The organism is Desulfovibrio porci, from assembly GCF_009696265.1.
GTDB lineage: Bacteria > Desulfobacterota > Desulfovibrionia > Desulfovibrionales > Desulfovibrionaceae > Desulfovibrio > Desulfovibrio porci.
In genome coordinates this window covers 110,558-225,900 of sequence record NZ_VUMH01000003.1, presented here as the reverse complement: position 1 = coordinate 225,900, position 115,343 = coordinate 110,558, and the positions used below count along the sequence as shown (strand labels likewise).

Genomic DNA, 115,343 nt, shown 5'->3' with positions numbered 1-115,343 from the left:
GCCAACGCCATCCGCGCCCTTGCCATCGACGCCATTGAAAAATCCCGTTCCGGCCACCCCGGCGCGCCCCTCGGCATGGCCGATATGGCCGAGGCCCTCTGGCGGCACGGCTTCAAGCACAATCCCGCCAATCCCGCCTGGCTGGACCGCGACCGCTTCGTGCTTTCCAACGGGCATGCCTCCATGCTCCAGTACGCGGTGCTCCATCTCACGGGCTATGATTTTCCCATTGAGGAAATCAAGAATTTCCGCCAGTGGGGCTCGCAGACGCCGGGGCATCCCGAGCGCGGCCTGCCCCCCGGCGTGGAAATGACCACCGGCCCGCTGGGCCAGGGCATTTCCTCGGCTGTGGGTATGGCTCTGGCCGAGCGCATGCTGGCCGCCCAGTTCAACACCCCGGAACATACGGTGGTGGACCACCGCACCTACGCCTTCTGCGGCGACGGCTGCCTGATGGAGGGCGTCTCGCACGAGGCCTGCTCCCTGGCCGGAACCTGGGGCCTGGGCAAGCTCATCGTGCTCTACGACTCCAACGGCATTTCCATTGACGGCAAGATCGACGCCTGGTTCAGCGAGGATGTGGGCGCGCGTTTCCGCGCTTACCGCTGGCAGGTCATCGGCCCCATCGACGGGCACGACAGCGAGGCCCTGGACAAGGCCCTGGCCGAGGCCCGCGCGGATCTCTCCCGCCCCAGCCTGATCATCTGCCACACCCATATCGGTTTCGGCTCGCCCAAGGCCGACTCCGCCGCCAGCCACGGTTCGCCCCTGGGCGAGAGCGCTTCGGACGCCACGCGCCGGGCCCTGGACTGGCACGAACCGCCTTTTGAAATTCCGCAGGATATTTACGCGGCCTGGGACGCGCGCGCCGCCGGGCAGGCCGCCGAAGCGGCCTGGAATGAAACTTTCGCGGCCTACAGACAGGCCAATCCGGAACTGGCGGCCGAATTTCTGCGGCGCATGGCCGGGGATCTGCCTGCCGACTGGGCGGCCGTGGCCAAGGCCATGCTCGCGGAAGCCGTGAACAAGGCCGAAAGCCTGGCCACTCGCGTGGCCTCCCAGAAGGCTTTGGAGCATCTGGTGGGCGCGCTGCCCGAGATGATCGGCGGCGCGGCGGACCTTTCCGGTTCCGTGGGCACCCTGACCTCCAAGTCCGAGCATCTCAAGCCCGGCGCGTACACCGGCAACTATATTTCCTACGGCGTGCGCGAATTCGGCATGAGCACGGTCATGAACGGCCTGGCCCTGCACGGCGGCTTTATCCCCTACGCGGGCACCTTCATGGCTTTTTCGGACCAGGCCAAAAACGCCGTGCGTCTGGCGGCCATCATGGGCCTGCGGGTGGTCTGGGCCTTTACCCACGACTCCATCGGCGTGGGCGAGGACGGCCCCACCCACCAGCCCGTGGAGCAGGTGTCCACACTGCGCCTGACGCCCAATCTGCATCTCTGGCGGCCCTGCGACACGCTGGAAACCGCCGTGGCCTGGCAATCCGCCCTGGAGAGCCGCGAGATTCCCACTTGCCTTTCGCTTTCACGCCAGAAGCTGCCTTTCTTTGAGCGTGACGCGGCCCAGGTCGCGGCCGTGTCCAGGGGCGGCTATGTGCTGCGCGACTGCCAGGGCACGCCGGAAATCATTCTGCTGGCCACGGGTTCGGAAGTGGCCCTGGCTGTGGAAGCGGCGGAACAGCTCAATGCCGACGGCCGCCGGGCGCGGGTGGTTTCCATGCCCTGCGCCGAGATTTTCGACGCCCAGGACGCGGCCTGGAAGGAAAGCGTGCTGCCCTCGGCCGTGCGCTGCCGTCTGGCTGTGGAAGCCGCCTCGCCCGACTACTGGTACAAGTACGTGGGCCTGGACGGCGACGTGCTGGGCATGCACAGCTTCGGCGCGTCCGCGCCCGGCTCGGTCATGTTTGAGCGCTTCGGTTTTACCACGGCCAATGTGCTGGAAAAAGCGAGGGCTCTCTTGCGTAAATAAGCCTTTTTGTCCGATGGCCTCAAAAATCGTTTTTCTGACATTCGGCACAAAAAAATTTTTATTTACGCGGAAATCGGCAATCATCAAGAACGCCAACCACAGGGAGGCGACATATGCCCATCAAAAAACTTGCGGATCTGGATTGCAACGGCAAGACCGTTGTCATCCGGGAAGATCTCAACGTGCCCATGAAAGAAGGGCGGATCAGCAACGACAAGCGCATCCGCGCGGCGCTGCCCACCATCAGGATGGCCCTGGACAAGGGCGCGGGCGTGGTTCTGCTCTCGCATCTGGGCCGTCCCACGGAAGGCCGGTATGAGGAGCAGTTCTCGCTCAAACCCGTGGCCGCGCGTTTGGGCGAATTGTTGGGCCGGGAGGTGCCGCTGGTCAGTGAACCGGCCGACGCCGGAAAGGTGAAACCGGGGCAGTGCGTGCTGCTGGAGAACGTGCGTTTTCTCAAAGGCGAGAAAAAGAATGATCCGGCTCTGGCCGCCCAGCTGGCGGGCCTGGGCGACATCTATGTGATGGACGCGTTCGGCGCGGCGCACCGGGCGCACGCCTCCACCGAGGGCGCGGTGCGCCAGGCCAAGGTGGCCTGCGCCGGGCCGCTGATGGTGGCGGAACTGGCGGCCTTCGCCAAGGTGCTGGACAATCCGGCCCGGCCGTTGGCGGCGGTCATCGGCGGTTCCAAGGTTTCCACCAAGTTGGGGTTGCTGGCCAATCTGCTGGCCAAGGTGGACAGCCTGATTGTGGGCGGCGGCATTGCCAACACTTTTCTGGCTGCCGCCGGTTACAACGTGGGCGCCTCTCTCTGTGAGCCGGACCTGATTCCGGAAGCTAAAAAAATCATGGAAACAGCCGGGGCGCAGGGCAAACAACTGCCCTTGCCCGTGGACGTGGTCACGGCCAAGGAGCTGGCGCCGGGCCAAAAGGCCACGGTGCATGCGGCGGACGACGTGCCGACGGACGAAATGATTCTGGACATCGGCCCCAAGACCGTGGCTCTGTATGAGAAGCTGCTGGCCGGCGCGGCCACCGTGGTCTGGAACGGACCTGTGGGCGCGTTTGAAACCGAGCCTTTCGGCGCGGGCACCAAGGCCCTGGCCGAAGCGCTGGCGGCGTCAAAGGCTTTTGTGGTCGTGGGCGGCGGCGACTCGGTGGCCGCTGTGGAAGGCTACGGCCTGGCTGACAAAATGGGCTATATCTCCACGGGCGGCGGCGCTTCCCTGGAACTGCTGGAAGGCAAGGTGCTGCCTTCGGTGGCGGCTTTGGAAGCGCGCGGCTAGAGCCTTTCTACTTTGAAATGCTCTGACGCCGCACCCAGTGCGGCGCGCCGCGAAGCGGCGTGGATTCAGCCGAAAGCCGTGCTTTTCGGCTGAATGAACCTTTGAAGAAGCATAGCGTTTCAAAGGTAATCTGCTCTAAGTCCAAGTTATCTGCTTCAAAAAGGAAATCCCCGGCCAGGCTGGCCGGGGATTTCCTCATACAGGCGCTTGCCGTCCCGCCGGGAATAGCGGGTTTTGTCCCGGTGGGGCCGGACTGGCCGCACGGCGGCCTTGCGGACCTTAAGTTCCTCGTCGCGGATCACGATGCGCAGATCCGCTTTTTTCCTGCGTCGGCGCATGATTGCCTCCTTTCACGCCATGGCGTCCGGAGCGTATACGGACGCTGGTGGAAAATGTCAAAAGCCGCGCCTTGGGTCCGGAGCTGCTTCTACATGGCGGCGGGCGTGATCACGCATTTGATGCAGTCGTCGGTTTTGTTTTCAAAAACGGCATAGCCTTCCAGAATGCGGTCCAGCGGCAGGCGGTGGGTGATCAGGGCACGCACGTCCAACCTGCCGTCGGCAATAAGCCCGAGCAGACGGCCGCAGTGCACGGCGTCCACCCCGCCGGTTTTGAAAATGAGATTTTTGCCGTACATCTGGTGCAGAGGCAGGTTCTGGGCCTCGCCGTACATGGCCACCACAGCCACGCAGGCGTGCGGCCGGGCGATTCTCCAGGCGGTCTGGAAGGTGCTTTTTCCGCCGGCGGCCTCAATGACCGCGTCCGCGCCCCGGCCGCCGGTGCATTCACGCACGCGTTCCTCCACATCTTCCCAGGCGGCGTTGATCGCATCGTCGGCCCAGCCCCGCGCCCGCGCCAGACGCAGGCGGTTTTCCAGCAGATCCACGGCGATAATCCGGCCCGCGCCGAACAGGCGGGCGCAGGCCATGGCGCAGAGCCCCACAGGTCCGGCCCCGAGCACGGCCACACTGTCGCCGGGGCGGATCTCGGCCAGCTCCGCGCCGAAATAGCCGCTGGAGAGCACGTCGCCCACAAAAATCACGTCCTCGTCGCTCAGGCCCGCCGGAACGGGATTCAGGCCGTTTTCCGCAAAGGGCACGCGCACGTATGTGGTCTGGCAGCCGTCAATGCGGCAGCCCAGTTCCCAGCCGCCGTGTTCGCAGTTGTTCACGTAATTGCGGCGGCAGAAAAAGCAGGAGCCGCAGAAGGTTTCCACATTGGCCGCCACCCGCATGCCGGGTTTGAGCTTGCGCACTTCGGTGCCGGTTTCCACGATCTCGCCCACAAACTCGTGCCCCAGAACGACGCCGGGCCGGGCGCGCGGCACCGCGCCGTCGCGGATGTGCAGATCGCTGGCGCAGATGCTGGACAGGGTTACCCGCACGATGGCGTCGCGCGGGTCCCGGATGCGGGGGAGGGGATGATCTTCCAGGCGCAGATCACCCGCGCCGCGCCAGACCAGTGCTTTCATTGTGCCGTCCATATGATGCCTCGCATGTCTGTTGTCTTACGGTCGCAGCATGCCGGAAGACGGACGCCGGGTAAAGCGGGGCGTCCGCCGCCGTGGCGGAGACATTTCATTTCAGCTTTTGCGGCGCCGAACGATTTTATTTTTCAGGCTTTTCCCGGCGCTGATCGTCCGCCCGCAGGCCGTTCAGGCGGAGAGAAGGCGGCTTGTTTTTTGTCCGTTTCCCGGGTTATCTAGTCAATAAATAAAGATTTTTCAGATGCGGCGGCCCTGGGTCCGCAGCGCCGGGACATTGCGTCCGGACAAAGCTTGGGCTATACTGGTCTATGTCGGGCAATAGCCGGAAGCGCATGTCTTCCGCGGATTTGTCCTTCTGATCCGGGAGGCGCAAGAGTGCGGCGTTTTTATCAGGAAAGCTGGCAGGGGATACCGTTCACGGCATTCTCGCACATTTCTTTTTTCCATCTGGCGGAGCCCAAGTTTTACGCCACATTTTACGAGGAGTTGTTCCGCCGCTACAAGGACTGGGACGATCTGCCCTCGACCTGGCGCGTCAACAAGCGCAAGGACGCCCGCTGGCTGGCCGGACAACTGCGCGCCCGCCTGGCTCAGGAGCCTGTCCGCGAGGGGCCGGTGCGCGTGCTCTCCATCGGCAGCGGCGTGGGCTATATGGAAAAGCTGCTTCTGGAGGAAATGCCCGAGCTGGAGCTGCACGTCAACGAACCCAGCACCGTGGGCATGAAGTGGCTCAGGCGACACATCCCCGCCGACCGCATCTACATCGGCCTGCCGCCCGCCTGCCTGCCGTCGGACGTGCAGTACGACATGATCTATCTTTCCGCCGTGGACTACGGCATTCCCAGCCGCGAACTCATCCATATGCTGGAGGAATTGCGCGCCCAACTCGCGCCCGGCGGCGAGCTGGTCTGTCTGTCCGCCTCGCTGCTGGAAGAGGATTCCTTTATCGGCAGCTTCGTCAACGCCATCAAGATCGTCATCCGCGGCGTCCTGCATTACCTGGGTATCCGGCGGCAGCAGTTCTGGGGCTGGCGGCGCACCCGCGACGAATACCGCCAGCTTTTCAAGCAGGCGGGCTTCAGCAATGTGGAGGACGGCTGGCTGGAGGACGGCTTCGAAACCTACTGGATCCGGGGACAATAGCGGGGCCGGAGGGAATATGCCGCGCGGATCATGCAAAGAATTTGTCCAATGCCCCGACGCTTCTCTGTAATCATTCAGAGCCGCAACATGATGCCTGTTGCGGCGGATTCACGCCCGAACCGCGGTGTTTTGCGCCGTCGGTCTGTTCTTCCATGGCCTGTTTTGAACGTCCTTGGCTTCCGCCGTCGGACTTCCGGCGGAATTTCGAGAGCTTTGCCAGGGGATCGTTCTTCCGCTAAACGCCGTGTATTTTTCTTTTCTCATGAGCACTCCTTTATATTTTTCCGGATATTGACTAATATCATACTTTCCAGCGTGCGCACGTTATACTGTATGACGTAAAAATGACAGGTTAAGATCTTTCATGCAGCCCCCCGTATATTATATCGGCCTTGACATCGGTTCCACCACCGTGAAAGCGGTCGTGCTGGACGCCACGGGAAAAATGCTGTTCAGCAAGTATTCGCGGCATTATTCCGAAGTCCGGCAGAGCACGGCGCGCCTGTTGCGCGAGATCGCGGACTTCGCCCATGGCGCAGCCTGCCGCATGAGCGTCACGGGGTCCGGGGGCATTTCTCTGGCCGGCGAGCTGGGCCTGCCCTTCATTCAGGAAGTGCTGGCCTCCAATCTGGCCATCAGAAAGAGGATTCCCGACGCCGACGTGGTCATCGAGCTGGGCGGCGAAGACGCCAAGCTGACCTTTCTGAGCGGCGGTCTTGACCAGCGCATGAATGAAACCTGCGCCGGGGGCACCGGAGCCTTCATCGACCAGATGGCGGCTTTTATCGGCACGGACGCCGCCGGTCTGGACCGGCTGGCCCAAGGCCACGCGACCATTTATCCCATTGCGTCGCGTTGCGGGGTTTTCGCCAAAACCGACATCCTGCCCCTGCTCAACGAAGGCTGCGCGCGCGAGGACATCGCCGCCTCCATCATGCAGGCCGTGGTCAATCAGACCATTGGGGGCCTGGCGCGCGGCAGGGCCATCAAAGGCAAGATCGTTTTTCTCGGCGGTCCGCTGTCCTTTCTGCCCTCCCTGCGCGAGCGCTTCACGGCCATGCTCAAGGAGATGCGCGAAGCGGTCTTTCCGGAGGACGGGCATTTCTTCGTGGCGCTGGGTGCGGCCTATCACGCCATGGACATGAGCCCACAAACCTTTTCGTTCGCGGATTGCCTGACCGTGCTGGAAGAACGCGGCGCGGCGCAGACCTACGGCAGGCTGCCGCCCCTGTTCGCCTCCCGCGAGGAGCGTGAGGCCTTCGCCGCCCGTCATTCCGGCAGCCGCGCGGTCCGGCGGGATCTGGCCACGGCCGAGGGCGACGCCTGGCTGGGCTTTGACTGCGGTTCCACCACCATCAAGGCCGCGTTGCTGGATGCCGACGGCAACCTGCTCTATTCCTTTTACGATTCCAACAAGGGCGATCCCCTCACGGCGGCCCTCGGCGTCCTCAGGGATATTTACTCCCAGAAGCGCCCCGGTCTCACCATCAGGGCGGCCGCGGCCACCGGCTACGGCAGCGCCCTGTTGGCGGCGGCGTTGCGCCTGGACGTGGATGAAGTGGAAACCGTGGCGCATTTCACGGCGGCCAGGTTTTTCGAGCCGCGCGTCTCGTTCATCCTGGACATCGGCGGGCAGGACATCAAGTGCATGCGCATCCGCAACGGCGTCATCGACAGGATCAACCTCAACGAGGCCTGCTCCGCCGGTTGCGGTTCCTTTATCGAGAATTTCGCGGAATCGCTGAACATGCCGCTGGCGGATTTTGTGGACCACGCGCTGCGCGCCGCTTCGCCAGTGGATCTCGGCACCCGCTGCACCGTGTTCATGAATTCCAAGGTCAAGCAGGCCCAGAAGGAAGGGGCGGACGTGGGCGACATTGCCGCCGGTCTTTCCTATGCCGTGGTGCGCAACGCCTGCTTCAAGGTGATGAAGATTTCCAATCTGGCGGAACTGGGCGAATACATGGTCGCCCAGGGCGGGGCGTTCGCCAATGACGCCCTGCTGCGGGCTCTGGAACTGGAGCTGGGCCGTCCTGTCATGCGGCCCGGCATTTCCGGGCTGATGGGGGCCTTCGGCGCGGCCCTGATCGCCCGCAAACGCGGCCCGCTGAACGGAAAAACCGGCCTGCTCGGTCCGGAGGAAGTCCGGACCTTTTCAGCGCGTACGGCCACCACCCGTTGCCGCCGCTGCACCAACGCCTGCCTGCTGACCATCACCACATTCGCGGACAAACGCCGTTTCATTTCCGGTAACCGCTGCGAACGCGGCGCCGAAGCGGAACCACGGCATTGCATCAATCTCTATGCCTACAAATACAAGCGCCTGTTCGAACCCTATACGCCACTGGAGGAGGGCGCGGCCCGGCGCGGCGTTCTGGGCATTCCCCGAGCGCTGAACATCTTCGAGAATTATCCGCTCTGGTTCACCCTGTTCACCCGCCTGGGTTTCCGCGTGGTCCTGTCCTCGCCCTCGTCCAAGGAACTGTATTACAGCGGCTATGACACCATCCCCTCGCAGACCGTCTGCTATCCGGCCAAGCTCGCGCACGGGCATGTGCTTGACCTGGTGGAGCGGGGCGTCGGAACCATCTTTTTCCCCTGCCTGCCCAACGAGCAGCAAAGCGCCGGATCCGCCGCCGGCACGTTCAACTGCCCGGTGGTCATCGGCTACCCTGAGCTTCTGGCGCGCAATATCAGCGCCATTGAAGAGCGCGGCATAACCTTCATCCATCAGTTCCTGCCCCTGGACAGGGGCATGCTCGCCAAGCGGCTGCGCGACATTCCTTTCTTTTCGAAAATTCCCCAGGCCGAACTGGAAGAAGCCGTACGCGCCGGTTTTGCGGAGATGGACACGTTCCACCAGGATATGCGCAACGCGGGCGAAGCCGCTCTGGCGGAGCTGGCCGCCGACGGCAAGATGGGCATTGTCCTGTCCGGGCATCCCTACCATACTGACCCGGAGGTGCACCACGGCGTGCCCGATCTGGTGACCTCCTGCGGCATGGCCGTGCTGACCGAGGATTCCGTGGCGCATCTGATGCCCGATCCCGGCCCGTTGCGGGTGGTGGACCAGTGGGCCTACCATTCGCGCCTGTACCGGGCCGGAGCCTATGCGGCCACAGTGGACAATCTGGCGGTGTTGCAACTGGTTTCTTTCGGCTGCGGCCTGGACGCCATCACTTCGGACCAGCTGGAGGAAATCGTCACCCTGCGGGGACGGTTGTACGCCCAGATCAAGATCGACGAGGGCGCCAACCTCGGCCCGGCCCGCATCCGTATCCGCTCACTGCAGGCGGCCATGCGCGAACGCCGGGAACAGCTGGCCCACAGCGCCGTCATGCCGGACGAACCGCCTCCGGCCTTCACCAGAGACATGCGTGAAACGCATACCCTGCTGGTTCCGCAGATGTCTCCGCTGCATTTTCAGTTCACGGAAGAAGTTTTCGCTTCGGAAGGCTACCGGGCCGTGCTCCTGCCCAGCGTAAGCCGCGCGGCCATTGAACTGGGGCTGCGCCATGTGAACAACGACGCCTGCTTTCCGGCCATCGTGGTCGTGGGGCAGCTGCTGGAAGCGCTCAAGAGCGGCGTGTACGATCCGGAGAAGGTCGCCCTGGTCATCTCCCAGACCGGCGGGGGCTGCCGGGCTACCAATTACATCGGTTTTCTGCGCAAGGCCCTGCTGGACGCGGGTCTGGAACGGGTGCCCATTGTTTCCTTCTCCACCAGCATTCAGGAGGGCGCGCCGGGCATCAGCCTCACGGGCAAGATGCTGCGCCGGATGATCATGGCCGGGCACTACGGCGACGCGCTGCTGCGCATGATCCACCGGGTGCGGCCCTATGAAAGGGAGGCGGGAAGCGCGGAGGCCCTGGCCGCGCTCTGGACGGAAAAAGCGAAAAAAAATATCGTTTCCGGCAGCATCCCGCGTTTTGAGTTGAACATGCTGTCCATGATCCGGGATTTCGACCGCCTGCCCCTGCTCAGCGAGGAACGCAAGCCGCGCGTGGGGCTGGTGGGCGAGGTGCTGCTCAAATACCATCCGGACGCCAACAACAATGCCGCCAGGATCGTGGAAGAGGAGGGCGGCGAGGCTGTGGTCACGGGCCTGATGGATTTTCTCCTCTACAATTTCTATGACCACATCTTCAATTACGAGCATCTCGCGGGCAAGAAAAAGGATTCCCGCGCGGCCATGGCGGGCATCGCCTTTCTGGAGTTCACGCGCCTGGGCATGCGTTTCTGCTTCGGGCGCAGCAAGCGCTTCAACACGCCCATCCGCTTTCACGAATTGCGCAAGAAAACGAAGAATCTGATTTCTCTGGGCCACCAGACCGGCGAAGGCTGGCTGCTGGCCGCGGAAATGGTCAGGATGCTGGAGGATGGGGTCAACAATATCCTCTGTATGCAGCCCTTCGGCTGCCTGCCCAACCACATCACGGGCAAGGGGCTGCTCAAGGAATTGAAACGGCGCTACCCGGAGGCCAACATCATCGCCCTGGATTATGATCCCGGCGCCAGCGAAGTGAACCAGATCAACCGGATCAAGCTGATGATGCGTTCCGGCCAGTTGAAGTGAGGCCGTGTTCCGGGCCGTCGGTGGCCTCGCGCAGGACCGTGAGCACCCGGTCCACGTCCAGAGAGTGGTTTTGCGCGGCGCGGCGTCCCGTGGTGGCGGCAGCCGGGAAAATATGGCTGTCCAGCCGGGCGCCGCGCTTGCGGATATAGTCCAGCATGAACGGCACGAAGTAGTTGCGGCGGCTGAACAGGATGAAGTGGTTGCTCAGACTCCGGCAGAAGAGCGGCGTATAGAAGGCCGAACCGTCGAAACCGGCCACATGCCCGGCTTCCATCATGGCTAGGGCCTGCTGCGGGAGCGGCAGTTCTTCGGGATGCATGATTTCCCAGCCCGTGCGGGCAAGTTCCGCCTCCAGACTTTTTTCCTCCTCCACCTTGCCCCCCCGCAGCGCGCTGCGCGATACCCAGAGTTTTTTCCCGGCCCGGGGCGCGCGCTCCGGCAGGCGGCCCAGAGCCCCGAATTGCGCGTCGGTCATGGCCGTCGCCGCGTCGCAGGCGGGCGGCGAGACGATTAACTCATCCACCAGGGTGGGCACTCTGATAAACTGTATCCTGTTGGTAAGGCCCAGAATTTTGAAGGCTTCCTTTTGCCAGGGGCGGAGGGTCGGATTGGGCGACATGAACAGCAGCGGCCAGGGCTTGCAGCGCGCGATGGCGTAATATCTGCTCAGGCTTTCCAGCAAAAAGTGTCCGTAGTGCGCAAACATGTAGCCGCCGAAGATGCACGGGCCTTTCAGGCGGGCTTGGGGGCGGCAGGGCGCGGCGGCTCTGCCCCGGTACAGCAGCGTGTCCGGCAGGCAACGGCCGTTGACGAAAACGCCGGAAGCGAACTCGTCCATGCTGCCCGCGAAAGGCATGAGCAAGGCGTCATGGTGCAGGGCGAAGGTCTGCGGCGGAGTGTCCGGACCGGGGAGAACGGCATCCCCGCTTTGGCCGCTTCCGCTTGGGGATGCCGTAGGACATGCGGGGCGAGCGTCCCCGGTCACGGCAAAGTAGGCGGATTCCCGCTCGACGGACGCGAAGCGTTCTTTGTAGGGCCAGATGAATTCCTTTTCAAAGCCGGGATACGGTATGCCCCGCTGGCGAAGATGGGAGAGCGTTTGCGCGCAGTCGTCGAGAACCATGCGAAATTCCATGTATTCCGCGCGCTCGGCCAGTTGGACGCGCGAATCCTCATCCACGTCGATCACCTCGTAGCTCGGCATGACCTTCCAGGAACGGATGCACAACTGGTACAGGGTCGCGTTGACGGTGAAAAGATCCGCCGCGCGTTGTTCTTCCGGCGTTTGCGCGCCTTCCCCGGAAGCGCCGGACGCGGGCGCGTCGCGAAAGTAGCGCGCTTCTTCATAGCAGTATTGGGGAAAACCGGCGCAGGCCATGCGCGCGCCGAAATCCGCCTCCAGCACGGACGTGGGGCCGTAGTCCTCATTCCAGCGGCCGAGGACATCCGAAACTTCCTTGGGAATCATGACGGCCCGGCCAAGTGCTCCGTCGGTCGAGAGGTCCGGATCGCCGCCCGGCGCGTCCGCGGCCTCGGGATTTGCCGGACGCATGTTCAGATTGCGGACGCAACCGAGGGTGGAGACCGGAAGACCGTTGCGCCAGAAACGGAGCAGCTTGCTCAGCCAGTGCGCTTCGGTGATGACCATGCCGCTCGCAAGCTTCATATAAATGGGCGCGTTCACCAGTTGCCAGCCGATATTGGCGGCGCAGGCCTCGCCCATGTTGCGCGGCAGAAGAAAGAGATTGTCGATGATCCCGGACTGCCTGAATTCCCGCAGTCGCGCCACCAGCCGCTCGTCGCTGCCGTTGTCCACCACGGTGATGCAGAAGGGAATTTCCTGTGAAGTCTTGCGCAGGGCCGCCAGCGTCCGCTGCACCAGCTCCGCGTGGTTGAACACGGGTATCGTCACATTGAGCACGGCTTCGGCGGGCATGAAAAATCCCCTGTCAGGTATATTGGGGCTCGTTTTCCTTGATGATCTGGAAGGCCTTCATGGCTTTGACCGTGCCCGCGATGCCTTGATATTTGCCCACTCCGGCCACCGTGCAGGTGAGCAGGTCTTCCACGTCGGTGTCCAGCACCAGCACGTCGCCCACCTGCATGCGCAGAAGCTGATTGCCGGTGATGGTGGTGCCGCCGAAATGCACCTTGAGTTCCACCGGCGTTTCCATCAGCCGTTCCTTGAGGCGCGCCACCCAGGCGTGGTCCACTTCCAGGCGTTCGGTCTGGAAACTGGCGTGCAGTTTGGAGCGGATGGGTTCGATGGTGGCGTAGGGCAGGCAGATGATCATGGAACCCAGGGCCGTGTCCAGTTCCACCTCAAAGGTGATGACCACCACCACGTCGCTGGGCGGCACGATGGCCGCGAACTGAGGGTTGATTTCGCTGCGCACCAGTTCCAGCTTGACGTCGTGCACGGGTCGCCAGGATTCTTCCATATTGTCCAGGGCGATCTTGACGATCTTGTCCACCACGGCCTGCTCGATGCGCGTGAATTCGCGGCCTTCAATCTTGGGCTGGGTGCCCGCGCCGCCGAAGACGTTTTCCACCAGGGCGAAGACCAGGCGCGAGTCCACCACCATGATGGCGTTGCCGCGCAGGGGATCCATCTTGAAGATGTTGATGGAGGTGGGCACGGGCAGGGAGCGCATGAACTCCCCGAACTTGGTCATGTCGATGGAAATGGGGTTCAGCTCCACACGCTTGCGCACGGCGTTGGACAGGGCGTTGGTGCAGAGCCGCGCGAAACGGTCATTGACGATTTCCAGCACCGGCATGCGGCCGCGGATGATGCGGTCCTGATTGGCGAGGTCAAAGGTCACGATGCCGGAATCGTCTTCCAGCACCTCGGGTTCGCTTTCGATCTCGCCGCCGGAAAGCCCGCGCAGCAGGGCATCCACTTCGTCTTGTGCCAGAACTTTGTTCATACCGCCTCGAAACTCCTGCTGATGTGCCTGTTCGGGAATCAGAATGCAAAAAAAAGGCCAGATTGACAAGGCCGCCGTCACGGCACGCGGAACAGGCCCCCCCGCGCCGTTGTCGGAAGTCTGACAGCCCGTCCGTTCCGCCGTCCGGTTTCGGGGTCGGATCAGCCACGCCCATCTATATGATAAATACGCGTTTGCATATTGCAGGTTATGCTATATTTACTAATAATAGAAAAAATAGACTACGAAAAAGAATTTACGTCTGTCATCACACTATAAAAATATAGTATATTTGTAGGATATCGATATTGACATTTTTTTACAGGGAGGCTATAGGGTGAATATGTCTTCATAATGAAGATAAGTTTGACGCCTTTATTTTACTTCCGGCCGTGTATTGAATACTGCCACCGTGGCCGGAACCTGTCAAAAACCGCTATGCCGGTGTTTTTCTTTTTTTGTGCTGTAATTTTTTCCGGCGTCCTTTTGAAACATTTTATATGCGCTGTATTTCCTCTTTTCAGAGGGGATTTTTTGAGCGTCATGCCACGGCAACAGTGGCGACGCGCAACCGATAGTGTCATGGCATTGACTCACCGCTGTCCGTTTGAACGAGTCCGCGAACCGATAACAGACCCGCCCCGGAAAAGGGATGCGCCGTTGATGTGCTGACGGCGTGCAACGGGTAAATACGGGAGGGGCGTCATGCGTTTGAGCGACATTTCCATAAAAAAGAAACTGGTTGTCATTTTTCTGCTGGGCATGTTCGTTGTCCTGGCCTTCATGCTGATCAATATCCGGGAATTGCGGCTTATCGGCGGCGAGGCCGACATCCTGAGCCGCCCCCGGCAGGACACCATGCTGCTGGCTGCGGAAGTAGGGCATTTGCAGTGGGCTTCCCGCGTTCAGAAGTATCTGCTCGACAACGGCAAAAAGCCTCTGGATGCCTTGCTGGACGGGCACAAGTGCGCGTTCGGGCGCTGGCTCTACGGTCCCGGCAAAAGCGGCCTGGAGCAGGAGCTGCCCGCGCTGGAGCCGCTTTTCCGGGAACTGGGGGAAGCGCATCTGGCCCTGCACGAGTCCGCCGCGCGGCTCAAGCTGGCCATGGAGAACGGCGACAGCGCCCAGGCCCGCCGTCTGTTTGAAGACGTAACCATGCCGCAGCTCAAGAAGGTGCAGGAAATCCTCACCACGGCCCGGGGCGAGATCAACACGTCCTTTGCCGGCACGGTGGAAAAGCTGCGCGCCAAAATCCGCATGACCACGCTGCTGGATATGAGCATGGGGGCGTTGACCGTTCTGGGGTGCTGCCTGGCGCTCTGGCTGCTCGTGCGGGGCATCTCCACGCCTCTGGCGCGCTTGAAGGACCACGCGGGCCGCGTGGCGGAAGGCGAGTTCAGCAGCGTGCCTATCAGCCAGGGCGACGAGGTGGGACAACTGGCCGAAGCTTTCAACATTATGGTGAGGCACATCAAGGAAAAGCTGGGCATTTCCCAGGGCATCATGCGGGGGATCACCCTGCCGTTCGCCGCTTTTGACGTGAATTGCCGCCTGGCCTATGTGAATCGGGCCATGCTGAACTGCTGGGGGCATTCCGGCCAGCCGGAGGATTACCTCGGTCAAACCGCGGGCGAGTTCTATTATGCCGACGCCCAAAGGGAAACGCTCTGCCACCAGGTCATGGCCGAACGGCGCGAAATCCTGAATTACGAAGTCACGCGCGAAAATTTTAAAGGCGAGGTCAAGCGGGTGGCCATGGATGTCTCGCCGCTCTGGGATCTGGACGGCACACTGATCGGCTGCTTCACCCTGCACCGCGATCTGACCGAGATCCATGCCCAGCAAGAGCGTATCGCGGCCCTCAACGAACGCATTTATCTTTCCGCCGACGAGGCGCGGGATATTTCCGGCCGCCAGACCCATGCCTTTGAACAGCTTTCCGAGCAGTTGCGCACCACAGGCGGCATGGCCGAGGATCAGGCCAAGGCGTCTCTGGACGCGGCGCAGGGCATCCGCAGCATGGCCGAGACCATGAGCGAGGTGGCGGCCAGGGCCGGCCGGGCCGCCGGCGACAGCAAGAGCGCCGAGGAGGAAGCTGCCGGCGGCGTGGAGGTGGTGCGCCAGACGATAGCCTGCATCGCCAAGGTGGCCGAGCAGACCGCCGCCGTGGCCAAGGATATGGAAGCGCTGGGCGCGCACGCTGCCGGTATCGGCCGCATCCTTGGACTGATCACTGATGTGGCCGACCAGACCAATCTGCTAGCGCTCAATGCCGCCATTGAGGCGGCCCGCGCCGGGGAGGCCGGGCGAGGTTTCGCCGTGGTGGCCGACGAGGTGCGCAAACTGGCCGAAAAAACCATGCAGGCCACCACGGAGGTGGCCGCCGCGGTACAGGCCATCCAGCAGGGCGTGGACTCGGGCGGCGCGGCCACGGAGCGCGCCGTGGAACTGACCCGTCAGACCACGCAACTGGCCGACAGCTCCGGCGAGCGCCTGAACCGCATTTTGGATGTTTCCCGGCAGGCGGCCGACACCGTGGCGGGCATCGCCCACGCCACCGAAGAACAGGCCGCCGTGGGCGGGGAGATGCTGGAGATGATCAAAAGCATCAGCGACAAGGCCCGCGACACCACGGACAATATGCGGGCCTCGGACGGGTATGTGCGGGAATTGAGCAAACTTTCCGGCGAACTGAAAAAAATCATCGACAGCATGCGCAGCGAACGCCGCGCGGAGCCGCGTTATCTCCTGCGCGATCCTTACAGGCTGAACGTCGTTTTCGGCGGCCGGGAGGTCGAAGCCACACTGGCGGACGTGAGCCGCTCGGGCGCGCGTCTCTGTTTTGCCGCACCGCCCGCTCTGGAAGGGGGCGCGTCGGTGGTCCTGCATGCCGTGGCCGCGCCTTTTGACACGCTCTTCGCGGACCGGGAGGCCCGGATCATATGGGTGGACGGCCCGCAGGCGGGCCTGGCCTTTGCCGAGCCCGCGGAAGGGGATCTGGAGGCCATCATCAGGTCTGTGGGCGGCGACAGGGCCTGAACAGGGGCGGGCCGTCTTGCCATCGCGGCGGCCTTGGGGCAGGGTAGGCGGCATGAAAGTACGCCTTTTACCCTCGCCCGCACCCGCCACCGGCGATGGTCCGGCCCCGGAAGCGCCTCCCGCGCCGTCCTTGCTTGAGTCCGTGGAACTGGACGTTCCGGCCGGGGAAAGTCTTTCGCGCGCCCTCTGGTTGTCCGGGCGGTTGCGGCCACTGCCGCTTTGCGGCGGTCTGGGCCGTTGCGGCCGCTGCCGTCTGCGTTTTCCGCACGACGCGCCGCCGCCCCTGCCCGCTGAAGAGGCGGTGTTTTCGCTGCGGGAGCTGAACGCGGGCTGGCGGCTGGCCTGCCGCCGTCAGGTCCCTGAAGCGGCCTGTGCCGCTCCGCTGGGGCTGGAGCTGCCGCAGGAGGATTTCGCGCCGGAGGCGGCCGTCGCGCCGGAGATCGCCCGTGCCCGCGCGGCCGGGCGGGAACTGGCTCTGGCTGTGGATCTGGGCACTACTTCCGTGTACTGGCGGGCGCTGGCTCTGGATGGCGCGGAGCCCGGCGCGACAGTCGCCGAGGGGCATTTTCTCAATCCGCAGGCCGGAGCCGGGGCGGACGTCATGTCCCGTCTGGCCGTGGCCCGCGCGCCGCAAGGCCGCGCCCGCCTGGCCGGGCTGGCCCGTGAGGCTGTGCGTCGCATTGTGGACGGTCTGCGCTCTTCGGACGGCAGAGTGGCGCGCGTCTGTCTGGCGGCCAATACGGCCATGACCGACATTTTTCTGGACCGCGACGTGGAAGGCCTCTGCGCCGCGCCCTACCGGGCCGCCCACGCCGGGCATGAGACCGCCTGCCTGCCGGGCCTGCCGCCGGTGTACATCCCGCCTCTGCCCGCGCCCTTTGTAGGCGGCGACGTGAGCGCGGGCCTGGCGGCTTTGCTGGAGGTCCGTACGCCCCGGCCCTTTGTGCTGGCGGATCTGGGCACCAACGGCGAACTGGCTCTGGTCACGGCGCAAGGGGAACTGCTGCTGGCCAGCGTGCCTCTGGGCCCGGCCCTGGAGGGCATCGGCCCGGAATGCGGGCAACTGGCCGGACCGGACGTGGTCACGGACTTCAGCCTCAGCCCGGCGGGCTTGGCGGCGCACTCGCCGGACGGCTCGAGCGGACCAGCGCGCGGCATCAGCGCCACTGGCTATCTTTCTTTGCTCGGCCTTTTGCTGCAATTGGGCCTGCTGGACGCCTCGGGCCTGTTCGCCCACGCGTCTTCGCCTTCGCTTATGCCGCTCGCGCGCAAGCTGGCCGCCGGACTGCGCAAGGAGCGGGGCCGGACGCACCTGTATCTGCCGCGCGGCCTCCGGCTGGCCGCCGCCGACGTGGAGGAACTGCTCAAGGTCAAGGCCGCCTTCGCCCTGGCCCTGGACGCCCTGCTGGCCGCGGCCGGCGTGCCGCCGCGCGACGTGGCCGCACTTTGCCTGGCCGGGGCGCTGGGCGAGCATATCCGGCCTGATATTCTGGAACAACTGGGCTTTGTGCCCGCCGGGCTCGGCTCCCGCATCCGCGCCGTGGGCAACGCCTCTCTGGACGGCGCGGCCCTGCTGGCCCTGCACCCGGAAAAGGGCGCGGCCCTGGCCCGCCTTTGCGCCGGAGCCCGTGTGCTGCCCCTGGTGGAAGATCCCGATTTTCATCACGCCTATCTGCGCCGTATGCGCTTTGGAGTCTGAATGCCGCGCCGCACCGCTTCGCCGTCCGCGTCCCCCAAGCCCCGCGCCTCCGACAGGAAACCGTCGCCTGCCAGACCCCGCGATTCGCGCGCGGACAAGGGCAAGCCCGCCGCCCCGTCCGGTAATCGGTCCGACAACCGGTACGATAGTCGGCCCGGCAAGCTGCCGGCCGGTCAACGCCCGGAACGGCGGGACGCCATGGACGCGCCCCGCGCCCCGCGCCCCGCGCGCGAGACGGGAAGCCGCTTCCCGTCGGCCTCGCCCTGGCCGCGAACCGACGCCTTGTTTCCCCCTCTGGATGCGGACGCGCGCCAGGCTCTGGAATGTCTGCCCGAGGCCCTGCACAAAATCTGGCCCCTGAACGCCGCGCACCGCCGCTCCCTGCCCGAGGACGTGGCCGCGCTGTCGCGCCTGCTGACCACGGAACGCCGGGATCTGCGGCGGCCCTATTGGAGTTCCCCGGCCTTTGTCAGCGCCTATCTCTATTATTTTCTGCCCTGGAACCTGCTGCGCCTGACCCGCCTGCTGGCGGCCCTGCCTCTGCCCGACCCGCGTGCCCTGGCCCCGGAGGACGGCGAAGCCCTGCTGCTGGACGCGGGTTCCGGGCCGCTGAGCCTGCCCCTGGCGCTCTGGCTGGCCCGGCCCCAATGGCGGGAAGCCCCGGTGCGGGTGTTGGCCCTGGATAGCGCGGCCCGGCCGCCGGAATTGGGCAAAGCCCTGTTTGCCTCCTGGGGCGCGTGCCTGGGCTGGAAAACCTGGCCCGTGCGCACGGCCCAGGGGCCGCTGGAAAGCCTGGCCCGGCAGGCGGCCCCGCTCCTGGCCGGGAAAGGCGGGGCGCAACGCTGCCGTCCCTGGCTGGTCACGGCGGCCAATGTGCTCAATGAACTGCGTCCGGGCCGTAAGGGCGGGGGCGGACGGCAGGCCTGGGATGAAGAGCCGGAAGACGGGGAGGGCGCGGAAGTCGCGCCGCAGGGGCCGCTGGCCGAACGCCTGGACAGTCTGCTGGATGCCTTCGCGCCCCTGCTTTTCCGCCATAACGGCGCGGAGCCGGAAAATGCGCCGGAGAGCGGGGCGTCGCCCGCCCTGCTTTTTGTGGAGCCGGGCACGCGTCTGGGCGGCAACACCATCATGCGTCTGCGCGACCTGGCTCTGGAAGGCGGCCTCGCGGCGCTGGCCCCCTGTCCGCACAACGCGGCCTGTCCGCTGCTGGCCGGGCAGGGCGGGCGGACCTGGTGCCACTTCACCTTTGACAGCCGGGACGCGCCGGACTGGCTGCTGCGCCTTTCCACAGAGGCGGGCCTGGCCAAGAGCGGACTTTCCCTGGCTCCTCTGCTGCTCGGCGCGGCGGCGGAACCGGAAGCTGTCCCTGTCGCCGCCCCCGGCCGGGAAAAAACGCTGCCCGCCCGCGTGCTTTCCGCGCCTTTTGCAGTGCCGGGCCTGGCGGGCCGGGTGCGCTACGCATGCACCGCCGAAGGCCTGATGCTGCTGGAAGACGCCGAGGCTCTGGCCTCGGGCGACCGGCTGCCTGTCCGCCTCATGCCGGACGCGCCGCGCGACGCCAAAAGCCGGGCGCGCATTATCCGCAGCCCGCGTGCGCACGTGTCCGCAAAGCCTTGAGCGGCGCGGCTCCGCTATTTTTTACATGAACTTTTTGTGAATTTTTATCATGTAATTTCAACTCATTATCCGAGAAATGCGGACTTTCGGGGCTTTTTTTTCAACCCCGCCGGGCGTATATAAGCCCAGTTTGGCGCCCCGCTGGACGGGCGTGTCGCTCTCCAACTTTTATCCCAAGGTTTATGTTCTGATGATCGCAATGCCCAAAAATCTGCCGCAGCCGCAGTTGAAACCCAATACGGACGTGGTGCTGCAGAAGCGCTATCTGCGTAAATCCCTGGACGGCAAGCTCACTGAAACCCCGCGCGACCTTTTCTGGCGCGTGGCTTCCGCCATCGCCGCCGAAGAAGGCAAGTACGAGGGGTCCTCGCGTGAGCCGGAGTCCCTGGCCCGCGACTTCTACGACCTGATGACCTCCTGGAAGTTTTTGCCCAATTCGCCCACGCTGATGAACGCGGGCACGGATCTGGGCCAGCTTTCCGCCTGTTTCGTCCTGCCTGTGGGCGACTCCATTGAGGAAATTTTCGACGCCGTGAAGTTCGCGGCCATGATCCACAAATCCGGCGGCGGCACGGGCTTTTCCTTCTCGCGCCTGCGTCCCAAGGAAAGCCGGGTGGGTTCCACCGGCGGCGTGGCCTCCGGGCCGGTTTCCTTTTTGCGCATTTTCAATACCGCCACCGAGCAGATCAAGCAGGGCGGCACGCGGCGCGGGGCCAACATGGGCATTCTGCGCGTGGACCATCCGGACGTGCTGGATTTCATCCGGGCCAAGGAAAAAGAGGGCGAATTCAACAACTTCAACCTTTCCGTGGGCCTGACCGAAGCCTTTATGCAGGCCGTGGAAAAGGACGAGCACTACGACCTGCGCGCGCCCAACACCGGCGAGGTGGTGGACCGCCTGCGCGCCCGCGACGTTTTTGATCTGCTGGTCAAGAAGGCCTGGCAGTCGGGCGATCCGGGCATCGTCTTTCTGGACCGCATCAACCGGGACAATCCCACCCCGGACCAGGGCGAGATCGAATCCACCAATCCCTGCGGCGAGCAGCCCCTGCTGCCCTTTGAAGCCTGCAATCTGGGTTCCATCAATCTGTCCTGCTTCTATCTGCCCGGCCACAACGACGATGCGGACCCGGCCCGCGCGGGCATCGACTGGGACGAACTGCGGCGCGTGGTGCACCTTTCCGTGCACTTTCTGGACAACGTCATCGACGCCTCGCTCTTTCCCCTGCCGCGCATTGCCGAGACGGTGCGCAGAAACCGCAAGATCGGTCTGGGCGTCATGGGCTTCGCGGATCTGCTCTTTGAACTGGGCGTGGCCTACAATTCCCAGGCGGGCATTGACCTGGCCGAGCGGATCATGGGCTTCGTGCAGGAGGAAGGCCACAAGGCCTCGGCCGAACTCGCCAGGGAGCGCGGTCCCTTCCCGGCCTATCCGACCTCCCTGTACGCCAAAAAGAAAAAAGGCCCCTACCGTAACGCCACGGTGACCACCATCGCGCCCACGGGCACGCTGTCGATCATCGCGGGCTGTTCTTCCGGCGTGGAACCGCTTTTCGCGCTCTGCTTCACCCGCAACATTCTGGACGGCGAACGGCTGGTGGAGGTCAACCCCCATTTCGAGGCCGCGCTTGCCGCCGCCGGTCTGGCCGGCCCCGAGCTCATGGACAGCGTGGTGGCCAAGGGCTCCATCCAGGATCTGGATTTTCTGCCCGCCAAGCTGCGCAACGTCTTTGTGACCGCCATGGATATCGAGCCGGTCTGGCATCTGCGCATGCAGGCGGCCTTCCAGCGGCATACGGACAATGCCGTGTCCAAGACCGTGAATTTGCCCAATTCCGCCACGGAACAGGATATTTTCGACATTTACTGGCTGGCCTACAAGGAAGGCTGCAAAGGCGTCACGGTCTACCGCGACGGCTGCAAGAGCATTCAGGTGCTGGCCACCGGCGAAGGCCAGAAAAAAATGGACGGCGAGTCCGCCCCGCAGAACCAGACCGCGTCGCAGGCGGGCAAGCCCACGTCGGCGGTGCGCAAGCGTCCGGACGTCGTGCAGGGTTTCACCCAGAAGGTGCAGACCGGCCTGGGCGCCATGTACCTGACTGTCAACGAGGTGGACGGCGAACCCTTTGAGGTCTTCGCCACCATCGGCAAGTCGGGGCGCTCCATCACGGCCAAGGCCGAGGCCATCGGCCGTCTGGTCTCTCTGGCCCTGCGCTCGGGCGTGCATGTGCGCGACGTGGTGGCCCAGATCAAGGGCATCGGCGGCGAGCACCCGGTCTTCCGGGGCAAGGGCCTGCTGCTGTCCATCCCGGACGCCATCGCCTGGGTGCTGGAAAAGCGCTATCTCAAGGATGAGCACATCGGCGAGGTCAATGACCTGGAAGTGCAGCGCTGTCCGGAATGCAACGAGCCTCTGGTTTTTCAGGAAGGCTGCCTGATCTGCCCGGCCTGCGGGTTTTCCCGCTGCGGCTAACAGCGCCGGACGGTCTTTTTGCCCGCTGACGGCATCAAACAAAGCGGCCCGGCTTGGTCACGTAGTACGCTACGTTCCCGCGCCGGGCCGCTTGTTTTCTTTGTCAGCGAGCAAAAAATTTTTGAACGCCGCTCACTACGGAGAAAAACGATGTTGTCTGTGAGGGTGAAAGGGTTCTGTTTGTTGTTGGCCTTGCTGGTCTTCTGCTGGTCCCCTTCGTGGGCCGGGGCGCGGGAAATCGGCGAATCCGTCCGGGTGGCGGCTGATATGGAGGTAGTCAGGCTTTCCGAGCGGGTATACATGCACGTCTCCCGCTACGAGATGCCGCCGTTCGGCCTGGTGTCTGCCAATGGCCTGATTCTGGTGGACAAGGGCGAGGCCTTTCTGCTGGATACGCCGTGGACCGTGGCGCAGACGGAAGTTCTGCTGGACTGGATTGAAAACGTCCTGCGCGCCAGGGTCACGGCCTGTGTGCCCAACCACTGGCACAAGGACGCCATGGGCGGGCTGGCGGCGGTACAGCGCCGGGGCATCCCGTCATATGCGTATGAAGAGACCATCGCCATTGCCGGGCAAAAAGGCCTGCCTCGGCCGGAACACGGCTTTGCCGACACGCTGACGCTCAAGCTCCATGCCCTGGAGGCGCGTTGCGTCTATCTGGGCGGCGGCCATTCCACGGACGGCATTTTTATCTGGATTCCCGCCGAAAAACTGCTTTTCCCCGGCTGCATGGTCAAGGACGGCCAAGCCACGAATCTGGGCAATACCGAGGACGCCGACGTGCGGGCCTGGCCCGTGACCATGGACAAGGCACTGGCCGCTTTTCCTGAGGCCCGGATCGTGGTGCCCGGCCACGGGCGGCCCGCCGGCCCGGAACTTTTGCGGCACACGCGCGATCTGGCGGCCGGGTCCGCCGGAGCGCGGTAAACCGCGGAGCGACGTATGAAATGGATTACCCATCAGGCGGCGGCCGTGGGCGCGGCCCTGGCCCTGCATCTGCCCCCGGCGGGCGTCGCGGCGGCCTGTGTGGGCGCGGTGCTGCCCGACGTGCTGGACCAGCGCCTGGCCGGTCTGGCCCCCACGCCGCGCGGCCGCCAGAAGGTCTTCAACCGTATCCACCGGGGCGCGACGCATTGGTTCGGCTGGTGGCTGGCCTTGTTCCTGACCGCACTGATGCTGCGCCTGCCGCCGCTGGAGCTGGCTGTGCTCACCGGCCTGGGCTTCGGCGGCCTGAGCCATGTGGCCCTGGATATGCTCACCCCGCAGGGCGTGCCTTTACAGCCCTTTTCGCGCAAGGGGCGTTTTTCGCTCAAGCTCTGCGCTACCGGCAGCGTGGGGGAATACTGTTTTCTGGCCGCCATTGTGCTGGCTGTCTGGTTTTTCATGGGCCGTGATCTGCTGCATCTTGTGCGGCGTCTGGGCCATGGCGGCTTTTTTTAGGGCATTTCAAAGTTAATCTGCTCTAAGAGCCCATTTCAGCGCCGCAGACGCCGCAGCACAGGCTCCAGCAGGGACGGCGCGAGCCACCGCACCAGCGGCAGAAAAAGCAGGGCAAAGGTCAGGCCGCTGACGGCCAGGGTCACGCAGGCCGCCAAAATGGGCGGCAGCGTCAGATGTTCAAGACAGTAGCGGGACAGCCGCCAGGCCGCGCCCGCGCCGGGCAGGGAGCAGGCCAGAGCGCGCAGCCCTAGGCCGCACAGCCCGGCAAACGCTCCCCCGCCGTGGCGGCGTACCCAGATTCCCACCAGCCAGAGCACATAGAGGCTCACGCTCGCGCCGGACAGGGCGGCAATGGCCCAGGCCCCCAGGGGGACGGCCCAGTAATAGTAGAGCGGCAGGCAGGCCAGGGTCATAATGGTGCCGGTGACCGCCGGGGTCAGGGTGTCGCCGTGGGCGTAGTAGGCCCGCACCAGAACCATGTAGACGATCCAGAGCGGGGCCGAGGCCAGCATGATCTGGGTCAGGGGCACGGCGGCCAGGGTTTCCGTAGCGCCGAAGCGGCCGCCTTGGAAGATCACGCCCAGAATGGGCCAGGCGGAGGCCATCATCCAGAGCGCGCAGGGAATGATCAGGCCCAGGCCCGCGCGCAGGGCCGAGCGCAGGGTCTGGTCGAAGCGTTCCGTGTCGCCCTGGGTCAGCAGGGAAACCAGAAAGGGATAGGAGGCCACGGCTGCGGCCTGACCCATGAGGCCCACCGGCACTTGGGCGATGCGCCGCGCGTAGTTGAGCAGGCTGACCGCGCCGTCCCCGGCCAGGCTGCCGAAAACCCGCAGAAACTGCTCGTCCAGCATGATCACGGTCTGGCCCAGCATCAGGGGCAGGGCCGTGAGCAGAAAACGGCCCATGAGCCGGTGCCGCCAGACCATGCGCAGATGCAGGCCGCCCCCGGCGGCCACCCGCAACGGCAGGGCGAAGGTGCCCAGAGCCGCGCCGATGGTGACGCCCACGCAATAGCCGGTCATGCCGTAGCCGGACTGCGTGCCTGTTCCCAGCAGGGGCAGCAGCAGGCCGCCCGCGATGATGCAGCCGTTGTAGATCAGGGGGGCCAGGGCCGGGACGCTGAACTGCCGCCGCAGATAGAGCAGGGCCGTGAGGCAGGCCCCGCAAAGAAAAAAGATCTGGGCCGGAAGGATGATGCGCATGAAAAAGGCCAGACGCTGCCACTGCTCCGGCGAAAAGCCGGGGGCCACCAGCCGGGCCAGCGGCCCGGCGGCCAGAATGCCCGCGCCCGTGAGCAGCAGCGAGGCCGTGAGGGTCCAGCAGAAGACGCAGGAAAAAAAGCGCCAGGCGTCGGCCTCGTCCTCCTGAAAGCGGCGGGACAGCAGGGGGATGATAGTGATGGACATGAAGCCGCCGGCCAGCAGGTAATTGATGATGTCCGGCACCACAAAGGCCGCGAAATACATATCCGCCTCGCCGCCCGCGCCGAACTGCCAGGAAATGACCTTGTCCCGGATCAGGCCCATGAGCCGGGAGAGAATGGTGCTGGCGGCCAGAATCAGGGCCGCCGCGCCCATGTGCTGGCGGGAGGAGAGCAGGCCCATCAGCGTCCCCGTTTCGGGCGCGCGCCGCCGTTTTTACCGTTCCGGGCCTGCTGTTTCCGGTTCCGGCCGCTGCTCCGGTCATGCGCCGGGCCGTTTTTTTGCCCTCTTTTCTGCTGCGGACGCCGCGCGCCCGTGCCGTCCGTCCCGTTACGCAATCCCCGTTGTTCCCGTTGTCCGCGCGGGTGACGCGCGCCGCGCGCGGCCCGTCCGGCGCGCGGCAGTTCCAGGGGCATGAGCCGGATCTCCAGACGGCCCATATGCACCTCGGCCAGGCGCACTTCCAGGCGCTGGCCCAGACGCCAGCACAGGCCGGAACGCTGGCCGATCAGGCTTTGGCTGCGGCTGTCCAGCTCGTACCAGTCGTCGCCCAGATCCTCCACGCGGATCATGCCTTCCACAGGCATGGAGGCCAGTTCCACAAAGAGGCCGAAATCCGTCACGCCGGCAATGACGCCGGCAAAGCGTTCGCCTTCGCGCTCCCGCAGAACCAGGCAGCCCAGACGTCGGGCCATCTCGCGTTCGCATTCCATGGCCGCGCGTTCCAGGCGGTTGAGCCGGTCGCCGATGCGCAGCAGCTTCTGCCCGGCGGGCAGCGGCCCCACGGCGTGGCCCAGCGAGGCCTTCAGGGCGCGGTGAACCAGCAGGTCGGCATAGCGTCGGATAGGCGAGGTAAAATGACAGTAGGCCTGGGAGGCCAGACCGAAATGCCCCTCGTTTTCCGGCTGGTAGCGGGCCTGTGGCATGGCCCGCAGGCAGAGGCGGTTGACCAGAAATTCCTGCTCCGTGCCCTGGGCCGCCGCCAGAATGCCCTGCATGGCCGCCGCGTCGGCTTTGCCGCCGCTGTGGACATTGGCGGGCAGGCTTTCCAGGGCCGTGGCGCCAAGGGTGTCGAAAAGGCTTTCCAGGCGTTCCGGGTCCGGCTGGGGGTGCACGCGGTAGAGAAAGGGCAGGCCCGCGTCGCGCAGATGGCGGGCCACGGCCTCGTTGGCCGCGATCATGAATTCCTCGATCAGGCGGTGGGCGTCGTGGCGCTGGCGGAAGCCGATCTCAAGGACCCGGCCCGCCGCGTCAAAGCTGTAGTCCGGTTCGGGCAGATCGAAATCCAGGCTGCCGCGCTTCCGCCGGGCCGTGCGCAGCACGGCATAGAGCCGGAAGGCCTCCTCCAGCATGGCCAGCACGTCCCCGCCGCGCGGATTTTCGCGCAGCCGGGCCAGGGCGTCGGCGTCATGGTCCAGCAGGCAGGCCTTGACCTGATCATAAGTCAGGCGGGCGGCGGAACGCATGACGCACAGGGCGAAGCGTGCCTTGCCCGGCTGCGCTGTGGCGGAAAAGGGAATTTCCGCCAGCACGGCCAGCCGGTCTTCGTCCGGGTTGAGACTGCACAGGCCGTTGGACAGGGCCGGGGGCAGCATGGGTTCCACGGAGCGGGGAAAATACCAGGAATTGCCGCGCGCCAAGGCTTCGGCGTCCAGGCTGGCGTGCCTTTTGCCGGGAGCGGGGCGCACGTAATGGCTCACGTCGGCGATGGCCACCCGCAGCAGCCAGCCCGCGCCCTTGCGTTCCACCTGCACGGCGTCGTCAAAGTCGCGGGCGTCAGCGCCGTCAATGGTCACCAGCGGCAGGGCGCGCAGGTCCTCGCGTCCGGCCAGGTCCGCCTGAGCGGGCGCGGCGGGCAGCGCGGCGGCCTCGTCCAGAACCGGAGCCGGAAAGTCGCGCGGCACCTCGTGGTTGAGCTTGACCAGATTTTCCTGCACGTCCGCGTCGTCCTCACGGCCGTAAGCGCCCAGCAGGCGCGCGCGCCAGAGATCCGAGGCCAGGCGCTCCTCCGGGGCCACCAGCAGCAGCGCGCCCTGTTCTGGCACGGCGTTTCCCTCGGGCAGAGCCACGCTGAAATCCACGGCCAGGCGGCTGTCCGCCGGGCGGCAGAATAGGGTTCGCCCCGTGCGGCTGTGCAGGTGCACGGGAATTTCCTTCTGTGGACGCTCCAGAATTTCCACAATGCGGCCTTCAGGACTCGGACCGCCGCGTCCCCGGCCGCCTCGCGCTCCGGCCGGGGACAGAACCACCCGCACCAGATCCTGATGCCAGGCCTCGTTGCTTTGCAGGGGATGGATGAAAATATCCCGGCCGCCGGTCACGCGCGCGCTTGGCGTTCCTTCATCGTCTCCGGCCGCCAGCGGCGTCACGAAGCCGCCGCCGTTGCGCAGGGCCTGATAGCGTCCCACCAGGCTTTTGAGGCTGTCGGGCCGCGTCCAGAGGCCGCCGCGCAGGCGCACCAGCCGTCCCTGACCGGCCAGCTCGTTCAGGCTTTCTTCCAGGTCCTTCTTGGCCCGGCGGGGCAGGCCCGTGACGCGCAGCAGGCCGTCCAGACGCAGGGGGCGGGATTCGCGGGCAAAAATGTCCAGCAGTTCGGCCTTGTCGGGCAGGGCCGGGGAAGTGACGGGGGCGGTATTTTTATGTTGTTTTTTCACGTTGCTTCTACTTCAGCAAAAGGGGGCAAAAGGCATAACCTTTTGCCCCCGGAGCGCCGGTACGATCTACGCGATCGGAAAGTCAGGAGCGGATCGCGGATCAGTTGCGGTTGCCGCCGAAAAGCCGCAACAGCATCAGGAAGAGGTTGATGAAGTCCAGATACAGGGTCAGCGCGCCCATGATGGCGCCGCGCCGCACCGCCGTGCCGTCCTCCAGAGGCGCGCCTTCGCCGAAGCGGCGCAGCTTCTGGGTGTCATAGGCGGTCAGGCCGGTGAAAATCAGCACGCCCAGGCAACTGATGATGAAGTCCATCATGGTGCTTTTGAGGAAAATGTTCACGACCATGGCGATGATAATGCCGATAAGGCCCATGAACAGGAAATTGCCCATGGTCGTGAGATCGCGCTTGGTCACCGTGCCGTAGACCGACATGGCCAGGAAGGTGCCCGTGGTCACCAGAAAAGCGTTGGCGATGGACGCAATGGGATAGATCACAAAAATGGACGAAAGCATGGCGCCGGTCAGGGCCGAGTAGAGCAGGAAGAGCCCGGTGGCCGTGCCCGCCGACATTTTATGAATGGCCGCCGAAAGGGCGATGACCAGGCCGAACTGGGCCACGATCAGAAGAATCATGACCATGCTGTTGCCCAGAATGGCATCGCGGATAGCCGGTGAATTGGCCACGCCGTAGGCCACCACCGTGGTCAGGGCAAGGCCCGCCGTCATCCACTGGTAGACCTGGCGCATGTAAGCGGAAACGACGCTGCTCACGCCGCTCTGAGCGACACTACGGGTAGTCGGTGACATATGTCCTCCAGAAAAACTGTTGATGTCCGTCGAGGCGTGAAGCCGCCACGCGGGGCGTTTCTCCACATCTCTTTTCATATACTATATGACTCTCCCCCGTTTTAGCAAGTGCCGCCGTCTTGCGGGGGGCCGGGCCGCGTGCTAGCATGGTAAAGTCGGCGCAGTGTCCGCACCGGCGAAACTGTCGCACTCAAGGAGTCAAGTATGAAATTTTCTCTTCCGGCCCTCTGCCTCGCCCTGAGTCTGGCCCTGTTGCCCGCTTTCGCCGGGCAGGCGCGCGCGGCCGCCCCGGCGTCCGACCCCGCCGTCAAGCTGGAGACGAGCCTCGGGGACATCGTGGTGCGCCTGGACGCCCGCAAGGCCCCCATTACCACGGCCAATTTCATTCAGTACGTCAAATCCGGGCATTACGACGGCACCATTTTCCACCGCGTGATCCGGAACTTCATGATCCAGGGCGGCGGCCTGACCCCGGAAATGAAGGAAAAGAGCGCCCGCGCGCCCATTCATAACGAGGCCAACAACGGGCTGCGCAACCAGAAGTACACCATCGCCATGGCCCGCACCGCCGACCCGCATTCGGCCGGCGCGCAGTTCTTCATCAATACCAAGGACAACGCCTTCCTGGACTTCAAGAGCCAGACCCCGCAAGGCTGGGGCTATGCCGTATTCGGCAAGGTCATCAAGGGGCAGGATGTGGTGGACAAGATCGCGGCCGTGGGCACGGGCAAGAAGGGCTTTTACGAGGACGTGCCCAACACCCCTGTGATCATCAAAAAGGCCGTGGTCATTGAATAGAGTCTTTCAGTGTGAAAAGTGAAATTACCCCGGTCGCCGCGCGCATAGAATATGCCGTCGCCGTCCCCCAAGTTTCGGCAACCCCGTCCCGCAGGCGGGGTTTGCTTTTGGGCATGTGAATTTTTTGTGACTTCGCGTTCCGGGACTTTGGGGTGTCTTGTCAGGCTATCCCGCTTGAATTATTGTGTTTGAGGCCCTGAGGCGCGGCTTCATGGGGAAGCCCGCGCCGGGCCGCCAATCCGCAAGGAGAGAGTGGATGAAAAAGTTCATCGTGTTGGCCGCGCTGTTGTTGGGCGCGGCTCTGGTCCTGCCGCAAGCCCCGCAGGCCCGCCCGGCCCATGCCCCCAAATACGAGTACAAGCTGAAAAGCGTCATGCCCGTGGCCGGTCGCCAGGGCGTGGCCTGCGACGGCAAGTACATCTACGTGAGCGACAGCAAGAAACTGTTCAAATACGACATGAACGGCAAGCTGCTGAAGCAGAATGACAATCCTTTTGAAGGGTACGCCATTCCGTCCAACCACATTGGCGACATCGACGTCTACAACGGTGAGCTGTACATCAGCGCTGAAAATTTCATGGACGGCGTGGGCAAGGATATCCAGATCGCCGTGCATGACGCGGACACCCTGAAATTCAAACGCACCTTCAAGTTCGAGCCCAAGTCCGGCCAGATGGAAGTGTCCGGCATCACCGTGGACCCGGTCAAGGGCACGGTGTGGATGTGCTCATGGGTGGGCGAGGAAAGCGGCCGCTATCTTTATGAATATGACCTGGACGGCAAGTATCTGCGCAAGGTGCATCTGCAGCCCGTGCCGCAGTGGGTGCAGGGCGTGTTCTATTATGACGGTTCGCTCTTCCTGACCGCCGACGACGGCACCGCCGACGATAATGAACCCGACCACCTCTACCGTGTGGACGTGACCTCGGCCACCAACGCCCCGGTGGTGCTGGAAAAGACCTTTGACGAAGCCATCAAGCAGGGCGAAATCGAAGGCCTGTGCGTGGATCCCGCCAGCGGCGACCTGTTGGTGCACATGAACCGGGGCGCGCGCATCGTGCTCGGCATGGGCAAGGGATTCTACCCCGGTTACGACAAGGAAGTTCACGAGTTGTACCGCTATTCCATGCAGCCCGCCGGAGCGCGCGCCCCACGTCCGTAATGTAAAAAAGCGCGGGGAAGAAAAACTCCGCCGCGCTCCGTTCCGTGAATTCTTCTGGTGCGGGATGCGGTTCTTTTCCGGAGCCGCATCCCGTTTTTTCGTTTTTCGTTGTCAGTGCCCCGTGAGCGCGGCGAAGCGTCGCATGGTCAGGTGGCAGACGGCCACGGCCAAGGCGTCCGAGGTGTCCAGGGCCCAGTCCGCCTCACGCACGTTGAGCAGGCGCTTGACCATGAAGGCCACCTGCTCCTTTTCCGCCCGGCCTGTGCCCACCAGGGATTTTTTGACCAGCGTCGGCTCATAGTCGCTGATGCTCAGGCCGCAGGCCGCGCAGGCGGCCACGGCCACGCCCCTGGCCTGACCCAGCTTGAGCGCGCTGGCCGCGTTTTTGGCGGTAAAGACCTGTTCGATGGCCGCCTCGTCGGGCTTGCAGCGCGTGAGCACCTTGGCCAACTCGTGGTAAATGCGCGCAAGCCGGTCGGAAAATTCCCTGCCCGCCGAGGCTGTGCGCACCACGCCGCAGTCCACCAGATGCAGAACGCCGGAAATTTCGCGCACCACACCCCAACCCGTGCGCTGGGAACCGGGGTCAATGCCGATGACGGTGACGGGCTGCATGGCTCTCCTGAAAAGAATTATGCCGTCGGCTGCCGTTTAGCGGCATAACCGGCGGCAATGAAAAAGGGACGCAAGCCGCGGAGTTTCGCCTTCCCGCAAGGAGCGCGAGTTTTTTATGCAGGGAGTGGACTCTTTGGTCCATGACCGGAATAAAAAACGATGCGCGACACCGCAGGAAGGCGAAAGAACCGGCTTGCGTTAATCGGTGGGCATGTCGTCCGGAAAATCGACATTAGCATAGACGTTCTGCACGTCGTCATTGTCGTCCAGAGCTTCCATCAGGCGCAGCACCTTCTGCCCCATGTCCGCGCTCACGGCCACTAGGTTCTGCGGCACCATGGCCAGCTCGGCGGACTGCATCTCGATGCCCGCCGCTTCCAGGGCGTCGCGCACGGCCGTGAAGTCGGTCATGGCCGTCTGGATGGTCCAGACGTCCTCGTCGTCCAGCACGTCGTCGGCTCCGGCTTCCAGGGCGGCTTCCATGATCTTGTCCTCGGCGTAGGCGGCTTTGTCCACGCTGATGACGCCCTTGCGCTCGAACATCCAGCCCACGCTGCCGTTCTCGCCCATGGAACCGCCGTGTTTGGTGAAGAGGTGCCGCACTTCGGCCACGGTGCGGTTTTTGTTGTCCGTGGCCACTTCCACCATGATGGCGATGCCGCCGGGACCATAGCCTTCGTAAAAGGCTTCCACAAAATCGCCGCCCGCGTCCTCACCGGTGCCTTTGCGGATGGCGGCTTCAATTCTGTCCTTGGGCAGGTTTACGGCTTTGGCCGCAGCGATGGCCGCCCGCAGACGGGAATTGCCCGAGGGATCGCCGCCGTTCTTGGCGGCGATGATGATTTCCTTGGCGGCTTTGGTGAAAATCTTGCCGCGCTTGGCGTCCTGGCGTCCCTTGCGGTGCTGGATGTTGGCCCATTTGCTGTGACCTGACATAAAACCTCCCGAAAAAAACCGTAAAAGTATTAGAGCCTTTCACCTGTGAAATGATCTCGCGGCCCGCAGGGCCGCGCGCCGCAATGCGGCGTGGATGCAGCAAAAAACGGCGGTTTTTCGCTGGATGCTGTCTGAGCCGCGCGGCGGTTCAGACAAAAGCCGGGGACAGCGCGGGCCCGGCATCGCCGGTCCCGCTTGCGGACGCGCCGCCGCGAAAGCCCAGAGCCGTGAAAAACGTCTCCTTGCTTTCGGCGCGCGAACTCTTGGGTTTGAAGGATTTGACCGTGCCGAACGCCTTGCGCATGGGCGCGAGCAGTTCCTGAACATCCGGCCCCATAAAGATTTTGACCACGAAATTGCCGCCCTGCTTCAGATGCAGGCAGGCCACGGTCAGAGCTTCCTGAGCCAGTTCCAGGGAACGGGCCTGATCCGTGAAGCGGGTGCCCGTGGTGCGGGGAGCCATGTCGCTGATGACCAGGTCAAAAGGGCCCAGTTCAAGAAGTCTGGCCTCAAAGGCGGCGGAACGCTGAAAGACGTCCTCCTGCATGAAGAGCACCTGGGGCGGAAAGGCCGTCTCCGTGCTCTGGATGTCGCAAGCCAGGACAAGGCCTTTGGCGCCCACCTTTTCCGCCGCGCCCAAGGACCAGGAACCGGGAGCGGCCCCCAGATCCAGAACGCGCATGCCCGGCTTGAGCAGGCGGAATTTGGCGTCCAGCTCTTTCAGCTTGTAGACCGAGCGGGCCGGATAATTTTCCCGCTTGGCCTTGAGGAAGTAATGGTCGCGATATTCCTTCATAAAAATCCCAACACATAAACATACACTTTTTTGAGCCGCTCGCCAAGTCTTGATGCCGGGCGGAACCGGCCGGGCGCACGGCGCGTTGCGGCGGATGTATCTATCCGGATTTTATATAAATCGATAATAATTATTCGTGTGTTGACGAAAGTCTGAAAAACAGGCTAACCTTTCTGCAGGATGAAAAATTCCTGCCGTTCCGGCCGGAACGGAGGGTGTTTCCGAATAGTAAGGAGCATAACAATGAAATTGAAAACAGCGAGTTTCGCCCTGCTGCTCTGCGGCGGGTTGTTGCTGATGGGAGCCGCCGCTCAGGCGGAAAGCGTCAAAACCCCGGTGAATAAAATCAGCGCCGATGGCATCGGCGAGGAAATCGGCGTCATCACCTTTTCGGACGCCGACGGCGGCGTGGACATCATTGTGGATCTGACGGGCCTGCCTGAGGGCGAGCGCGGCATGCACGTGCATGAAAACGCCTCCTGCGCGCCGGCTGAAAAGGACGGCAAAATGGTGGCCGGTCTGGCCGCCGGCGGGCACTACGATCCCATGAAAACCAACAAGCATGCCGGACCCGGCAAGGACGGCCATAAGGGCGACCTGCCGCACATCGTGGCTGACGCCAACGGCACGGTCAAGACCAAGCTGCACGTCGCCGATCTTCAGGTCAAGGATCTGAAAGGCCGCTCCGTAATGATTCATGCCGGCGGCGACAACTACACCGATAATCCGCCTCTGGGCGGGGGCGGCGCGCGCATCGCCTGCGGTGTCATCAAGTAAACTCATATCTTCCTTATTCCTTCTGCCCGCAAGCCCCGCCGTTTCCGGCGGGGCTTTTTCGCGCCGCACGGCCTTGCGGTTTGTGGTTCATGGCGGCTATGCTGGTGCAGTCGTTTTTTATGTGAGGAACTATGCCCGACCACGCCCCAATGCCCCAGCGCGTCCGTTTGCCTGATTTCGCCGGGCGCGTTCTGAGCCTGCCCGACACTCCCGAAGCCTGGGAACGGCTGGGATCGGGCGATGCCCTGCTTCTGCTGGGCTTGGGGCCTGGGCGGCCTTGGGAACTGCCCTTTGCGCGGGACGCGCGGCCCGACGCGGAAGTCTTCTGGCTGGAAGAGCCGGAAACCCTGCGGCGTCTGGAGGCTGTGCGCCCGGAGGTGGAACGCCGTCTCCCCGAACATTGGCGACGGGTCACGGATGAGCGGGCCGTGGAGCTGGCCGGGCGCTGTACGGTGTTGTTTTACCGGCCCGGCTTGCGGCTGGCCCCGGATTTCTGGGGGCCGCTGCTGGGACGTCTGAACGCCGCGCGGCTGGCGCGTCAATGGAACGCCACGCGAGTGGCGGAGGAGGGCGGACGCGGCCCGGTGCTGCTGCCCGGCACGGAGCGGCAACTGCTGCATCAGGAAGTAAGGCAAGCCTTGGGCGAGGCCGGTTTCGGGCCGGTGCTGGAAACAGTGCCGTCGTGCAAAGACGAGGCGCATTTCTTGCCTGCCTGGGAGCAGTTGCCGGCCGGACGCAGGCCCGTCTTGCTGCTCTCCGTCAACCTGCGCGGCCTGGACCCGGACGGCCGGATTTTTTATCTCTGCCGGGCCTTGGGCGTGCCGGTGGCCGTCTGGTTTGTGGACAATCCCTGGCATCTGCTCTCCGGCCTGCGCCTGCCTTGGTGGCGCGAGGCCGCGCTGTTCGTGACCGACGACAGTTTCATCCCCGGCCTGCGGGCCGCCGGAGCCCGGCGGGTCTGGCATCTGCCTCTGGCCGTGGCCCCACAGATGTGGCGGGATATACCGGACGAAAAGGAGGCGGCGCGCCTGGCGCTGAATCCGCCCCTGTTCGTGGGGCGTTCGGCCTTTCCGGAACGGGAGCGTTTTTTCGCGGCGGCCCGCGTGCCGCCGGTTCTGGAACAGGAAGCCCACAGCCTGCTGGAGCGGGCCACTGGCCCGGCGGACAGCCCGCATTTCCACTGGTGGCTGCAAAAATTTGGCTTTTTCCCCTGGCCGGGACAGGATGTGCGTTGCGCCGGTCTGGGCGCGGAACTGTGCTCCCGGACCAACCGCGCCCGCTGGGTGCGGACCGGGCTGGCTGCCGGTATGCGCGTGGTGGGCGACGCGGGCTGGCGGGATCTGTTGCCGGACTGCGAAGTGTTGCCGTCTGTGGACTATTACACGGATCTGCCTGAATTCTACCGCCGGGCCGGGGCCGTGCTCAACGTGACCAGCCTGCTTTTGCCGCACAGTCTGAGCCAGCGCCATTTCGACGTCTGGGCCGCCGGCGGTCTGCTCTTGAGCGACGCCACACCGGGGCTGGAGATTTTTTCAGAGGCCCTGACCCGGCCCATAACGCTGCACGGCCCGGCGGAGGTTCCTTCCCGGCTGGCAGCCCTGCGCGCCGACCCGAGCCAGGCCCTCGAACTGCGCCGGGCCTGGCGGGAGCATCTGCGCGCGGGCCATACCTATGCGCACCGTGTGGCGCGCATCCGGGGAGCATTGGATATCTGACGGATAAAGCGCGGGGAGAAGCGCGCATCCGGGAGAGGAGAAAGGCTTGACACTTTGTTCCCTTTTGCCTAAGAAGTTCTTTCCACAGTGTTTCCATTTGTGGGGAAGTAGCTCAGCTGGGAGAGCATCGCCTTCGCAAGGCGGGGGTCGAGGGTTCAAATCCCTTCTTCTCCACCATAAATATCAAGGACTTACGGTTCACCGTAAGTCCTTTTTCTTGGCCGAATAGCTGCCGATAAAGCGTTCATGGGCATGGCGCTGTTTGCGGATAACGATAAATCTTCCCGGTACATGTGCTTTTCGGGTTTTATACGGGCGGAACGGCGCTGGCCGGATTGTCCCACATCCACATAACAGGCAGCGGAAACGATCATGAAAAAGGCTCTCATCACCGGCATTACCGGGCAGGACGGCGCGTATCTCGCGGAATTTCTGCTGCGCAAGGGCTATGAAGTTCATGGCGTCAAACGCCGGGCATCCCTCTTCAATACGGATCGCATAGATCACCTGTACCAGGATCCGCACGCCAGTGAACGGCATTTTATTCTGCATTACGGCGACCTCAGCGATTCCAGCAACCTCGTGCGTATCATGCAGGAAGTAAAGCCGGACGAAGTCTATAATCTGGCGGCCCAGAGCCATGTGCAGGTTTCGTTTGAATCGCCGGAATACACGGCGGATGTGGATGCCCTGGGCGCATTGCGTCTGCTGGAAGCCATCCGCATCGCCGCGTTGACCGACCATACGCGTTTTTATCAGGCATCCACATCCGAGTTGTTCGGTCTGGTGCGGGAAATGCCGCAGACCGAGAAAACGCCCTTCTATCCCCGTTCGCCCTATGCTTGCGCCAAACTTTACGCGTACTGGATCACGGTCAACTACCGTGAAGCCTACGGCATGTACGCCTGCAACGGGATTTTGTTCAACCATGAATCGCCCATCCGCGGCGAAACCTTTGTGACCCGCAAGATCACCCGCGCGCTGTCGCGTATGGTGCTGGACCTGCAGGATTGCCTCTACCTCGGTAATCTGGATGCCAAACGGGACTGGGGACATGCCCGTGACTATGTGGAAATGCAATGGCTTATGCTCCAGCAGGAACAGCCGGATGACTTTGTCATCGCCACCGGGCGGCAGTTCTCGGTGCGGGATTTCGTCAATGCGGCGGCGGCCGAGGTGGGGCTGACGCTTGTCTGGCAGGGCGGCGGACTTGACGAAACCGGAATAGTGACCGCCGTGGATCTCCCCCGGCTGGCTCAGGCGGCCGGGGGACGGCAGTGCATGGAGTGTCATGTCAAGCCCGGTGACGTCATCGTGCGGGTGGATCCGCGCTACTTCCGTCCCACGGAAGTGGAAACTTTGCTGGGCGACCCTGCCAAGGCCAAGAAAAGGCTGGGCTGGGAACCCAAAACGGCTTTCGAGGACATGGTGGCTGAAATGACGCGCGAAGATCTCCAACTGAGTATGCGCGACGCCGTGTGCAAGGTGGCCGGCTTCAGAACCTTCAGGCATAACGAGTAAAACATGCGCAAGGATGGCCTCATCTATGTGGCCGGCCATCGCGGCCTTGCGGGCGGTGCGATTTGCCGCGCACTGGCCCGCGCCGGGTACAATAATCAGCTTGTACGCACGCACGCGGAGCTGGATTTGTGCGATCAGGTTGCGGCGCGCCGTTTTTTTGCGGAGTACAGGCCGGAATATGTGATCCTGGCGGCGGCCAAGGTGGGCGGCATCCATGCCAATGCGGCTTATCCGGCGGAATTCATGTACCAGAACCTGCAGATACAAAATAACGTCATTGACAGCGCCTACCGCAATGGCTGCAAAAAGCTGCTGTTTCTCGGCTCGTCATGTATCTATCCCAAGCTCTGTCCCCAGCCCATCAAGGAAGAATATCTGCTCACCGGCCCCCTGGAGCCCACCAACGACGCTTACGCCTTGGCCAAAATTTCCGGCATCAAGATGTGCCAGGCCTACAGGAGACAGTATGGCTTTGACGCCATCAGCGCCATGCCCACCAACCTGTATGGGCCGGGGGACAACTATCACCTTGAGGACAGCCATGTCATCCCGGCGCTGATCCGGCGTTTTCACGAGGCCCGGACGGCCGGAGCGGAAAAGGTGACCATCTGGGGCAGCGGCACGGCCCTGCGCGAATTCCTGCATGTGGACGACATGGCCGAAGCCTGCGTGTTTTTGCTGGAGAAGTATTCGGATTTTGAACACGTCAATGTGGGCAGTCAGAAAGAGCTGACCATTCTGGATGTGGCGCGGCTTGTCGCCCGCATTACGGACTTTGAAGGGGAAATCAGCACGGATCCGGCGAAGCCGGACGGCACCCCCAGAAAGTTGATGGATTCGGGCAAAATTCTTGCCATGGGCTGGCGGCCGCGCATCAGCCTGGAAGACGGGTTACGGGAGACGTTTCAGGATTTCTTGCAAACCAGGGCGCGGGCATAACAAGCCTGTGATATAAGCGTTGCTCCTTCATGCGTCGCTGCCGACGTTTCAAAGGAGCTTTTCAAGAAACTATAAGATTTCCTGAACAGCAGAGCGCCGACGTGGTTGACCCGCGTCGGCGCTGCTTCCCCTGAGAAAGAGATTTTCCGGCCCCAGGCACCCGCCGGGGGCCGGAAAATCGTGTGGGGAGGGGAGTATCTGCTGGCTGCGCGCAAAGCCGGGCATTTACGCCCGGCTTTGACTTACGCGGCCATGGTGTCGAAAAGTTCCTTGGCGTTGCTGTTGGCCGGGTTGGCGCCCAGTACCGCCTCCAGATGCTGACGGGCTTCGTCGCTGCGGCCCAGATAGATCAGGCAGCCGGCCAGGGTCACGCGCACGGCCTCGCTTTCCTCGCTGCTGGTCAGCGCGGCTTCCAGATAGGGCAGCACCTTTTCCACGCAGCCCAGCTGATAGGCTTCGCGCACCAAGCAGTTCAGCGCCACAATATTGGCGGCGGATTTATCCAGCGCGCGGGCGAAGTAGCCGAAAGCGTCCTCATGCTTGCCCTGTTCCATATAGACCAGACCGATGCCGCAGAGGGCCTTGTCGGTTTCTTCCACGGCGGCGGCCTTCTGGTAAAGCACCAGGGCTTTATCCAGTTCGGAACGCTGCACGGCCACAGTGGCCAGCCCCATGTAGGGCGCCGCGCTCTGGGCGTTGTTGTTGGCGGCCTTGCGGTAATATTCCTCGGCCTTGTCAAAATCGCCCATAAAAAGATAGCACTCGCCCAATTCCTTATTGATTTCGTAATCCAGCTGATTATCCATGTTGTCCTCCCCATGAGGCTGTTTGCCAACTGGCGCCGTATGCGCCTGCGGCTTGTGCCCTCCTGTATGCAGTGCTCGTGCCAGTTTTGATAAAAGTAAATAAAATCAACGGAGTTTTTTCTAAAAAATTTCACGTAAGTTCGGGAAAATGTCGTAATGGCTCCGGCATGCCAAAGACTTGTCGCGATGGAAGGAAGAGGGGCGGCAATTTTTGCCGCAAGGGGGCAGTTTTTGCCTGCATCTGAAAGGGCGGAATGGGGACGGACATGGGGCGGAAAAAACGACGGCGTGCCGGAAGGGGATATCCGCCGCGCCCCGCCGGAAAGATTACGGGAATTTCCTGACGGGGCGGAAAGAGAAGCCAAAAAGGACGGGGGAGACGAATGCAGTCACTTCACGGGCGGAGTTCACAAAGCCTGCGCGCCGCCGTGAACGTCGATATGATGCAGCATCACGCCCAGCACGCCTTCAATATCCAGATGGGAGGTATCCACAATCAGGGCGTCCTGAGCCGGACGCAAGGGGGCCACGGCCCGGTTGCGGTCCAGAGCGTCGCGTTGGCGGATCTGTTCGGTCAGGGAGGTCAGTTCCGCGTGCTCGCCCCGGTTTTCCAGATCGCGCAGGCGGCGCATGGCGCGCACTTCGGGCGCGGCGTCCAGAAAGAATTTGAAGCGCGCGTCAGGAAAGACCACGGTGCCCATGTCCCGACCCTCGGCCACCAGCGGGGATTGTTCGCCCATGGCCCGCTGCGCCTGCCGGAGCACCTCGCGCACGACCGGCACGGTGCCGATGCGCGCGGCCAGCATGCCCACCTCTTCGGTGCGCACTTCGCCGCGCACAGCCTGGCCGTTGCAGAACAGCGCGGCGCTCTGGCCCTTGCCCGCGATGCTGAAGGTCCACTGCTTGCAGCGTTCGCGCAGTTCTTCTTCCGGCAATCGCTCCGCGCCGGGCCCCAGCTTGAGGGCCAGGCAGCGGAACATGGCTCCGGTATCCAGATAGGCGAGGCCCAAGCTTTCGGCCATGCGCCGGGCCAAGGTCGTCTTGCCCACGCCCGCCGGGCCGTCCAGCGTCACCACCGGCAGTCGTCCGTTCATGCGCGCCTCGCTTCGGGCGCGGCCAGAATTTCGCGCATGGCGGCCAGAAAAGCCGCGTTTTCCCCGGCGTCGCCCACGCTGACGCGCAGATGTTCCGGCAGATTGTAGCTGTTCAAGGGGCGGATAATGATGCCGCGCCGCAGCAGGGCTTCGAAACAGCCCTTGGCCGAACCAGCGTCCGGCGGCAACCGGAACAGCAGAAAATTGGCCGCGCTGGGCCAGACCGTGCAGCCCAGGGCCGTGAGCCCGTCGCGCAACGTGGCGCGGCCCCGGCGCACGGCATCCAGGGTGGCCCGGCGGAAGGCCGTATCCGCCAGAGCGGCCAGTCCCGCTTCCTCCGCCAGGATGTTGACGGAGAAGGGCAGGCGTGCTCGCCAGAAATATTCCGCCAGCGCGGGCGGCAGCACGCCGTAGCCCAGGCGCAACCCGGCCAGCCCCCAGCTTTTGGAAAAGGTGCGCAGAAAGACCGCGTTGTCCGGCAGCGCGCCCGAGGCCAGCAGGGACGCGCCCGCCTCGTCCTCGGCAAAATCCATATAGGCTTCGTCCACCACCAGCAGGCAGTCCGGCGCGATGTCGGCCAAGCGCCCGGCCAGATCAGCCACGGCTCCCCGCGGCGGGCAGTAGCCCGAGGGATTGTCAGGCGTGGTGACGAAGACCAGGCGGGTGCTTTGGTCCACCAGGCGGAGCAGGGCGTCGAAATCAAAGGAAAAGTCCTTTTCCAGCGGGCAGCGGCGGACCTTAACGCCGGCAATGCGGCCTTGAATGGGGTAAATGCTGAAACAGGGTTCAAAGCAGGCCAGGGAATGTTTGCCCGGTTCGGCCAGCATACGGATCAGCAGGTCAATGATTTCGTCGGAACCGTTGCCCACCGCCACCCGGCGCGAGTCCACCGCGTGCAGATCGGCCAGCGCGCGGACCAGGCGGGGATTACCGCCCTGAGGATAGCGGAACAGGGAGGGCGCGTGGCGACGCGCGGCCTCCTGGGCCAGAGGCGAAGCCCCCAGCGGATTTTCATTGCTGGCCATTTTGATGACCTGGGAAAGGCCGTATTTCTGCTGGATTTCCGCGATGGAAAGCCCCGGCACGTAAGCGTCGAGCTCCCGGATGCGCGGAAGCGCGCTGATTTCGGACATGGTGACCCCAAAAAAAGCCGCCGCTGGCGCGGCGGCTGGCAGTCGTTGCTATGCGGCGGGGAAGCAAGTTCCCCGTGTCGGCGTCAGGACGGATTATTCCCCGAGGGGCTCCGTGGGACGGATGGTCAGCACGGGCATGTCGGCATTCTTGACCACCTTTTCAGCCACGGAACCGAAGAGGATGCGGTCAATGCCCTTGCGGCCGTGGGTGCCCATGACGATGATATCCACCTTTTCCTCATGGGCGCGGTTCAGGATTTCCTCGGCGGCGTAGCCGATGAGCACCTGACCCCTGGCTTCCACGCCTGCGAAGTTTTCGGCCACAAAGGCCTCCATGGACTTTTCCGCGCCGGTGACGATTTCACCCACGAAGTTTTCAATGGTGTTGGGCGGCACATGGAAGCCCACATACTGGCTCAAGGAGGGGGCCGTATACACGACGAGAACGCTGGCGTTCAGACCCTTGGCCAGCAGGACGGCGTATTCCGCCACGGCCTTGCTGTGTTCGGAAAGGTCTACCGCGCAAAGAATCTTCTTGATTTCCTTCATGGCAAGCTCCATTGCTCCTGCGGGCTGCTGATGTGATGGGGAGCTCCCGGCGGGGACGGAGAATTCCCGCCCTGGCCGAAGGCGCGTCCGGCCTGAAGCCTCGCGCTTTAACCCTTGAACTTGCATAAAATCATAGAGTTTTTTTGAAGAATAGACAAGGGCTTTTACAAAGCATATGCTCTGCGCAAGAGGAAGATTTTTCCTCCCCGGATTTTGTGAATGCTGAAAAAACAACAGCTTAGCTATTACTCTGTAATGGCAGAGATCTTGCAGGATTGAAGCGGAACGCCAACCCTGGAGGCGATATGGAAATTAATACCGAACAATTGGAAGCCTTGCTGCGCCAGCAGGAGCAGCAGGCGACGACGGCTCGCAGACAAACGGGCCGGAGCGGCGGTTTCGACGCCATTCTCGCCCAGCAGTTGGGCGGCGCGGAGCAGGCCAATGCCGCGGGCGGACTGTTGCCGCCCGGAGCCGCACAGGCCGGACTGATCAGCCAGATGCTGCTGAATGGCGCGGAACAGAGCCAGGCCGCCGATCCCGACGCGGAGATTCTGCAGGAAGCTTTTACGCAGGCCTCCGGCACGCTGGATCTCTGGGATTCCTACGCCAAAACCCTGGGCTCGTCCGCTGACGGAGGCTCCCTGCGCGATGCCTATGCCCTGCTGGAGGGCATCGACAGCCAGGTGGCCCAACTCAAGCAGGGCACAGCCGGCGTGCGCGGCAAAAACCCCGGTTTCGATTCTCTTCTGAACGAACTGGAAGTGATGACCGCCACGGAAAAATTCAAGTTCAACCGGGGCGATTATAACGTGTAAGCCCCTTTTGGTTTGACTGCCGACGAAAAAGCCGCGGGTTTCAGGGAACCCGCGGCTTTTTCCATCCTTTCGCAATGAGCCTGCCGGCGTTCAATAACGCCGTTTTTCCTGTTCATTGAGCGGCGTGGAGGCCATGGAACGGAAGCCGTGGCAGGACACGTTGTTTGCGGCGGATCAGCTCTTCCGGCGCAAGGAAAGCAGGCCGTCCAGAATGCTCCAGGGATTGGGCGGACAGCCGGGCACAAAGACGTCCACGGGCAAGCCCTCTGTTCCGTCCGTTCCATTCAGTCCGTCCATGCCGTTACGGCATTGCGGGCCGTCCCGGAACAGGCCGCCGGAAATGGCGCAGGCCCCGACAGCCACCAGCAGGCGCGGTTCGGGCGTGGCGGCCCAGGTGTCCAGCAGAGCCCGGCGCATGTTTTCGGTTATCGGGCCGGTGACCAGCAGACCGTCGGCATGGCGCGGCGACGCCGCGAATTCGATGCCGAAGCGCCCCAGATCATAGGCCAGGGTGCCCAGCACATTGCAGTCCGCCTCGCAGGCGCCGCAGCCTCCGGCGCTGACCTGGCGCAGTTTGAGGGAGCGGCGGAACAGGCTGTAGTCACGGAGGGGGCGCGGCGGCTCATACGCCGGGGCCGGAGCGCCGCATTGCGGGACAGGGCCGGGCGTGACGAGCAGATCCTCGCGCCGGAAAACCGCCATGCGGTGTTCGCCGCTGAAGCTGAACGCTCCCTTGGGACAGACGGCGCGGCAGGCCCCGCAAAAAATGCAGCGGCCCATGTCCAACACCGGCGTGCGCGCCCGCCCGTCGGGACAGGCGGAGCCCGGCAGCAGCGCGCCCGTGGGACAGGCCTCGAAGCAGGCCCGGCAATCGCCGCAGTCCACGTCCGTGAGCGCGGGACGCCCCTGATAGCGCGGCGAAAGCGCGGGTTTCTGCCGGGGATAGTCCAGGGTGCGGTATTTCTGGTGCAGGCGTTCCTTGATGATGCGCAACATGGGCATGCCTCACAAATCGTGGCCGCAGTATGAAAGGTTGAAGCTCTTGTTGCAGAGGGGAAAATCCGAAATCTGGCCGTTGCGCATGGCCAGAGCCAGACCGGGCCAGTTGTGAAAGGACGGGTCCACGATCTTGCAGGCCAGCAGTTCCCCGTCGGCGCCGGTGACGGCCAGATGACAGATTTCGCCGCGCCAGCCCTCCACTTGGGCCACAGCCAGTTTGCGGGCGGGAAGGCGGACAGGAGGCTCGGGCGGCGGTGCGGCACCCCGTTGTCCCGCGCAGGCGGCCAGACGGGTCAGGTCCGCCTCCAGCAGCGCCAGGGAATCGTCCATTTCGCGACTGCGCACCAGGGCGCGGGCCAGCACGTCGCCGCTTTGCTCCAGACGCGGCCGGCAAGCGCCGCAGGGCAGGTCCGATACCGGCGCGTGAAAACGGGCGTCCAGGGGCAGGCCGCAGGCCCGCGCGGCCACGCCCACCAGACCCAGGGCGCGAGCCTGCGCGCCGCTCAGGGCGCCGGTTCCGCTCAGCCGGTCACGCACGCTGGCCGCATCCAGCATGATGTCCACGGCCCCGCGCGCGTCCCTTCCGGCGGCGCGCAGCCGCGTGGTCAGATCTTCGCAGTCCTCCGGGGACAGATCATGGGCCGCGCCGCCGTAACGCAGCAGGCCGCGTCCGAAGCGGTTGCTGCACAAGCTGGCGGTCATGTTCAGAAAATCGCCCCGGATGCGGCCGTTCCAGGAAGAAGTGGGCAGAAAGCCCGTATCTCCGGCAATGGCGCCCAGGTCGCCGCAGTGATTGGCCAGGCGCTCCAGTTCCAGTCCCACGCGGCGCAGAAGCCGGGCGCGTTCGGACACGTCCAGACCGGTCAGGCGTTCCCACAGGACGCAATGGGCTGTGGCGTGGGCCACGCTGGAATCCCCGGCGGCGCATTCCAGAAGACGCAGGCGGCGGGAGGCCGGAGCCTGCGCCGGACCATGAGCGGGACCGGCGGCGAGCATGTCTTCCAGGCCACGATGCTGGTAGCCCAGGGCGATTTCCAGATGCAGCACGTTTTCGCCATAGCATTGGAAGCGGAAATGCCCTGGTTCGATAATCCCGGCATGCACCGGCCCCACGGCCACTTCATGCACTTCGCCGCCGTCCACCCGGTAAAAGGGATACGCGGCGCTCTCCCCGTCCCCTTCCGCGTCGGGCGTGCGCCGCACGAATTTGAGCCAGGGATGGCCCACGGGTTCCAGGCCCCATTGCTCGTAAATTTCGCGCTCAAAATAATGTACCTGGGGGCAGTCCGGCGTAAGGGAGGGGAACTGTTCCAGCGGGGGCGTGCGCAGGGCCGCCAGCGTGCGCGCGGCGTCATGCGTCAGAACACAGCAGAGACCCGCGGGCGCGCCGGACCGCGTCGTTTCGGGCAGGCCGAAAAAGGCCAGTACGCGCCAGCCGCCGGTCACGGCCCGGATCACGCGCTCGCGCAGTTCCGCCGCGTCCAGGCGGGGCAGGCTGTCCAGGTCCGCGGACTGCCGGTAATCAAAAGAAAACATGTCCACGTTCCCTACCCCCCGATGAGCGCAGCGCCGCGTTGCAGAAAGCGCCACAGCCAGTCGGGCACCCAGATGCCCAGGGTCAGCACGACCAGGCCCAGGACCAGAGGCGGCTGCACGCTCAGCAGGCCTTCAGGCCGGTTCCGCGGAACGTCCGCGGGCCGGTTGCCCTGCACCATGCGCAGCACGGCCACGGACATGCCGACGAAAATCACGGCCAGAGCCGTCAGATAGACAGCGGCCACGCCGTGGGAACCACCCGCCAGCATGCCCTTGAGAATCAGGAATTCACTGACGAAGATGCCGAAGGGCGGCGAACCGGCTACGGCCAGAAAGCCCGCTGTCCAGAGCGCGCCGGTGACGGGCATGGTCCAGCGCAGACCGCGCACGTCGTAGCTGGAAAAGGTGTGGTAACGGGCCAGGATGTTGCCTGCCAGCAGAAAGAGCATGCACTTGGTCAGGGAATGGCAAACAGCGTGCAGCAGCGCGCCCTGGGCCGCCAGTCCGCCAAGGCCCGCGCCCAGAGCCAGAATGCCCATGTGTTCCACGCTGGAATAGGCCAGCAGGCGTTTGTAATGGCCCTGGCCCACAATGAAGATGGCGGCGGTGATCAGGGAGAGCAGGCCGAAAAAGACCAGCAGCCCGCCGCTGAAGCCGCCCAGGTCCGCCGCCAGCATGATCTGGTGCCCGCGCAGTATGCCCAGCAGGGCGCAGTTGAGCAGCGCGCCGGAAAGCAGGGCCGAAACCAGGGACGGGGCCTGACTGTGGGCGTCGGGCAGCCAGTTGTGCAGGGGGGCCAGACCCATCTTGGTGCCGTAGCCCACCAGCAGAAAGATGAATGCCGCCTTGAGCCAGGGTTGCGCGGCCGCGTGGGCGTGCCGGATGAACCAGCCGGTCTGGTTCATGTCCCCGGCCGGAATTTCGCTTCCTCCGATTCCGGCGGGCGCGTAAAAGGCCACGGAAAGCAGAATGTTGCCCAGCAGGGCCAAGGCGATGCCCACGGAACAGATGATCAGGTATTTCCAGGTGGCTTCCAGGGAGCGCTGATGGCGGTGAAAATAGATCAGCGGCGCACTGGACAGCGTGGTGGCTTCAATGCCCACCCAGAGCGCCCCCAGATGCGGCGTGGTGGTCACCAGGCTCATGGCCGCGAGAAAAAAGCAGAGACAGGCCGTGAAGCGGCGCTCGGGCGCGTTGGTGAAGGGGCGGCCGTCCTGAATGCAGGTGCGCTCCTCAATGCTCTCTTCCTCGCGCAGATAGCCCAGGGCGTAGATTGAGGCCGCCAGAAAGAGCAGGCTGGCCAGCGCCAGAAAGAGCGCGCCCAACGGGTCGGGAGCCAGCAGACCGCCCAGGGCTGTGGGCTTTTCCCCATGAGCCACGCGCGCTGCGGTCAACAGGGACAGGGCGGCGTGGGCCAGGCCCGTGAGGGGCAGAAGGCCCCGGCAGAAGGCGGCGTTGCCCACGGCCAGCATGATCAGGCCCGCGCAGAGCGGGAGAAAAAGCAGGGCTTCCAGCATGCGCGTCTAGTCCCTGAGGCTGCGAAAGCGCCCCACGTCAATGGATTCAAAGGTTTCGCCAATGTGGTTGATGGCAATGCCCATGACAAAGACCGCCACAAAAACGTCCAGCAACAGGGCCAGTTCAAACCAGACCGCGCCGGCGGTCATCAGCGGTACGCCCAGCAGAAAAATACCGTTTTCCGCCGCCAGATAGCCGATGACCTGAGAGAGGGCCGTGGTCCGTCCCACCACCAGAATCAGGCCGCAGAACAGGGTGGTCAGGGCCGTGGGCAGCAGAAGCGGCGGAAAAAGATCCGGCAGGATGAACAGCCGGGCTTCCAGCCAAAGGGAGAAGACCAGTCCGGCCATGCCCGCCAGGATGCCCAGTCCCCTGTGCAGGCGGGGCTTGAGGCTTGTGGCGGCGTGCAGGCCTTTTCTGGTGCGCGTGAGCAGGCCGGGAAGCAGCAGGCCCTTGATCAGCAGCACGGCCCCGGCCAGCAGGGCGTGATCCAGGCAGAGCAGCAGCGCGGCCAGCAAAATGCCCTGAAAGGCCGTGAGCCGGATCAGGCCCGGCAGGCGCGGCGCGCCCAGCAACAACAGGTTGTTGAGCAGGAGCAGAAAAAGAATGGTGGGCAAGAGTGTCGTCATCGTCCTCTCCGCTTGCCTATCGCACCTGGGTCAGAATCAGGGCCAGGGACGCCAGCGCTGCGGCGCCGCCCAGCAGATGGGGGACGCGCGTCAGCCGCAGGCGGGCCATGACGGATTCCACCACGCCCACGGCCGCGGCCAGGGCCAGGATCATCAGCAGGCACAGCCCGGCCCGCTGCCAGAGCGGCAGGGGCGGCGTCAGCAGCCCGGCTGTGAGCGCGGCGAAAAACCAGAGCTTGAGGGCCGCGCCGTAAATGATCATGGCCAGATTGGGGCCGGAATGGTCCAGCACCATGACTTCATGGATCATGGTCAGTTCCAGATGGGTGTTGGGATCATCCACCGGGATGCGGCAGTTCTCCACCAGCAGCAGCACGAAGAAGACCGCCGGCACCAGCAGCAGTTCCGCGCGGCCCGCCAGCCATGCTCCCGCGGCCTGCCCCCCGAACATGGCCGAGAGGGAAAAGGCTGCGGCCTCCATGCCCTGTCCCGTGTGCCGTCCGAGGTCAAGACTCAGGCTGGTCAGCACCAGAAAGGCCAGAAAGAGCACGGGTTCGGCCAGGGCCGAAAAGGCGGCTTCGCGGCTGGCGCCCATGCCTTCAAAGGATGAGCCGGTGTCCAGAGCCGCCAGAACCAGGGCGAAGCGTCCCATGCCCAGCAGGTAGGCGGCCAGCAGAAAATCTCCGCCGAAGCCCAGAGGCGAGGCCGCGCCGCCCAGGGGCAGCAGGGCCAGAGCGCAGAGCGTTGCGGCCAGGGCCACGCCGGGACCGGCGGCAAAGGTCCAGGTCGCTGTGCGGCCGACCACTTCGCTTTTGCGCAGCAGGCGGGCCAGATCATAGTATGTCTGGAGCAGGGGCTTGCCCCGGCGGCCCGCGAATTTGGCTTTGACCCGGTTGATGATGCCGGGCAGCAGCGGGGCCAGGATCAGCGCCAGGAAGAGCTGAAGGAGGTAAAAGGCCGTGCCCTGATTCATGTGTGCAGCCCCCAGACCAGCAGGCCTACCACCGTGGCCAGGATATAGAGGATATAGAGGTGGATTTTGCCGTGCTGGATGATTTTGCAGGCATTGCACAGGCGCTCCACAGCCTCGAACAGGGGCGTGAACAGGCCGCTGCGCAGGCGGTCCGGCGCGGTCACGTTGAGGGCCGCGCGGCTGGGGAAAAGACCGCTTACCTGATGGCGGCGGACCTTGAGGCCCATGACCGGGGCGAAAACCTTGGCCAGAGGTTCGGAAAAGGAGGCGTCCGTATATTGAATGCGCGCCGTGCCTGCCTGGAAGCCGCAACCCCATGTCTGTACAGACTGTGCCGTCCGCGCGCCTGACGCGCCGCGCCGCCGCAGCAGAAAACGGCGGCCCAGCAGGAGGGCCAGAGCCAGGCAGAGGCCCGCCGCGCCCAGCAGGGAGACCATGCCCAGGCTGCTCTGCGCCTGGGCCTTGACCTCCAGCGCGCCGGAAATCAGCCCGTCGGGCAGGGGGGCCGCGTTCAGAGCCGTGAGCGAGGCCAGGCCGAAAAAGAGCGGGGCCAGCAGGCCGCCCGCCACGCAGGCCAGGGCGGGCAGGGCCAGAGGCCAGAGCGTGCGCCAGGACATGGCATGGGCGTTGGCCGCGAAGCCCGTGCGCGCTTCGCCCAGAAAGGTGATGCCATAGGCTTTGGCATAGAGGGCGGCGGCCAGGCCGCTGATCAGGGCCAGACCGGCCAGGGCCAGCAGCAGGCCTATCTGCCGTTCCACGCCGGGCAGCGCGGGACCGTCCAGCATGGCCAGGGCCAGCACGAACTCTCCGGCAAAGCCGCTCAGCGGCGGCAGGCAGGCAATGGCCGCCGCGCCCAGGGCAAAGGCCGCGCCCAGCAGGGGCAGGCGTTTTTGCAGGCCGCCCAACAGTTCCATGTGCACCGTGCCCGTGGCGTGCAGCACTTCGCCCGCGCAGAGGAAAAGCAGACCCTTGAATCCCGCGTGGTTGAGCATGTGCAGCAGCGCGCCCGCGAAACCCAGCAGGGCGATCCAGGCATTGCCGGAGGTCTGGCCGATAAGCCCGGCCCCCACGCCCATGAACATGAGGCCCATGTTCTCCACGCTGGAATAGGCCAGCAGGCGTTTAAGATTGCTCTGCGCCAGAGCTTTCAGAATGCCCATGAGGCCGGTGGCCAGGCCCAGCAGCAACAGGCTCCAGCCCCACCATTCGGGCGCGGCCCCAGGAGCCGACAGCACGTTCAGGCTGCGGATCAGGCCGTAGAGCCCGGCATTGATCATGGCCCCGGACAGCAGGGCCGACACATGGCCGGGCGCGGCGGGGTGGGCCTCGGGCAGCCAGACGTGCAGGGGCGCGAGGCCCGCCTTGGCTCCAAAGCCCAGCACGGCCAGAATGAACAGCGCCGTGAGGACGCCGGGACCGGCTGCGCGCAGGGCCGCGCCGCCCTGCAGGGCGGCCAGCGACGTGGTTCCGGCGCTCTGCCAGAGCAGGCCGAAAAAGGCGATCAGGGCCACAGCCCCCAGATGCGCGGCCACCAGATAAACCCAGGAGGCGTCACGCACCTTGCTGTCGCCGTCGTTAAAGTCGATGAGAAAAAAGGGCGCCAGGGACATGATTTCCCAGGCCAGCAGAAAGAGCACGGCGTCGCGCGCGCTCATGACCACAGCCATGCCCAGCAGGAGCAGGAGGTAAAAGAACCAGTGCGCGCCCAGGTTGTGCTCGCGCGGCGAGGTATGGCGCAGGGACAGGCCGCCGGAAAGGGCGCAGACCATGCCCAGGCCGAAGACCGGCAACAGAAAGATGCGGCTCAGAGGGTCAAGGCCCAGAACCAGAGCGCCGATGGGCAGACCCCAGGGCAGTTCCAGAACCATGGTCGTGTCCCAGGGACCGGCGGCCACGGCGCAAAGGCCCGTGAGACAGCCCAGAGCCGCGCAACAGGAGCCCAGGCAATTGGCCGCGCGACAGTTGGCGGCGCTGGGCGGACGGAAGGAAGCCAGCGTCGCCAGCAGAGCCGTCGCCAACGCGGCCGCCGACAGAATCAGGAGGGCCGTGAGAAACAGTTCCATGCGCTTTTCCGTGGCTACGGCGTCGGCTTAGGCCAGCCCCTGCCTCAGTTGGTCTTCAAAGTAGGCGATAGTTTTTTTGAGGCCTTCTTCCAGCGGCACCACGGGTTCCCAGCCCAGCATCTTCCGGGCCAGGGAAATATCGGGCCGGCGCTGTTTGGGGTCGTCGCCGGGCAGAGGCTCGCAGCTGATGATCGAACGGCTGCCGGTCAGCGCCACCACTTTTTCCGCCAGTTCCCTGATGGTGAACTCGCCGGGATTGCCCATGTTCATGGGGCCGGTGAAGTCGACGGGCGAGGCCATGAAACGCAGCATGCACTCCACCAGATCATCCACATAGCAGAAGGAACGGGTCTGGCTGCCGTCGCCGTAAATGGTGATGGGCTCGTTTTTCAGGGCCTGGATGATAAAGTTGGACACCACCCGGCCGTCGTTGGGATGCATTTTGGGACCGTAGGTATTGAAGATGCGTCCCACCTTGATGGGCAGGCCGCCCTGGCGCAGATAGGCGAAAAAGAGGGCTTCGGCGCAGCGCTTGCCCTCGTCGTAGCAGGAGCGGATGCCGTTGGGGTTCACATGGCCCCAGTAGTCCTCGGTCTGCGGATGCACCTCGGGATCGCCGTACACTTCGCTGGTGGAAGCCTGGTAAATGCGCGCGCCCAGCCGTTTGGCCAGGCCCAGCATGTTGATGGCCCCATGCACGCAGGTTTTGATGGTCTGCACCGGGTCGTGCTGGTAATGCACGGGCGAGGCCGGGCAGGCCAGATTGTATATCTCATCCACTTCCACATAGAGCGGAAAGGTCACGTCGTGGCGGATGAGTTCAAAACGCCTGTTGTCCATGAACGCTTCCACATTGGCCCGCGCGCTGGAAAAAAAGTTGTCCACGCAGAGCACTTCGTGCCCCTGATCAAGCAGGCGTTCGCAGAGATGCGATCCCAGAAAGCCCGAACCGCCGGTGACCAGAACCCGTTTACGCAGATGCATGTTTCCCCCGGAAAAAGCTGAGGCGGAAAGCCGCCTGTGGACGCTTGACGCGGCAAAACGACAGTTTGTTCTCAAACGGACGGATTCTAGTCCAAACGGCCGCCGCTGGCAATGCCGACCTTGCCTCTCCCGCGCGCCGTTGCTATGTTTCCGCGCGAGGTACGCATGGGACACAAAAAAACCGAACGCATCGACCCCCTGACCCGGGCTCTGCCGTCGGGCGGGGTGGACAGTCACGCCCATCTGGACGGGCCGGAATTCGGCCCGGACCGGGAGGATGTTCTGGCCCGTGCCCGCGCCGCCGGTTTGTCCGGCGTGGGCAACGTCTTTCTGGGCCCGGAGGATTTCAACACGCGCCGGGCTGTGTTTGACCGGCATCCGGAGGTCTTTTTTCTGCTGGGCATCCACCCCTGCGACGGGCAGCGCTGCACGCCGGAAAGCCTGGAGGCCATGCGCATGGCCTTCGCCACGGAGCCGCGCCTGCGGGCCGTGGGCGAGATCGGCCTGGATTTCCACTGGCAGGATTGTCCCAGGGAATTGCAGTTCAAGGCCTTTGCCGAGCAGCTCGACCTGGCCCGCGAGCTGGATGTCCCGCTGGTCATCCACTGCCGCGACGCGGAAGACGACTGCCTGATGACCCTTGAGGCGCGCGGTTTTGCGGGCTATCCGCTGCTCTGGCACTGCTTCGGCGGCGGCCCGGCTCTGGCCCGGCGCATCCTGAACAACGGCTGGCATATCTCCGTGCCCGGCCCGGTGACATACCCGGCCAATGCCGCGCTGCGCGAGGCCGTGGCCCTGATTCCGGCGGACCGCCTGTTGCTGGAAACCGACTCCCCCTATCTTGCGCCCGTGCCCTGGCGCGGCAGGCGCAACGAACCGGCCCTGACCGTGTTCACCGCCCAAACCGTGGCCGAGGCGCGCGGCGTTTCGCCGGAGGATCTCTGGCTGGCCTGCGGGAAAAACGCGCGGCGTTTTTTCGGCCTGGAAGCGGCATGCTGAAAACCCGCGCGCCGCGGGGCCGCCGTCTTGACTCCCGGCCCCGGCCCGCGTAGGAATCCACCTATGTACGCATGCTGTAATCTTTTTTGCGGCCTTCATGCCGAAAGGCCACGCGCCGCCCTTGTTCCGGGCGGGGCAAACGGCATGCGCGCGCGTACCGGCGTCACCTGACCGGCCGTTGGGTGGGGCTGGATGTCTCCCTTCATCCTTTAGCGGCCGGGCTTTCCTCCATATTGCGGTCGCGCCAGGCATGACGACGGCTCCTCCTCCACCGGCAACGGCGCGGCGGCGTCATGCCTTTTTCGCAGCGGCCGGGCGCGGGAAATTCTTCCGGCGCTCGGTCATGCACACCGTAACACAGGAGAAGTCTCATGCAACGTTTTCTTATGGCGCTGGCCTGCCTCGCGTTTAGCGCTTCCGTGGCTCTGGCGGCCGATTCCCTTGACGCCTTCAAGGGACAGAAGGGCAATCTCGACATCGCGGGCGGCACGGCCCACATCCCGGTGATGAAAGACGCCGCCCGGCGGATCATGACGGCCAATCCGGACATCCGCATCACCGTGGCCGGGGGCGGCTCGGGCGTGGGCGTGCAGAAGGCGGGCGAGGGGCTGGTCCAGATCGGCAATACCGGCCGCGCGCTCAAGAAATCCGAGATTCAGAAGTACGGCCTGGTCAGCTTTCCTTTCGCCATCGACGGCGTGGCTGTGGCCGTCAATCCCGGCAACCCGGTTTCCGGCCTGAGCAAGACTCAGCTCAAGGACATTTTTGCCGGAAAAATCACCAACTGGAAAGACGTGGGCGGCGCGGACGCGTCCATCTCCCTCTATGTGCGTGAAGACGGCAGCGGCACGCGCGAAACCTTTGAGGAACGGGCGCTGGACAAGGGAAGCTCCGCCGCCGGGGCCAATGTGGTCAATTCCAACGGGGCCATGAAAACGGCCATCGCGCAGGACCCCAATGCCGTGGGCTATGTGGGCATCGGACATCTGGACAAAAGCATCCGGGGCCTGAGCGTGGACGGCATGAAGCCTTCGCAGGAAAACGCGGCCAACGGCTCGTACACCGTGACCCGCCTGCTGTACATGAATACCAAGGGCGAACCTCAGGGCCTGACCAGAGCCTTTGTGGACTATATCTATTCGCCTGCCGGCAAAGAGATTGTGGCCAAGGCCGGTTATATTCCCTATGAGAAAAAATAGGGAACATACGGCCAAGGCGGCCGGGGAGATCACGGCTTTTCCGGTCGCCCCGGCCGCGTCCGCCATTGCCGCCTCCTTTCCGGACGCCTCTTGCGGCTGTCCGGCGCTGGAGCCGGGCGACCGCGCGGGCTGGAGCATGCGTCTGGCCGCCGTCCTGGCCGTATGCGGGGTGGCGCTGCTGTTCGCCATGGTGCTGGCGGCGGCCCTGCCCGCCCTGCTCCGGCCCGGCCCTGGCTGGCCCCTGGAGTGGCTCTGGCAGCCCTATCAGGGGCATTTCGGCATTCTGCCCATGTGCCTGGGCTCCCTGGCCCTGGCGGCCTTCGCCCTTTGCGCGGGCTGGCCTCTGGCCCTGGGCCTGTGCTGTTGGCTGCTCACCGAAGAAGCCCGCGCCGCGCGGCCGCTGACGCGCCTGACAGGGGGCCTGATCCGCTTTATGACCACCATTCCCACGGTGGTCTATGGTTTTGCGGCCGTCTTTCTGCTGACGCCGCTTGTGCGCACGGCTCTGGGCGGCACGGGCATGTGCCTGCTCGCCGCTGGCATCATGCTCACCCTGCTGATTCTGCCCACCATGGTTCTGGTGCTGGAGGCGGGCCTCGCCCCCCGGCTGGAGCGGCTCTGCCCCTGGGGGCAGGCGCTGGGTTTTTCCCGTCTGGATCTGCTGCGTCTTTTTGTGCTGCCCAAAGCCGGGCGCAATCTGGCCGCCGCGGCCGTGCTGGGTTTCGGACGGGCCGTGGGCGACACGCTCATTCCGCTCATGCTGGCCGGCAACGCCACCCAGGTTCCCGGCGGTCTCACGGAAAGCCTGCGCACGCTCACCGCGCACATGGCCCTGGTCACAGCCAATGAAGTGGGCGGCGCGGCCTATAATTCCCTTTTTGTGGCCGGTCTGATTTTGCTGCTGGTCAACGCCGGGGCGAGTCTGGCCCTGCGCCGTCTGGGCGCGCGCTCCCGGCCGCGTGCGGAGGTCGGCTCGTGAAGCGGCGCGGCTTGTCCGCCGTTTCGGGCGATATTTTTCTGCGCTGGCTGCTGCGCGGCTGCGCCCTGGCGCTCTGTCTGGGCGTGGGCGGCCTGCTGGTTTTTCTGCTGTTCAAGGGCTTGCCGGAACTGGGGATGCGGCTCTTTTTCGGTGATGTCCCGGCCCTGGACGCCCTGCTGGGCCGTCAGGCCGTCTGGGACGGACTCTGGCCCGCCTGCGCGGGCACGGCCTGCCTGGTGGGGCTTACCGTGTCGCTGGCTGTATTCCCGGGCGTGGGCTGCGGCCTGTACCTGGTCGAATTCGCGTCGGCGCGCCGTGCCGCGCGCATCCGCCTGGCCATGGACGTGCTGGCCGGAACTCCGTCCATCGTCATGGGCCTGTTCGGTTTCACCCTGATTCTTTTTCTGCGTCGCACCTTCTGGCCCGACGCCAATACCTCCCTGCTGCTGGCCGCCGCCTGTCTGGCTCTGCTGGTGCTGCCCGTATTGGTGACAGCCACCTGCGAGGCTCTGGAGGCCGTGCCTCCAAGTCTGCGGACCACGGCTTCGGTTCTGGGTTTCACCCGGCGGCAGGCCGCCCGGCATATTCTGCTGCCCGCCGCCGCGCCCGGCATCCGGGGCGGCGTGATCCTGGCCCTGGGCCGGGCCGCCGAGGACACGGCGGTGATCATGCTGACCGGCGTGGTGGCCAACGCGGGCCTGCCCGCCGGCCTGGGGGCCAAATTCGAGGCTCTGTCCTTTTCCATATTTTACACGGCGGCCCAGTACCAGAGCCGGGAAGAACTGCTCCGGGGTTTCGGCGCGGCACTGGTCCTGCTTCTGCTGGCCTCGGGCCTGCTGGTCTGCGCCCGTCTTCTGGAAGCCCGTTTCCGCCGCCGCTGGCAGGGGGAAGCATGAACATCGCCGTGCGCGTCAGCGGGTTGCACGTTTCTTTTGGTGCGCGGCACGTGCTGCGTGAGGTGGATTTTTGCGTGCCCGCCGCCGGGATCACGGTACTGGCCGGGCGTTCCGGTTCGGGCAAGACCACCTTGCTGCGGTCCCTGAACCGTCTCAATGAGACCTTTCCCGGTTGCCGCACCACAGGCCGGGTGGAGCTGGACCTGGGACGCGGCCTGGAGCCCGTCTACGGCGGTTCCGGCGTGCGGCCCCGTCCGCTGAACGAGATCCGCCGTCTGGTGGGCATGGTTTTTCAGACGCCCGACGTGCTGCCGGTCAGCGTGGCCCGCAATATCGCCCTGCCTCTGAAGGTGGTGGCCGGAGCGCCCGCCACGGAAATCGAGGAGCGCGTCCGCCGGGCTCTCACGGATGTGGGCCTCTGGGAGGAGGTGGCCGACCGTCTGGACCTGCCGGCTGAACGGCTTTCCGGCGGTCAGCAGCAGCGGCTCTGCCTGGCCAGGGCTCTGGCTCTGGAACCCGCCGTCCTTTTGCTGGACGAACCCACGGCTTCGCTGGATGTGCGCGCCGCTGCGGACATTGAAGAGCTTTTGCTGCGCCTGGCCGGGCGCTATCCGCTGATCGTGGTTTCGCACAGTCCGGAACAGGCTGTGCGTCTGGCCGCGCGCATTGTGGTTCTGAGCCGGGGACGGGTGCGGCGTGTTCTGGAAAAAGGCTCGGCGGACGCAGCCGCGCTGGCCGGTCTGCTGGGGGAGGACGAATAGGCCTCCTTCCCGCAACCCCGGCTCCTCGCTCACTTCCGGACTACGCCGGGCATGCTGGCGGGGATTAAAGAATCAAAGCTGATTGCCTTCCGGCCGCGCGACGGCATTTTCTTGACCCCTCCGGGCGGGCGGAGTATAGCAAGTGCCAGAGGTTTATATGGATTTTCTCACGCTTTCTTCGCTTGATCCCGCTTTCAATCTCGCCCTTGAGGAACAGCTTTTTCTTTCCCTGCCTCTGGAGCATCCCGGTTATTTTCTGCTCTGGCAGAACGGTCCTTCCATTATCGTGGGCCGCCATCAATGCACCTCCGAGGAAATCAACGCCGATTTCGTGCGACGCGAAAATCTGCCCGTGGTGCGGCGCATCACCGGCGGCGGCGCGGTATATCACGATACGGGCAACCTCAATTTTTCCTTTATTGAAAACGCGCACGGGCTGGAAAAGGTCGATTTCAGGCGCTATCTGGAGCCGGTGCGGGAATCCCTGCGCGATGTGGGCGTGCGGGCTGAAATTTCGGGCCGCAACGATCTGGAGGTGGACGGGCGCAAGGTTTCGGGCAGCGGCCAGAGGATACACAGGGGCAAGGTCCTGCACCACGGCACTCTGCTGGTGAATGTGGATTTCGAGCGCCTGAGCGAAGCCCTGAACGTGGACCCGGAAAAAATCCGTTCCAAGGGCGTGGCGTCGGTGCGAGCCAGGGTGCGCAATCTTTCCGAGTGCTGGGCGCCGGGCACGGACATGGGCAGTCTCAAGTGCTGCCTGTTGCGTCATTGCGCCGACGGCGCGGCCCGTCTGGACATGCGGGATTACGCAGCGGCCCAGGCCCTGGCTGAAAGCAAGTACCGGCAGTGGAACTGGAATTACGGCGCTTCGCCGGCCTTCACCGAGGAAAAGCGCCGCCGTTTCCCATGGGGAAGCGTGAATCTGCGGCTGGGCGTGCGCAACGGTCATATTGCGGATTGCCGGATTTACGGCGATTTTTTCGCCAATGCCGAGATCGGGGAACTGGAAAATATGTTCGCCGGGCTCAGGTATGATTCCGAATCCCTGGCCAAAGCGCTGGAAGACGTACCTCTGGAAATGTATTTCAGCGGCTGCGATCCTGAAGAAACGCGCCGTTTTTTTGTGGAATAGCGCAGTTGACGCGTTTCATGCGTCAGCTGCCCGGCACGGATTTGTCTGCAAACCGTGCCGTAAAATGCGCGCAGGCGGGCTTTGCCCGGCGCAAGTTATATGCTCCGGAGACCGGCTCAGACTCCGGTTTCCGGATGCTTTTCTCCGGCTCTGTAACGTCGTTTCTCTTCGTACATCCGGGCGTCCGCCTTTTTCATCAGCGTGTCGTAATCCCGGCCTTCGCCAGGAAATTCCGCCCATCCCACGCTACAGGAAATCCGCTGGGGCGCGTCGCCCAGCATGACCGGCTCGCGCAGGCTTTGCTGAATGCGCCGGAGCAAATCCGGCAGCGCGGCCTGCCCCTGATCCGCGTCGATCAGAGCGGCGAATTCGTCGCCGCCCACCCGGGCCAGCCCGGCCTGTGGCCCCAGAGCAGAGCGCATGCGTTGCGCGAATGCCTTCAGCAGGACATCCCCCCAAAAGTGCCCCAGCGTGTCGTTGCAGGCCTTGAATCCGTTCAGATCCATATAGAGAAGAAGAAAGGGCGCGGCCTGCGGGGCGTTGCGGCGCGCGTCGACCATCTCGCCCAGCTTGCGCCGGTTGAACAGGCCGGTGAGGTCGTCGCTTTCGGCGGTGCGGCGCAGCAGGCGTTCCTTTTCGCGCCGTTCGTGCGCCAGCACCGCGCACAGGCCGCTGATGAAGAAACCCAGCCCCAGTTGCAGCGACAGTTCCGCCATGTTGATCCAGCCGCCTTCCGGGGCCAGGCTCAGCGTCCAGACATGGTTGGGCACCTTGATGCCGTAATCGACGCCCGAACCGGCGGGCAGTACGCCGCCTTGGGCAATGGTCTGGTGGCGGCCGGCTTCTCCTTGGCTGTACAGGCGATAGGCGTAACCCTCCTGTTGCAGCGCGTCCAGAAAGACGGGCTTCAGGGCGTCGGGCAGGTCCAGAATAAGCACTGCGAAGCCCCAGAATTTTTCCCGCCCGTCGGCATCGGTCAGAAAAATGGGATTGCGGGCCACCAGGCCCAGACCTCCCTGGCTGAGCTCATACGGCCCCGACAGCACCGTGCCGCGGCTGTTGACGGCCAGCAGGGCGTCGGCCCGGCGTTTGGGATTGGTGAAGACGCTTGTGCCCATGACGGCTTCATTGCCCTCGCGGGGATAGCAGTAGGTCACAACGCCGTCAGGCAGATACTGGATGGCCCGGATGCCCTCGCCGTCGGACAGCGATCTGGCCAGATCGTGGAAGACGTCCTCAGGCATCGCGCCGTGTTCGGCAATGATGATGGATTCCAGAACGTCCGTTTTGTGAAAAAGCGCGTTGAGCAGCGTTTCCAGGCGGGCGCTGTAAACTTCGGCGGTACGCAGGGCGTCCGCCCGCCGTTGGTTGGCCGTGGACCATGCGGAATAGGTCACAAGGACAAGCGTGAGCAATACGCCGGTCAAAAAAACGGGAACGTGCAGGTGGCGGATTTTGAGCATTGATGCTTCCCAAAAGCGTCTGTCGGAAAAGGCGGCGCGTGCGCGGCCCGGATGGCCTTTTATGGCTCCATCCGGGCCAAGGGTCAATACGCTCAGGTCAGCTTGGCAACTCCGGGTCGGCGCTTTCGGCTTCTTGTGCCCCGCCGCCGGACATGCTAACGTACACGCGCCCATCACAGGCTGCGGCGACGGGCTGTGGCCGCTTCGGCCGCGTTTGAAGATCTGCAGCAAAGGAGAATCCATGTCGGAACTGCGTACGCCGCTCACCGCCTGGCATGAGGCGCACGGGGCCAAAATGGCTCCCTTCGCCGGTTGGCTCATGCCCATCCAGTATGAGGGCATTTTGATCGAGCATCAGCACACCCGTCAGCATGCCGGTCTTTTCGACATCTGTCATATGGGCGAATTCCGCATTGAAGGCCCGGGCGCGGATGCGGCCCTGTCCCGCGCGGTGAGCCATAATCTGGCTACCCTCGCACCGGGCAAGTGCCGCTACGGCTTCCTGCTCAACGCCGAAGGCGGCGTGCTGGACGACTGCATTGTCTACCGCTTCGGCCCGGACGCCTTTATGATCGTGGTCAACGCGGCCTGCGCCGCCGGGGACTTCGCGGCCCTGCGCGAACGCCTGCCCCAGGGCGTGGCCCTCACCGACCTTTCCGCCGCCACGGCCAAGATCGACCTGCAGGGGCCGGAATCCGTGGATGTGCTGGAAGCCCTGCTCAAAGAGAATTTTCACGACCTGCCCTATTTCGGCTTCCGGGAAACGAGCTTTGACGGCGCGTCCCTGCTGGTCAGCCGCACGGGTTACACCGGCGAACTGGGCTTTGAACTGTACCTGCCCTGGGACAAGGCCGAAGCCTTCTGGACGGCCCTGCTCAAGGACGAGCGGGTCAAGCCCGTGGGCCTGGGCGCGCGCGACACCCTGCGCCTGGAGGCCGGGCTGCCCCTGTACGGGCACGACTTGGACGACAGGCATTCCCCGGCCGAGGCCGGCATGGGGCGCATGCTGACCAGCACGGCGGATTATGTGGGCAAGGAGGGCGCGCAGCGCGTGCGTGAAGTGCTGGTGCCCCTGCGCATTGAAGGCCGCCGCGCCGCGCGTCACGGCGACGCCCTGGCCCTGCCCGGCGGCCCCGAGGTGGGCCGGGTGACCAGCGGTTCCTTCGCGCCATCGCTGGGCTGCGTCATCGCCTTTGCCTGGGTGGATGAGGCGCAGGCCGCGCATGAGGATTTCGTAGTCCGCACGGCCCGCAACGAGCTCGCGGCCCGCCGCGTGGAGCTGCCCTTCTATAAGGAAGGCACGGCCCGTAAAAAATTGCAGTGACGCACGGGTCCTTTGTGCCCGCGCGCAGACTTTTGTTCCCAAAAAACAACCATATTTCATCAGATAAAGGGGAAACACCATGTCTAACGCTCCCGCCGGTCTTCTCTACAGCAAAAGCCACGAATGGGCTCGTCTGGAAGGCGATCAGGCCGTCATCGGCATCACCGCTTTCGCTCAGGAATCCCTCGGCGACATTACTTATGTGGAACTGCCTCAGGCCGGCGACGCCCTGGCCGCGGACAAGGAATTCGGCTCCGTGGAGTCGGTCAAGGCCGCCAGCGACCTGGTTTCGCCGGTGAACGGCGAAGTGCTGGAGGTCAACGCCGTTCTGGAGGACGCCCCGGAAAAATGCAACAGCGATCCCTACGGCGAAGGCTGGCTGGTGCGCGTTAAGCTGTCCGGCACGCCGGAAGGCCTGATGGACGCGGCGGCGTATGAGGCGTTTTGCGCCACTGAAGCCCACTAGTATCCTGCTAACGCATAAAGTTACGGGATACTGCCGCCGGACGAAAGTCCGGCGCGCCGCCGAAGGCGGCGTGAGCGAGCCGAAAACCAGGTTTTTCGGCGAAGCTATCCTCACACAGAAAACGAAGTTTTATGTGTGACATTGTACTGGGCCGCTTTGTTGGAGCATTTACGCTTGAAATGCTTGTTCGCGGCGGGGAAAACCCGTCTGCGCGCATTTCGGGGCAAGGATTTTTAAGGAAAATCCTTGCCCCGCGGCTGGCGCATGGTATGCGTGAACTGCTCCCGAAAGCGCCTTTTTGTCCCCTGGACTGCGCCAAGCGCCCTTCGTGGCCCAGGGCTGTACGAGAAAAGTGCTCTCCCTGGGCCACGAAGGGCGCTTTCCTGCCAGGGAACAAAATTCATCTTTTTAGAGAGGCAGCCTTTGGGCGGATCGCCGCAAGCGCGCTCAGAGACGAGGAGTAGTTATGCCCTACATTCCCCACACGCCGGACGACCTTCAGGAAATGCTCTCCGTGGTCGGCGTGCGTACCCTGGATGATCTTTTCGCAGACATCCCGCCGGACATGCGGCCCCAAAGCTTCAACCTGCCCAAAGGGCAGGGCGAGGCCGCGGTCTGCGCCTATTTTGAGGATCTGGCCGCCAAAAACCGTCCGGATATGATTTCCTTCCTGGGCGCGGGCTACTACGCCCACCAGATTCCCAAGGCCGTGGACGCCCTGGCCGGACGCAGCGAATTCTACACCGCTTACACGCCCTATCAGGCCGAGTGCTCCCAGGGCACCTTGCAGGCCATTTTTGAGTTTCAGACCGCCGTCAGCCGCCTGCTGGACATGGACTGCGCCAACGCCTCGGTCTACGACGGCGGCACGGCCCTGTTTGAATCGGCCATGATGGCCGTGCGCGCCACCCGGCGGCGCGTGCTGGTGGTGGACGAGGCCGTGAACCCCATCTGGCGGGTCATGCTGGCCTCCTACATGTCCAGTCTGGACCTGGAACTGAAGACCGTGCGCCAGCGCGACGGCGTGAGCGACCTGGCCGGGCTGATGGCCGCCGTGGACGACACATGCGCGGCGGTGCTGGTGCAGAATCCCAACTTCTTCGGCGCGGTGGCCGATTATACCAAGCTTTTCGCCGCGGCCCGCGCGCACAAGGCTTTCGGGATCATTTCCGTGTATCCGGTCATGCAGGCCGTGCTCAAGACCCCCGGCGAAATGGGGGCCGACGTGGCCGTGGCCGAGGCCCAGAGTCTGGGCCAGCCGCTTTCTTTCGGCGGCCCCTACCTGGGCGTCATGACCTGCCGCAAGGAGCACATCCGCCAGTTCCCCGGCCGCATCGCGGGCCGCACCACGGATCTGGACGGCAAGACCGGCTACGTGCTGACCCTGCAGGCCCGCGAGCAGCACATCCGCCGCGCCAAGGCCACCTCCAACATTTGCTCCAACCAGGCCCTCTGCGCCCTGCGAGCCCTGATCCACATGAGCCTGCTGGGACCGGCCGGGCTGACGCGCCTGGCGGAAAACAACATGGCTCTGGCCCGCTATGCCGTGGAACGGCTTACGGCCCTCAAGGGCGTGGAGCTGCTCAACGACGCGCCCTTCGGGAATGAGGTGGCCCTGCGCCTGCCTATGCCCGCCGAAACCCTGGTGGACACGCTCACCAGCCATGGCTGCGTGCCGGGCTATCCCGTGGGCCGCTATTATCCCGGCATGGAAAACGTGCTGCTGCTGGCCTGCACCGAGTTCAACAGCCGCCGCCAGATCGGCTTTCTGGCCGAAACCGTGGGAGGTCTGCTGTGAAAACCATCTTCGCCAAATCCGTGCCCGGCCGTTGCGCCTGGGAGATAGAATCCGAGGCGCCCAAGGCCGCGCAGATGCTGCCCGCCAACCTGCTGCGCAAGGCTCCGCCCCGCCTGCCCGAATGCTCGGAACTGGACGTGGTGCGTCACTTCACCGGGCTTTCCAAGCTCAACTACAGTGTGGACGCCAATTTTTATCCTCTTGGCTCCTGCACCATGAAGTACAATCCCAAGTTCACCGAATACGTGGCCGCGCTGCCCGGCTTCAGCCGCCTGCACCCGATGCTGGCCCAGCTTTCGCGCGGGGCGGCCTGCACGCAGGGCGCGCTGCAATGCCTCTATGACGCCGAGCGCTGGCTGTGCGAACTCACGGGCATGAAGGCCTTCACCTTCCAGCCCATGGCCGGGGCCAACGGCGAGTTCACGGGCGTCAAGCTCATCGCCGCCTACCACAAGGCCAAGGGCCGCAACCGCAAAAAGATGCTCATCCCGGACGCGGCGCACGGCACCAATCCGGCCTCTGCCGCCTTGGCCGGGTTTGAGACCGTGAACATCGAATCCCGCGATGGCATGGTGGACCCGGAAGCCCTGATCGCGGCCATTGCCGAGCACGGCGAGGATGTGGCCGGTCTGATGATGACCTGCCCCAACACTCTGGGGCTCATGGAGCTGCATCTGCCGCGCATTGTGGAAGAATTGCGCAAGGTGGACGCGTTGCTCTACTACGACGGCGCCAATATGAACGCCATCATGGGCAAGATGCGCGTGGGCGACGTGGGCTTTGACGTGGTGCACCTCAATGTGCACAAGACCCTGGGCACCCCGCACGGCGGCGGCGGCCCTGGCGCAGGCCCGGTGGGCGTGGGCGAACGCCTGCTGCCCTTCCTGCCCGCGCCGCGCGTGGCCCTGCGCGAGGACGGCAGCTACCGCCTCGACTACAATCTGCCGCAGTCCATCGGCTATATGGGGCCGTTCTACGGCAGCTTCGGCGTGGTGGTCAAAGCTTTGGCCTACATGCTGCGCCTGGGCGGCGAAGGCCTGACCCGCGCGTCGGAATACGCGGTGCTCAACGCCAACTACCTCAAAAAACGCCTGGAAGACGTGCTGGACGTGCCCTATGCCGACCGCTTCTGCGCCCATGAGTTTGTGGCCTCCGCGCCCGAAGGCATGCGCGCGCTGGACATTGCCAAGGGCCTGCTGGATCGCGGCTTCCACGCGCCGACCATCTACTTCCCGCTGATCGTCAAGGAATGCCTGATGGCCGAACCCACGGAAACCGAGAGCAAGGAAACCCTGGACGCCTACGTGGAGGCTCTGCACGAGATCATCGCCCAGGGCAAGGCCGATCCGCAAAGCCTGACGGATGCGCCCGTCAGCCTGCCGGTGCGCCGCCTGGACGAAACCACGGCCGCGCGCCAGATGGTGCTCACCGAGGATATGGCATAATCCGCTCTGCGGAAGTGATTGAATGTAAAAGAGGCCGGGGCTATGCCCCGGCCTCTTGTCGTTCCGGCAATGCTGTCACTCTACCCGCCGTAACAGATATACCGCACGCTGTGGCCTGCTGAATGTGAAACAGGTGGATTTGACAACAGCAAAGCCGTTTCTGCAAGCCACGCATCGGATCTCAGGCTCATCCAGGCGCAGGGTATACTCTGAAGGCCTGCGCTTTTCCTCCGGTAAATTTTTGTCTTTAGTGTGCCATGTATTGCCTGGAACCCGGTCGTAATGCCGGGTGACCATATCGCATGCGAGATAGCCGCCGATTTTCAGCGCGCAACGATAGCGCGCCAGAAAAGCGCCCAGTGAGGCTCCGGGAATATGATAAAGCCAATTGACGGATAAAATGCCGTCCAATTCCGTCGGCACATGAGCGGGGTTCAGTCCGTCATCATGCCATACTTCCAGTGGAAGCGAAAGCAGCGAAGCCAGATTTTGTCCGAGTTCAAGCGCGCCGACCGAAATATCGGACCCATAAAGCCGTTGAAAACCTTGCTGCCCCAGCCAGAGCAGATTAGCGCCACTGCCGCACCCCGGTTCAAAAATTGAGGAATTCTTAGGCAGCACGGCATTCAACCATCGGCAGGCTGTGCAGGCGTGTCTTCTCCATTTACGGTTGATGATAGCATATTCATGCCAGGATGGCGCTTTATTCTGCCACATGAGGTTGCTTAGTTGCCTTCGTGAAATCCCTTGCAGCGAATTTCCGAAAGGTAAGCGGTCCAGAAGATAGGCAAGAATCGGGACGAACATTGTTTTTCCTCTGCTAGAAAACCACCTTCGGATACAAATGTATCCACTTCCGAATGGATACACTTGTATCCGTAGGTGGTCAAGATTTTCGTGTACCCTCGCACCATGAAACTTTATCCACATCTGGCGAAAGCCATTGCTAATACTCTGGAATCAATAAGAAATGAAAAGATGATGAGTAAATCATCTCTGGCGGATTTTGCGGATATCGAAAGGTGTTATCTGCGGGACATAGAAAAGGGAAATAGAAAGCCGACTGTAAATACAATATTTTGTCTGTGCGAAGCTCTGCAAATAGACCCGGTTGCTTTTTTCAAAATGGTAGTGAAAGAGATTGAGAGGCTTAAAAACTGAAATGCGGACTTCATCAGCTTCAGCCGATGGAGTCCGCAGGTATTGTTAACCGGAAATGCGCCTTGGATAAAAAGTTCACGTCCGCCAAGGCAAAGCCGGGATTCTTCTTTATTCTGTTATTTCATTCCAACCGCTCCACAACACCTCCGGCCAGCACTCTGCCGTCGGCGTCGTAAAGGGCCGCCACCTGACCCGGCGCGCTGGGGAACTGCGGCGCAGCCAGGGTGATATGCAGGCGGTCCCGCGCCTCCAGGCGGGCGCGGGCCGGAGCGGCCCGCTGGCGGTGGCGCAGACGCGCCCAGACCTGTTCCGGCCAGTCCTCCGGCGGCACAAGGATATTGGCCGGGCCCGTGACGCAGGCCGCCATGCCCAGCAGGGAGCGCGGCCCCACGATCAGGGCATTGGCGACCCTGTCTTTGCGCAACACATAGAGCGCTTCGCTGTGGGCGATGCCCAGTCCCTTGCGCTGGCCTTCGGTATAACGCCAAAGACCCTGATGCCGTCCGATTTCACGCGTCTCGCCCGCGCCGTCCTCCGGCCTCTCCGCCAGCAGCACCGGACCCGCTCCCGGCGGCTCCATGCCCTGGGCGCGCCACTGCGCCGCCAGAAAGGGACGGTAGGCGACTTCATCGTCCGGCACAAAGCAGATGTCCTGGCTTTCGCGGGGCAGGGGCACGCGCAGCCCGGCCCCGGCCACCAGGGCCACGCTTTGGGCCTTGTCCTGATCCGCCAAGGGAAACAGGGCGCGTTGCAGGCGCGCGGCGGGCACCAGGCTGAGAAAATAGCTCTGGTCCTTGACGCTGTCGCGCGCGGCGGCCAGGACCGGCAGCGCGTCCGCATCCCTCCGGCATGGCGGCAGCAGACGGGCGTAATGTCCGGTGGCCAGCTTGTCCGCGCCCAGAGCCAAAGCCGCGTCCAGCAAGGCCCCGAATTTCACGGCCCGGTTGCAGAGTGCGCAGGGATTGGGCGTGCGCCCTTCCGCATAGGCGCGGGCAAAGGGATCGATGACCTCACGTTGAAAGACGGCGCGCAGGTCCACTGTATGCAAGGGGATGTCCAGAGTGCGGCAGGCGGCTTCCAGACCCGGCAAGGGGTCGGCGGCTCCGTCGGGGCGGGAGGCGGATTGCTCCGGCAGAAAAAGACCGTGCAGGGCCAGGACGTCGTAACCGGCCCGGCGCAACAAGAGCAGGGCGCAAAGACTGTCCACGCCGCCGCTGACGGCAACGGCGACCCTGGCGCGTTTCTCTTGCCGTCCGGCGGCGTCAAACGGCATTTTTGACTCCGGCCAGCAGGTGCCGGCAGAGTATGCTTTCGGCGTCATACGACCGCTTGCTGTGCCGCAAAGGCAAAACGCCGCGCTTCACGGGCCTGCTCAAATTACAGAATCTGGTTCAGGAACTGCCGCAAACGCGGGTGGCGCGGCGCCGTGAACAGGGTGTCCGGCTTTCCCGCCTCCACGATCTGCCCTTGGTCCATGAAGATCAGGCGGTCGGCCACGGTACGGGCAAAGCCCATTTCATGGGTGACGCAGATCATGGTCATGCCTTCCTCGGCCAGATTGACCATGACGTCCAGCACTTCGCCCACCATTTCCGGGTCCAGGGCCGAAGTGGGTTCGTCAAAGAGCATGATGTCCGGCTGCATGGCCAGCGCCCGGGCGATGGCCACGCGCTGCTGCTGGCCGCCGGAGAGCATGGCCGGGTAGACGTTGGCCTTGTCGCTGATGCCCACTTTTTTGAGCAGGCCCAGCGCGCGGTCCTCGGCCTCCTCGCGGGAGAGCTTGTGCAACTTGATGGGGGCCAGGGTCAGGTTCTGCAGCACGGTTTTGTGCGGAAAAAGGTTGAACTGCTGAAAGACCATGCCCAGATTGCGCCGGATGAGATTGATGTTGTTCTCGCGGCTCATGATGTCCTGGCCTTCCACCATGATCTCGCCCTTGTCGATCTCTTCCAGGCGGTTGATGGAACGCAGCAGGGTGGACTTGCCCGAACCGGAAGGGCCGATGATCACCACCCGCTCGCCGGAGGAGACTTCCAGGCTCACATCCTGCAGGGCAGGCAAGTGGCCGAAATACTTCCAGACATGACTGATGGTGATGATGGGATCGTGTTCGTTACTTTCCGTCATAGTAGTTCAGCCTGGATTCCATGATGCTCACGCATTTGGAGAGCACAAGGGTGATGATCAGGTAGATCAGGGCGATGACCGTGTACGTCTCGAAGTACAGATAGGTGGTGCCAACAAAGCTGCGGGCGCGCTGCATGATGTCGGGCACGGCCATGATGGAGACCAGGGAGGTGTCCTTGAGCATGGCGATGCATTCGTTGCCCACGGGCGGCAGAATGGTCCGCCAGGCCTGGGGCAGCACCACGTAGAACATGGTCTGGAAGCGGTTGAGGCCCAGAGAGCGCGCGGCCTCGCTTTGTCCCTTGGAAATGGCCATGATGCCCGCGCGGAACACCTCGCCCATATACGCGCCGTAACAGACGCTGATGGCGATGACCGCCGAGGTGATGCCGCTGACCTGAAAGAAGCGGGACAGGGCGTAGTAGATGTAAAACAGCTGGACCAGCAACGGGATGCCGCGGATGACCTCCACATAGGTGGAGGCCAGAAGATTGATGACGCGGTTGCGTGAAATGCGGCCCAGGCCGGTCAGCAGGCCCAGCGGCACGGCGCAACAGATGGACATGACCGTGATTTTGAAGGTGATCAGCACGCCGTCCGGCAGATAGAGCAGGATGCGCAGATAGGGCTCCGGCCAGAGCAGGCAGAGCGCGAACAGGGCGCACACCGCGCCCACCAGGGCGATGGACCATGCGTTGATCAGACGCCATTCGCGAGGGTCCGGGATGGAACCCCCGTCGGTGACCATGACGATATTGCCCTTGCTGTGAGTGTCGTTGGGTTCAGGCATGCGCGCCGCCGCCTTTGTATTTAGTGGTGGACGCGGGCGGGGGCGGAGCCGCCCGCCCGCGCGTCGGAACCGGAGCAGATTCGCTTTTCGACGTGAAAACGTCTTGCTACTTGCCCGTGCCCATCCACTTTTCGATCAGCTTGGCTTCCAGGCCGGATTCCTTGACCTGCTTGATGCCCTTGTTCAGCTTGTCCACCAGATCCTGGCGGCCCTTGCGCACGGTGAAGCCATAGTATTCCTTGTCGTCGGTCTTGAAGGAGAGGTTCAGCTTGCCGGCGTAATCGGCCTTTTTGTTCACATAGTACATGGCTACGGGGCTGTCGCAGATCACCGCGTCAAGACGGCCGCCCACCATGTCCTGGATGGCCAGGCCCACGTCGTCGTATTCCTTGAGGTCGGCGCCCACGTCGGCCTTGCGCATCACAAAGATGCCCGTGGTGCCGATCTGGCCGCCGACTTTCTTGCCCTTGAGATCGGCCAGGCTCTTGATGTTCGTGCCCGCGGGCAGCACCACGGCCTGGACCACTTCATAGTAGGGATCGGAGAAGTCGAACTGTTTCTGGCGTTCGGGGGTGATGGTGGTGGACGAAGCCACGATGTCGTACTTGCCCGTGGCCACGCCGCCGAAAATGCCGTCCCAGGCGATGTTGCGGACGTCCACCTCAAAGCCGGCGGCCTTGGCCACAGCGCGGATGTAATCCGTGGAATAGCCTTCCGGCTGTTTCTGGGCGTTGAGCATTTCCATGGGCGGCCAAGTGCAGTCGCTGGCCACGGTATACTTTTCCGCCGCCAGGGCCTGGCCGCAGAAAAGCGTCATCATGAGCAGGGCAAGGGTAACTCCGCGAAACATAGGGCCTCCTTAAGATTGCGAAAATCAAGAGGACGCGCCGGGCGCGCCGGAACAATCCACCGGCCACGGGCCGGAACCTGCCCATCTTTAGCCGTGGGCGCGGCCGCCGTCAAGGGCGTTCAGCGGTTTCCGGGGGAAGGATCGTCCTCCTCGTCCACGTCGCGGGTCGCGGTCTGGGCGACGCGGGGCGTCTGAACGCCGACGGGCAGATCGTTGTCGTCGTCATCGCCGCGCTCGTCCTTGAGGGCCTGTTGCAGAAACCAGTCCTCGCGGATGCGCCAGGAGGCGGCGGCGGTATAGGCCGGCGAGGAATAGCCCACGGAAAGGATCAGGGTGCGGCGGGCGTGTTCCTGCAGACGGATCAGCAGGGGAGTGAAGTCCGCGTCGCCGGACAGGATGATGAATTCGTCAAAGTGGGTGGAATGGGAAAGGTCGTCCATGCAGTCCATGACCAGATGGATGTCCGTGCTGGTTTTGCCGCGCGAGGTCAGCGGCGGGCAGTCCACCACCTGAAAGGCACTGCGGATGAACGGATTGCGGAATTCCTGATAGCGTTGCGGGTTCAGATAACAGGTGCGCTTGAGAATGCGGCGGCGCACTCCCTCGCCGTACAGAATGCGCAGGGCGTGGTTTTCAATCCAGCGTACCCAGCGGTAGGGCGCTGAACCGAATGCCCTGGCGGCTTCCGGGTCCGCCTCCAGAAAACGGGTATAGATATTGTCAAAGTCCACATACAACGCGCTGAAAACTTCATCAAAACCGGTAAATCGTGCCATATACTCCTCAAAACAAGTCATAACGTGAATATTGCAGATCACGGCATAGTAGTTCCATAGGCCCGTTAACACAAGAGCGTGTCGCTTGAATTTGCCCGCCCGGACGGCTATGCTCAAAACAAGCGGTACGGGGACGGATGCGTCCGCGCGCAACGGGAGGTATGATGCAGAAAATTTTCGCGGCCCCGGCCCGTTGGGCCGCATCCGTTCTGGAGTCCTGGAGCGCCATGCGCCGCGAACGGCCGGGTGAATTCTGGTTCGCCTGCCTGTTCTGGTCGTTCTGGTTCTCGCTGGCCTCTTTCCCCATTGGCTACGGCATGCGCGAGGTCATGCCGGTGCTCAGCTTTATTTTTCTGCTGCTCTATTACCGCCATGAATGGCATAACAGCGTGTTGCGCCGTCTTGACGCGCGCCGGCTGTTCTATTGCCTCTGGCTGATGGTCGGCATCGGCGTCTGTTTTTCCACAGACCCCCTTGCGTCCCTGCTGCACGCGGGCACTGGCGTCAACAAGGGCTTTATCCTGCCCTTCATCGCCATGGAATGCGTGCGCGACGAAAAGGATCTGCGCCGCCTGGTCTGGGCCTGCGCGCTGGCCTGCTTCTGGCAGGGCCTGGACGGCATCTGGCAGGCGGCCACGGGCCGGGATTTCATCATGGGCTACACGCGCAACGCCGGACGGCTGACCGGCAGCCTGGGCGACTATACGGTGGGCAATTACATTGCTCTGGCGTTGATCCCGGCTTTCGGCCTCTGGTTTGTCCTGCGCCGGGGTCTGGACGCCGTGAGTTCCGCTTTTCTCTGCCTGGCCGTCTTCTGGCCGGCCTTTTTTCTGTTGCAGGGGGCGGCCAGCCGCAGCGGCGTGCTGGCTGTGGCCGCGTCTTTCGGCTTCTGGGCCCTGCTGCGCCGGCGGCGCTGGCAGTGGCGCATTCTGCTCTGGCCGCTGCTGGCCCTGGGGCTGTTCATCCTTTGCCAGCCGCAACGCCTGACGCCGGAACACGTGATCGACGACGGCCGCTGGAGCCTCTGGAATCTGGGCTGGCGCGTTTTTCTGGAACATCCCTGGTTCGGGGCCGGGGCCGGACAGTACAACGCGGCCTTCCGCTCTCTGGGGCTTGCGCCGCTCAAGGATGAAATCACCATCAGCCATCCGCACAACCTTTACCTGGATATGCTCTATGCCCATGGTCTGGTGGGTTTCTGCCTGGGCATGATTTTTCTGCTGGGTTTTCTCTGGTGGGGCTACAGGCGCATCAGGCCGCGTCTGGCGGAAGAATATGCGGAAAGGGACGCGAGCCCCTACTGGCGGCTGACGGCCTGGTTCTGGATCGGCTTTGCGGGCTGGCTCGTCAACGGCATCTTCGGACATGATTTTTACCGCATCTGGTGGCTGGGCCTGGCCATGAGCCACTTGGGCGTGATGATCGGCGCGGTGGTCAACGGCGCGGACCGGAATCCGGCCCGGCCGCCGCGCGGTACAAAGGGAGAAGGGAATGTTTGAATCCGCATCCTTGGGCAGATCCTATTCGTCCAAAGAATACAGCGCGCTCAAGGAAGAACTGCGCGGAAGGCTGTTCGCCGCGCAGCGTGGGGCGCGTGAGCGCAATGTGCCGGTGCTGGTGATCATTGAAGGCGTGGACGGCGTGGGCAAGGACGCGGTGGTCAACCTGCTGTCGGAATGGATGGACGCCAAGAATATCCGCACCCATACCTTCTGGCTGGAAACCGACGAGGAAAAGAAGCGTCCCGAAGCTTGGCGCTACTGGCGCGCGCTGCCGGGCAAGGGTGAAATGGCCGTCTTTTTCGGCGGCTGGTACAGCGAACCCATCCGAAAGCTCTGTTGCGGCGGTCTGAATGAGGACGACTTCAACCGGCGGATGCAGCTCTGGGCGCGGCTGGAGCGTTCTCTGGCCGCGTCGGGAACCCTGATCGTCAAATTCTGGCTGCATATCAGCAAGAAAGCTCATAAGGAGCGGCTGGAAGAGCGTCTGAAACACAAGAACCGCCGCAGCTTCACGCCCTACGACAAAAAGAGCGAGGAAAATTATGACGGCCTGGTCAGCGCGGCGGGCAAAGCCATCACCATTACCGACCGGGCCTATGCGCCCTGGACGCTCATCGACGCCTTTGACGCCAATTTTCGCAATGTGGCCGTGACCCGCGCGCTGACAGCGGCGTTGGACAGCGCCGTGGCCGCCCGCGACCTTTCGGCTCAGGCCTCATCCGCCGCGCCCGGCCAGACGTCTCCGGCGGACGGCGCCGGAGCGGAGCGGGGCGATGCCGCCGCCTTCAGCGCGCTGGACGCGGTGGACCTGAGCGGCGCGCGCGAGCACAGCGAGTACAAAAAGAAGCTGGCCGCCCTGCAGGAAGACGTCCGCGCCCTGACCTACAAAGCCTGGAAAGCGGGCATCTCCAGTACCCTGGTTTTCGAGGGCTGGGACGCGGCAGGCAAGGGCGGGGCCATCCGCAGGCTCACAGCGGGCATGGACGCGCGCATCGCGCGGGTGATCCCCATCAGTGCGCCCACGGACGAGGAACTGGCCCATCATTATCTCTGGCGTTTCTGGCGGCATGTGCCCATGGCGGGCTTTGTGACCGTCTATGACCGCTCCTGGTACGGCCGGGTGCTGGTGGAACGGGTGGAGGGCCTCACTCCGGCCGCCGACTGGAAACGGGCCTATGCCGAGATCAACGATTTTGAGGCCCAGTTGCGGGCTCCCCGCAATGTGGTGGTCAAATACTGGCTGCATATCTCGCAGGAGGAGCAGTTGCGGCGTTTCAGGGAGCGGGAAAACACCCCTTGGAAACAGTACAAGATCACGGACGAAGACTGGCGCAACCGGGAAAAGTTCCCGGCTTACATGGAAGCGGCGGAAGAAATATTCGCCCGCACCAGCACGGAAGACGCGCCCTGGCATATCGTACCGGCCGAGGACAAGAAATACGCCCGGCTTGAGGTGGTGCGCATCTACCGGGATACGCTGAAAAAGGCCCTCAAACGCGCTTGAAGAAAAAACATCAGGCAAATACAGGCCCCGGTCCTTCACTGGACCGGGGCCTGTCATTTATTCCTGCTCGAATTCGTCGTCGCGCGGCGGGCTTTCCCGGCGGCCGTGTTCCCGCAGCACGGCCATGGCCTCGTCCTTGGTGATGATCCGCCCTTTGCAGCGCGCATTCTGCAAACTGTTTTCCGGGCAATAGCCCAGTTGCACGCAGTTGGGTCCCGCACCCTCGAACAGGTCGGGCGCGGCCTGACGACAGAGGCGCAGCATCTTCCAGGCCAGATCGCGGATTTCATGCTGGGCGTTGCGGCAGCAGCGGATGGCGAACCAGTCCAGCAGGGCGTGGGCGTTCATGCCGATGATGGCCTTGAACTCCGTGGCCTGGGGCTTCAGATAACGCAGATTTTCCTCGGGCAGCCCGGCTTCCAGCCCGGCCTCGTACCACTGGCGGGTCAGATCGGCCAGATCCCGGCCGCTGAGCGTGGCCGTGCCGCCGCCGGGCAGGGCCACAGGCGCGGAAAATTCCGCCACCTCGCGCGGATAGACCACGGAAAAACGCCGCTTGCCGTTGAGCTCCGCCCGGCCGGACTTGATCAGGTAGGAAGCCAGTCGCTTGCGCACCAGTTGGGCCTCGGTCACGCGTGAGTAGCCCTCCACGCCGAAAAGGAAAAAGTCGAACTCCAGGGCGGCGCGGTGGCCGCTGGAGAGAATATTCTTCACGATCTGGCGGGAATAGGGCGAGGCCACGATGTCCTCCAGTTCGCGTTCGCTACGTACGAAGCGCGCCGCCAGATCCGTGTATATTCTGCCGCCGCCCGCGAGCAGCAGCACCTTGCCGTTGCCGGTATATTTTTCTTCAAGCATGGCCGCTTCCGTGTTGGGGTGCGCCCGCGTTCGGCGGGCATGGACTCAGCGCACTATAGGAAAAAGCCGGGGCAGCGGCAAGATGCGGCACGGGCGCGGGCCGCCGGGAATCGGATGAATCCATTCTGTTCCGCCGGGATGGAGGCGAGGGGAGAATGCTTCCGCCGCCGTTTTGGCGTGCGGGAAACGCCGTCCGCTCCAGGTCCTTCATTCGATGCCTTGGAAAAGCGCCCGCCCGACATTGCTTTTCGCGCAAAAGTGGGCTAGAGATTTCTCCGGTTCCGCCTTACCCCTGCGGAGGGGTAGCGAAGTGGCCGTAACGCGCTCGACTCGAAATCGAGTTATCGGTTAATAGCCGGTACGTGGGTTCGAATCCCACCCCCTCCGCCATATAGCAATTATATATCAATAAAGAGAGTTGGTTACATGGGTTGCCGGCTCTCTTTTTTTGTGACCTTTTTTGCCTGTACGCGAACGTCGCTGCGCACTGTGCAGTCGTTGGAGCGTCTCAATATGAAGCGTGTTCTATCCGCATGAGCCATCCACTACCAAGCGCGTTTTGCCGCTGCCCGGATGCATCAGCAGGCCGTGGACCAGAATATCGCGCGGAAAGGCCGGATGGTGCGGAGCAGTTCCACCACGTCACGGACGTTCTGTTCCGGGTCGGTGTGCGGGTCCAGATAGGTTTCCAGGGGGCCGCGCATGGCCTCCACGGCCTCTTCGCTGATGCCCCGGCGGCGCACCCTTTCCAGCAGGACCGCTGAGGAGGCGTGGGTAAAACCGCAATCCTCATGTCCCACAACCACAATTTCTTCAATATCCTGCATAAATATGGCCACCAGCAGGCTGATGATCATGGTTCCCTGCGGCGTGCCGATGATGTTGCCGGCGTTGCGCAGCACCACGGCGTCGCCGCGTCGGATGCCCAGAGCGGGCTCTACCATTTCCACCAGGCGGGCATCCATGCAGGTGAAGATGGCGCAACGCTTGCGCGGAGTTTTTTCCAGGCTTGCGGCGGCCAAGTGCCGGACCGGACCCTCTTTTTCGCTGACGCGCTGATTGTGAACCAGAATATCCTGTAATAGTGCGGGCATAGTATTTCCTATTAAAAAACTGTGATTATAGGGCGGGTCATACCCAAGGCGGGGAGCGGCAGCTTTCAGATTTTTACATGGGAATATTCATTTCCTGCCGGAGGTGGCGGGATATCCGAACATGCCCGGTCTTCGCACGAAGTGGCCAGCGCGGGTTGAGGGCGAAAAGGCGATCGGGGACAGCCGCGTCAGCGGTTCCAGAGGGCCAGCAGCGGCCGGGCTTGGAGCAGTTCTTCCAGGGGCATGTCCACTTTTTGCGCTCCGGCGGCGCCGGGTGCGACCTGATAGGGTTGAAAGTTAATGCGAATGCCTTCGGGCGTGAGGGTCAGGCTGGAGAAATTTTCCACCAGGGGCGCGGTGCCGTCCTTGAGCGCCTGGGTCAGATGGCCGCCGCTGAAACGGCGGGCCAGTTCCTGACGGGACCAGGCGGACATCAGGTTGAGGGCGGTTTCCGGCGCTTCAAACAGGTCCACCAGACCGAGCCGCTGCCCTGTGATCAGGCTGTAATTGAGCGTCATGATGTCCAGATTGCCCGCGCCGCCGGTGTAGTTCCAGATTTCAAAGGTGATGCTCACCGCCGCGCTGGACGGCCAGGACACGCTGTAGGAACCCAACAATTCGAAGGCCGGACCCGCGTCGTCATCCCGGAGGCCGGGCAGACCGAACACGCTGATGTCCAGATGCGCCTCAAAGGCGTCGGCAATGCCCGTGACCCATTGGCGGATATCCGCGTCAATGTCATTGTTGCCCACAGAGGGGTAATTAATGCTGATTTCGGCCTTGCCGCCGTGTTCCGCCGGGGCGTCCGGCAGGGGCCGCTGGAGCAGGTGGTCAATGACCCCGGGCCGCCGCGAACCGGAAATTTCGGCCGCGGCTGCTTCCTTGCCGGTGGGATCGTCGCTAATGCCGTCCGTCGGCGTGTCAGCCGGGGGACTGGTCGGGGGTAGGGAAGCGGCCGCAAGCGCACCGCTCAACACGTCGAACGTAACGGGCAGGGCCCGGGCCGTGGTCGCCGACATCCAGAAAAACAGAGCCGCCAGAAGACAGCAAAATACGCGAGGCATGGACAATGACCTCATCACAGAGCACGACCCGGCGTCCGGGCGGCATGTCAGTCGTTGGAAACAGGGGCCTGCGGCCAGATCAGGGCTTCGGGACCGGCGGCGGCCAGTTCCGCCAGGGGCATGTCCACACGCTGCGGCCCGGCGGACCAGGGCGCGACCTGATAGGGCTGGAATTCGATGCGCAGGCCCTGAGGCGTCAGGGTCAGATTGGCGAAATTGCGCAGGTCCGGGGCCACGCCGTCCCGGATCATGTCCTCATCCGCATCCTCGCCCAGAGTGCGGGCGAGTTCTTTCCGGGACCATGCGGACATCAGTTGCAGAGCCTTTTCCGGATTCTTGAACATATCCGCCAGATCCAGACGCCGTCCCGAGCGCAGGTCGTAATTCAGACAGGTGATTTCCAGATTGCCGTGGGCGCCGCCGGTATAGCTGTAGACATTGAAGGTCACGCTGGCCACGCCTTCGGACGGGCGCGAAAGTTCGAACAGGCCGGTGAGATCCCACATGCCGTAGCTGGAGGGCTTTTCCCCGTCCGGGCCTTCGTCGGCCTTGCTCACTTCTTCCTCGTAAGCGTCGGCCACGCCCGTGGCCCAGCGGCAGATGTCCGCATCCACTGCGGTCTGGTTCAGAACCGGATAGTACAGACTGAGCGTCGGTTTGCCGTCGCCGCCGCGCTGGATGCGCTCATTGACCACGCCGGGGTACACGGCTTGTTCAGGCGCGCTGTTTTCCTCGTCCGGCGCGACGGAATCAGCCGGGGACGGCGCTTCTTCGGCTGCCGCGCACAGCGACGGAGCCGCCGGGAGGCAGACACAGGCCAGCAGCGCGGCCAGCAGCCATCCCGCCAGCGTCGACGGGATGCCCGGTATATGGCTAAAAACGCGGGACATGACGTACCCTCTTCAAATTGTTCCAGCGTCCGCTCTCTCGGATGCCCGGCCGCGCAAGCACAACGTTTTTGCGCGGCCGGGCACCGGAGCGGGCGTGTTGCGACTTTGAGGATATATGGTCTCAAAGTCAATCCACGCTAGACTTTGAATCCCAGGCGCAACTGCCAGACCTTGCGCCAGTTCCTGAGCATCAGCACCGCGGCTAGGGCCAGGTAGACCTGGGCGTAAAAATAATGCAGGCGCAACGGATCATGAGGCAGACCCAGCATGGCCTCCAACTGCACGTCATACAAGGGCGAAAGCAGTTGGGCCGTGAAGAGCACCAGGAGCCAGAAGGCCTCGCGCACGTGCAGGCGCAGATCCAGCAGCAGGGCGACCGCGAAGATCGACTGCCCGGCGGTCAGTAATATTTCCTGAAACTGGTGGGTGTCAAGATTTATGGAGGGGGAAAGTCCGCCCGAGGAAACAGCGTACACGCCGGGGATCATGCCCACCAGCAGGGTCCATTGATTGAGCTTGGAGGAAAGCAGACTGCCCAAGGCCAGACCGGCGTTGCCCCGGAAGGCGAACATCAGGGCCACGATGAATTCCGGCGCTTCCGACGCGATGGGCGCGAGCCACTGTACCAGCAGGAATTCGTTGACGCCCAGCATCTTGCCGCTGGCCACCAGACTTTCGCTGAACGGCTCGGCATTGCAGAGAATCACCATTGCCGCGAAAATGAAAATGCCGATTACAGTGCGCAGTCGCGATTTCTTGGGCAGTTGGGCCAGCACGGCGGCCGGGCCTTCAGGCTCTTCTTCCTCGCACGGACGGCGGGCGATAATCCAGATGTACCAGGCGTAGATGGCCAGAAAGACCACGCCGTCCATCCAGGTCAGCGAACCCTTGAGCGGGATCAGCAAGGCGTAGAGGGTGGCCATGCCCAGAAAGAGCACGTCCGTGCGTTTGTCGTCGTGCAGGGCCACGGCCGAATGGAAGCGCCCGGCGAAGATCAGCACGATGGCCGACCAGCCCACGCCGATGAGCAGCCGGTTGGCCCCGGTCATATTCGCGATGGCGTAGTGGGAATAAGCGCTTTCCGGATGCTGGCCGGCCATCCAGGTGAAGTACATGTCCACCGCGTATTCCGGCAGCACGGCGATGAAGGCCACCACGGCCACGGCCACAGCCTGGGGAATGTCCATCTGGGCCACTTCACAGGCCCAGGTCAGCAGGAAGGAAGCTCCCAGAATGGCCAGACCCGAAAGCAGGGCCACCCAGAGCGGCGAAATGTCCGGGTGCGCGAAACGCAGGGCCAGACCCGGCACGGTAAGCAGTACCGCCAGAAGATACGGGCGCAAAGCGCGGAATGACATGACGTCTCCTTGGGCAAAAGATGCGCGGCGTGCAGGCGCGAAGCCGCGGGAAAAAACGACCCTGAAACAAAAAAAAAGACCTTGGCATTGCTGCCAAGGTCTCACTGATCGGCGTGGCCGACGGCGGTACCAGACCAAAAGGTCATGCTGTTGATACCGCCCAGGTTTCTAAGAACCTAGTTACTCCCCTTGAGTAACGTCACTATATCCATGACCACCAGGTCTGTCAAGGCGGTTAAAGTGGGGTTCAGTGCGGACGCATTTAACGGGTTTTTATTGATTGATCTACCCTGGACACAGCTCCGGTTTACTCCTCGCCGGACGGTTCGGCGAAGGCCGCCTCCGGGGACTTTTTCCGCTCCAGGCATTCCTTGCGCAAGGTGATGAACAGGGAAAGCGCGGTCAGGGCGATGAAAAACCAGCAGATGGGCGTGCTCCAGAGAATGCTCACGTCGCCGTGGGAAATAAGCAGGGAGCGGCGCAGATTGTCCTCAAAGAGCGGGCCGAGAATGAAGGCCACCAGAAAGGGCGCTTCCGCGATGTGATGCCTGCCCATATACAGGCCTACCAGACCCATGCAGAGCAGCGCCAGGATGTCGAAGGCGTTATTGTTGATGGAGAACGCCCCGAACAGGCAGATGCAGAGAATGGCCGGAAAGAGGACCATTTTTGGCGCTCTGGTGATTTTGTCGGCGCTGCGCAGGCAGAAAAAGCCGGAGATCAGCAGAAAGAGCGAACTCAGAATGATGCCGAAGTACAGCGCGTAGACCAGGGGCAGATTTTCCTCGAAAAGCAGGGGGCCGGGCGTGATATTGTGCATCATGAACGCGCCGAGCATCACGGCGGTGACGATGTCGCCGGGCACGCCCAGCGAGAGCAGGGGAATCAGGGTGGCCCCGCACACGCCGTTATTCCCGGCCTCGGCGGCGGCCACGCCTTCCAACTCGCCCTTGCCGAAGTTGGCGGACCGTTTGGAGTAGCGGCGGGCCTCGCTGTAGGAGAGATAGGCGGCGGGCGCGCCGCCTATGCCGGGAATGGCCCCCATGACCACACCGATAAGGCTGCCCCGGCAGATGGAGGTGAAGCAGCGTTTGAAATCCGCCCACTTCAGGCGGCGTTGCCCCATGTCTGCCTGAATGACGGGCCGCGGCTTCGGGGAGGTAGCCCGGATGATTTCAGGGATGGCGAACAGGCCGATGAGCAGGGGGATGAAGCTGAATCCGGCCATCAGATTCACGTCGCCAAAGGTCATCCGGCCGGTGCCGAAGACAATGTCCATGCCCACGCTGGCCAGCAACAGACCGAAGCAGGCCGAGACAAATCCCTTGAGCAGGGACGATCCGGACAGTCCGGCCACGATGGTCAGGGAAAAGCAGATCAGGGAAAAGAATTCCGCCGGTCCGAAACGCAGGGCGAAGCTGGCGATCATGCCGGTGCAGAAGATCAGGGCCAGATTGGAAACCATGTCCGCGAAACAGGAGGCGTACAGGGCCATGTACAGGGCCTGTCCCGCCTTGCCCTGCCGGGCCAGGGGATAGCCGTCCAGTACGGTGCAGGCGGCGGCCGCCGTGCCCGGCGTGCGGATCAGGATGGCGGAAATGGAGCCGCCGTACATGGAACCCTTGTAGATGCCCAGCAGAAGCATCAGGGAGGTGACGGGGGGCATGTAAAAGGTGAAGGGCAGGGCCAGGGTCACGGCCATGGCCCCGGTCAGTCCGGGCAGGGCCCCGATGATCACGCCGCCGAGCATGCCGCCGAACAGGGCGAGAATGTTTTCCACCGAGGCGATGAGGTGCAGGCCTTGTTGCAGAGCTTCCAGCATGGGCGTCTCCTGATGCGGCGCGCGCCGGTTTTAGGGCAATTTCACTTTGAAATGCTCTGACGCCGCGCATGGCGCGGCGCTCCGCGACGCCGGAGTAGCCGCAATTCACTTGCGGGCATTTCAAGTGTTAACTGCGTTAAAGAAGGGATTGCAATATGCCCAGCGGCACGGGCACGGCGGCGATGCGGACAAAAAAGACATAGAGCGCCGCAATGAGGATGCAATCCACCAGCAGCAGGCGCGGCCAGTTCCGCTCGCCGCAGAGCAGGGCAAAGGCCGCGTAGAGAATAAAGCCGCCCAGCACCATGCCCACTTCGTCGATGAAGAAATAAAAGAGGAAGAGCAGTCCGTAGGCTGACAGGGCGTGGAGCCGGTCGCCGGACGCGGTTGCGGGCGTCGCCGTTTTTTTCATGGCGGAGGCCGCGAGACGGCGCAGACGCAGATATTTCCAGGCCGCGTTGGCTGTCAGCAGCAGCGAGGCGCACAGGCCCGCCATGGCGATCCAGGAGGGATAGGCAGCCGGTGAAAGCTGGCCGGGATCGTGGGAATGGGGAACTTCAATGCCCATGGGAATGAGCGCGAAATAGACCAGGCAGAAAAAAATCGAGAGGGTCAGCCCCAGGGTCAGGTCTTTCCGTACAGCGTGCATAGGGCCTCCGGTGGCGGCGGGGGCGGCCGTTACGCCCCCGTCCGCATTTAAAGCATGTCAGGGAGTCCGGGCGGTCATGCTTACTGGATGATCAGGTCCAGCGCCTGGCCCAGTTGTTCGAACTTGTTGACCTGATCCCGCACAAAGGCTTCGGTTTCGGCCGGAGACAGGATGTCGGGAATGGCTCCCATGTTTTCCGTGGGTTCAATCCATTCCTTGTTGGTCTTGACGCCTTGCAGAGCCCGCACCCACGCGTCCACGGCCTCTTGCGGCATGCCCTTGACGCCGTACAGGGCGTTCCAGCCCAGAATGTTTTCCAACTGCGGAAAACCGGCCTCGCGCGCGGTGGGAATGTCCGGATACCTGGGCAGGCGCTTGTCGGTGGTCACGGCTAGGGCGCGCAGACTGCCGCCTTCGCCGATCTGGTCGAAGGTCGCCGCCAGATTGATGGTTCCGAAGTCCACGTGTTTGCCCAGAATGGCGTTTTTGCCCGCCGCGTCGCTCTGGAAGGGCACGCTTACCGCGCCGTCCTTGCCAAGGCCCACGGCGTGCAGCAGGGTGTAGGAGGCGATTTCCTGAATGTTGAGAGCTCCGGCCGTGCAGAATGCCAGCTTGCCGGGATTGGCCTTGATGGCGTCGGCCAGGTCTTGCAGCGTTTTGTAGGGCGAATCCTTGTGGACCACGACCACCAGGGGGTTGAGGTCCAGCAGGCCCAGAAAGACGAAGCTGTCCCATTTGTACTGGATGGTCTTGTTCAGAGCCGGAATAATGGCCGCGTTGGCCACGCGCCCGATGAGCAGGGTCTGGCCGTCGGGCTTGCTGCGAAAGGCCACTGTGGTGCCGAGCACGCCCGCCGCGCCGGGTTTGTTGACCACCACCACGGGTTTGGCGAAGTCGTTCTTGACGGCGTTGGCCAGAATGCGGGCCGCCAGATCGCCCGCGCCGCCCGCGCCGAAGGGGCAGATGATGGAAATGGGGCCTTTGGGGTATTCGGCAAAGGCCGTGCCCGCGAAGCAGAGGGTCAGCAGGCTCAGGGTCAGGATGCGCGTGAATCGGTGCAACATGGCGGTTCTCCTTATGTGGCTGTGATAAGGCGGTTCATATTCAATGAGCGGCCCGTAAAAAATACAGATCCGGCGCGGCGGCGGGGCGCAGTTCAGCGGCCGGGCAGATGCGTCCGTTGTCCAGGTTAATGACGGTCACCGGCGCGGCGGCGGGGAAGATTTCCGGCGGGAGCGCCAGGGGCGCGTTTGCCGGGTTCTCTCCGGCCATATACAGCGCGATGGTTTCGCCGCCCTGACGGGTCCAGAGCCAGCGGCCCCGCGCTTCGCTTGTTTCCACGGGGCTCATGGGCCCATCGCCCCGGTTGAGCGCGGCGTGGAGATGGCCGATGACCCTGGCGGCCCGGCGGGGATTGCAGGTCGAATCCAATACGCCGTTGTGCACGAAATAGCCCCGGTCAATGTCCGTGAGCGTGTCGGCGAAGACCGTGACGCCCCGGTCGGCGGCGCAGAACAGGGCTTCCGCCGTGCGTTGCGCGACCCAGGCGTCGTTGCGCATGACTTCGGCGGGGTTGAAGCCGGTCAGGCGCAAATGCAGGGACGCGGGCAGGCCGCGCGCGGCGCAGGTCTCATGGGCAAAGGCCGTCAGGCTGCGGAGGTCGTCGTGGCTCATGGCCCGGAAAACCAGCCCCGTTCCTTCCAGTCCCTCAAACTCCGCCATGCCGGCGATGCTGTCGGCGTCTTTCATGGTAAAACCGTGGTTCATCACATGGTAATAGCGCCCGTCCGGCGCGCGATTGTCCTCATGCTCCCACATCCGGCTGAGCAGGACGGGCAGGGTCAGCTTTTGACGCAGTTCGCGCAGACCGGCGGCAAGCCGCTTCATTTCCTGCCCGCGGAAGCTGATTTCCCAGCGGGCCAGCAGGGCGGCGTTATCCAGAATGAGCTTCTGGTCGCACGGCGCGGGCAGGCCGTAGGAATAGAGCGTGAAGGCGTGCCCCAGTGGCAGCAGGTCGCGCATGCGCTGCCGGGTGGCGGCGTCGCGCAGGTCCTGGAGAGGAATGCGCAGATGGCGGACGCCCATTTCCCAGAGGGCCAGCAAGGGATAATCGTTGCGCACCCGCTTTCTGTCGAATTCATCCAGCGCGCCGCTGGGCGGAATGTCCACGCCTCGGGCCCAGCTCCGGCGCAGATCGAAACCCAGCGCGGCGTAGCGGTTGCGCGCGGGGGCCACCGGCTCCAGGAGCTCGGGGCCGGAGGACGCCGGAACGTCCGGGGCCACGCACGCGCCCCAGGTCCGGACCATTTCGCAGAGATGCCCGCGCTCGTGCACGTGCACCAGAAAGTAGCCCAGCTTGGCCGCGTCGTCGCGCCCGGCTTCGGTTGCCTCCAGGGCCGGCGGGGCCTGGAACATCTCGCTGTAGTCCTGACGCACAAAGGCGGTGGAGGGCAGAAGATAGTGGCGGGTTCCCTTCTCGCTCAGATACCAGAAATTGTGGACGTGCCCGCCGAACAGGCCTTCCACGCCGTAACGGGCCGTCAGATCCAGCAGCCAGGCGCGTTCCGGTTCCGCGATATTGTCGTAATGCTCGGCTTCGTTCCTTTCGTAGAGAAAGGGCGGATAGTGGGTGCAGATGAAGATCCGCCGGTCCGCATGGGCCTGGAGGTCGGCCTCCAGCCAGAGTTTCTGCTCCGCTTCGGCGGGCAGGCCGCTGTTCAGCAACTGCGAATTGATGACCACCATATGGATGTCCTGGTGGTCAAAGGAATAATAGTCCGCACCGAAGGTTTCCCGCCAGAGCCGAATGTAGTCTTCCGTAATGGAACCGGCCGGAGCCCAGGGCATGGGCTTGTCGCCGATGTCATGGTTGCCCGGCGTGAGGTACAGGGGGGCTTTCAGTTCCCGGACCTGAGCGTGAAAGCGCCGGGCCGCCCCGGCATAGAGATCCTTGACGGCGGGCACCGGGTGGATCAGGTCGCCCAAGTGGACCACAAAAGCCACATCCCGCCGGTTCAGGTCACGAACCACATGGCGCATGCGCCGGTTGGCCAGTTTGTTGACCGGGAAGGGCGAATTGCAGTCCCATTCGTCCTGATTGAGATGTGAGTCGGCAATAACGGCAAATGTCAGCAGCCGCTTGCCATAATCCGAAGCCTGCATGCCTGTCCTCCCGTGGGCTTGGGGCTGCCGCGCGCTCTGGGCGGCGGCGGGGGTAACGAAAAAACGCGTTTTTCGCGATATGCTCTTCACACCTGTCGCGACAGCGCAGGCGTGGCATTTCAATAGGAACGGAACAATTTTCTGCCGGAGACGCAAAAACTCTGCCGGTATTCGTACGGGCTCTCGTCGTAGGAAAAGGAGAGCATTTCAAGAAAGAGAACGGGCGCGCTTTCCGGCAGTTGCAGCGCGGCGGCCACCTCCGGCGTGGCGCTCACGGCGCTGCCCAGTTCATGGGCCGCCATGGTGGGCGTGGCGTAATCGTTTTCGATGATCAGGGTCAGGGCTTCCTGCTCAAAGCGGCGCGGGTCCGCTTGCGCCAAGCCCGGGAAACGGGCCTCCTCGAAATAGGAATGCACCAGCACAAAGGGACGGTCCTCAATGGAGATAAGCCGTTCCAGCCTGAGCAGGGACGTGCCCGTCGCCAGTTGCAGGTAGCGGCAGATGAAGTCCTGTCCCGGTTCCACTTCCGCGCGCAGGAAGGCGCAGCGCCGTTCCGGTTCGGGCGCGTCAAAGGCTGTATGGGTGCGGTAAAAACGATGGTTTTTGCTGCGGATGAAACTGCCCGCCACAAAGGTGCCCTTGCCCTGCACGCGGTGCAGAAAGCCGGCGAGAACCAGTTCCTGCAAGGCCTTGCGTACGGTGCCGACGCTTACGCCGTGCTCCTGGGCCAGGCGGCTTTCCGTGGGGATCAGATTGCCCGGCTGCCAGACTTTGTTTTCAATCTGGCGGCGCAGGCTCTGGCTGATTCTGGCATAGGCGGGCAGGTGGTCGTCGGCATCACGACGGGGTAAATAGCTGGGTTGGCTGTGTTGCATACTACGTCCTTGCATGCGGCGTCGGCGGAATATGACTGGTGGCATAAATTCATATATATGACTAGATGACTATAGCTTTGCGTACCTGCTTTTCCGGAAGGCTGTCAAGCGAAAACAGGGCCGTATGTGAAATTTTTTTCAATCGCGTGACTGACGTCCGGGTCGCGGCCGGAATCAGGCGGACTTGCCAGCGGGCCTGCCAGCGGCTAATAGAAAGGAGGAAATCCGGCCGCCGTATGCGGCCGGGGCGTGTATGAGATGCGCCGGACCGGCTTCAGCAAGCCCGGCCGCCGCGAGAGGAGCCTACAGTGAATATTATCTGCCCGCAGTGCGGCTTCAGCCGAGAACTGCCCGCCGACCGTCTGCCCGCCCGCGCGGTCATCGCCACCTGCCCAAAATGCGCCTGCCGCTTCCGCTTTTCGGCCGAGGCCGGAGTGCTGGAAACTCTCGACGCGCCGACGGCGCGCGCCGCCGCGCCCGGAGAGGACGACCCGCTGCCGCCCGGCGCCATTGTGCCGGGCCGTAGTCCGGAACATACGGCGGCCGAAACCGCAGACACGACGGAAGACGGCGGCGGGCGACGGACCGAGTCCGCGCCGGGACAGGCGGAACCGGAAGAAGAGGACATCCGCCGGACGGCCAGCAAGGCCTATGCCCGTGAAGCCGCCCGTCTTGAACCGGAGACGGAGCGGGACGCCGGGCACACTGTTGAGGCCAATCCCTGGGAAACGGCTCCCGGACGAAATGGCTGGCTGGCCGCCTTTTATCAGACGGTCATGCGGGTCATGTTCGCCGCGTCGCGCTTTTTCGGCGCGCTCAACCCGGAAGCCCCGCAACTGCGGGCCTTGAGTTTTTATCTTGTTGTCTGTGTTTTTCAGACGGTGGTGGAGCGCTTCTGGGGCGGCATGCTTCTGACCATCATGGCTCCCAGCGCGGCCACGGATCCGCAACTGGAAAAAATGCTGGCCCTGCTGGCTCCGCAGACCAATCTGGCCATGACCCTGCTGCTGCGCACTGCCCTGCTGGTCCTGCAACTCTATGTTTTCAGCGGTCTGGTCCATCTGGCCTACCGTTTCGTCGCTCCGGACCGGACCAGTTTTCCCCTGGTGTTCCAGGTCATGGCCTACAGTTCGGCCCCGGCGCTGCTCTGCGTCATTCCGGGCCTGGGTTCCCTGGCGGGCATGATCTGGGGGCTGGCCTGCATGGCGGTGGGCTGCCGCGCGGCCCTGCGCCTGAACTGGCCGCAGACCCTGCTGGGTTTTGTGCCGGTCTGCTTGGTGATGGCTCCCATGTTCCTGCAATTGCTCTCCGCGGTTCAAGCCTGAGGCTATGGGCATGGCCCGGTTCTGGCGGCGGTTTCGCTTTTTCTGGCATGAATTTCGCAAACGTCGGAAATATGGCGCGGCGATCCGGCCCGAGGGCATCCGTTCCCAGGCCGAGGAACTGGGCCATCTGGCGGAACTTGCCGGCAGAAGCGTGCCCCTGGCCGGGCTGGAGGCGCGTCATCTGGCGGAACTGGCACAGGCCATGGCGCATCTCGTCGAGATGACCCGCACCGCGGATTTCTGCCGTCTGTCGGCCGACAGACGCCTTGCCCTGCACGACAACCTGCGCGAAGCGCGGGAAAAATTGCTCGCCTCCGTACAGAAGGCGGGCCTAGCCTCGGAGAAACCGCAATGAAGCCCTTGCCCCGGCGGATACGCGTTTTGCTGTCGGGCCTGTTTCCGGCCCTGTTTCTGATCCCGTTTTTTGCGCTTGCCGCCGGTTGCGCCACCAGCCCGGACGACAGCCGTTCCTCCATATCGCTGGCCGGGGATTTCAGCACGCCCATCCAGATCCAGATCGACAATTTCGTGCGCCGCCAGCCTCCCGCCGTCTATGTGTCGCCGCGCGGTCGTCTGGACCATCGTCCGCGCGCGCTCTTCGTGCCCTTACGCGCCGTGCAGCAGATCGGCAACGCCGTGAGTTTCAGTGAAATGCTCTCACGCCAGGTCTGGCAGATCTGGCTCTCGCTCAATGCCTTCGAAGCTCTGGAATACGCGCCCGAGGCCGGTCCCTTTGACCGCTCGCGCGCTCTGGCCCTGGCCCGGCAGCGGGGGGCCGAGCTTCTGGTGGGCGGCTATATCAACCATTACATGGACGGCGGTTCCGGCGGCGACAGTTCCTTGTCCCTGGCCCTTGAAGTCTATGACGTGAAGACCGGCACCCAGCTCTGGTCCCTGGCGCAGGGCGGGATGATGGAAGCGCGCCAGGTGCATGATTTTTATCTCTTTTCCATCAAGGAACGCAATCCGGCGGACCCGTCGGGGCTCATCGCGCGCACTCTGGCCTGGGATATGGGCCGGGTGGTGCTGGCCTGGGTGGACCCGGCCGCCGCGCGCAAGCGTGACCCCTCCATGCTGGACAGCGTGTTCGGGCGGAAAGCCTTCTAGAGCAGATTCACTTTGAAATGTTGTACATTTCAAAGTGTAAAGACACGCCCACTCCGCCGTTTATCAGCGCAAAAGCTATGCTGTCGCTATCCGTAATGCGGCTGTGCCGCCTCGTTAGAGCGTTTCAAAATTAAAATGCTCTAACAGCCTATGATTTTTAGAAAAAATGGGCGCGTCCGTGAGGGCGCGCCTTTTGGCGTTGATTGCGGCCGGGAAACAGCGTGAAGCAGGGCGGGAGAACACGAAACAAGGAGATCAGCGTAAAACGACCGGTTCCGCGGGGCGGGTCCGGCCGAAAAACTCTGGGAAAAGAAGACGGAATCAGTTCTTGAGATGGCTTTGAGGCGTCACGTTCTCCTTGCTCAGAGAGGCCAGATCGTTTTCCTGAGCCAGATTGCGGTTCCAGGCGCGAATGGCCGCCCCTTGTGAGACGGACCACTGCTGTGAGGTCTGGCCGCAGGCGCAGACCACGCGCCAGACTTCCTGTCGACGGCCCGGCGGCAGCATGGATTCCAGATGGGCATTGGTGCCCCCGCAGGCAAGGCAGGGGCGAATGGTGTGCGGGTCAAGCTCTTTCATGGGCGAGACGATAGCAGCTTTGCCCCGGCTCCACAAGGGCGCGTATCCCCGTCGGCAGGGGGCAGGCATTTTATTTTCCTTGCAAAAAGCCTGAAGCCGGCGTGCTTTTCTCCTCTTCGCCTGCCTCCAAAAGGCGCGCCTTCTCTGGCACGCCGGGCGGACGCGCGCTGACGCTTTGCTGACGCTTTCCGGCGCAGAGTGACTTCACGGGCGGCAACGGACGTTGCCGGGAATAAACCCGTGATCCAGTCTGTGATTCAGGAGGTGCTATGCGTTATCTGCTTTTTCTGGCCCTGGCGGCCCTGCTGGCGGCGCCGGTGTCCGCCGCTGAAACGGCAAACCCGGCTCCGGGGCCAAAACCGTCGGCGTCGCCGGACGGCGTTCATGGGACTACCGGCATCGTGAGCACGGATACCGTCGCCAGGGCTTTGAACGCTCCCAACAAAAGCCCGGTGGTGCTGACCGGCCATATTGTGGAGCGCGTGCCCGGCAAGGCTGACAAATACCTGTTCAAGGACGAAAGCGGCAGCCTCATGGTGGAGATCAGCCATGAGGTCTTTGCCGGGCGGGAGATCACCCCGGAAAGCCGGGTGCGGTTGTTCGGAAAACTGAAAAAATATCCCAATAAACCGTTGCGGGTGGACGTGAGCGTTCTGCAATTGCTGCAATAGCGATTTTTCCCGCATCAATCATATTTATCCATCAGTTGCTTCAAAAAATTACCATCACTGATGGATCAGGAGGACACAATGCGTTATCTGCTTACCTTGGTCATGCTGGCCGTGCTGGCTGTTCCCGCTTACGCGGCGTTTGAAGGTCCCAATTCCGGTCAGAGCATGGGCGGTTTTCAGGGGCCCACCGGCGGCGTGCAGGCCGACACGGTGAAAAAGGCCCAGAGTTCCTGGGACGACGCGCCTGTGGTGCTCACCGGCAATATCGTGGAGCGCCTGGCCGGCAGCGACGACAAATACCTGTTCAAGGACGCCACGGGCCAGATCATCGTGGACATCGACCATGAGATTTTCGCGGGCCGCACCGTAACCCCCCAGACCAGGGTGCGCCTGTCCGGCAAGGTGGACAAGGACATGATGGAACCCGTCAAGATTGATGTGAAGGTTCTGGAAATTCTGAAGTAAGCAAGGGCGGAAACCGGGGCGGCCTGAGGCCGCCCCGGCCGGGCCCGGAGTATGCTCATGCGTGTACTGGCATTGCTGCTGTTATTGTTCTGCCTCGTGTTTCCGGCTGGGTCGGCGCGGGCCGCCGGATTTGAGGGGCCGGGCGTGTCGCCCGTGGTGACCCGCGCGGCGGACGTGCTGGACGCCAGGGATGACGCCCCCTGCGTGCTGGAAGGGCATATTCTGGAAAAGATTCCCTTCCGCAAAAACAGATATGTGTTCGGCGACGAGAGCGGCCGCGTGGTGGTGGAGATCGAAAACGACATTTTCGGCCACCTCACCGTCACTCCCCATGACCGGGTCCGCCTTATGGGGCATGTGGACTGGAGCCGCAAGCGTCCCAATGAAGTGGAAGTGGACGCTTTGGCCCTCATCGACTAAACTGACGGTGTAAATCCGCCGCAGGTGCGCCATGCCCGTCTCCCTTCTGCTCATTGAGGACAATGAGGACATCCTCGCCAATTTGTACGCCTATCTGGAACCGCTGGGCTATGAGCTGGATTGCGCCCGGCATGGCCGGGCCGGACTGGACATGGCCGTGCGGGGATGTTTTGACTGTATTGTGCTGGACATCATGCTGCCCGGCCTGGACGGCGTAAGCCTGTGCCGGATGCTGCGCGAGGAGCACCGCAGCGCCGTGCCCGTGCTGATGCTCACGGCGCGCGACACCGTGGCCGACCGGGTGCGCGGGCTGGAAGCCGGGGCTGACGATTATCTGGTCAAGCCCTTTGCCCTCAAGGAGCTGGAGGCCCGCATCCGGGCCCTGCTGCGGCGGGGCCGCCTGAACGCTTCGGGCGGTCCGGAGGGCAAGAGCGGTTTGGCGGCGGTGGAGGGCGTCTGGACCTTTGCCGATCTTACCCTGAACACGGTCCAGCACCGGGCCGTGCGTCAGGGCCGCGAACTGCGCCTGAGCCCCTCGGGCTTCCGCATTCTGGCCGAACTGATCCGCGTGGCGCCGGGCCTGGTCCGGCGCGAGGCTCTGGAACATCTGCTCTGGGGCGACGAAGCCCCCGAGGGCAGCGCCCTGCGCACCCATATCCATGAATTGCGGCGTGAGCTGGACAAGCCTTTTGCCGTGCCCTTGCTGCAAACCGTGCCGCATGTGGGCTATCGTCTGAGCCTCGCCCCGGAGGCTGGAGCGTGAAACAGCGCGCCAGCATCCGTCGGCGCATGCTGGCGGCCTTTGTGCTGCTGGCCCTGGGGCTGGGCCTGACGCTGGGTCTGGTGGGCCTGTTTTCCTACGACCGCCTGGGCGCGTACCTGGTGGGCTGGCACGCTCGGCCCGTTATGGAGGCGCTTATTGAGGCCGAACAGCGCGCCTGGGCGGCTGAGGACCGTGGCCGCCGCAACCTCTATTACGGCGAGGATCTGGCCGAGGCCATGCACTGGCGTTTTCTGGTGGGCAAACAGGTTCCCCCGGCCTGGGAAAATTTGCCCGACGGACTGCATTTTTTCAAACAGATGGAGGAATTCGTCCTCCTGGTCCGGCGCGACGGGGTGACGTACGCCCTGAGCGGCCATACCGGCGCGCTTCAGGCCTTGAAGACACGCCTGGGCGGCATGTTGCTGGCCTGCGCCCTGGCCGGACTGGCCGTGGCCGTAGTGCTGGCCGTCGTGCTCTCCCGCAGGCTCACCCGTCCGCTCAGCCGTCTGACCGAATCCGTGGAACACCGGGACCGGCGCGATCCCGGCGCGTTCACGCCCCTGCCGCCGGACCTTGTGGGTCTGGACGACGAAGTGGGCGTGCTGGCCCGCGCGCTGGCCGCGCGGGAGGCGGATCTGCGGGATTTTGTACGGCGGGAAAGTTTTTTCACCGGCGACGTGAGCCATGAACTGCGCACGCCGCTCACAGTCATGCAGGGCGGTCTGGAAATTCTGGAACTGCGTCTGGCCGCGTTTCCCGATCCGGCGGGCGCGGAACTGGCCCCGGTGGTGGAGCGGCTCTCGCGCACCACGGCGCGCATGTCCGCCACGGTGCGCACGCTGTTGCTGCTGGCGCGGCGGCCCGAGGATATTGAGCGCGAGCCTCTGGACCTTGGCTCCGAGCTGCGCGGCCTGATCCGGGAATGCACGCGGAGCGGGATGCTGCGCCTCACCGCTCTGGAGAAAGAATGCCCGCCGGAAGCGGACGGGCCTGTCCTGCTTTTCGCGGATATGGCGTCTGTGGTGTGGAGCGTGGGCCAGAAGGAGCTCGCGGCCATTGTCCTCAAAAATTTGCTGGACAACGCCTGCCGCTACACGGAGAATGGCCGCGTTTATCTGCGTTTGACGCCGGGAATGCTGGAAGTCCGCAACAGCGGCCACATTCCCGAAGATCTGGATATTTTCGCGCGCGGGGTGCGCGGCATGCGGACGGACGGCGTGAGCGGTCCGGCCCGGCAGACGCGGGAACGCGCCGCCGGTTTCACCGGTGCGGCCGGTCCCGTCAATCCGGCGGGGTCAGCGGGCAGCGGTCTGGGGCTTTCCCTGGCTTTGCGGGCCTGTGAACATCTGGGCTGGCGGCTGGAGCGCGGCATGGCCGCGCCGGAGGAAACCGTGTTCCGCGTGCATTTCCCCCCGGTTCCCGCTGCGGAAGGAGATGAAGAGTGAAGGCATGGGCGCAACGGAATACGGGCCGTCGCCGTATCTATATCTGGCTGGCGCTGGCCCTGGCGGCGCTGTTGATCGTCTGGCGTCTGTTTTTCGCGGGCGGCCCGGCCCGGCCCGGCATGAGCATGGACGCGCCGCCGGTGCGTGTGGCCACGGCCGTGGCGCAGGATGTGCCGCATTTTCTCAACGGTCTGGGCACGGTGACGCCCTCCAGCGACGTTCTGGTCAAAAGCCGGGTGGACGGCCAACTGGTCCGCCTGCACTTTCAGGAAGGCCAGCGCGTCAAGGCCGGCGAGCTGCTGGCGGAAATCGACCCCCGGCTCTTTCAGGCGGCTCTGGACGAGGCCCAGGGCAATCTGGCCAAGGATCAGGCCCAGCTGGACAACGCCCGCCGCGACCTGACGCGCTACGCCAAGCTGGCCAAGGGCGACTTTATCGCGGCCCAGCAGTACGAGACCCAGCGCGCTCTGGTGCGCCAGTACGAAGGCACGGTGGAGGCGGACAAGGCCGCCGTGGATTCGGCCCGCCTGCAACTGGAGTACAGCCGGATCACCGCGCCCGTGGGCGGTCGGCTGGGCCTGCGCAACGTGGACGAGGGCAATCAGATCAAAAGTTCGGACAGCGACGGCCTGGTGCGCATCACCGAGGTCAGCCCCTGCGACGTGCTCTTTACCCTGCCGGAAAGCCAGGTGCCTTTGGTGGCGCAGGCCTTGCGGCAGCGCGAGGAAAATCCCTCCCTGCCGCCCCTGCCCGTGCAGGCCTGGGACAGGGAGCAGAAGCATCTGTTGGCCGTGGGCGCCCTGCTGCGCCTGGACAACCAGATCGACGCGGCCACGGGCACGGTCAGGCTCAAGGCCCGTTTTCCCAATCAGGACGAAGCGCTTTATCCCAACCAGTTCGTCAACGCCCGGCTGATGGTCCGCATGCTCAAGGATGCCGTGACCATTCCGGCCTCGGCGGTGCAGCTGGGCTCGCGCGGTTCCTACGTCTATGTGGTGAGCAAGGACGACAAGGGCGACGATATCGCCCACGTGCGCGAGGTGACGCCGGGCATCAGCACGGACCGGCTTACGGTCATCGACAAGGGCCTGAAGGCCGGGGAAGTTGTGGTGGTGGACGGCCTGGACCGGCTGCGCGGCGGCATCAAGGTCAAGGTGGCGGCGACGGTGGAGACGCCGAAGGCGGAGCCGGTGGAGTAGAGGGTTCCGCCGGATTGGCGGTTAGTTTTTAGGGGCTTGTCGCCCGGACGGGGTTTTGTGTGCCTGCGGGTGCGCGATGTTGCGTCACGCTGTGGCTTGGGCCGCCTCCGGCGCGGGCAGGGGGCGGGTTATGGGGCTGCGCCCCCTCCTCCGCCCCCTTGCAACCCCCCGGAGCACCCCCCGCCAGGCTTTCCAACGCTCTCATTCCGCGAGGGCTGCGCGGCATTTGCTGCGGGAGCTTCCCTCGCCATGCTTGCGCAGGCTCGGGTGATCTCTCTTCGCGCCGCGCAATGCCATCCGCTGACGGTCGTTGAGAAGGAGATGCTCAGCCGTTGGATGTTGATACGCGGCGCTTAGGGGGCGTAGCCCGCACGCGGGCAAGCCCCGCCCCGCGCCGGGAAGGCGGCCCAAACTCGAGCGGAGCGGAAAACGCCGCGCCCCAAGGGCGAAGCATTCCTCGTCCGCGCGTCAGCCCCCTTGTTGCCCGCACCGGAGGCGGCCCATCGCCAGACTGGCGAAGAACCTTGTGCCCGGAGGGCGCAACATAAAAAGTTTGCGACAGGCCGATTACAGCCGTCGGGGATGTGACGCCTGAAATCTCAGCGACAAGCCCGTTCTTCTTTTGAGCGGGTAAGGTGCATGTACGATGAACCTCTCCCGCATCTTTATCCTCCGCCCCATCGCCACCTCCCTGCTGATGGTGGCCCTGCTGCTCTCGGGCCTGCTGGCCTACCGCTCCCTGCCGGTGGCGGCCCTGCCGCAGATCGACTATCCCACCATCCAGGTGCAGACGCTCTATCCCGGCGCGTCGCCGGACGTCATCGCGGCGGTGGTCACGGCTCCGCTGGAGCGCCAGTTCGGCATCATGCCCGGCCTGGTGCAGATGAGTTCCCTGTCCTCGGCCGGGGCCTCGGTCATCACCTTGCAATTCGACCTTTCCATCGCCCTGGACGTGGCCGAGCAGGAGGTGCAGGCGGCCATCAATGCGGCGGACAACCTGTTGCCCGGCGATCTGCCCAATCCGCCGGTCTACAACAAGGTCAACCCGGCGGACCCGCCCATCGTCACCCTGGCCGTGACCAGCGACGCCATGCCCCTGACCCGTCTGGAAGACCTGGTGGACACCCGCCTGGCGCAAAAGATTTCGCAACTGCCCGGCGTGGGTCTGGTCACGCTGTCCGGCGGGCAGCGCCCGGCCGTGCGCGTGCAGGTCAACCCCAAGGCCCTGGCAGGTGCGGGCCTGACCCTGGCCGACGTGCGCTCGGCCATTGCCTCGGCCAACGTCAACGACGCCAAGGGCAGCTTTGACGGGCCGGAACGGGCCAGCACCATCGACGCCAACGACCAGCTTTCCTCGGCCCGGGAATACGCCCGGACCATCATCGGCTACAAGGACGGCGCACCCTTGCGCCTCACGGACGTGGCCGATGTGCTGGAGGGCGCGGAAAACGCGCGTCTGGCCGCCTATGTGGCCGCGGCGGGCGCGGACGGCAAGGATTCCTTCCGCCCGGCCATTGTGCTCTCGGTGCAGCGCCAGCCCGGCGCCAACGTCATCAGCGTGGCCGACAGCGTGACCCGCCTGCTGCCCGTACTGCAGCAGACCCTGCCCGGCAACGTGGAGGTGCGCGTGGTTACGGACCGCACCACCACCATCCGCGCCACGGTGCATGACGTGCAACTGGAACTGCTGCTGGCCGTGGCCTTGGTTATCTGGGTCATCTGGATTTTTCTGCGCAATGTGGAGGCCACCATCATCCCGGCCCTGGCAGTGCCCCTGTCTCTGGTGGGTTCGCTGGGGGTCATGTATCTGGCCGGATTTTCCCTGAACAATCTCACGCTCATGGCTCTGGTCATCGCCACCGGTTTTGTGGTGGACGACGCCATTGTGGTCATTGAAAACATTTCCCGCTACCTGGAGCAGGGCGAGCGGCCCCTCCAGGCCGCACTCAAGGGCGCGGGCCAGATCGGCTTCACCATCATCTCCCTGACCATCTCCCTGGTGGCGGTGCTCATCCCGTTGCTGTTCATGGGGGATGTGGCCGGGCGGCTGTTCCGCGAATTCGCCGTGACCTTGGCCGTGACCATATTGATTTCTGCGGTGATCTCCCTCACGCTCACGCCCATGCTCTGCGCGGTCATGCTGCGGCCCGAGCGTCATGCCGGGGAGAAGGAGGCGGGCCGCTTTTTCAGCCGTCTGCTGCTCTGGTACGAGCACCGGCTGGACTGGGTTTTCGCCCACCAGCGCCTGACCCTGGGCGTGGCCCTGGGCACCCTGGCGCTCACCGTGATTCTGTATATCGTGGTGCCCAAGGGCTTTTTTCCGGTGCAGGACACGGGCGTGATCCAGGGCATTGCCGAGGCCCCGCAGGATACCTCCTTCGCGGCCATGGCCGGACGCCAGCGTGAACTGGCGGACATGATCCTGCAGGATCCGGCCGTGGAAAGCGTGGTCTTTTTCGTGGGTGTGGACGGCATCAACCAGAGTCTGGGCACCTCGCGTCTGACCGTGGAACTCAAGCCGCTTTCCGAGCGCGACGCCCGCGCCCCGGCCATTGCCAAGCGGCTCATGGCGCGGGCCGCGCACCTGCCGGGGCTGACCCTGTATATGCAGCCCGTGCAGGATCTGACCATTGAGGACCGTGTCTCGCGCACCCAGTACCAGTTCACCGTGGAGGCTTTGAACCGGGAGCAGTTGCAGGCCTGGGTGCCGCGCGTGGTCCAGGCCTTGTCCGAACGGCCCGAGCTGGAGCACGTGACCAGCGACCTCCAGAAGCCGGGGCGCATGGCCTGGCTGAACATCAACCGTGACGCGGCCGGGCGGCTGGGCATCAGCATGTCGGACATCGACAACGCCCTCTACGACGCCCTGGGCCAGCGTCTGATATCCACCATCTTCACCCAGACCAACCAATACAAGGTGGTGCTGGAGGTGGCCCCGCGCTTCCGCCTGGGCCCGGCGGCCATTGAGAACATCCATGTGCGCGGTTCTTCGGGCGATCCCGTGCCCCTGACCAGCATCGCCACGCTGGAGGAGCGCCCGGCCCAGCTTTCCATCGCGCGCCAGGGCCAGTTCCCGGTGGCCACCATTTCCTTCAACGTGGCCCGCGATTCCTCGCTGGGCGCGGCCGTGAACGCGGTGCTGGCTGTGGAAAAGGAGCTGGGCCTGCCCCCGGCTCTGCGCACCCAGTTCCAGGGCGCGGCCCAGGCCTTTCTGTCCTCCACGGACAACCAGATCTGGCTGATCCTGGCGGCCATCGTGACCATGTACATCGTGCTGGGCGTGCTTTACGAGAGCTACATCCACCCGGTGACCATCCTTTCCACCCTGCCTTCGGCCGGGGTGGGGGCCTTGCTGGCTCTGCTGCTGGCGGGCATGGAACTGGGTGTGGTGGGCATCATCGGCATCATCCTGCTCATCGGCATCGTCAAGAAAAACGCCATCATGATGATCGACTTCGCCCTGGAGGCCGAACGGGGGGAGGGCAAGCCGCCGCTGGCCGCCATCCGTCAAGCCTGCCTGCTGCGCCTGCGGCCCATATTGATGACCACCATGGCCGCCCTGCTGGGGGCTTTGCCTCTGATGATCGGCTGGGGCATGGGCGCGGAGCTGCGGCGGCCCCTGGGCGTGACCATGGTGGGCGGCCTGATCGTGAGCCAGGTGCTGACGCTCTTCACCACGCCGGTCATCTATCTCTGGTTTGACCGCATGAGCCTGCGTCTGCGCCATAAGTCCACGCAAGGCACGCGGCCCGTGGAGGAGGGCGCATGAGCGCGCCCGGCGACGCCGACAAGGCGGGCGGGGGAAAGCGCCGCCGCTTTGGGCCGGAATTCATTCCGCTGAATATTTCCGCGCCGTTCATCCGGCGGCCCGTGGCCACCACGCTGCTGACCATCGCCATAGCCCTGGCCGGTATGGTGGCCTTCGGCCTGCTGCCCGTGGCTCCGCTGCCTGAAGTGGACTTTCCCGTGGTGGTGGTGCGCGCGCGCATGCCCGGCGCCAGCCCGGAAACCATGGCCGCCACCGTAGCCACCCCATTGGAGCGGGCCCTGGGGCGCATCGCCGGGGTCACGGAAATGACCTCTTCCAGCAGCCTGGGGTCCAGCAACGTGATTTTGCAGTTTGATCTGGACCGGGACATAGACGGCGCGGCCCGCGACGTGCAGGGGGCCATCAACGCGGCCCGTTCAACCCTGCCGACCATGCCGTCCAATCCCTCCTACCGCAAGGTCAACCCCTCGGGCGCGCCGATCATGATTTTGTCCATCACCTCGGACGTGCTGACCCGCGCCCAGCTTTACGATGCGGCCTCCACAGTGCTGGCCCAGAAGATTTCGCAGATTCCCGGCGTGGGCGAGGTCACCGTGGGCGGCGGAGCCCTGCCCGCCGTGCGGGTGGAGGCCATCCCCGACGCCCTGAACCGCGCGGGAGTGAGCACCGAGGACGTGCGCAAGGCCCTGGCCGCGGCCAACGCCTTTCTGCCCAAGGGTATGCTGGAGAACGACAAAAATTTCTGGTTGGTGGGGGCCAACGACCAGCTTTTGAAGGCCGACGACTACAAGCCGCTGATCGTGGCCCAGAAGGACGGCAGGACCATCCGCCTCTCGGACGTGGCCCGGGTGGAGGATTCCTCGCAGGACGTGCGCAACATGGCCGTGGCCAACGGCAAACCGGCCATCTTGCTGATCGTCTTCCGTTCGCCCGGCGCCAACATCATCGAGACTGTGGACCGGGTCAAGGCCATGATGCCGCAATTGCGCTCCTGGCTGCCGGAAAGCGCGGACCTGACGCTGCGCATGGACCGCTCCCTGACCATCCGCGCCTCTTTGCGCGAAGTGGAAAAGAGTCTCATGCTGGCCATGGGCCTGGTGGTGCTGGTGACCTTTCTGTTTCTGCGCAACGCCAGAGCCACCAGCATTCCGGCCGTGGCCGCGCCGGTCTCGCTTATCGCCACCTTCGGGGTCATGTATCTTTGCGGCTACAGCCTGGACAATCTCTCGCTCATGGCGCTCACCGTGTCCACGGGTTTTGTGGTGGATGACGCCATTGTGGTGCTGGAAAATATCGTCCGCCGTCTGGAAATGGGTGAAAGCCCGTTGCGCGCGGCCCTGCGGGGGGCACGCGAGGTGGGCTTCACCGTAATGTCCATTTCCATTTCTCTGGTGGCTGTGTTCACGCCCATTTTGTTCATGGGCGGCATTGTAGGGCGGCTGTTCCGGGAATTTTCCGTGGTGCTGACCACGGCGGTGCTGGTGTCCATGCTGGTCTCCCTGACCACCACGCCCATGATGTGCGCCAAGCTGCTGCGTCCCTTCGACGTGGACCTGGCCCGGCGCAAGGAGCGCCTGCTGCGATCCCGCACGGGCTTTTTGAGCCCGCTGCGGCAATGGTGCACGCGCGTGGGCCAGGCCTGGGGCGGCATGCTGGCGGGCATGCAGCGCGGCTATGCCGCCAGTCTGGCCGTGGTGCTGCGCCATCCGCGCCTGACCATCCTTTCGCTGCTGCTGGTCATCGCGGGCAACATCTGGCTGTATATCGTGGTGCCCAAGGGCTTTTTCCCCCAGCAGGACACCGGGGTGATCATGGGCGGCATCCGGGCGGACCAGAGCGCCTCCTTCCAGGCCATGCAGGTCAAACTGGAAAAACTGGTCAACGTGATCCGCGCGGACCCGGCCGTGGAGCAGGTTTCGGCCCATATTTCCGGCGGGCGCGGCGGGGGCGGGGTGTTCATTTCGCTCAAGCCCCTGGAGGAACGCAAGATCGGCGCGCAGGCGGTCATCGGGCGGCTGCGCGGCAAGCTGTCCTCCGAGCCGGGTTTGCAGATTTTTCTGCAACCGGCCCAGGACATCATGATGGGCGGGCGCAGCGCACGTTCCCAGTATCAGTACACCCTGCAGGCCGACAACCTGGACGAACTGCGTACCTGGGGCCGTCGTTTGCAGGAGGCGCTGGCCAAGGTTCCCCTGTTCAAGGATGTGGACAGCGACATCGAGGAGCGCGGGCTCCAGACCATGATCACGGTCAACCGCGACGCCCTGGCCCGTCTGGGCCTGAACATGCGCGAAGTGGACGCGGCCCTGAACAACGCTTTCGGCCAGCGCCAGGTCTCCACCATCTATCAGGACAAGAACCAGTACCGCGTGGTGCTGGAATACGCTCCGGACTGGCTGGAAGGCGCGCAGGCCCTGGACAAGGTGCGCCTGCCGGGCAAGGACGGTCTGGTGCCCCTGCTCAGTGTGGCCAGCGTGGGCCCGGCCTTCGCGCCCCTCTCCGTGGCGCATCAGGGCCAGTTCGCCGCCGTGACCATTTCCTTCAATCTGGCCCAGGGGGCCGCACTTTCCGAGGCGCAGGCGGCCATTGCCGAAGCGCGGGTCAGAATCGGCATGCCCTCCGGCATTGTGGGCAGCTTCCAGGGCACGGCCAAGATGTTCAGCGACACCATGAGCAGCCAGGTCATTCTGATTCTGGCCGCCCTGGCCGCCCTGTATATCGTGCTGGGCGTTCTCTATGAAAGCCTGATCCACCCCCTGACCATCCTTTCCACCCTGCCGTCGGCGGGCGGCGGAGCCCTGCTTTCCCTGATGCTTTTCAAGATGGAGTTCAGCGTCATAGCGCTCATCGGCGTGCTGCTGCTGGCGGGCATCGTCAAGAAAAACGCCATCATGCTCATCGACTTCGCCCTGGACGCCTCCCGCGTTCGCCGCCTGCCGCCGGACAAGGCCATTTACGAGGCCTGCCTGTTGCGCTTCCGGCCGATTATGATGACCACGGCGGCGGCCATCCTCGGCGCGGTGCCTCTGGCCCTGGGCCAGGGCGACGGCGCGGAGATCCGCCAGCCCCTGGGCATCACCATTGTGGGCGGCCTGCTGGTCAGCCAGGTGCTGACCTTGTACACCACCCCCGTGGTCTACCTCTGCCTGGACCGCGCCCGCCTGCGCGCGCGGCGTTTCTGGTGGCGGCTGCGCTACGGCAGCGCCAGAGCCGCGCGTCTGGCCGTGCTCAGCCGTCGGGGATGAGGCTGCCCGCCTCATGCCGGGCGGAAAGCAGTTGTTTTTAATCCCTAGTTTTTTACTTAAGTTTACGGTATTTGGTGGATTATTCCTTGCGGGAAACACTGTTTTGAGCCAAAATGCGCTAGAAACGGTACGCCGCCCGCCGGGCTTCCCCCTCCGGCAAAGGAGACTAAGGCGCATGTATCATTGCAGCTTGCGGATCAGAATTTGCGGTGGAGACGTGATGCTGGAAAATGCGCTGCGTTCTGTGATGCCGCGCGAGCATTTCGAGCACATCTTTACCGTCGATTTCTGTCCGGACGGCGCTGATTGCCGGGATTTAGCACACGACGACGTCATTTTTCTGAATGCCGGGCAAGCGGAAAGCCTGCCGGGCATCCGTCGCGCGACCAAAGCGGAGGCCGTCATCATTCTTGTGGCGCCCGCCGGGCTTGCCGCGAACCCGTCCGAGGAATTCTGGACGCAGATCGACGATATCTGGACCGGGCCGCACACTCCGGCGGCGCTTGCGTTCCGTTTCGCCAAGCTGCTTGACGGGCTCAAGCTGAAACGGGATGTCCGCCTTACGCAGCTTTATCTGGATACGATCATCGACACCACGCCGTCCCTGGTCTGGATCAAGGACGTCAAGGGCGCGCATCTCAAGGTCAACGAAAGTTTCTGCCGTACCGTGGGCAAAAGCAAGCGGGACATCGAAGGCCGTGGTCATTATTATATCTGGGACCTGAAGAAGGAAGAATACGAAAAAGGCGAATACGTCTGCCTGGAAACCGATGTCGTGGTCATGGAAGAAGGGAAAACCCGTGTTTTTGACGAGATCGTCAAAAGCAAGCAGGGCATGCGTCAGTTCAAGACCTGGAAGTCGCCTCTCTTTGATGATGACGGGCGGATCATGGGTACGGTGGGCATTGCCCTGGATGTGACCAATCTGGCCAGCCTGAGCGCGGAACTGGAACTGCTGCTGCGCAGTCTGCCCTTTGCCGTGCTGATTGCGGACGCGGAGGACCGTGTCGTGAACGTCAATGAAAAATTCCGGGAATTTTTCGACGTTGCCGACGAGGTTGCCCTGGACGAGAATTGCCGGATCTGGCGGGAAAAGGCCCTGGCCGAGGGCCGTCTGGTGCGGGTGGAAGGGCGTGAGGAACTGCGTTGGGAGCATAACGGCCGGGAGATGCTTCTGGATGTCCAGGAACAGGCTATTCTGGATGTCTTTTCCCACCGCATCGGCACTATCGTGATCTTTCGCGACGTCACCCTGGAGCGCGAGTTCGAGCGTCGGCTGGCCCGCAATGCCAATACCGACACGTTGACCGGCCTGTACAACCGGCGTTATTTCTATGAACGCGTGCGTTCCGGCGTGACGGAGGGAGCCGAAGGCCTGCTCTATATGGATCTGGACAATTTCAAGGCCGTCAATGACCGTTGCGGGCATCAGGCGGGCGATCATGTTCTGGTCACGGTGGCCGGCCTGCTGCGCGAAATCTGTCCCGAAGCCCTTACCGCCCGTCTGGGCGGCGACGAATTCGTTCTCTATCTGAGGGACCACCCGCTGGATTTCCTGATTCGCAAGGCCGGGCAACTGGTGGAGCTGATGCGCGAAACCTTCGGAAATTCCGAGATGTTGCGGGATCTCTCCCCCAGTATCGGCATTGTGCGCAGTGAAGAACCCGGCCTGACGCTGGATGAACTGATCCGCCGGGCGGACGCGGCCATGTATACGGCCAAGCGCGGCAGGCTGGGGTATTGCGTGTATGAACCGGGCCTGGAAAATCCGCCGGACGACGATCGCGGGGCGGACCGTCCCTACCGCTCGGGTCGCTGACGGCGTGCGCGCTCTCCGCAGGGCCGCGCCGGAAGATAAGGATTGAAGATGCGCATTCCCGATTTTGAACTGGAAGTATTTTTCGGCAGACACGAATTTTCCGCACCGTATTTGTTGGCCCAGTCCGACTGTGAGGCCCTGAGCATCGCGGAACTGCTGGTGCTGGAACCGGACCCGGCCGCCGCGCGGGAGGCTTTTCTGCAAACCCGGCTCGGCTATGCCGAAAATGACGGCAGGCCGGAACTCAGGCGGGCCATAGCCCGTTTGTACCAGGGCGTGACCGGGGATCAGGTGCTGGTGCAGACCGGCGCGCAGGAGGGCATTTTTTCCTGCTGCAACGTGCTGCTGGACAAGGGCGATCATCTGGTCTGCATGTTTCCGGCCTACCAGTCCCTGTATGAGGTGGCGCGGTCCGTGGGCTGCGACGTGTCGTTCTGGCGTTTCCGCCAGACGGCGCGCGGCTGGGTGCTGGATTTCGACGAACTGGAATCCCTGCTCCGGCCCGACACCAGGGCCATCGTGATCAACTCGCCCCATAATCCCACGGGCTACGCCCTGAGTGAGGCGGAACTGCGCGCGCTCTGCGAACTGGCGGCGCGGCGGGGCATTCGTCTGATCGCCGACGAGGTTTACAAGGGTCTGGAAGATCCGGACGGGCCGGACGAAAACGCCGGGCGCGCCCGTTCTTCGGTCTGTGAGCTGTATGAAAGGGGCGTTTCCATCGGCGTGCTTTCCAAGGCCTACGGCTTGCCGGGACTGCGCATTGGCTGGCTGGCCAGCCGTGATCGTGAAACGCTCACGGCCTTGAGCCGCTTCAAGAATTATCTGAGCATCTGCTGCGCTACGCCGTCGGAAGAACTGGCCCTGACGGCCCTGCGCCACGCTCCGGCCCTTTTGGCGCGCAACCGGGCCATCGTCCGGGCCAACCTGGCTCTGGCAGACGCCTTTTTCGCCCGGCACGCCGGTCTGTTCATCCACAACCGCCCCTTGGCCGGGCCTGTCGGCTTCCATCGGATCAATATTGACGGTCCGGCGACGGAGTTCTGCGAGCGTCTGGCGCGCCAGGCCGGGGTGCTGCTTCTGCCCGGCAATGTCTACGGCGTGGACGAGCCCTACTTTCGCATGGGCTACGGCCGCCGCAATTTCGGGGAAAACCTGGCTCATTTTGAGGCCTGGCTGGCCGAAGCAAAGCTGGATTGAGCGCATGCGAGCCGTGGAACTGGCCTTCAACGCCCGCTGTGACGCCCATGTCCTGAACCCCGACGCCATTCCGGCGGCGTATTCGTTCCTTGGCCCGACGCGGGCGTCGCAGGTTCGCCGTTTTCACGCCTCCTTTCCGGAATACGTCCCCACCCCCCTGTACAGCCTGGACGGTCTGGCCGCCCGGCTCGGTCTGGGCCGGATCTTCGTCAAGGACGAGTCCCGCCGTTTCGGCCTGAAAGCCTTCAAGGCGCTGGGCGCGTCCTGGGCCGTGGCCCGCCTTCTTTCCCGGCGTCTGGAGCTGCCGCCGGACAGCATCGGTCCTGCGCTCGGGACGCCGGAGACGCGGGAAAGGGTGGGGGAGGTGACCCTGGTCACGGCCACGGACGGCAATCACGGGCGTGGTCTGGCCTGGGCCGCCCGCCAATTCGGGCTGGAGGCCGTGGTTTTCATGCCCAAGGGCTCGGCCGAGGCCAGGGCGGAGGCTGTCCGCGCCCTGGGCGCGCGTTGTGAGATCACGGATCTGACCTACGACGACGTTGTGCGCCATGCCGCCGCGTATACGCGGGCAACGGGCGGCGTGCTGGTGCAGGATACGGCCTGGCCGGGCTATGAGGAAATCCCGCATTGGATCATGCAGGGTTACACGACTCTGGCTCTGGAAGCGCTGGAGCAGATGCGGGCTCTGGGTCGCGAACGGCCCACGCATATTTTTCTGCAGGCGGGCGTGGGCTCCTTTGCCGCCGCCGTGCTTGGCTTTTTCACCATTGAGGCGGCTGAGGCCGGCGTCGCCGCCCCTCTGGCAATCAGCGTGGAACCGCACAACGCGGACTGCGTTTTCCGTTCCGTGCGGGCCGGGGACGGCCGCGCCAGAGCCGTGGACGGGGATCTGCGCACCATGATGGCCGGACTGGCCTGCGGCGAGGTCAGCACGCTGGCCTGGGAGATTTTACGGGAACATCTTTTCGCCGCCGCGGCCTGTCCGGACGGCGTGGCGGCTCACGGCATGCGCCTGCTGGCCGCGCCCCTGCCCGGCGATCCGGCCCTGGTTTCCGGCGAATCCGGAGCCGTGGGCGCGGGCCTGCTGGACTATCTGAGCCGCGCGCCCGAGGCGGCCGCCATGCGCGCCGCCCTGGGGCTGGACGGCAAGGCCGTGGTTCTGCTCATCAGCACCGAGGGGGACACCGCGCCGGACGTCTACCGCCAGGTGATCCGGCACGAGGCTTGCAGAGAATACATGGACTGAGGCGTTGGTTTTGGACCATACCCCCCCCCCGGAGTTTCGCCATGACGGACGCCTATGACAAAATGTGCGAATTCGAGCGCATGGCCACGGAACTGGCCGTGACCTTCATCAATCTGCCGGCCGAGCAGGTGGACGCGCATATTGAATCCGCCTTGCGGCGGCTGGTGCTCTTTCTGGGGTTTGACCGCGCCACACTTGTTCAGCATGCGGGCAACGGCAGGCCGTTGGCCAGCCATTGCTGGGGTAAGCCGGGCTATCCCATTCTCACCGAGTATTCCTTCGCGGAAGAATATCCGTATATTTACGGGACGATGGAGAAAAGCAAGGAGGTGCTTGTCTTTTCCGCCGACTCTTTGCCCACGGACGCGGCAAAAGACGCGGAGATGATGCGCTGCTACGGTCCGCCGGTGATGGTCTGCCTGCCCCTGCTCGCCGAGAGCCGCAATATCGGGCTGATCACCGTGGGCACGTTTGCATCCGTACGGCCCTCCCTGCCGGAAATGCTCAACTGTCTGCCCCTGCTGGGTACCATTCTCGCCAATGCGCTGCTCAAGAAATCCATGGAATTGAGCCTGAAGCAGGCATTCATGGAAGTAACCCGCCTCAAGAATCTCATGGAGGCTGAAAATTGCCTTTTGCATGAAGATCTGGGCAACCGCTGCCTTCCACTGCACAATATGGTGGGTGAAAGCAAGGCGCTCAAGCGCCTGCTGCGCCAGATCAAGCAGGTGGCGGACACGGATTCCACGGTGTTGATTCTGGGTGAAACCGGCACCGGCAAGGGACTCGTGGCGCGCAGCATTCACAATATGAGCGGCCGCAGCAAGCGGGCCATGCTCAGCGTCAACTGCGCGGGTTTTGCGCCGTCGCTCATGGAAAGCGAGCTTTTCGGCCATGAAAAAGGGGCGTTTACCGGAGCTATCTCCAGAAAGATGGGCCGGTTTGAGGTCGCGGACGGTTCCAGCCTGTTCTTTGATGAAGTGGGGGAGCTTTCGGCTTCGGCCCAGGCCAAATTGCTGCGCGTGCTTCAGGAAAAGCAGTTTGAGCGGGTGGGTTCCTCGCGGCCCGTTCATGTGGATGTGCGCATTCTGGCGGCCACCAACCGGGATTTGGAAGTGGAAATGCTCGAAGGCCGTTTCCGCGAGGATTTGTTCTACCGCCTCAATGTCTTTCCCATTACCGTGCCGCCCCTGCGTGAGCGTCTGGAGGACATTCCCCTGATGGTCAAAGCCTTTGTCGCTGAATTAAACGTGTCCATGGGCAAGGACATCCGCCAGGTCAACAGTAATGACCTGAAGGTTCTGCATGAATATCCCTGGCCGGGCAACGTGCGCGAATTGCGCAATGTGGTGGAGCGGGCCATGATTCTCGCCTCCGGTTCCATCCTGCGCATTTCTCTGCCGGAACGCCGGGACCGCGAGGCCGCAGTGGAGAGTCTGGCGGAGGCGGAGCGCAGGCATATTCTGGCCGCTCTGGAAAAAACGGACGGAAGGATCAGCGGAGAAAAGGGCGCGGCCAGGCTGCTGCGCATCAATCCCAAGACTCTTGAGTCGCGTATGAAACGCCTGAACATCAGCCGGACAGGCCAACGGCGTCCGGCTGACGGCGCTTGAGCCGCGCTTCGGCCGCAGCGTTTTGCGCAGTTCCGGAATCCTCATATTTCAGGATGTCCTGAAATATGAGGATTTTTTATGTCTTGTTTTCGGATGGATTGTGATTTTTTTCTCTATAACCGTCCGCTTTGCCAGGATATGCGGGCAAGACGGACGCCTGGCATAAGAAATGCTCTTTTGGGGTGTAGCGAACCCGGGGAACTGTCCCGAAGATTTTTGGGGCCATCCCTGAACCCCAACCCAAAGGAGCACGCCATGCATAAGCCAGCCACCAAGGCCACTCAAAAAGCCAATGCCGCTTTTCTGGAAAAACTGCCTTTCGACAATGTTCAGGATTTTGAGGACGCCTGGCGCGGGCTCATTGCCGAGACGCCGGATCTGGCAATCAAAAACGATGCCGGAGAAATTGTCTGGGATATGCAGAGCTACTACGCCTTTCTGCACAAGGACGCGGAAGCGCCGGACACGGTCAACCCCAGCTATTGGCGGCACGAGCGGCTCAACACCATCGCCGGCCTGTTTGAGGTGACCGACGGCATTTGGCAGGTGCGCGGCTATGATCTGGCCAACATGACCCTGATTCGTTCCGATTCGGGCTATATCGTCATTGATCCGCTGGGTTCGGTGGAAACGGCCCGCGCCGCACTGGACCTGACATTCAGTCATCTGGGCAGGAAACCGGTGGTCGCCGTGCTCATCACGCACAGCCACTGGGACCATTTCGGCGGTGTGGAGGGCGTGGTCAGCGCGGAGGACGTGGCGTCGGGCAAAATCCCGTTGATTGTGCCGGACAAATTCACCGAGGAAGTGGTCAGCGAAAATGTTTTTGTGGGCCGGGGCATGAGCCGCAGAGCCTGCTACCAGTTCGGCAACCAGTTGCCGCGCGGGCCTCGGGATCAGGTGGGCAGCGGTCTGGGCAAGGGGGCCTCGGGCGGCAAGAACGCGCCGGTCTTTCCCAGCAGGGTGATCATGAAAACCGGCGAAACGCTGCGTGTGGACGGCGTGGACTTTATTTTCCAGATGACCCCCGACGCCGAGGCCCCGGCGGAAATGTGCTTCTATCTGCCGCAATTCAAGGCGCTCTGCATGGCCGAACTGGTCACCTGCCATCTGCACAACGTGATCCCCTTCCGGGGCGCGCAGGCCCGTTCCACCAAGCAGTGGGCCCGGCACATCCAGGAATCCCTGGATCTCTTCGGCGACAGAAGCGAGGTGCTGTTCATCACCCACCACTGGCCGCGCTGGGGACGCGAGGCGATCATCAGATATCTTGAGAAACAGCGCGATCTCTACAAGTTCATCAATGACCAGACCGTGCGCCGCATCAACCACGGGCAGACCATGCTCGAAATCGCCGAGGAACTGGATCTGCCCCCCGCTCTGGGCCGGGAATGGTACAACCGGGGCTATTACGGCCACCTAAACCACAATATCAAGGCCACCTATCAGAAATATCTGGGCTGGTTCGACTGTAACCCGGCCCATCTGCACGCCCTGCCGCCCGAGGAGGCGGGCAGGCGTTATGTGGAATTCATGGGAGGCCCGGCGGAAGTGCTGCGCAAGGCCCGCGTCTGCTTTGAACAGGGAGAATACCGTTGGGTGGCCCAGGCCGTGAGCCATGTGGTTTTCGCTTTCCCGGACAACAGAGAGGCTCGGGATCTGCTGGCCGACGCTCTGGAGCAGATGGCCTACCAGGCCGAATGCGGCACCTGGCGCAACTGTTTTCTCACCGGAGCCATGGAGCTGCGCGAGGGCGTGAAGAAAAGCGCCACCATGAACACCATCAGCACCTCCACTGTAGCCAATATGCCCACGGAACTGCTGCTGGATTACCTGGCCGTGCAGGTGGATCCGGCCAAAGCCGAAGGCGCGTCGATCCGCATAAATCTGCACTTCGGCGACCTGAAGGAAAACTGGCGGTGGACCCTGGAAAATTCGGTCATGAATTGCTGGAACAAAAGCCTTCCCGAAGCCGATGCGGAATATGACCTGAGCCGGGCCACCTTCAACGCCCTTGTCTGCAAGGAGCTCACCGTGGAGCAGGCCCTCGCTTCCGGCGCGATCACGGAGCGGGGAAGCCGGGGCGCGCTGTCGCGGATGTTCGGCATGCTCGAAGAGACGCCGGACTTCTGGTTCAACATCGTCACGCCGTAGCCGCTCTTGGAAAAAACGGACGGGCGGTTGAACCGCCCGTCCGGGCCGGAAAAACCGGGAGGATCGCATGAACGCTCAGAGCTTACAGATACTCCTTCTGTTCTGCAGTATCGTCGTGCTCGCGTATATGGGGCTGATGTCGCAGAAACGCGTGAAAAAAGCCGAGGATATGTCCGTGGGCGGCAGAAGTTTCACCCGCTGGGACATCTTTTTTTCCCTGTTCGCCTTCTGGGGCGGCAATACCATTTCGAGCATTGTGGAGCTGTCCTTCAAGGACGGCGTCATGGCCGCCTGGTTCGGCCTCGCGCGGATCACCATGCTTGTCCTGATTCTGCTGATTACCGGCGGCGCATTCCGCAAGCTGGCCATGATAACGCTTTCGAGTTTTGTATCCCGCTGCTTCGGTTCGCCTTTTCTTCGCTTGGTGTCCGGCGTCATGATAGCGCTCAACTTCACCATCTTCACTGTCAGCTCAGTGGTGGGCGCCGCGGCCTTTTTCACCACGATTCTGGGCTGGTCGGTCTGGCTGTCCGTGCTTTTCACGGTGTTTTCCTTCCTGACCTATACCACCCTGGGCGGTATGCACGCTCTGGCCTATAACGGCAAAATTCTCACCGTGGGGCAGATTCTTTCTCTTCTGGTGCTGGCCGGGCTGGGTATCTGGCAGGCGGGTTGGGGCAATGTGACCGCTCTGGAGCCGCGTTTTTTTGATTTTCTGCCGGCCGGCCGGCTGGGAACGGTCATGATGTGGATGTTCACCTTTGTCATCAATGCCTTCGTGGCCCAGGCCGCCTTGCAGATCGTGATGTCCTGCAAGGATATCAAGGAAGGCAAGAAAGGTCTGAGCTATGTGCTGAGCGGTTTTGTGCCGGTCATCATTCTGTCCGTGCTCGCGGGCTTGGCCGCCAGGGTGCTGTACCCCGGCATCAGCGCCGTGGCCGCCATGCCCACCCTGGCCACCAACATGCCGTCCATGGTGCTTTCCTCCATTGTGGTTATCGGCATGTATTTCACCACGCTGGGCTGGGCTTCCTCCTGTATCCTCTCCGGCGGCACGGTGGCCGCCAACGACATATACCGCTATTTCGTGCCTGATGCCACCTCAGCCCAGCTGATCCGGGCTTCGCGCGTGGCCATTGTGCTGCTTTCCCTGTTCACTGTCGGCTTTGCCGTGCTGCTGCCCAGCGGCATTGAATTCTGGACCATCGTCGGGTTTGTGGTGCGCAACGCGGGCTTGTTCCCTCTGATTCTGATCGGTCTGTTCTGGAACGCCATTTCCCGCAGAGCGGCCATCGCCGCCGCGTTGAGTGGTTCCGGCGTGGGTATGGCCTGGTATTTCATCAAGTTTCCGGCTTTTCTCTTTGACGCCCATCCCATGTTTGTGGGCATGCTGGTTTCCATTGCGGTGGTCACGCTGGGCACTCTCTGGGAATACAGGGGGCGGCTGACTGTGAGCGCCAGCGGGCCTGGTCTGCTCTTTGCCGCCGTCGGCATGGCCGGTCTGGCGTTGTGTGTTGTGTTCGCGCCGCATCTGGCGGCAATGAAGATAACGTTCGCCTGTGTGAGTTACGCCGTATGCTTTCTGTTCGTGGGGGTGCTTTTCCTGATCCGGCGCAGAAACGCGGACGGCAGCCTTTATGTCTTTGAACCGGACTTCAGTTGATTTTCCCGGCCGTGCGGTTCCAAGCGCGCAAGGAGGGCATCAGATGAACACAAGCAAAAAATATGACGAGCTTCTCGTCGCGCTGGAGTCGCTGGCGCGCTCACTGCGGCGTCGCCGTCGTTTTATGCCGCACGATTGGCTGTTCAGACTTGAGGATGTCAGGAACGAGCTGATCTGCCTTGTCGCCCGGGAACGCCGCGCGGAGTGTGCCGATCTGTCATGGCCGTCGCCCCATGCGCGGGAAGCTGTGGTGCGGCTTTCGACCCTGGTGGCTTTTGGCGGATTCGGCCTGACCGGGCACGCCCTCTGTTGCGCCATAGAATCCGTTGCCGAAAACCTTCGCCGTCATCTGGCTTCCTGTTCGGCGGCGGAAGCGCCGACCCGGTCATATTGAGGGGGGCATATGCATTGCCTGAAGGATTTTATCGCGGGGTTCAGGGGCTTTCAGGACTCGTATTTCACGTCGGAAAAGTCTTTGTACTCCTCACTTCGTGAGGGGCAGAATCCCAAAGCGCTGGTGGTCGCATGCAGCGATTCGCGCGCTGATCCGGCTCTGGTGCTGGGCTGTAAGCCGGGCGACATTTTTGTGGTCAGAAACGTGGCCAATCTCGTGCCGCACAGGGAGGACGCGGCCGAGGCGGACGCCGTCACGGCGGCCCTGGCCTATGGCGTAATGCATCTGGGCATTGAGCATGTGATCGTTTTGGGACACTCGGGCTGTGGGGGCATTGCCGCCCTGCTGGCCCACGAGAAGGAAGAGACGCGGGACCTGATCTCGCCTTGGATTTCATTGGCCGGGCGCGCCCTGGGCAGAATCAGGCCACTGCTGGAAGCCGGGCCGGAAAGTTCGGCCCGGCGGGCCTGTGAACAGGTTTCTTTGCTGGTCTCCCTGCGCAATCTGCTTTCCTATCCCTGGATCGCCCAAAAAGTGGGGCGGCAGGAACTGGCGCTCCATGCCTGGTATTTTGATCTGGAGCAGGGCGAACTTCTGGGCTATTTCCCCGCTTCCGGCGGTTTTGAGCCCTTGATAGTCCGTCCCTGACTCCGCACGTTTCGATTGGTGAAGGAGGCCGTCCGGTTCAGCAGTCCGGCGCCTGCGCCGGGCGGCCCGCCTGCACCGCGTCCAGATAAGCGGCCCAGGCCTCGCCCACAGCCAAAAGCCGTTCTTTCGGCAGTCGCGCGCTGTCGTAGAGAATCAGCACCGAACCGCTCAGGGTGTTGAACTCCAGGGAACCTACGCCGTCAACGGCCGAGAGTTTTTCTTTTGCCGTGGCGGCCACATCCTCCCGCCGCAGGGCCGGGTGACGGATGCGCACCCGGCCGTCCGAAAAGCTCCGCACATATTTGAGCAGACGCAGAGCGTTCATGCCCTGCCCTCCATGGCCGGGGCCTCCGGAGCCGGGAGGTGCGGGCGCATGGCGTTGAGCGATACGCCCAGAGTGGTCAGATTGTGCAGCAGGGCCGAGAGGCCGGGCTGCAGCACCATGAACAGACCGCCGGCCAGGAAGAGGCTGTTCAGGGTCAGGGTGACCGCGAAATTCGTATGGATGCGGCGCAATGTGCCGCACGCCAGCCGCCGGGCTTCAATGAGCCCGCCCAGACTCGGCCTGGTCAGCAGCACATTGGCCACTTCCCGCGCCAGATCCGTGCCGTCGATCATGGCCACGCCCACATGTGAGGCTGAAAGGGCCGGAGCGTCGTTGATGCCGTCGCCGACCATGAGCACCTTGCAGCCGCTGTCGGTAAGTTCCTGCACCACTCTGGCCTTGTCCGCGGGCAGCACTTGGGCGCGAAATTCCGTAATGCCCGCGCTCGCGGCCACGGCCCGCGTCGTACGTTCGTCGTCGCCGGTGAGCATCAGTACGCGCTTGAAGCCCATGCCGCGCAATGTTTCCACCACTTCGGCGGCTTCCGGCCGCAGAGGATCCTCTATGGCCAGAATGCCCGCCAGCTTGCCGTCCTCGGACAGATAGAGCAGGGAGCGGCCCAGAGCCGCCTGACGAACAATGTCCGCTTCCAGCGGCGAGACGTCCACGCCTTCGTCGTGCTCAATATAGTGGCGGCTGCCCACCCGCAGTTTTTTGCCGTGCAGGGATGAGGCCACGCCATGGGCCACCACGTATTCCACCTGGGCGTGTTCTTCCTCATGCTGGAGATTTTCCTCCTGAGCCTTGCGCACCACGGCGCGGGCCACAGGATGGGGAAAATGCTCTTCCAGGCAGGCCATGACCCGCAGGACTTCGTCGCGCTGCTGCCCTTCGGCGGGAATGACTTCCACCACCTTGGGACTGGCGTTGGTCAGGGTGCCGGTCTTGTCGAAGACCAGGGTGTCCGCTTCGCACAAGGCTTCCAGATAGCGACCGCCCTTGATGACCATGCCGTGACCCGCTCCTTCGCGCATGGAGGCCAGGACGGCCAGGGGCGTGGCCAGCTTGAGCGCGCAGGAATAATCCACCAGCAGCACCGAGGCGGCGCGCATGGGATTGCGCGTAATCAGCCAGACCAGGGCCGCCAGGCCGAAGGTGAAGGGCACGGCCAAGTCGGCCAGGCGCTCGGTCTTGCCCTGAATGCCGGCCTTGAGCGCTTCGGACTGCTCAATGAAGGTGACTACCTGGCGCAGACGGGTACCGTCGCCCACATGGCTGACCCGGATCACCAGCCGCCCTTCCTCCACCACCGTGCCCGCGAACACCGAAGCGCCCTTGGCGCGCGGCACGCCCAGCGGTTCGCCGGTCATGGAGGATTGATTGACCACCGCGCAACCGTCCTCCACAATGCCGTCCACCGGGATGGAGCCGCCGTCGCGCACCACCACGAGATCGTCTTTCTGAACCTGGCTCAGGGGCACGGACACTTCCGTGCCGTCTTCCCCGAGCAGCCAGACGCTGTCCACATTCAGGGCCAGACTTTCTGTAAGACTGTCCAGGGAACGGCGACGGGTCCAGTATTCCAGGGTTTCTCCCAGGCCCAGCAGCAGGGTCAGCACGCTGACCGTGCGGAAGTCGCGCATGAGAATTGAGGCGGTGATGGCCGCCGCGTCCAGCACGTCCACGCTGAGCCTGCCGCGCAGCAGGGAAGCGACGCCCTTGAGCAGAAAAGGCGCGGCGGCCGCGACGCTGGTGATCACGCGCCAGATCCGGGGCAGAAAGGGGCGGATGACAAAAAAGCGTATCAGCGGCAGCACCCCCCCGGCGGGCGGTTCTTCAGGCAAAAGATCCGAAATATTGTCCGGCGTGTCCGGAGCCGGGGCCTCATCCCGGACGGTCAGCAGGCGCAAGGCCGAAAGGCGGCTTTCCCGGTCGGCGTAAAAGAAAAGGACGCTGCCCACGCGGGGATTGACGCGCACGTCGCTGATGCCGGGCAGTTCTTCAAGATTCCGGGTCAGGTCGGCGGCCGGAGGCGGCGGCAGAGGCCGGTCGGCGCGCACGCGCATTCTGCCGGTGGCGGTTCCGTTGAGGCCCTGAAGTTCATGGATGATGAAAAAGGACATGCGCGCTCCAATCTGAAAACTGAAAAAAGCCCTGAAACGGGCCGGTAAAAAACGGACCCGGCCTAGGAGCTGTTTCTAAATGAGGATTTTTGTTCTCTGCCCGGGAAGGCGAGTTCCGGGCGGAGGGAGTATCTTCAAACCCGACCGTCGCACGGAGTGAGCCTGACACAGGCAGAGGGCGAAAAGACAATTTAGAAACAGCTCCTAGCGGCGGCTGCGGGGACACCGCAAGGCCGGGAGGAAAAACAGCACGGACGGCTCCGGCTCAGGCCTGAACCTCTCCGGCTTCCCTGGAGGCTTTGGCCGCCTTCCGCTTTTCCGAAGCCTGGCGGGCTTCGGCGGTGAGGTCTTCCATATCTTCCTTGACCGCTTCCACCTTGCTCATGAGGGCGTCTTTCACGTCGATGCCCCGGCTGATCAGGTCGGCGGCCACGGGTTTGAGATCCAGCTTGCCCCGGCTCACGGTCACGGTGCCCAGCGCGCCGAGGGCTATGCCGCCCAGAAAAATCAGTCCGAATTTAAGTCCGTTGTTCATGTCGTCTCCTTTTGCTTTAGGGTCGCGCTTCGCGGAACCCGCCCCGAAATAAGGACAATAGTTGAGCCCCCTCTCCGCAGCGTGAAAAAATGACAGAGAGGCAACGGGGACAAGATTGTCCGTGATGACGAAAGATAAAAGGCTAGTGGGCCGAACCGGAAATATCGACCTTGATGTAATCCGCTTCGCTGTTGCGCAGGGAAATGGTCACCCCGGACAGGCGCAGGGCCACCGGGTCTTTCAGCGGCGCTCGGCCCACTATGGAAACGGTGGTGCCGGGAATCAGACCCATGTCGCGAATGCGCCGGTTCATCTCGCCCAGGGCTTCCACCGTGGCGATTTTTCCCTGCTGGCCCACACGCATATTGCGGAGACTGACGATCTGACTCATACACGCTTCCTCTCGTCGGCATTGTGCCGGTTGACTGTGATGGCGTCGGACTGCCGGTCCGGCGCGGCGCCCGTGGCGCGGAAAGGCTCCGCGCGCCGTTTGGGGGTCGGTCTTGAAGGACGCCGCGCCGGAATATGAATCCCGGCTGGAAAAAAGCTTGCACCAGATTGAATTATAGGTCAAGAAAAAAGAAAGTCATTTTCAAAATGAAGTCGGATTTTTTATATAAAGGGGGAAGTATGCCGTCATATCTCACGCATGCTATGGAAGGCCGGGCGCGTCTGCGCCATCCGGCTCTGGCCGGAATTGCCGGACGGGAGAAGGCGCTGGCCGTTTTGACCGGCGCAAGCGGCGTGCTGGAAGCGCGCCCCGGTTCCGGTTCCATTTTGCTGATCCTAGCTCCTGACGCGAACCTGGAGAGTATTTGCCGCGATCTTGAGGCCGCGCTGCCGCAATTGCGCCGGCCGGCGTGCGCTTCGCGGACCAGTGCCGTCGGAGCCGCCGCGTCCGGTCCCTTTTCCTTTTTGTCCGGCCTGCCGTCTCACGGCAAGGCCTGTTTCCAGGGCCTGAGTCCGCGCAAACTGGAGTTGCGCGCCCTGCTGGCCGCGTGCGGGCTGAGCGTCGTGCTGGGCTTCGCGGGTAAGGGACGCGCCCATCTGCTGGCCGGGACGGCCTTCGGCCTGCTGGCCGCGCGGCACGTCTGGATGCGGCGCAAGGCCCTGATGTAAAGCAGTGCGGCTTTGAAAATGTATATTTTCAGAGTTAGAGAAGGACGCAAAAAAGGGCCGGCACGTAACATGCCGGCCCTTGCTGATTCTGTTGCGCGGCGTCGGGCTTACGCGCCCGGGGCCGCCTCCTTGCCCTCAGAGGCCGGTTCGTCGCCCGCCGCAGTAGCGGTTTCGTGCTGGCCCTGGAGAATATTCTGGTGCCCGATGATGATGGTTTCCAGCACCTGCGGATCGGCCAGAGCCGTGGTGTCGCCCAGGTCCTCATAGGTGTCGCCCGCGATCTTGCGCAGCATGCGGCGGATGATCTTGCCGGACGTGGTTTTGGGCATGGCTTCCACAAACTGGATATATTCCGGACTGGCCAGGGCGCCGATGTCGCGGCGCACGGTGTCGCGCAGCTTTTTGCGCAAGTCCTCGCTCCAGGGCACTTCGTCACGGGTGACCACATAGGCGTAGATGGCCTCGCCCTTGAGGCGGTGGGGCATGGGCACCACGGCGGCTTCGCCCACTTCGGGGCAGGCGGCCAGCACGGCTTCGATTTCGGCCGTGGACAGGCGGTGGCCCGAGACGTTGATGGAATCGTCGATGCGCCCCAGTATCCAGAAATAGCCGTCCGCGTCCACCTGCGCGCCGTCGCCGGACTCATAGCAGCCGAAGCGCGAGAAGTAGGACTGGTATTTCTCCTCATCGTTGAACACGCCCAGCATCATGCCGGGCCAGGGCTTGCGGATCACCAGATGGCCCGAGCCGCCGTCCTCTTCGCCGTCGCGTCCCCCGCTGCCCATGACGGCGGCGTCGATGCCGGGCAGGGGCTTGGCCGCCGAGCCGGGTTTGAGCTTGGTGGCGTAAGGCATGGGGCTGATCATGGCCCCGCCGGTTTCCGTCTGCCACCAGGTGTCCACGATGGGCAGTTCGCCCCCGCCGATATTCTTGTGGTACCAGGACCAGGCTTCGGGATTGATGGGCTCGCCCACCGACCCCAGAATCCGCAGGCTGCGCAGGTCGTAGCGTTCGGCCCAGGCCTCGCCCAGGCGCATCAGGGAGCGGATCACCGTGGGCGCGGTATAGAGGATGTTGACCCGGAAATTTTCCACAATGCGCCAGTAGCGGTCCGGCTTGGGCCAGGTGGGCACGCCCTCGAACATCATGGTGGTGGCCCCGAGGGCCAGGGGACCGTATACGCCGTAGGTGTGCCCGGTGATCCAGCCCATGTCGGCGGTACACCAGTAGACGTCGTCGTCGCGCATGTCAAAGCACCACTGAGTGGTGTGGGCCGCGTAGGTCAGATACCCGCCCGTGGAGTGCATGATGCCCGTGGGTTTGCCCGTGCTGCCGCTGGTGTGCAGCAGAAAGAGCGTGTCGTTGGCGTCCATGGGCTCGCAGGGAAAGTCCGCGTTGAGGGTGAAGTCGTCGATGAGGTCGTGCCACCAGATGTCGCGGTTGGGCTGCATGGTGACGTTGTCCAGACCGGCGCGGCGCACCACCACCACATGGGCCACGGAGGGACATTTTTCCAGAATGGGGTCCAGATTGGCCTTGAGCGGCTTGAACTTGCCCGCTCGCACGGCGGCGTCGGCGGTGATCACCACCCTGGCCTTGGAATCGTGGATGCGGCTGCGCACGCCGCCTTCGGCATAGCCGGAGAAAATGGCCGTGTGG

The 115,343-nt window shown here is 63.6% G+C and carries 94 protein-coding genes and 2 tRNA genes (2 of these 96 running past the window's edge); 52 read left to right on the top strand and 44 right to left on the bottom strand.

All coding sequences use genetic code 11. From position 1 onward, the window contains the following. On the top strand, positions 1–1,977 hold the 3' portion of the coding sequence (tkt, locus tag FYJ44_RS04810; RefSeq protein WP_154509666.1) for a transketolase. 21 nt of this gene lie to the left of the window's left edge; the window shows 1,977 of its 1,998 coding nt (coding positions 22–1,998); its start codon lies beyond the left edge, outside the window; its stop codon occupies positions 1,975–1,977. Between the two features lie 113 nt (positions 1,978–2,090). Beyond that, the gene (locus FYJ44_RS04805) at positions 2,091–3,263 is read left to right on the top strand and encodes a phosphoglycerate kinase (RefSeq protein ID WP_154509664.1); all 1,173 of its coding nucleotides are present in this window, start codon (positions 2,091–2,093) and stop codon (positions 3,261–3,263) included. A 155-nt stretch (positions 3,264–3,418) separates the two neighbouring features. Here FYJ44_RS04805 and FYJ44_RS14420 read toward each other — a convergent pair whose 3' ends face one another. Beyond that, complete coding sequence (locus tag FYJ44_RS14420; RefSeq protein WP_195840953.1) at positions 3,419–3,601, bottom strand: hypothetical protein; 183 nt, start codon at positions 3,599–3,601, stop codon at positions 3,419–3,421. Between the two features lie 89 nt (positions 3,602–3,690). Next, the gene (locus tag FYJ44_RS04800) at positions 3,691–4,734 is read right to left on the bottom strand and encodes an alcohol dehydrogenase (protein ID WP_229772499.1); all 1,044 of its coding nucleotides are present in this window, start codon (positions 4,732–4,734) and stop codon (positions 3,691–3,693) included. Between the two features lie 390 nt (positions 4,735–5,124). On the opposite strand from FYJ44_RS04800, the gene FYJ44_RS04795 reads away from it, so the two are divergent. Together FYJ44_RS04795 and FYJ44_RS04790 are read left to right on the top strand one after the other, a co-directional pair. Beyond that, positions 5,125–5,892: a methyltransferase domain-containing protein gene (locus FYJ44_RS04795; RefSeq protein WP_288229021.1), complete on the top strand. Its 768-nt coding sequence runs from the start codon at positions 5,125–5,127 to the stop codon at positions 5,890–5,892. 364 nt (positions 5,893–6,256) lie between these two features. Continuing rightward, complete coding sequence (locus tag FYJ44_RS04790; protein ID WP_154509660.1) at positions 6,257–10,468, top strand: acyl-CoA dehydratase activase-related protein; 4,212 nt, start codon at positions 6,257–6,259, stop codon at positions 10,466–10,468. On the opposite strand, the gene FYJ44_RS04785 is transcribed toward FYJ44_RS04790, so the two are convergent. Next, positions 10,434–12,404, bottom strand: a complete 1,971-nt coding sequence (locus FYJ44_RS04785) for a glycosyltransferase 61 family protein (RefSeq protein ID WP_154509658.1) — start codon at positions 12,402–12,404, stop codon at positions 10,434–10,436. The two genes, FYJ44_RS04790 and FYJ44_RS04785, sit on opposite strands and share 35 nt — an antisense overlap. A gap of 13 nt (positions 12,405–12,417) precedes the next feature. Next, positions 12,418–13,398 carry a flagellar motor switch protein FliM gene (gene fliM / locus FYJ44_RS04780; protein ID WP_154509656.1) on the bottom strand — a complete coding sequence of 327 codons (981 nt, stop codon included), beginning with the start codon at positions 13,396–13,398 and terminating at the stop codon, positions 12,418–12,420. 705 nt (positions 13,399–14,103) lie between these two features. Here fliM and FYJ44_RS04775 point away from each other — a divergent pair. From FYJ44_RS04775 to FYJ44_RS04750, 6 genes are all read left to right on the top strand, one after another. Next, positions 14,104–16,437, top strand: coding sequence for a methyl-accepting chemotaxis protein (locus FYJ44_RS04775; protein ID WP_154509654.1), 2,334 nt, complete (start codon positions 14,104–14,106; stop codon positions 16,435–16,437). A gap of 52 nt (positions 16,438–16,489) precedes the next feature. Continuing rightward, positions 16,490–18,136 carry an ASKHA domain-containing protein gene (locus tag FYJ44_RS04770; protein ID WP_154509653.1) on the top strand — a complete coding sequence of 549 codons (1,647 nt, stop codon included), beginning with the start codon at positions 16,490–16,492 and terminating at the stop codon, positions 18,134–18,136. A 198-nt stretch (positions 18,137–18,334) separates the two neighbouring features. Then, positions 18,335–19,753 (top strand): small ribosomal subunit Rsm22 family protein, encoded by a 1,419-nt coding sequence (locus tag FYJ44_RS04765; RefSeq protein ID WP_195840950.1) that lies wholly within the window; start codon positions 18,335–18,337, stop codon positions 19,751–19,753. A 190-nt stretch (positions 19,754–19,943) separates the two neighbouring features. Continuing rightward, positions 19,944–22,226, top strand: a complete 2,283-nt coding sequence (locus FYJ44_RS04760; RefSeq protein ID WP_154509766.1) for a vitamin B12-dependent ribonucleotide reductase — start codon at positions 19,944–19,946, stop codon at positions 22,224–22,226. 180 nt (positions 22,227–22,406) lie between these two features. Continuing rightward, positions 22,407–23,153, top strand: a complete 747-nt coding sequence (gene bla / locus FYJ44_RS04755; protein WP_229772498.1) for a subclass B1 metallo-beta-lactamase — start codon at positions 22,407–22,409, stop codon at positions 23,151–23,153. Between the two features lie 15 nt (positions 23,154–23,168). Further along, complete coding sequence (locus tag FYJ44_RS04750) at positions 23,169–23,666, top strand: metal-dependent hydrolase (protein WP_154509647.1); 498 nt, start codon at positions 23,169–23,171, stop codon at positions 23,664–23,666. A gap of 35 nt (positions 23,667–23,701) precedes the next feature. Here FYJ44_RS04750 and murJ read toward each other — a convergent pair whose 3' ends face one another. The 3 genes from murJ to FYJ44_RS04735 form a co-directional block, all read right to left on the bottom strand. Further along, a complete protein-coding gene (gene murJ / locus FYJ44_RS04745) occupies positions 23,702–25,270 on the bottom strand; it encodes a murein biosynthesis integral membrane protein MurJ (RefSeq protein ID WP_154509645.1) in 1,569 nt (522 codons plus the stop codon). After that, positions 25,270–27,741, bottom strand: coding sequence for a ribonuclease R family protein (locus FYJ44_RS04740; RefSeq protein WP_288229029.1), 2,472 nt, complete (start codon positions 27,739–27,741; stop codon positions 25,270–25,272). Before FYJ44_RS04740 ends, murJ begins: the two co-directional genes overlap by 1 nt. Positions 27,742–27,841: 100 nt before the next feature. Continuing rightward, on the bottom strand, positions 27,842–28,549 hold the full coding sequence (locus FYJ44_RS04735) for a Bax inhibitor-1/YccA family protein (RefSeq protein ID WP_154509644.1): 708 nt from the start codon (positions 28,547–28,549) through the stop codon (positions 27,842–27,844). A gap of 204 nt (positions 28,550–28,753) precedes the next feature. Between FYJ44_RS04735 and FYJ44_RS04730 the strand changes: the two genes are divergently transcribed. Both FYJ44_RS04730 and FYJ44_RS04725 read left to right on the top strand, forming a co-directional pair. Then, on the top strand, positions 28,754–29,347 hold the full coding sequence (locus FYJ44_RS04730; RefSeq protein WP_154509642.1) for a peptidylprolyl isomerase: 594 nt from the start codon (positions 28,754–28,756) through the stop codon (positions 29,345–29,347). A 256-nt stretch (positions 29,348–29,603) separates the two neighbouring features. Beyond that, on the top strand, positions 29,604–30,509 hold the full coding sequence (locus FYJ44_RS04725; RefSeq protein ID WP_154509640.1) for an esterase-like activity of phytase family protein: 906 nt from the start codon (positions 29,604–29,606) through the stop codon (positions 30,507–30,509). 111 nt (positions 30,510–30,620) lie between these two features. On the opposite strand, the gene ruvC is transcribed toward FYJ44_RS04725, so the two are convergent. The 3 genes from ruvC to FYJ44_RS04710 form a co-directional block, all read right to left on the bottom strand. Next, the gene (ruvC, locus tag FYJ44_RS04720) at positions 30,621–31,124 is read right to left on the bottom strand and encodes a crossover junction endodeoxyribonuclease RuvC (protein ID WP_154509638.1); all 504 of its coding nucleotides are present in this window, start codon (positions 31,122–31,124) and stop codon (positions 30,621–30,623) included. A gap of 198 nt (positions 31,125–31,322) precedes the next feature. Continuing rightward, positions 31,323–32,060, bottom strand: coding sequence for a YebC/PmpR family DNA-binding transcriptional regulator (locus tag FYJ44_RS04715; RefSeq protein ID WP_154509636.1), 738 nt, complete (start codon positions 32,058–32,060; stop codon positions 31,323–31,325). 148 nt (positions 32,061–32,208) lie between these two features. Further along, complete coding sequence (locus FYJ44_RS04710; RefSeq protein WP_154509634.1) at positions 32,209–32,856, bottom strand: RlmE family RNA methyltransferase; 648 nt, start codon at positions 32,854–32,856, stop codon at positions 32,209–32,211. Positions 32,857–33,099: 243 nt separating this feature from the next. On the opposite strand from FYJ44_RS04710, the gene FYJ44_RS04705 reads away from it, so the two are divergent. The 5 genes from FYJ44_RS04705 to FYJ44_RS04685 all read left to right on the top strand — a co-directional run bounded on the left by FYJ44_RS04705 (position 33,100) and on the right by FYJ44_RS04685 (position 37,808). Continuing rightward, positions 33,100–33,633, top strand: coding sequence for a superoxide dismutase family protein (locus tag FYJ44_RS04705; RefSeq protein WP_154509632.1), 534 nt, complete (start codon positions 33,100–33,102; stop codon positions 33,631–33,633). Between the two features lie 131 nt (positions 33,634–33,764). Further along, a complete protein-coding gene (locus tag FYJ44_RS04700) occupies positions 33,765–35,348 on the top strand; it encodes a glycosyltransferase family protein (RefSeq protein ID WP_154509630.1) in 1,584 nt (527 codons plus the stop codon). A 101-nt stretch (positions 35,349–35,449) separates the two neighbouring features. Then, positions 35,450–35,525, top strand: a tRNA-Ala gene (locus FYJ44_RS04695). A 195-nt stretch (positions 35,526–35,720) separates the two neighbouring features. Further along, positions 35,721–36,869, top strand: coding sequence for a GDP-mannose 4,6-dehydratase (gene gmd / locus FYJ44_RS04690; RefSeq protein WP_154509628.1), 1,149 nt, complete (start codon positions 35,721–35,723; stop codon positions 36,867–36,869). A 3-nt stretch (positions 36,870–36,872) separates the two neighbouring features. After that, on the top strand, positions 36,873–37,808 hold the full coding sequence (locus FYJ44_RS04685) for a GDP-L-fucose synthase family protein (protein ID WP_154509626.1): 936 nt from the start codon (positions 36,873–36,875) through the stop codon (positions 37,806–37,808). A 242-nt stretch (positions 37,809–38,050) separates the two neighbouring features. On the opposite strand, the gene FYJ44_RS04680 is transcribed toward FYJ44_RS04685, so the two are convergent. The 4 genes from FYJ44_RS04680 to FYJ44_RS04665 all read right to left on the bottom strand — a co-directional run bounded on the left by FYJ44_RS04680 (position 38,051) and on the right by FYJ44_RS04665 (position 41,390). Beyond that, positions 38,051–38,614 (bottom strand): tetratricopeptide repeat protein, encoded by a 564-nt coding sequence (locus FYJ44_RS04680; protein WP_154509624.1) that lies wholly within the window; start codon positions 38,612–38,614, stop codon positions 38,051–38,053. A gap of 407 nt (positions 38,615–39,021) precedes the next feature. Then, the gene (gene cmk, locus FYJ44_RS04675) at positions 39,022–39,708 is read right to left on the bottom strand and encodes a (d)CMP kinase (protein WP_154509622.1); all 687 of its coding nucleotides are present in this window, start codon (positions 39,706–39,708) and stop codon (positions 39,022–39,024) included. After that, a complete protein-coding gene (gene hisC / locus FYJ44_RS04670; protein ID WP_154509621.1) occupies positions 39,705–40,841 on the bottom strand; it encodes a histidinol-phosphate transaminase in 1,137 nt (378 codons plus the stop codon). Before hisC ends, cmk begins: the two co-directional genes overlap by 4 nt. A 93-nt stretch (positions 40,842–40,934) precedes the next feature. Further along, complete coding sequence (locus FYJ44_RS04665) at positions 40,935–41,390, bottom strand: universal stress protein (RefSeq protein WP_154509619.1); 456 nt, start codon at positions 41,388–41,390, stop codon at positions 40,935–40,937. A gap of 305 nt (positions 41,391–41,695) precedes the next feature. On the opposite strand from FYJ44_RS04665, the gene FYJ44_RS04660 reads away from it, so the two are divergent. Continuing rightward, positions 41,696–42,208, top strand: a complete 513-nt coding sequence (locus tag FYJ44_RS04660; RefSeq protein ID WP_154509617.1) for a hypothetical protein — start codon at positions 41,696–41,698, stop codon at positions 42,206–42,208. A 174-nt stretch (positions 42,209–42,382) separates the two neighbouring features. On the opposite strand, the gene FYJ44_RS04655 is transcribed toward FYJ44_RS04660, so the two are convergent. Genes FYJ44_RS04655 through FYJ44_RS04625 form a run of 7 tightly spaced genes read right to left on the bottom strand, consistent with a single transcriptional unit; the run spans position 42,383 to position 50,910 of the window. Beyond that, positions 42,383–43,204: an NADH-quinone oxidoreductase subunit B family protein gene (locus FYJ44_RS04655; RefSeq protein ID WP_154509615.1), complete on the bottom strand. Its 822-nt coding sequence runs from the start codon at positions 43,202–43,204 to the stop codon at positions 42,383–42,385. Between the two features lie 9 nt (positions 43,205–43,213). After that, positions 43,214–44,743, bottom strand: a complete 1,530-nt coding sequence (locus tag FYJ44_RS04650) for a hydrogenase large subunit (RefSeq protein WP_154509613.1) — start codon at positions 44,741–44,743, stop codon at positions 43,214–43,216. 11 nt (positions 44,744–44,754) lie between these two features. Beyond that, a complete protein-coding gene (locus FYJ44_RS04645; protein ID WP_154509611.1) occupies positions 44,755–46,260 on the bottom strand; it encodes a proton-conducting transporter transmembrane domain-containing protein in 1,506 nt (501 codons plus the stop codon). Between the two features lie 6 nt (positions 46,261–46,266). Further along, complete coding sequence (locus tag FYJ44_RS04640) at positions 46,267–46,890, bottom strand: hydrogenase-4 component E (RefSeq protein ID WP_154509609.1); 624 nt, start codon at positions 46,888–46,890, stop codon at positions 46,267–46,269. A 16-nt stretch (positions 46,891–46,906) separates the two neighbouring features. Beyond that, positions 46,907–47,863 (bottom strand): respiratory chain complex I subunit 1 family protein, encoded by a 957-nt coding sequence (locus tag FYJ44_RS04635; protein ID WP_154509607.1) that lies wholly within the window; start codon positions 47,861–47,863, stop codon positions 46,907–46,909. After that, positions 47,860–49,926: a proton-conducting transporter transmembrane domain-containing protein gene (locus FYJ44_RS04630; protein ID WP_154509605.1), complete on the bottom strand. Its 2,067-nt coding sequence runs from the start codon at positions 49,924–49,926 to the stop codon at positions 47,860–47,862. Before FYJ44_RS04630 ends, FYJ44_RS04635 begins: the two co-directional genes overlap by 4 nt. A gap of 27 nt (positions 49,927–49,953) precedes the next feature. Continuing rightward, a complete protein-coding gene (locus FYJ44_RS04625; RefSeq protein ID WP_154509603.1) occupies positions 49,954–50,910 on the bottom strand; it encodes a UDP-glucuronic acid decarboxylase family protein in 957 nt (318 codons plus the stop codon). Positions 50,911–51,075: 165 nt separating this feature from the next. Between FYJ44_RS04625 and FYJ44_RS04620 the strand changes: the two genes are divergently transcribed. From FYJ44_RS04620 to FYJ44_RS04595, 6 genes are all read left to right on the top strand, one after another. After that, positions 51,076–51,909, top strand: a complete 834-nt coding sequence (locus tag FYJ44_RS04620) for a TatD family hydrolase (RefSeq protein WP_154509601.1) — start codon at positions 51,076–51,078, stop codon at positions 51,907–51,909. Between the two features lie 371 nt (positions 51,910–52,280). Beyond that, on the top strand, positions 52,281–53,108 hold the full coding sequence (locus FYJ44_RS04615; protein ID WP_154509599.1) for a phosphate ABC transporter substrate-binding protein: 828 nt from the start codon (positions 52,281–52,283) through the stop codon (positions 53,106–53,108). Beyond that, the gene (locus FYJ44_RS04610; RefSeq protein ID WP_154509597.1) at positions 53,095–54,087 is read left to right on the top strand and encodes a PstC family ABC transporter permease; all 993 of its coding nucleotides are present in this window, start codon (positions 53,095–53,097) and stop codon (positions 54,085–54,087) included. The genes FYJ44_RS04615 and FYJ44_RS04610 overlap by 14 nt, the downstream gene beginning before the upstream one ends. Next, on the top strand, positions 54,084–54,983 hold the full coding sequence (locus FYJ44_RS04605) for an ABC transporter permease subunit (protein ID WP_374042586.1): 900 nt from the start codon (positions 54,084–54,086) through the stop codon (positions 54,981–54,983). Before FYJ44_RS04610 ends, FYJ44_RS04605 begins: the two co-directional genes overlap by 4 nt. Further along, entirely contained in the window at positions 54,980–55,744 is a 765-nt protein-coding gene (locus FYJ44_RS04600) for a phosphate ABC transporter ATP-binding protein (RefSeq protein WP_154509595.1), read from the top strand. Before FYJ44_RS04605 ends, FYJ44_RS04600 begins: the two co-directional genes overlap by 4 nt. Before the next feature lie 157 nt (positions 55,745–55,901). Then, positions 55,902–56,879: a lipoate--protein ligase gene (locus FYJ44_RS04595; RefSeq protein ID WP_154509593.1), complete on the top strand. Its 978-nt coding sequence runs from the start codon at positions 55,902–55,904 to the stop codon at positions 56,877–56,879. Between the two features lie 116 nt (positions 56,880–56,995). On the opposite strand, the gene FYJ44_RS04590 is transcribed toward FYJ44_RS04595, so the two are convergent. Beyond that, on the bottom strand, positions 56,996–58,342 hold the full coding sequence (locus tag FYJ44_RS04590; protein ID WP_154509591.1) for a sensor domain-containing diguanylate cyclase: 1,347 nt from the start codon (positions 58,340–58,342) through the stop codon (positions 56,996–56,998). A 241-nt stretch (positions 58,343–58,583) separates the two neighbouring features. On the opposite strand from FYJ44_RS04590, the gene gcvT reads away from it, so the two are divergent. From gcvT to gcvPB, 4 genes are all read left to right on the top strand, one after another. After that, the gene (gcvT, locus tag FYJ44_RS04585; RefSeq protein ID WP_154509589.1) at positions 58,584–59,666 is read left to right on the top strand and encodes a glycine cleavage system aminomethyltransferase GcvT; all 1,083 of its coding nucleotides are present in this window, start codon (positions 58,584–58,586) and stop codon (positions 59,664–59,666) included. A gap of 79 nt (positions 59,667–59,745) precedes the next feature. After that, a complete protein-coding gene (gene gcvH, locus FYJ44_RS04580) occupies positions 59,746–60,132 on the top strand; it encodes a glycine cleavage system protein GcvH (RefSeq protein ID WP_154509587.1) in 387 nt (128 codons plus the stop codon). A 466-nt stretch (positions 60,133–60,598) separates the two neighbouring features. After that, entirely contained in the window at positions 60,599–61,930 is a 1,332-nt protein-coding gene (gene gcvPA, locus FYJ44_RS04575; RefSeq protein WP_154509585.1) for an aminomethyl-transferring glycine dehydrogenase subunit GcvPA, read from the top strand. Beyond that, positions 61,927–63,375 carry an aminomethyl-transferring glycine dehydrogenase subunit GcvPB gene (gene gcvPB / locus FYJ44_RS04570; RefSeq protein WP_287704023.1) on the top strand — a complete coding sequence of 483 codons (1,449 nt, stop codon included), beginning with the start codon at positions 61,927–61,929 and terminating at the stop codon, positions 63,373–63,375. The genes gcvPA and gcvPB overlap by 4 nt, the downstream gene beginning before the upstream one ends. 75 nt (positions 63,376–63,450) lie before the next feature. Here gcvPB and FYJ44_RS04565 read toward each other — a convergent pair whose 3' ends face one another. Beyond that, on the bottom strand, positions 63,451–64,182 hold the full coding sequence (locus FYJ44_RS04565) for a class I SAM-dependent methyltransferase (protein WP_154509583.1): 732 nt from the start codon (positions 64,180–64,182) through the stop codon (positions 63,451–63,453). A gap of 90 nt (positions 64,183–64,272) precedes the next feature. Here FYJ44_RS04565 and FYJ44_RS04560 point away from each other — a divergent pair, with 90 nt between their 5' ends. After that, on the top strand, positions 64,273–64,536 hold the full coding sequence (locus tag FYJ44_RS04560) for a helix-turn-helix domain-containing protein (protein WP_288229056.1): 264 nt from the start codon (positions 64,273–64,275) through the stop codon (positions 64,534–64,536). Positions 64,537–64,657: 121 nt separating this feature from the next. Here FYJ44_RS04560 and mnmA read toward each other — a convergent pair whose 3' ends face one another. The 5 genes from mnmA to FYJ44_RS04535 form a co-directional block, all read right to left on the bottom strand. Then, positions 64,658–65,809, bottom strand: a complete 1,152-nt coding sequence (gene mnmA, locus FYJ44_RS04555; protein ID WP_154509579.1) for a tRNA 2-thiouridine(34) synthase MnmA — start codon at positions 65,807–65,809, stop codon at positions 64,658–64,660. Positions 65,810–65,913: 104 nt separating this feature from the next. Further along, positions 65,914–66,663, bottom strand: a complete 750-nt coding sequence (locus FYJ44_RS04550; protein WP_154509577.1) for an amino acid ABC transporter ATP-binding protein — start codon at positions 66,661–66,663, stop codon at positions 65,914–65,916. Beyond that, on the bottom strand, positions 66,650–67,453 hold the full coding sequence (locus FYJ44_RS04545) for an amino acid ABC transporter permease (protein ID WP_154509575.1): 804 nt from the start codon (positions 67,451–67,453) through the stop codon (positions 66,650–66,652). Before FYJ44_RS04545 ends, FYJ44_RS04550 begins: the two co-directional genes overlap by 14 nt. Before the next feature lie 106 nt (positions 67,454–67,559). Then, complete coding sequence (locus FYJ44_RS04540) at positions 67,560–68,303, bottom strand: basic amino acid ABC transporter substrate-binding protein (protein ID WP_154509573.1); 744 nt, start codon at positions 68,301–68,303, stop codon at positions 67,560–67,562. 119 nt (positions 68,304–68,422) lie between these two features. After that, on the bottom strand, positions 68,423–69,079 hold the full coding sequence (locus FYJ44_RS04535; RefSeq protein WP_154509571.1) for an NYN domain-containing protein: 657 nt from the start codon (positions 69,077–69,079) through the stop codon (positions 68,423–68,425). 161 nt (positions 69,080–69,240) lie between these two features. On the opposite strand from FYJ44_RS04535, the gene FYJ44_RS04530 reads away from it, so the two are divergent. Then, positions 69,241–70,578, top strand: a complete 1,338-nt coding sequence (locus FYJ44_RS04530; protein WP_154509569.1) for an O-antigen ligase family protein — start codon at positions 69,241–69,243, stop codon at positions 70,576–70,578. Further along, positions 70,571–72,085, top strand: a complete 1,515-nt coding sequence (gene pap, locus FYJ44_RS04525; RefSeq protein WP_154509567.1) for a polyphosphate:AMP phosphotransferase — start codon at positions 70,571–70,573, stop codon at positions 72,083–72,085. Before FYJ44_RS04530 ends, pap begins: the two co-directional genes overlap by 8 nt. A 57-nt stretch (positions 72,086–72,142) precedes the next feature. On the opposite strand, the gene FYJ44_RS04520 is transcribed toward pap, so the two are convergent. After that, the gene (locus tag FYJ44_RS04520; protein ID WP_154509565.1) at positions 72,143–72,943 is read right to left on the bottom strand and encodes an FAD-dependent thymidylate synthase; all 801 of its coding nucleotides are present in this window, start codon (positions 72,941–72,943) and stop codon (positions 72,143–72,145) included. Positions 72,944–73,239: 296 nt separating this feature from the next. On the opposite strand from FYJ44_RS04520, the gene FYJ44_RS04515 reads away from it, so the two are divergent. After that, positions 73,240–73,333, top strand: a tRNA-Ser gene (locus tag FYJ44_RS04515). A gap of 188 nt (positions 73,334–73,521) precedes the next feature. Here FYJ44_RS04515 and FYJ44_RS04510 read toward each other — a convergent pair. The 9 genes from FYJ44_RS04510 to FYJ44_RS04470 all read right to left on the bottom strand — a co-directional run bounded on the left by FYJ44_RS04510 (position 73,522) and on the right by FYJ44_RS04470 (position 83,857). Further along, positions 73,522–74,037 carry a carbonic anhydrase gene (locus FYJ44_RS04510; protein WP_229772497.1) on the bottom strand — a complete coding sequence of 172 codons (516 nt, stop codon included), beginning with the start codon at positions 74,035–74,037 and terminating at the stop codon, positions 73,522–73,524. A 188-nt stretch (positions 74,038–74,225) separates the two neighbouring features. Beyond that, on the bottom strand, positions 74,226–75,101 hold the full coding sequence (locus FYJ44_RS04505) for a DUF3298 and DUF4163 domain-containing protein (RefSeq protein ID WP_229772496.1): 876 nt from the start codon (positions 75,099–75,101) through the stop codon (positions 74,226–74,228). A gap of 47 nt (positions 75,102–75,148) precedes the next feature. Then, entirely contained in the window at positions 75,149–75,991 is an 843-nt protein-coding gene (locus tag FYJ44_RS04500; RefSeq protein WP_154509563.1) for a DUF3298 and DUF4163 domain-containing protein, read from the bottom strand. Positions 75,992–76,128: 137 nt separating this feature from the next. Further along, complete coding sequence (locus FYJ44_RS04495) at positions 76,129–77,349, bottom strand: calcium:cation antiporter family protein (protein WP_154509561.1); 1,221 nt, start codon at positions 77,347–77,349, stop codon at positions 76,129–76,131. Between the two features lie 307 nt (positions 77,350–77,656). Next, the gene (locus FYJ44_RS04490) at positions 77,657–79,171 is read right to left on the bottom strand and encodes a tripartite tricarboxylate transporter permease (protein WP_154509559.1); all 1,515 of its coding nucleotides are present in this window, start codon (positions 79,169–79,171) and stop codon (positions 77,657–77,659) included. A gap of 136 nt (positions 79,172–79,307) precedes the next feature. Beyond that, a complete protein-coding gene (locus FYJ44_RS04485) occupies positions 79,308–79,820 on the bottom strand; it encodes a tripartite tricarboxylate transporter TctB family protein (protein WP_154509557.1) in 513 nt (170 codons plus the stop codon). Between the two features lie 80 nt (positions 79,821–79,900). Continuing rightward, positions 79,901–80,884, bottom strand: coding sequence for a tripartite tricarboxylate transporter substrate binding protein (locus FYJ44_RS04480; protein WP_154509555.1), 984 nt, complete (start codon positions 80,882–80,884; stop codon positions 79,901–79,903). 40 nt (positions 80,885–80,924) lie between these two features. Next, positions 80,925–82,982 carry a metallophosphoesterase gene (locus FYJ44_RS04475; RefSeq protein WP_154509553.1) on the bottom strand — a complete coding sequence of 686 codons (2,058 nt, stop codon included), beginning with the start codon at positions 82,980–82,982 and terminating at the stop codon, positions 80,925–80,927. A gap of 119 nt (positions 82,983–83,101) precedes the next feature. Then, positions 83,102–83,857 carry a GntR family transcriptional regulator gene (locus tag FYJ44_RS04470; RefSeq protein ID WP_154509551.1) on the bottom strand — a complete coding sequence of 252 codons (756 nt, stop codon included), beginning with the start codon at positions 83,855–83,857 and terminating at the stop codon, positions 83,102–83,104. Between the two features lie 308 nt (positions 83,858–84,165). Between FYJ44_RS04470 and FYJ44_RS04465 the strand changes: the two genes are divergently transcribed. The 3 genes from FYJ44_RS04465 to FYJ44_RS04455 are packed head-to-tail and all read left to right on the top strand — an operon-like array spanning position 84,166 to position 86,289. Beyond that, a complete protein-coding gene (locus FYJ44_RS04465; protein WP_288229099.1) occupies positions 84,166–85,182 on the top strand; it encodes a YIP1 family protein in 1,017 nt (338 codons plus the stop codon). Positions 85,183–85,192: 10 nt separating this feature from the next. After that, positions 85,193–85,537 carry a hypothetical protein gene (locus FYJ44_RS04460; protein ID WP_229772495.1) on the top strand — a complete coding sequence of 115 codons (345 nt, stop codon included), beginning with the start codon at positions 85,193–85,195 and terminating at the stop codon, positions 85,535–85,537. Beyond that, the gene (locus FYJ44_RS04455) at positions 85,534–86,289 is read left to right on the top strand and encodes a hypothetical protein (RefSeq protein WP_154509547.1); all 756 of its coding nucleotides are present in this window, start codon (positions 85,534–85,536) and stop codon (positions 86,287–86,289) included. The genes FYJ44_RS04460 and FYJ44_RS04455 overlap by 4 nt, the downstream gene beginning before the upstream one ends. Before the next feature lie 321 nt (positions 86,290–86,610). On the opposite strand, the gene FYJ44_RS04450 is transcribed toward FYJ44_RS04455, so the two are convergent. Continuing rightward, complete coding sequence (locus tag FYJ44_RS04450) at positions 86,611–86,937, bottom strand: hypothetical protein (RefSeq protein WP_229772494.1); 327 nt, start codon at positions 86,935–86,937, stop codon at positions 86,611–86,613. 200 nt (positions 86,938–87,137) lie between these two features. Here FYJ44_RS04450 and FYJ44_RS04445 point away from each other — a divergent pair, with 200 nt between their 5' ends. From FYJ44_RS04445 to FYJ44_RS04370, 16 genes are all read left to right on the top strand, one after another. Continuing rightward, the gene (locus FYJ44_RS04445) at positions 87,138–87,539 is read left to right on the top strand and encodes a YgiW/YdeI family stress tolerance OB fold protein (protein ID WP_154509545.1); all 402 of its coding nucleotides are present in this window, start codon (positions 87,138–87,140) and stop codon (positions 87,537–87,539) included. A gap of 78 nt (positions 87,540–87,617) precedes the next feature. Beyond that, positions 87,618–88,004 (top strand): NirD/YgiW/YdeI family stress tolerance protein, encoded by a 387-nt coding sequence (locus FYJ44_RS04440; protein ID WP_154509543.1) that lies wholly within the window; start codon positions 87,618–87,620, stop codon positions 88,002–88,004. Positions 88,005–88,061: 57 nt separating this feature from the next. Then, the gene (locus FYJ44_RS04435; protein ID WP_154509541.1) at positions 88,062–88,424 is read left to right on the top strand and encodes a NirD/YgiW/YdeI family stress tolerance protein; all 363 of its coding nucleotides are present in this window, start codon (positions 88,062–88,064) and stop codon (positions 88,422–88,424) included. Between the two features lie 31 nt (positions 88,425–88,455). Beyond that, positions 88,456–89,187, top strand: coding sequence for a response regulator transcription factor (locus tag FYJ44_RS04430; protein WP_154509539.1), 732 nt, complete (start codon positions 88,456–88,458; stop codon positions 89,185–89,187). Next, positions 89,184–90,632, top strand: coding sequence for a sensor histidine kinase (locus tag FYJ44_RS04425; protein WP_288229102.1), 1,449 nt, complete (start codon positions 89,184–89,186; stop codon positions 90,630–90,632). Before FYJ44_RS04430 ends, FYJ44_RS04425 begins: the two co-directional genes overlap by 4 nt. After that, on the top strand, positions 90,629–91,831 hold the full coding sequence (locus tag FYJ44_RS04420; RefSeq protein ID WP_326833668.1) for an MdtA/MuxA family multidrug efflux RND transporter periplasmic adaptor subunit: 1,203 nt from the start codon (positions 90,629–90,631) through the stop codon (positions 91,829–91,831). The genes FYJ44_RS04425 and FYJ44_RS04420 overlap by 4 nt, the downstream gene beginning before the upstream one ends. 646 nt (positions 91,832–92,477) lie before the next feature. Continuing rightward, on the top strand, positions 92,478–95,600 hold the full coding sequence (locus tag FYJ44_RS04415; protein ID WP_154509537.1) for an MdtB/MuxB family multidrug efflux RND transporter permease subunit: 3,123 nt from the start codon (positions 92,478–92,480) through the stop codon (positions 95,598–95,600). Continuing rightward, the gene (locus FYJ44_RS04410; protein WP_154509535.1) at positions 95,597–98,845 is read left to right on the top strand and encodes an efflux RND transporter permease subunit; all 3,249 of its coding nucleotides are present in this window, start codon (positions 95,597–95,599) and stop codon (positions 98,843–98,845) included. Before FYJ44_RS04415 ends, FYJ44_RS04410 begins: the two co-directional genes overlap by 4 nt. Before the next feature lie 220 nt (positions 98,846–99,065). After that, complete coding sequence (locus FYJ44_RS04405) at positions 99,066–100,664, top strand: sensor domain-containing diguanylate cyclase (RefSeq protein WP_229772493.1); 1,599 nt, start codon at positions 99,066–99,068, stop codon at positions 100,662–100,664. Positions 100,665–100,712: 48 nt separating this feature from the next. Next, positions 100,713–101,864: an aminotransferase class I/II-fold pyridoxal phosphate-dependent enzyme gene (locus tag FYJ44_RS04400; RefSeq protein ID WP_154509531.1), complete on the top strand. Its 1,152-nt coding sequence runs from the start codon at positions 100,713–100,715 to the stop codon at positions 101,862–101,864. Positions 101,865–101,868: 4 nt separating this feature from the next. Then, positions 101,869–103,110: a diaminopropionate ammonia-lyase gene (locus FYJ44_RS04395; protein WP_154509529.1), complete on the top strand. Its 1,242-nt coding sequence runs from the start codon at positions 101,869–101,871 to the stop codon at positions 103,108–103,110. Positions 103,111–103,151: 41 nt separating this feature from the next. Next, complete coding sequence (locus FYJ44_RS04390) at positions 103,152–104,723, top strand: sigma-54 interaction domain-containing protein (protein ID WP_154509527.1); 1,572 nt, start codon at positions 103,152–103,154, stop codon at positions 104,721–104,723. A gap of 255 nt (positions 104,724–104,978) precedes the next feature. Continuing rightward, positions 104,979–106,877, top strand: coding sequence for an alkyl/aryl-sulfatase (locus tag FYJ44_RS04385; RefSeq protein ID WP_154509525.1), 1,899 nt, complete (start codon positions 104,979–104,981; stop codon positions 106,875–106,877). Between the two features lie 67 nt (positions 106,878–106,944). After that, complete coding sequence (locus tag FYJ44_RS04380; RefSeq protein ID WP_154509523.1) at positions 106,945–108,540, top strand: sodium:solute symporter family protein; 1,596 nt, start codon at positions 106,945–106,947, stop codon at positions 108,538–108,540. A gap of 43 nt (positions 108,541–108,583) precedes the next feature. Beyond that, the gene (locus FYJ44_RS04375; RefSeq protein ID WP_154509522.1) at positions 108,584–108,934 is read left to right on the top strand and encodes a hypothetical protein; all 351 of its coding nucleotides are present in this window, start codon (positions 108,584–108,586) and stop codon (positions 108,932–108,934) included. 81 nt (positions 108,935–109,015) lie between these two features. Then, positions 109,016–109,582: a carbonic anhydrase gene (locus tag FYJ44_RS04370; RefSeq protein WP_229772492.1), complete on the top strand. Its 567-nt coding sequence runs from the start codon at positions 109,016–109,018 to the stop codon at positions 109,580–109,582. 37 nt (positions 109,583–109,619) lie between these two features. Here the strand turns inward: FYJ44_RS04370 and FYJ44_RS04365 are convergent, their stop codons facing one another. The 4 genes from FYJ44_RS04365 to FYJ44_RS04350 all read right to left on the bottom strand — a co-directional run bounded on the left by FYJ44_RS04365 (position 109,620) and on the right by FYJ44_RS04350 (position 112,956). Continuing rightward, the gene (locus tag FYJ44_RS04365; RefSeq protein WP_154509520.1) at positions 109,620–109,907 is read right to left on the bottom strand and encodes an HMA2 domain-containing protein; all 288 of its coding nucleotides are present in this window, start codon (positions 109,905–109,907) and stop codon (positions 109,620–109,622) included. Further along, entirely contained in the window at positions 109,904–112,030 is a 2,127-nt protein-coding gene (locus tag FYJ44_RS04360; RefSeq protein ID WP_154509518.1) for a heavy metal translocating P-type ATPase, read from the bottom strand. Before FYJ44_RS04360 ends, FYJ44_RS04365 begins: the two co-directional genes overlap by 4 nt. 265 nt (positions 112,031–112,295) lie before the next feature. Continuing rightward, on the bottom strand, positions 112,296–112,565 hold the full coding sequence (locus FYJ44_RS04355) for a DUF6110 family protein (RefSeq protein WP_154509516.1): 270 nt from the start codon (positions 112,563–112,565) through the stop codon (positions 112,296–112,298). Positions 112,566–112,707: 142 nt separating this feature from the next. Beyond that, complete coding sequence (locus FYJ44_RS04350; protein ID WP_154509514.1) at positions 112,708–112,956, bottom strand: FeoA family protein; 249 nt, start codon at positions 112,954–112,956, stop codon at positions 112,708–112,710. Between the two features lie 239 nt (positions 112,957–113,195). Here FYJ44_RS04350 and FYJ44_RS04345 point away from each other — a divergent pair, with 239 nt between their 5' ends. Next, positions 113,196–113,684 carry a hypothetical protein gene (locus FYJ44_RS04345; protein WP_154509512.1) on the top strand — a complete coding sequence of 163 codons (489 nt, stop codon included), beginning with the start codon at positions 113,196–113,198 and terminating at the stop codon, positions 113,682–113,684. 107 nt (positions 113,685–113,791) lie between these two features. Here FYJ44_RS04345 and acs read toward each other — a convergent pair whose 3' ends face one another. Next, positions 113,792–115,343 carry the 3' portion of an acetate--CoA ligase gene (gene acs / locus FYJ44_RS04340; RefSeq protein ID WP_154509510.1) on the bottom strand. It continues 503 nt past the right edge of the window, so only the last 1,552 of its 2,055 coding nucleotides appear in the window; the start codon falls outside the window, past its right edge — the gene reads right to left on this strand; it ends in the stop codon at positions 113,792–113,794.

Coding starts and splice junctions, on each gene's coding strand:
- FYJ44_RS04805 (WP_154509664.1), top strand. CDS start 2,091: ATGCCCATCAAAAAACTTGCGGATCTGGATTGCAACGGCAAGACCGTT.
- FYJ44_RS14420 (WP_195840953.1), bottom strand. CDS start 3,601: ATGCGCCGACGCAGGAAAAAAGCGGATCTGCGCATCGTGATCCGCGAC.
- FYJ44_RS04800 (WP_229772499.1), bottom strand. CDS start 4,734: ATGAAAGCACTGGTCTGGCGCGGCGCGGGTGATCTGCGCCTGGAAGAT.
- FYJ44_RS04790 (WP_154509660.1), top strand. CDS start 6,257: ATGCAGCCCCCCGTATATTATATCGGCCTTGACATCGGTTCCACCACC.
- FYJ44_RS04785 (WP_154509658.1), bottom strand. CDS start 12,404: ATGCCCGCCGAAGCCGTGCTCAATGTGACGATACCCGTGTTCAACCAC.
- fliM (WP_154509656.1), bottom strand. CDS start 13,398: ATGAACAAAGTTCTGGCACAAGACGAAGTGGATGCCCTGCTGCGCGGG.
- FYJ44_RS04775 (WP_154509654.1), top strand. CDS start 14,104: ATGCGTTTGAGCGACATTTCCATAAAAAAGAAACTGGTTGTCATTTTT.
- FYJ44_RS04770 (WP_154509653.1), top strand. CDS start 16,490: ATGAAAGTACGCCTTTTACCCTCGCCCGCACCCGCCACCGGCGATGGT.
- FYJ44_RS04765 (WP_195840950.1), top strand. CDS start 18,335: ATGGACGCGCCCCGCGCCCCGCGCCCCGCGCGCGAGACGGGAAGCCGC.
- FYJ44_RS04760 (WP_154509766.1), top strand. CDS start 19,944: ATGATCGCAATGCCCAAAAATCTGCCGCAGCCGCAGTTGAAACCCAAT.
- FYJ44_RS04750 (WP_154509647.1), top strand. CDS start 23,169: ATGAAATGGATTACCCATCAGGCGGCGGCCGTGGGCGCGGCCCTGGCC.
- murJ (WP_154509645.1), bottom strand. CDS start 25,270: ATGGGCCTGCTCTCCTCCCGCCAGCACATGGGCGCGGCGGCCCTGATT.
- FYJ44_RS04735 (WP_154509644.1), bottom strand. CDS start 28,549: ATGTCACCGACTACCCGTAGTGTCGCTCAGAGCGGCGTGAGCAGCGTC.
- FYJ44_RS04730 (WP_154509642.1), top strand. CDS start 28,754: ATGAAATTTTCTCTTCCGGCCCTCTGCCTCGCCCTGAGTCTGGCCCTG.
- FYJ44_RS04725 (WP_154509640.1), top strand. CDS start 29,604: ATGAAAAAGTTCATCGTGTTGGCCGCGCTGTTGTTGGGCGCGGCTCTG.
- ruvC (WP_154509638.1), bottom strand. CDS start 31,124: ATGCAGCCCGTCACCGTCATCGGCATTGACCCCGGTTCCCAGCGCACG.
- FYJ44_RS04715 (WP_154509636.1), bottom strand. CDS start 32,060: ATGTCAGGTCACAGCAAATGGGCCAACATCCAGCACCGCAAGGGACGC.
- FYJ44_RS04710 (WP_154509634.1), bottom strand. CDS start 32,856: ATGAAGGAATATCGCGACCATTACTTCCTCAAGGCCAAGCGGGAAAAT.
- FYJ44_RS04705 (WP_154509632.1), top strand. CDS start 33,100: ATGAAATTGAAAACAGCGAGTTTCGCCCTGCTGCTCTGCGGCGGGTTG.
- FYJ44_RS04700 (WP_154509630.1), top strand. CDS start 33,765: ATGCCCGACCACGCCCCAATGCCCCAGCGCGTCCGTTTGCCTGATTTC.
- gmd (WP_154509628.1), top strand. CDS start 35,721: ATGAAAAAGGCTCTCATCACCGGCATTACCGGGCAGGACGGCGCGTAT.
- FYJ44_RS04685 (WP_154509626.1), top strand. CDS start 36,873: ATGCGCAAGGATGGCCTCATCTATGTGGCCGGCCATCGCGGCCTTGCG.
- FYJ44_RS04680 (WP_154509624.1), bottom strand. CDS start 38,614: ATGGATAATCAGCTGGATTACGAAATCAATAAGGAATTGGGCGAGTGC.
- cmk (WP_154509622.1), bottom strand. CDS start 39,708: ATGAACGGACGACTGCCGGTGGTGACGCTGGACGGCCCGGCGGGCGTG.
- hisC (WP_154509621.1), bottom strand. CDS start 40,841: ATGTCCGAAATCAGCGCGCTTCCGCGCATCCGGGAGCTCGACGCTTAC.
- FYJ44_RS04665 (WP_154509619.1), bottom strand. CDS start 41,390: ATGAAGGAAATCAAGAAGATTCTTTGCGCGGTAGACCTTTCCGAACAC.
- FYJ44_RS04660 (WP_154509617.1), top strand. CDS start 41,696: ATGGAAATTAATACCGAACAATTGGAAGCCTTGCTGCGCCAGCAGGAG.
- FYJ44_RS04655 (WP_154509615.1), bottom strand. CDS start 43,204: ATGTTGCGCATCATCAAGGAACGCCTGCACCAGAAATACCGCACCCTG.
- FYJ44_RS04650 (WP_154509613.1), bottom strand. CDS start 44,743: ATGTTTTCTTTTGATTACCGGCAGTCCGCGGACCTGGACAGCCTGCCC.
- FYJ44_RS04645 (WP_154509611.1), bottom strand. CDS start 46,260: ATGCTGGAAGCCCTGCTTTTTCTCCCGCTCTGCGCGGGCCTGATCATG.
- FYJ44_RS04640 (WP_154509609.1), bottom strand. CDS start 46,890: ATGACGACACTCTTGCCCACCATTCTTTTTCTGCTCCTGCTCAACAAC.
- FYJ44_RS04635 (WP_154509607.1), bottom strand. CDS start 47,863: ATGAATCAGGGCACGGCCTTTTACCTCCTTCAGCTCTTCCTGGCGCTG.
- FYJ44_RS04630 (WP_154509605.1), bottom strand. CDS start 49,926: ATGGAACTGTTTCTCACGGCCCTCCTGATTCTGTCGGCGGCCGCGTTG.
- FYJ44_RS04625 (WP_154509603.1), bottom strand. CDS start 50,910: ATGCATCTGCGTAAACGGGTTCTGGTCACCGGCGGTTCGGGCTTTCTG.
- FYJ44_RS04620 (WP_154509601.1), top strand. CDS start 51,076: ATGGGACACAAAAAAACCGAACGCATCGACCCCCTGACCCGGGCTCTG.
- FYJ44_RS04615 (WP_154509599.1), top strand. CDS start 52,281: ATGCAACGTTTTCTTATGGCGCTGGCCTGCCTCGCGTTTAGCGCTTCC.
- FYJ44_RS04610 (WP_154509597.1), top strand. CDS start 53,095: ATGAGAAAAAATAGGGAACATACGGCCAAGGCGGCCGGGGAGATCACG.
- FYJ44_RS04600 (WP_154509595.1), top strand. CDS start 54,980: ATGAACATCGCCGTGCGCGTCAGCGGGTTGCACGTTTCTTTTGGTGCG.
- FYJ44_RS04595 (WP_154509593.1), top strand. CDS start 55,902: ATGGATTTTCTCACGCTTTCTTCGCTTGATCCCGCTTTCAATCTCGCC.
- FYJ44_RS04590 (WP_154509591.1), bottom strand. CDS start 58,342: ATGCTCAAAATCCGCCACCTGCACGTTCCCGTTTTTTTGACCGGCGTA.
- gcvT (WP_154509589.1), top strand. CDS start 58,584: ATGTCGGAACTGCGTACGCCGCTCACCGCCTGGCATGAGGCGCACGGG.
- gcvH (WP_154509587.1), top strand. CDS start 59,746: ATGTCTAACGCTCCCGCCGGTCTTCTCTACAGCAAAAGCCACGAATGG.
- gcvPA (WP_154509585.1), top strand. CDS start 60,599: ATGCCCTACATTCCCCACACGCCGGACGACCTTCAGGAAATGCTCTCC.
- FYJ44_RS04565 (WP_154509583.1), bottom strand. CDS start 64,182: ATGTTCGTCCCGATTCTTGCCTATCTTCTGGACCGCTTACCTTTCGGA.
- mnmA (WP_154509579.1), bottom strand. CDS start 65,809: ATGCCGTTTGACGCCGCCGGACGGCAAGAGAAACGCGCCAGGGTCGCC.
- FYJ44_RS04550 (WP_154509577.1), bottom strand. CDS start 66,663: ATGACGGAAAGTAACGAACACGATCCCATCATCACCATCAGTCATGTC.
- FYJ44_RS04545 (WP_154509575.1), bottom strand. CDS start 67,453: ATGCCTGAACCCAACGACACTCACAGCAAGGGCAATATCGTCATGGTC.
- FYJ44_RS04540 (WP_154509573.1), bottom strand. CDS start 68,303: ATGTTTCGCGGAGTTACCCTTGCCCTGCTCATGATGACGCTTTTCTGC.
- FYJ44_RS04535 (WP_154509571.1), bottom strand. CDS start 69,079: ATGGCACGATTTACCGGTTTTGATGAAGTTTTCAGCGCGTTGTATGTG.
- FYJ44_RS04530 (WP_154509569.1), top strand. CDS start 69,241: ATGATGCAGAAAATTTTCGCGGCCCCGGCCCGTTGGGCCGCATCCGTT.
- pap (WP_154509567.1), top strand. CDS start 70,571: ATGTTTGAATCCGCATCCTTGGGCAGATCCTATTCGTCCAAAGAATAC.
- FYJ44_RS04520 (WP_154509565.1), bottom strand. CDS start 72,943: ATGCTTGAAGAAAAATATACCGGCAACGGCAAGGTGCTGCTGCTCGCG.
- FYJ44_RS04510 (WP_229772497.1), bottom strand. CDS start 74,037: ATGCCCGCACTATTACAGGATATTCTGGTTCACAATCAGCGCGTCAGC.
- FYJ44_RS04505 (WP_229772496.1), bottom strand. CDS start 75,101: ATGCCTCGCGTATTTTGCTGTCTTCTGGCGGCTCTGTTTTTCTGGATG.
- FYJ44_RS04500 (WP_154509563.1), bottom strand. CDS start 75,991: ATGTCCCGCGTTTTTAGCCATATACCGGGCATCCCGTCGACGCTGGCG.
- FYJ44_RS04495 (WP_154509561.1), bottom strand. CDS start 77,349: ATGTCATTCCGCGCTTTGCGCCCGTATCTTCTGGCGGTACTGCTTACC.
- FYJ44_RS04490 (WP_154509559.1), bottom strand. CDS start 79,171: ATGCTGGAAGCTCTGCAACAAGGCCTGCACCTCATCGCCTCGGTGGAA.
- FYJ44_RS04485 (WP_154509557.1), bottom strand. CDS start 79,820: ATGCACGCTGTACGGAAAGACCTGACCCTGGGGCTGACCCTCTCGATT.
- FYJ44_RS04480 (WP_154509555.1), bottom strand. CDS start 80,884: ATGTTGCACCGATTCACGCGCATCCTGACCCTGAGCCTGCTGACCCTC.
- FYJ44_RS04475 (WP_154509553.1), bottom strand. CDS start 82,982: ATGCAGGCTTCGGATTATGGCAAGCGGCTGCTGACATTTGCCGTTATT.
- FYJ44_RS04470 (WP_154509551.1), bottom strand. CDS start 83,857: ATGCAACACAGCCAACCCAGCTATTTACCCCGTCGTGATGCCGACGAC.
- FYJ44_RS04460 (WP_229772495.1), top strand. CDS start 85,193: ATGGCCCGGTTCTGGCGGCGGTTTCGCTTTTTCTGGCATGAATTTCGC.
- FYJ44_RS04455 (WP_154509547.1), top strand. CDS start 85,534: ATGAAGCCCTTGCCCCGGCGGATACGCGTTTTGCTGTCGGGCCTGTTT.
- FYJ44_RS04450 (WP_229772494.1), bottom strand. CDS start 86,937: ATGCCTGCCCCCTGCCGACGGGGATACGCGCCCTTGTGGAGCCGGGGC.
- FYJ44_RS04445 (WP_154509545.1), top strand. CDS start 87,138: ATGCGTTATCTGCTTTTTCTGGCCCTGGCGGCCCTGCTGGCGGCGCCG.
- FYJ44_RS04440 (WP_154509543.1), top strand. CDS start 87,618: ATGCGTTATCTGCTTACCTTGGTCATGCTGGCCGTGCTGGCTGTTCCC.
- FYJ44_RS04435 (WP_154509541.1), top strand. CDS start 88,062: ATGCGTGTACTGGCATTGCTGCTGTTATTGTTCTGCCTCGTGTTTCCG.
- FYJ44_RS04430 (WP_154509539.1), top strand. CDS start 88,456: ATGCCCGTCTCCCTTCTGCTCATTGAGGACAATGAGGACATCCTCGCC.
- FYJ44_RS04415 (WP_154509537.1), top strand. CDS start 92,478: ATGAACCTCTCCCGCATCTTTATCCTCCGCCCCATCGCCACCTCCCTG.
- FYJ44_RS04410 (WP_154509535.1), top strand. CDS start 95,597: ATGAGCGCGCCCGGCGACGCCGACAAGGCGGGCGGGGGAAAGCGCCGC.
- FYJ44_RS04405 (WP_229772493.1), top strand. CDS start 99,066: ATGCTGGAAAATGCGCTGCGTTCTGTGATGCCGCGCGAGCATTTCGAG.
- FYJ44_RS04400 (WP_154509531.1), top strand. CDS start 100,713: ATGCGCATTCCCGATTTTGAACTGGAAGTATTTTTCGGCAGACACGAA.
- FYJ44_RS04395 (WP_154509529.1), top strand. CDS start 101,869: ATGCGAGCCGTGGAACTGGCCTTCAACGCCCGCTGTGACGCCCATGTC.
- FYJ44_RS04390 (WP_154509527.1), top strand. CDS start 103,152: ATGACGGACGCCTATGACAAAATGTGCGAATTCGAGCGCATGGCCACG.
- FYJ44_RS04385 (WP_154509525.1), top strand. CDS start 104,979: ATGCATAAGCCAGCCACCAAGGCCACTCAAAAAGCCAATGCCGCTTTT.
- FYJ44_RS04380 (WP_154509523.1), top strand. CDS start 106,945: ATGAACGCTCAGAGCTTACAGATACTCCTTCTGTTCTGCAGTATCGTC.
- FYJ44_RS04375 (WP_154509522.1), top strand. CDS start 108,584: ATGAACACAAGCAAAAAATATGACGAGCTTCTCGTCGCGCTGGAGTCG.
- FYJ44_RS04365 (WP_154509520.1), bottom strand. CDS start 109,907: ATGAACGCTCTGCGTCTGCTCAAATATGTGCGGAGCTTTTCGGACGGC.
- FYJ44_RS04360 (WP_154509518.1), bottom strand. CDS start 112,030: ATGTCCTTTTTCATCATCCATGAACTTCAGGGCCTCAACGGAACCGCC.
- FYJ44_RS04355 (WP_154509516.1), bottom strand. CDS start 112,565: ATGAACAACGGACTTAAATTCGGACTGATTTTTCTGGGCGGCATAGCC.
- FYJ44_RS04350 (WP_154509514.1), bottom strand. CDS start 112,956: ATGAGTCAGATCGTCAGTCTCCGCAATATGCGTGTGGGCCAGCAGGGA.
- FYJ44_RS04345 (WP_154509512.1), top strand. CDS start 113,196: ATGCCGTCATATCTCACGCATGCTATGGAAGGCCGGGCGCGTCTGCGC.